Here is a 113,643-nt window from a genome sequence, read left to right as displayed (position 1 = left end):
GTGATGACCGCGTCGGTCACCTTCTCGCCCAGGTAGGCCTCGGCGTCCCGCTTCAGCTTCTGCAGGATGAACGCGGAGATCTGCTGCGGGTTGAAGTCCTTCCCGTCCAGCTGGATCTTCCAGTCGGTGCCCATGTGGCGCTTCACGGACCGGATGGTCCGGTCCACGTTGGTGACCGCCTGGCGCTTGGCCACCTCGCCGACGAGCACTTCACCGTTCTTGGCGAAGGCGACGACGGACGGCGTGGTCCTGGCGCCCTCGGCGTTGGTGATGACGGTGGGCTCGCCGCCCTCCAGAACGCTGACGACGGAGTTAGTCGTGCCCAGGTCGATGCCGACCGCACGTGCCATGGTTGCTTCCTCCAGCTGACTTGAGTGGATCGGACTCAAGTGTGCCTGACGCACAGCGCTGGGTCAACAGACCTGAGTCAGGCGGACTCAACTCTTATCCGTTCCTGACACGCAACCGCCGTGTGACCTGCGAAGACGTGGCCTCCCGCACCCCCCGCGGCCCCCGCACCCCGTACACGGGGACGCGCAGCAGCGCGAGAACGACGACGATCACCCCTGCGGCCACCCAGAACACCCCGGACTCCGCGCGCCCCAGATGGGTCAGGACGCCGACGAGTACCCCGGCGAGGGCGCCCATGCCCAGCACGACGGTCACGCCCTGGGCGGTGAGCCCGAGCCGGCGCAGCCGGTGCCCGAGGTGGTCGGGGCCGCCGCGCGACAGCGCCCGTCCGGCCAGCCGCCGCGACAGCACGACGAGGAGGACGTCGGCGCCCGCGACGGCGGTGAGCGCGAAGAGCACGGCGGCGCTGGAGCCGAGCCCGTGCCCCGCACGGGTGAACACCGCGGCCGCGGCCGGCAGGAACCCGGCGAACAGCGATCCGCACGCGCCGAGCCCGACCCGCGCCGGAGGCCAGTTGTGGATGAGGAACCCGGCCAGCGCGGCGGCCAGCACACTCATCAGCAGGGCGACCGCGTCCATCACCTCGGCGGCGGCACAGGCGGCCACCCCGAAGGCGGTGAGCACCCCGACCGTGCCGGCCAGCGCGTCGGCGTGGTCGAGCGCGCGGAAGGCGAGGGTGACGAAGGTGATCCAGCCGACGGCCAGCAGCCCGCCCGGCACCCCGGTCTCGTCGTACGGCACCACGCAGGCCGCCGCCACCGCCGTACCGGCGGCCACGAACCGCGTCCTGACCCGCCGCACGTCCGCCACCAGCCCCAGCGCGGCGACGGCGGCCGCGGCGATCAGCAGCCTTTCGAGTTCCGGGCCGAGCGGCGCGGCCCCGGTCCACCGCCCGGCCGCCGCCACCAGGCAGGTGCCCAGCACGAGCGCCGGCCCGCCGGCGGGCGGCGCCGCCCGCTGCCGCCGCGACCCGGCGGGGCGGAGCAGCAGGGCGGGTCTGCGCAGCAGGGCGGCGAGCGCGGCGGTGAGGAGCAGGGCGGTGGTGGCGGCGGCGATCCCATAGAGCACGGGTCCAAGTTAGAAGCTGATGTCACAATTTGACGTGAATAACACGATAAGAACTTTCAGCGATCCTCGGCGCAGGACCCGGGAGCGGAGGCACAGGACCCGGGAGCGGAGGCGCAGGACCCGCGGAGCGGAGGCGCAGGACTAATGGAGCGGAGGCACAACACCCGAGGAGCGGAGGCGCAGGACTCATGGAGCGGGGAAGGTGAGGCGACCCTCAGTGCGCACTTAAGGCGACCCTCAGCGACACAGATCACCGAACGCCCGGCTACATTGCGACGGAAGATGGGGGTAGTCTCAGACGGACTGCATAAGTTACCGCTTAGTAATACCGCTTAGTAATCTCCCTCGCAGGCCCGAGGAGCCCCGAAATGCAACTCGCCGCGATCATCGTGTCGCTGGTACTCGCTGTGGTCGGCGTCGCGCTGTTCGGCCGCGCCATCGCGCAGATCTACCGATTCGTACGCCTCGGCCAGGACGTCCCGGCGGGCACGCGCACCGACGACTGGACCGCCCGCACCGCCACGGTGATCAGGGAGTTCCTCGGCCACACCCGGATGAACCGGTGGGGCGTCGTCGGCGTCGCCCACTGGTTTGTCGCCGTCGGCTTCTTCTCCCTGGTGCTGACCCTGGTCAACGCCTTCGGCCAGCTCTTCCAGGCCGACTGGACGCTGCCGGTCATCGGGCACTGGCTGCCGTACGAGTTGTTCGTCGAGTTCATCGGCACCATGACCACGCTCGGCATCCTCACGCTGATCGTGATCCGCCAGCTGTCGCTGCCGAACCGGCCCGGACGCAAGTCCCGCTTCGCGGGCTCCAACTTCGGCCAGGCCTACTTCGTCGAGTCCGTCATCCTCATCATCGGCCTCGCGATCATGACGCTGCGCGGCCTGGAGGGCGCCCTCGCCGACGTGCACGGCTACGAGGCCGCGTACTTCGCCTCGTACCCCCTGGTCCTCGCCTTCAAGGGCCTGAGCGTCGGCGCGCTGCAGAACCTGATCTACCTCACCGCGATGGTCAAGATCGGGACGTCCTTCGTCTGGATGATCGTCGTCTCGCTGAAGACGGACATGGGTATCGCCTGGCACCGCTTCCTGGCGTTCCCGAACATCTGGTTCAAGCGCAACGCCCGCGGTGAGACGGCCCTCGGCGCGCTGCTGCCGATGACGAGCGGCGGCAAGCCGATCGACTTCACCGACCCCGGCGACGACGACGTCTTCGGCGTCTCCCAGGTCGAGCAGTTCTCCTGGAAGGGCCTGCTGGACTTCTCCACCTGCACCGAGTGCGGCCGCTGCCAGTCGCAGTGCCCGGCCTGGAACACCGGCAAGCCGCTCTCCCCCAAGCTGCTGATCATGTCGCTGCGCGACCACGCGCACGCCAAGGCGCCCTACCTGCTGGCCGGCGGCGGCAAGACGATGGAGGGCGAGGAGAAGGCGTCCGAGGAGCAGCTGGCCGGCGTCCCCGCCGCCGCCCTCGCGGAGGCCGAGCGGCCGCTGATCGGCACCGCCGAGGAGAACGGCGTCATCGACCCGGACGTGCTGTGGTCGTGCACCACCTGCGGCGCCTGCGTCGAGCAGTGCCCGGTCGACATCGAGCACATCGACCACATCCTCGACATGCGCCGCTACCAGGTCATGATCGAATCGGCGTTCCCGTCCGAGGCGGGCACGATGCTGAAGAACCTGGAGAAGAAGGGCAACCCCTGGGGCCTGGCGAAGAAGCAGCGCCTGGAGTGGACCAAGGAGGTCGACTTCGAGGTCCCGGTCGTCGGCAAGGACATCGAGGACCTCACCGAGGTCGAGTACCTGTACTGGGTCGGCTGCGCGGGCGCCCTGGAGGACCGCGCCAAGAAGACCACCAAGGCCTTCGCCGAGCTGCTGCACATCGCGGGCGTGAAGTTCGCGATCATGGGCGGCGACGAGAAGTGCACCGGTGACTCCGCCCGCCGCCTCGGCAACGAGCCCCTCTTCCAGGAGCTCGGCATGGAGAACGTGGCCGCGCTGAACATGGCGTTCGGCGAGGAGACGGACGACGAGGGCAACGTCACGCCCGAGTCGAGGAAGCCGAAGTCGGCGAAGAAGATCGTCGCCACCTGCCCGCACTGCCTCAACACGATCGGCAACGAGTACCCGCAGCTCGGCGGCGACTACGAGGTCATCCACCACACGCAGCTGCTGCAGCACCTCGTCGACGAGGGCAAGCTGATCCCGGTCACCCCGGTCGAGGGCATCATCACCTACCACGACCCGTGCTACCTGGGCCGCCACAACAAGATCTACACGCCCCCGCGCGAGATCATCGCCAAGGTCCCGGGCCTGCGCAACGAGGAGATGCACCGCCACAAGGAGCGCGGCTTCTGCTGCGGCGCCGGCGGCGCCCGGATGTGGATGGAGGAGCGGATCGGCAAGCGCATCAACAACGAGCGCGTCGACGAGGCCCTCTCCGTCAACCCCGACATCGTCTCCACCGCCTGCCCGTTCTGCCTGGTCATGCTGACCGACTCGGTCAACGGCAAGAAGAACGACGGCAAGGCCAAGGAGTCCATCCAGGTCGTGGACGTCGCCCAGCTCCTCCTCGACTCCGTCAAGACCCCGGTCGACCCGGCGGGCGAGGCGGAGCCGGAGAACGAGCCGGAACCGGAGCCGGTGAAGTAACGGCCCCTCCCTCTCCGCACGGCCGACGCCCCCGAGCCCCGCACTCCGCGGGCCGGGGGCGTCGCCGCGCCCGGGGGGCGTCGGCCGCGCCCGGGGGGCGTCGGCCGCACCCGGGGGGCGTCGGCCGCACCCGGCGGCGTCGGCCGCACCCAGCGGCGTCGGCCGTGCCGGGGGCGTCGGCCGCACCCAGCGGCGTCGGCCGTGCCGGGGGCGTCGGCCGCACCCAGCGGCGTCGGCCGTGCCATGTCCGGGGGCCACCCCGGGGCTGTCGCCATGTCCGCGACGCGTGCATCATGGCCCAGGCGTTGTCGACGGTGCGGACAAGGAGAACGGTGCACGTGCGAAGAAGCGGAGCGGCTGCCGCGTCCGCACTGGGCTGTTCGCTGGGCTGTCTCCTGCTGCTCCTCTCCGCCTGCGGCCCCGGCACCGACGCCGGCACGGCCCACCCCACCCCCGTACGGGTCGCGGACGCACCCGCCCAGCTCCCCGTCCCCCGCGGCAAGGGCAGCAAGACCGAGGACGACTTCAACGGCGACGGTCACCGCGACCTGGTCCTGGACAGCCTGGTGAAGGCGCAGAGCCACGCCGACGACGCGGGCATCGGCATCGTCTACGGCAGCGCGCACGGACTCAGGCCGGGCGCCCGGCAGCTCATCAGCACCGCCAAGTACGCCGCCCGCGTCGAGGGGCAGCTGACCGCCGTCTTCGACGCGGAGGCGAGCTGCGACCTGGACGGCGACGGCTTCACCGACCTCGTCGTGTCGACCGACCCGCCCTACGACGGCCAGGGACAGCCCCCGGTCCCCCTCCAGATCCTCTTCGGCTCCCCGGACGGCCTGACCCACGCCGTCCCCCTCACCGTCCCCGGCCGCGCCCGCTTCGGCAACGACTGGCCCGACCAGCCGGTGTGCGGCGACTTCGACGGCGACGGCGCCCAGGACCTCGTCCTGCACGCCACCGGCGGCCGGCTGAGCTACCTGCGCGGCCCCTTCACCCACCTGGGCGTACCGCACGCCGCCGGTGCCCCGATCCCGTCCCCGGGCGAGGTCCCGGCCGGCCCGGCGGCCGACGTGAACCGCGACGGGTACGACGACCTGGTGGTCCGCGCCGCGGAGGGCACCGGCAAGGCGTCCGTGGTCCTCGGCGGCCCCGCCGGCCCGACCCGCACCGCGGCCGTCCTGCCCGCGGGCATCGACGTCGTCCTCGGCCGCTTCGGCAGGGGCGCCGCCCTGGACGCGGCGGTGGGCGGCATGGGCGAGACGTCCCTGCGCTACGACCTCCCCACGCCCACCCGCGCCACCCTGGCCTCCCCCGGCTCGATGCTCGACGCCGCCGACTTCGACGGCGACGGCCTGAGCGACCTCGTCTCCAGCGGCTCCCGCCTGCGCGTCTTCCGGAGCCGTGCGACGGGCCTGACCACGGCGGGCATGGTGACCGTCGAGCCGAAGGCCCACGGCACCAGCCGCGTCCTGGCGGCCGGCGACTTCGACGGCGACGGCCGGGCGGACCTGGCGGTACGCACCTACCTCGGCGAGACGAAGGACACGGTCGCCGTCTACCCCGGGCAGAAGAAGGGCCTGCTGGCCACCGAACCGTCGGTCACCTTCTCGACCTCGGAGTTCCTGGCCCGCTGAAACACCGCACCGGCCTCTCAGGACCCCGTTCTCCGCCTCGCCCTTACGGGAACTCCCGGAAACCGCACGGGCGATCATCGGGGAGGTTCCGTAAGGGATGTCACAGCTCGGCCGCAAAGCCGGGCCCGGAAGTCCGGGTCCGGCACGCCACTCGCCCGGACCAGGTACGTTCGAAGGCGTGGCTGGATTCAGGAACGGACGCGGCGGCCGTAACCACGGCACCCCGCACACGCGACCGCAACACCCCCCGTACGGACAGCAGGCGCCGCAGGGACCGTCGTACGGCTACCCCCCGCCGTCCCAGCCGTACCCGGGACAGCAGGGACAGCAGCAGTACGGCAACGGCGGCTACGGCGGCCACGGCGAGCCGGAGTACTTCGGCGACGGCGCCCCGCACGCGCCGCAGGGCGCCTACGACCCGTACGCGGCCAACAACCCGGGCCACACCCAGGCCTTCTCGATCGACGAGGCCTACCACCAGGGCGAGACCTACCGGGCGGGCTCGGCCCCGGCCCCGGGCCCCATCGGCCCGCGCCTGCACTGGAAGGAACTCCTGCGGGGGATCATCTTCTCCCCCAACCAGACGTTCCTGCAGATGCGCGACTACGCCATGTGGGGGCCCGCCCTCACGGTGACGTTCCTCTACGGTCTGCTCGCCGTCTTCGGCTTCGACGGCGCCCGCCAGGACGCGATCAACGCGACCCTGTCGAACGCGGTCCCGATCGTCCTGATCACGGCCGTGGCCATGGCGCTGTCGGCCTTCATCCTGGGCGTGGTCACCCACACCCTGGCCCGCCAGCTCGGCGGCGACGGCGCCTGGCAGCCCACGGTCGGCCTCTCGATGCTGATCATGTCCCTCACGGACGCCCCGCGCCTGGTCTTCGCCATGTTCTTCGGCGGCGACGCGACCTTCGTCCAGGCCCTCGGCTGGGCGACCTGGGTGGCGGCCGGCGCCCTGCTGACCATGATGGTCAGCCGCTCCCACGACCTGCCCTGGCCGAAGGCCCTGGGCGCGTCGTCGATCCAGCTGATCGCCCTGCTGTCGATCGTGAAGCTGGGCACGTTCTAGCGACGGGGACGGCGACGGCCGACAGGCCGTCACCGGACGGACGGGCGGGGATCCGGCGGGGAGCCCACCGTGGACCCGGCGCGTCCCCGCCCTCGCCGGGCCGGAGACCGAGCCGCGGGCAGCCCTCAGCCGCCGGTCTCCGCCTCCCAGCCCTCGGGCCCCACGCCCCGCCAGTCGATCCACGGCGCCTCGACGACCTCCGACGGGTCGATCTCCAGCCCGGCTCGACGGAGGAACTCGGCGACGTCGGCCAGGTTGTGCGCCAGCCCGAGGATCTCCCCGTCCACGCGCACGCGCCGGCCACCCGTGGGCGACGGCGGAAGCACGATCACGCGGACGGGTCCGGACACGCCTTCGGAATCGTCCCGGACGTACGCCCCCGCATTCCGGTCCGGCACACCACTCGCATCGCTCATACGTTCGATTGAAGCACCATGCGAATACACCGTCGAACCGAAGAGGACGCCGGAGGCCGACCGAGGCCACGATGCCGCGACTGCCGCGACTGCCGCGGCTCCCCGGCCCCCCGGCTCAGTCGGCTTCCGTGTTCACCTTGGGCACCCCGCCCGACCTGTGGACCGGCGGCAACACAGACCACGGGAAGTTGATCCAGTCGTCGGTCCGCTTCCACACGTACTCGCACTTCACCAGCGAGTGCGGCTTCTCGTATATGACGGCGCTGCGCACCTCGGCGACGGTGTCGAGGCAGAAGTCGCGCACGAGCTTGAGCGTCTTGCCCGTGTCGGCGACGTCGTCGGTGATCAGCACCTTCTTGTCGGAGAAGTCGATGAGGTTGGGAACCGGCGCGAGCATGACGGGCATCTCGAGGGTGGTCCCGACGCCCGTGTAGAACTCGACGTTGACCAGATGCAGGTTCTTGCAGTCGAGGGCGTAGGCGAGCCCGCCGGCCACGAACACCCCGCCGCGGGCGATGCTGAGCACGACGTCGGGCTCGTAGCCGTCGTCGGCGACGGCCTGTGCGAGCTCGCGCACGGCGACGCCGAACTGCTCGTAGCTCAGGTTCTCCCGCTGGGCGCTCACACCTGCGTCCGGTGGAAGTTGAGGTAGGAGCGGGATGCGGTGGGCCCGCGCTGGCCCTGGTACCGGGAGCCGTAGCGCTCGCTGCCGTAGGGGAACTCGGCCGGCGAGCTGAGCCGGAACATGCACAGCTGCCCGATCTTCATGCCGGGCCACAGCTTGATGGGCAGGGTGGCGAGGTTGGACAGCTCGAGCGTGACGTGCCCGGAGAACCCGGGGTCGATGAACCCGGCGGTGGAGTGCGTCACCAGCCCGAGCCGCCCGAGCGAGCTCTTGCCCTCGAGCCGCGACGCGAGATCGTCGGGCAGGGTGATGACCTCGTACGTCGAGGCGAGCACGAACTCTCCGGGGTGCAGGATGAAGGGTTCGTCGCCCTCCGGCTCCACGAGCCGGGTGAGGTCGACCTGCTCGACGGAGGGGTCGATGTGCGGGTACCGGTGGTTCTCGAACACCCGGAAGTAGCGGTCCAGCCGCACGTCGATGCTCGACGGCTGCACCATGGATTCGTCGTAGGGATCGATCACCACCCGCCCGGCGTCGATCTCGGCCCGGATGTCCTTGTCTGAGAGAAGCACGCCCCGAGGATACGCAAGGCGCGCGGACCGGCCACAACCGGACGACCCACGCGCCTGCGTCACTGCTGTACCGCTGCCTCTACCGCCTCGTCAGCCCCTACCGCTTCCCGAGGCTGACCGGCACCGCGCTGCGGAGCCTGGCACACCGAGGACACCTCACGAGCCGGCCGGGGCCGAGCCGTCCGGCCTGCTGCATCGGGAACGTAGCGGTGCTGAACACGTGCCCATCGGCACAACGGACGACGGTGCGCTCCATCAAGTCCTGAAGTCCCTTCCCCAAGAGCCGCGTCTGGCTGCTGCTGCCTGACGCCAAATGCCACATTACGGGATCAAAGGAACGACTCACCAGGCGGCACTCCGGCCTCACCCGGCCCCTCTCCCACCCCACCACCGTACGCCCCAACTCCCGCCCCTCGCAGCCCAGTCCCACCCCCGCAACCACCCCGAAACGCACCCAGGCCCCCGGCTTCAACACCGGGGGCCTGCGATGGGGTAAAGTGACGATGCGTTCCGACACCGGTCCGACCGGTGTCTTACGCGGGTGTAGTTTAATGGTAGAACATCAGCTTCCCAAGCTGAGAGCGCGAGTTCGATTCTCGTCACCCGCTCCAGCAGAAACCCCCAGGTCAGCAACCTGGGGGTTGTTTGTTGTCTAGACCGGCGCAGAGGCTGTGCACCACAACCGCACCACTAAGAGACGCGAAGCGCGTACGCGAGACCGGCAATGCGCGAGTCCGAGGGATCCGTCGCCTTGAAGTCCCGTGCCAGCATGTCGACCAGGTCGAGCATGGGCAGGGTGACTGTCGAGAAGGGCCTCGCCGCCGAAGGTGTCACTCACGTAGGCATAGGCATGGTTGTCCTCCTCGTTGCGGGCGCGGAGGAACGCCATGAGGTCGTCCATGGGCTCATCCTCGCGTGCCGTCTGCGTCGCCGCCGAGTTCCCTGCTGTGGTACTTCACACGTTCGGCGCGGACCATGTCGTCGAGGCCGGCGGCGACCTCCCGCTGACGTTCGTCGTCGGAGTGCTGGTGGATCATTGCCGCCTTCTCGGACGACTGGACCGCGCGGACCATCGTGTCTTTGAGCGTGGCGCCCGAGCGGGTTGAGAGCGTGTGTCCGGCGTGACGAAGGTCGTAGAAGCGGAAGCCGTCCGGGAGGCCGACGGTCACGCGAGCCCGACGCCGCTTCCGACCGAAGGAGGGACGGCGGAAGGCCGCCACCTTCTCGCCTACGAAGAGCAGGCCGTCGGGCCCCTTCTCGGCATACCAGTCGAGGTGTCGCTTCACGTCCTGATGAAGGAAGGCTGGGAGAACCACGGTGCGGACGCCCGCGTCGGACTTGGTCTCACCGGGTGCGCGCTGGCCGTTGGTGCGCTCGGGTTCGGCGACGCGGACGCGGATCACGAAGTTGTCGAGGTCGACATCCCGGCGGCGGGGGCCTGCCAGTTTCTCGGGGCGCATCGGGCCGTATGCGCCAAGGTAGAGCATGAGGCGCCACCGGATCCCGATCGCGTCGGCGAGTGTATCGACCTGGACGACGGTGGCGATGCGGCGTTCGGCGGCCGACTCCTTGCCTGCCCCCTTGATGCGGCACGGGTTGCGGGTGATCAGGTCGTCATCGACAGCCGTCTCAGGGATGCCCTTGAGGAGGCGGTACGCCTTCGCGACGGTGGTCTTGGCGCTGGTGGTGCGGAGCCATTCCGCGCCACTCACGCACCCGAGGAGCGGTGATCTCGTCGGGGTCGAGCCCGCCGAACGCCGGGAGGAGGTACAGGCAGAGCAGGTGCCGGTACAGATCCTCGGCCCGAACGGCCAACTCCCGTTCCTCGACCCACTTCTCGGCGTAGACGCCGAAGTTGACGGCCCCGGCGTCAGGAGCACGCCAGTGCCCGCGGCTGAGGTCTGCCTCAACCTGGGACAGCCAGATGCCATCTACCCGCCGGAGAAGGAAGCCCTGGGCGCACTGGCGATCGTACCGCTCCAGGTGTCAAGGCTAGTAGGAGCGCAGTCTTGTCCCCCTTCCCCTCCTCAACACCCCTGGCCATCGGAGCAAGCGTCAGTGGGGACCGCCATGGGCGTGCACGTTGACGTTCAGCACGGGCGAGCCGCAGGACACGCTCGCCGTGCCGTCCACCGAGACGGTGATGTCCAGTGAAGCGCCGCCGACTTGGAGCCCGCCGACCGTCAACGGCCCGTAAGCAGAAGCGAACGTGGGCTTCACGGTGACCGTGCCGCCCGGGACGTCCGCGTCGAGGCCGAGGGCGGCCTGGAGCACGGCGACCGCCGAGGTGGCCGCCCATGCCTGCGGGCGGCAGGACGCCGGGTAGGGGGCGGGGGTCGCGCTCTCCGCCGAGCCGTGTCCGGCGAAGAGTTCGGGCAGCCGGGCGTCGAAGCCGGTCGACGCGGTCAGCAGGCCGGAGGCCAGGGAGGCTGCCACGTCCGGGAATCCGGCCTTGACCAGGCCGTGGACCGCGATCGCCGTGTCGTGCGGCCAGATGGAACCGACGTGGTAGCCGTACGGGTTGTAGCCCACCGCGTCGCTGCTCAGCGTGCGCAGGCCATGGCCCGCGTCGAGGTCCGGTGCGGCGAGCCGGGCCGCCAGTAGCGCGCTCTCCTCGGCGTTGAGCAGTCCGGTGCCGAGGAGGTGGCCGAAGCCGGAGGTGACCGAGTCGACCGGCTTGCCGTCGCCGTCGAGGGCGACGGCGGGGTAGGGGCCGTGCTCGTCGGTGACCCAGAAGCGGTCGCGGAAGCGGGCGGCGAGTCGCTCGGCCCACGCCTCCCACTCGTCGGCTCCCGGGCGGCCGAACGCCCGGAGCAGCGCGGCGCCGCCGAGCGCGGCCTCGTAGGCGTACGCCTGGACCTCGCACAGGGCGATGGGTGCGTGGGCGCGGCCGCCGTCGCTGTAGCGGATGGAGTCGTCGGAGTCCTTCCAGCCCTGGTTGGACAGGCCCTGGCCGGTCTGGTCGATGTACTTGAGGAAGCCGTCGGCGGCTGCCTGGTCGCGCATCCAGGCCAGGGCCGACTCGGCGTGCGGGAGGAGTTCCTCGACCTCGGCGGGGTCCATGCCCCAGCGCCAGGCGTCGTGGAGGAGGGTGATCCACAGGGGGGTGGCGTCGACGGTGCCGTAGTAGACCGAGGGCAGGGAGAGGCGATCCGCGATCTTGAGGGTGGCGCGGCGGACCTCGTGGAGGATCTTGCCGGGCTGTTCCTCGGTGGTGGGGTCGGTATGGGTGCCCTGGCGGCGGGCGAGGGTGCGCAGGGTGCCGGCCGCGAGGTCGGTGCCGAGGGGCAGCAGCATGCGGGCGGCCCACAGGGCGTCGCGGCCGAAGAGGGTCAGGAACCAGGGGGCACCCGCGGCGAGGAACTGGTCGGGGCGGTCCGACCCCGACCGGGGGTCGGTCAGGCGCAGGTGGTCCAGGTCGGCCAGGGACTGCTCCAGCCAGCGGTCCAGGGCGCGGTCGGCGCTGCGCAGCACGGGTACGCTCCACGGCAACCGGTCGGCGGGCGCGGGCGGGAACTGGTCGCCGTCGGCGTAGGCGGCGGTGGCGGACAGCATCGCCGACCACGAGGTGCCGGGGGCCAGCTCGACGTCATACGAGAACCGTCCCGCCGACACTTCCAGTACGTCCGGCGCCGGCTCGCTGATGAGGCGGGCGGTGAAGTCGTCGTGCGCCCAGGACAGGCCGACGGCCGCGCTGTCCGCCGCCTGGGGCGGCACCTCCCCGGGAGCGTGTCCCGACTTGACCTGGTCCATGGTGGCCAGGTCGGAGCACGCGGTCACCGTCAGGCGGAAGCGAACGTGACGGCTGCCCGCGTTGGTGACCTCCAGGCGCTCCTCGAACCGGCCGGCCGCCACGCTGCGGCTGCGATGGAGGGCGACGGCCGGGTCGGGTGTGACCTCGCCGAGGCCGCGCAGGATGTAGCGGAACTCCGCGCCGTCCGCGCCTCGCAGGCTCCCGGCCACCGGGGCCGGCAGGGGGATGCCCTCGGCGGCGACCGTGAGCCGGGACAGGGCCCGCCGGTCGCCGTGGTAGAAGCCGTCCGCACCCTCGCTGACCTGCCCGTCCGCACGCGAGATGACGAGGCTCGGCGCGTGCAGGGTGACGACCGCGTCATGCAGGAACGGCTGCAGTCCCTGGGCTGCGGACGGAGGTGCCGTGACCGAGCCGTTGGGGTCCTGGGTCTTGACAGTGGCGTCCAAGGAAGTAGAACCTCTCAGTGTTTTAGCGTTCCAAGGACATTAAGTGACTCGTCAGAGCCATGGCAATGGGTTTTGGAACGCTAAAAACGAGCCCGATGAAGTTCTCGTTTCTTCACTGTCCGTCGGAGAGCCGCATGCCCCGCTCCAGCAACTCCTCGGCCAAGGCCGGCCCGGTGACCCTCGCGATGGTCGCCCGGCGGGCCGGCGTCTCGGCGCAGACCGTGTCCAACGCGGTCAACTCACCGGACCTGTTGCGGCCCGAGACCCTGGAGCGGGTCCGGCAGGTGATCGAGGAGATGGGGTACCGGCCCAGCCGCGCGGCGCAGACGCTGCGCAGCGGTTCCAGCAAGCTCATCGGCTACGGCATCCACCCCACGCCGCCCAACACCGCGGGTGCGGTCATGGACCGCTTCCTGCATGCGCTGTCGGAGGCGGCCGGCGAGGCCGGCTACCGGGTCCTGCTGTTCGCCTCCCCGCCGGGCAGCCCGAACCTCGAGGGCTACGAGGAACTGCTGGCGCAGCATGATGTCGACGGCTTCGTGCTCAGCAACACCGGGCGGGGCGACCCGCGCCAGGCGTGGCTCACGAAGCGGGGTGTGCCCTTCGTCGGCTTCGGCCGGACGTGGTCGGGACGGCCGGTCGGCGACTGGGTCGACGTGGACGGCGCCTCGGGTACGGACGCCGCCGTCGAGCACCTGGTCGCCCTGGGGCACCGCAAGATCGCCTTTCTGGGCTGGGAACGCGGCTCCGGCGCCGGTGACGACCGTGCCGAGGGCTGGCTGCGGGCGATGAAGCGGCACGGGCTGCCGACCCGCGGGCGGCGCGGGCAGTGCGTGAACGAGATCGACGCTGCCCGAGCGGCCGTAAGACCGCTGCTGGACGGCGGAGCGACCGCGGTGGTCGCGGCCAGCGACATGCTGGCGCTCGGCTGCTACCAGACGCTACGCGAACGCGGCGCCGCCCCCGGCCGGGACGTCGCCGTGATCGGCTTCGACGACTCGCCCATCGCCGAGCTGCTCTCCCCGGCCCTGTCCTCCCTCGCCCAGCCGCTGGAGGACGTCGGCCGGGAGTGCGTACGGCTGCTGCTGGCGCGGATCGCCTCCCCGGACGCGCCGCCCGAGCGGCTGCTGCTGGAACCGTCCCTGGTCGTGCGCGACAGCGCCACCGCGTCGTCGGCCGACGACGCATAGCCCCCACCGGCCGGCCGGGCATCCGCAGCCCGGCCGGTACACCCCACCCCCCTCGAAACGTTTCTCCTCCTCCATCCCCACACCCCTGGCCCACGCCCTCGTGCGCCCGGGAGGAGCCGCAGTTACCACCCCGTAACCCTCGGAGGAAGCAATGCCCAACCGTACGGCCGTCGCGGCCCTCGTCACCTGTGCGGCCATGCTGGCCGCCACGGGCTGCTCGTCGAGCTTCGGCAGTGGCAGCAAGACGACCCAGGACACGAGTTCCAAGCAGCACCTCACCATCCTGATCGGCTCCTCGGGCGACGCCGAGACCAAGGCCGTCAAAGACGCGGCGGCCGCCTGGGCCAAGCAGAGCGGCAACACGGTGACCGTGGAGCTCGCCAAGGACCTCAACCAGCAACTCACGCAGTCCTTCGCCGGAAACAGGCCGCCGGACGTCTTCTACGTGCCCTCCGACCTGTTCGCCAACTACGCCAGAGGTGGCTCCCTGTACGCCTACGGCGACCAGATCAAGGACACCTCCGACTTCGCCGCCGGGCTGCGCTCCTCCTTCACCTACAACGGGAAGCTGGTCTGCCTGCCCAAGGACACCTCCACCCTCGCGCTGGCCGTCAACACCGACCTGTGGAAGAAGGCCGGGCTGACGGACCAGGACTACCCGACCACCTGGGCCCAGCTGAAGACGGTCGCCGCCAAGCTGACCAAGGGCAAGGTGACGGGTCTGGTGGCGAACGACTCCTACACCCGGCTCGGCGTCTTCATGAAGGAGGCCGGCGGCTGGATCACCAACGCCGACCAGACCAAGATGACCGCCGACACCAGCCAGAACGCCCAGGCACTCGACTACGTGTCGTCCCTGCTGAAGGCCGGCTCCCTGAAGTACGCCAAGCAGGTCGACACCGGCTGGGGCGGTGAGGCGTTCGGCAAGGGCCTGGCCGCCATGACCATCGAGGGCAACTGGCTCACCGGCGCCATGAAGCTCGACTACCCGAACATCAAGTACAAGGCCGTGCCGCTGCCCGCCGGTCCCGCCGGGAAGGGCACGCTCGCCTTCAGCACCTGCTGGGGCGTGGCCAAGGCCAGCAGCCACCGGACGGCGGCCGTGGACCTGGTGAAGTACCTCACCACCAGCACTCAGCAGCTGAAGTTCGCCGACGCCTTCGGCGTGATGCCCTCGCGTACCAGCGCCCTGAGCGGTTACGCCCAGAAGGAGCCGGCGGCCAAGGCGTGGGCCGACGCCACCGCCTACGCGCAGGGCCCGGTGACCATCGCCGGATTCGACAAGGTGCTCGGCCAGTTCGACACCGGCATCCAGTCGCTGCCGAACGGCGAAGTGAAGAAGATCCTCGCCGACCTCCAGAGCAACGGCGAACAGGTCCTGGCGAAGGGCGACTGAGCCTTCATGTTCCCTCGTACGTCACCGACCCCCCGCCCGGCCGCGCGTTCCCGTGCGGGCGGGGGTCCCCGTACGGCCGATGCACCGGGCGCCCCTGACACGCCCGGTGGGACCGGCCCAAATGCGGCGCCCCGCGTCAAGCCCGCCCCGCGCGCGGGGCGCCGCCAAGAAGCCGCCTGGGGCTGGCTGTTCGTCAGCCCCATGGTGATCACCCTCGGCCTGTTCCTGGTCATCCCCATCGTGATGGCCCTGTGGGTGAGCCTGCTGCACTGGGACGGCCAGTCCAACCCCTTCAGCGGCCAGGCCGAGTTCGTGGGCCTCGCCAACTACCGGGACGTACTCACCGACAACGGCCTGGACCGCACCCTCTTCGCCACGTCACTGCGCAACACGGTCTACTACGTGGTCCTGACCGTGCCCCTGCAGACCTGCCTGGCGCTGGGGCTGGCCCTGATCGTCAACCAGCGGCTGCTGCGCGCGCGGGGCGCTCTGCGCACCACGTTCTACTTCCCTTCCGTCACCAGCTCCATCGCCGTCTCGACGATCTTCCTCTTCCTCTTCCAGGGCAGCGGCGCCGTCAACACGATGCTGTCCTGGATCGGGATCAAGGGGCCCAACTGGTTCAACGACCCGCGCGGAGTCCTTTCCCTGCTGTTCGGCGCGCTCGGCATCATCAACCCAGACAGGCCCTCCGGCCTGCTCGCGGATCACAGCTTCATGGGCCTGTCCTGGTTCGAGTGGCTGTCCGGACCGTCCGTCGCGATGTCCACCCTCATCCTGCTCGCGGTGTGGACGACGTCCGGCACCCTCGTGCTGATCTTCCTCGCCGCCCTCCAGGACGTCCCCCGCGAGCTGGAGGAATCGGCCGCCATCGAGGGCGCTGGCCGCCTCCAGATGCTGCGCCACGTCATCGTCCCCGCCATCCGGCCCGTGCTCTTCTACGTCGTCACGCTCAGCCTCATCGGCTCCTGGCAGGTGTTCGACCAGGTGTACGTCATGAGCCAGGGTGGCCCGGCCAACACCACCCTGACGCCCGCCTTCCTCTCCTACCAGGCCGGCTTCAGCGACGCCGACTTCGGTCAGGGCGCCGCCATCGCCTTCATCCTGCTCGTCCTGATCCTGACCATGACCGTCCTGCAGCGATGGGTGCTGCGTGAACGCTCCCCCCGCCCACGGAGGAACCGATGAAGACCAAGGCCGCGGCCGCCCGGGCGCAACAGCGCCCGGTTCTGGGCCGGTTCCCGCTGCCGTGGCGGGTGCTCGGATACGCGTTCGTGCTGGCAGTGGCGCTGCTGTACCTGATGCCTTTCGTCATCCAGCTCGTCACCGGGTTCAAGACCGACCCGGACGCCGCCGCCCACCCCCTCGGGCTGATCCCCAGCCCTCCGACCACCGCCGCCTACCAGCGCCTGTTCGGACTGAGCCAGAACGGCGACGGGGTCCCCTTCCTGCGCTGGCTGGGCAACTCCACCTTCGTCGCCGTCGTGGTGACGGTAGCCCAGGTACTGCTCGACTCCATGGCCGGATACGCCCTGGCCCGACTGAACTTCCCGGGCCGCAGGCTGCTGTTCGCCTTCGTCCTCGCCACGATGGCGGTGCCCGGCATCGCCCTGCTTATCCCGCGTTTCCTGGTGCTGAACACGCTGGGCCTGTTCGACACCTACACCGGCATGATCCTGCCCATGATCGTGGGCACGGGCGGCATCTTCCTCATGAAGCAGTTCTTCGAGTCGATCCCCCGCGAGGTCGAGGAAGCCGCCCGCATCGACGGAGCCGGCACCTTCCGCACCTTCTGGTCGGTGGTGCTGCCCATGGCCCGGCCGGCCCTGATCACCCTGACCATCCTGACCTTCCAGGGCTCGTGGAACGAATTCACCCACTTCCTCGTGGCCACCCAGTCCAGCCAGTACGAGACCCTCACCACCGGTCTCGCCCGCTTCGTCTCCGGCGGCCTGGGCAGCGGCACCCAGTACCCCCTCAAACTGGCGGCGGCCCTGCTGTCGACCATCCCCGTGGCCGTGCTGTTCTTCCGCTTCCAGCGGTACTTCGTCCAGGGCGCCAACGCCGGAGCCGTCAAGGAATAGCCCGGCGCGACGACTTCACCCCGCTCCACCGAAAGGCACAGCCCTGTCCACCGCGCACCCTGACCCGCACCGCCCCGTCGCCGACCTGCGCCCGCCCCGCAACTGGATTCCACGCGGCCTTCAGCTCCGCGCGCAGCGCTTCGTTTTCGGCCTCGAGCTTCTCCTTGGTCCGCTCGCTCACCCGGTCATCCTTTGTGCTCTTCCTCGTCGCCGTGCCGTTGTGCGTGTCGGCGGCGTCGATCCACCGGCGCAGCGTGTCGCGCCGGATGCCCAGCTCAAGGGCCACCTGGGCGATCGTGAGGTCCGGGTCCGAGTGGTACAAGACCACAGCATCGACCTTGAACTCAGGCGAATACACCTTCATGACCATAAGTGACCCTTCCCCCCGGCCCCCACCGGGGCCGGGATCAGAGGTGTCCACCACTCGGGGAGGCGGCTTGCCCGTGCCGGCCGGGTACACCACGCTGAGCTCCGAGCACGAGGACTACCGGCGAGCCCGGATCGCGCACCGATGAGTTTCCCGCGCCGCGCTGGTCTATACGCCGGACACTCACGGACGGAAGGCTGGGCCATGCGGAAACTGATCTACGGCATGAACCTGACCCTGGACGGCTACATCGCCGCGACCGGGGACGACATCGGCTGGAGTGGACCGCCGAGCCACGAGCTGTTCCAGTGGTGGCTCGACCACGAGCAGGCGAGTGGCCTGTCGCTGTACGGGCGCAAGCTATGGGAGACGATGAGCTCCTACTGGCCGACCGGCGACCAGCAGCCCAACGCCACCCCGGCGGAGATCGAGTTCGCGCGGAACTGGCGGGACACGCCGAAGGTGGTGTTCTCCTCGACGATCGACAAGGTCGACTGGAACGCCCGCCTGGTCACCGGCGACGCGATCGCCGAGATCAGCCGGCTCAAGGCCGAGGACGGCGGCCCGATGAACATCGGCGGCGCAACGCTCGCCGGGGCGGCCATGCGCGCCGGGCTGATCGACGAGTACGCGATCGCCACCCATCCGGTCCTGGTGGGCGGCGGCACGCCGTTCTTCACCGCGCTGGACAACTGGGTGAACCTGAACCTGGTGGAGACGCGGACGTTTCCCGGCGGCGTGGTCCTGACCAGGTACGAGACGAGGCGCTGAGCAGCGGCACCCAACACGCCCGGCGGGGCACCAACAGACTTGAAAAGCGTGCACCTGCCCCGGATGCGGTGAAGGGCGAGGCGCGGCCTGCCGGCGTCCGGATGACAGACAGTCGACTTCTCGGACGACTGGCCCGGTCCTTTCAGCGGGCGGGGCAGTGGTGGGTGCGGGGCGGCCAGTTCGGCGGCGGCGCGGCTGTCGTAATGGGCGGAGAAGCCGCAGCGCGGGGCGGTGCAGGCAGCGGTGTGCCTCTCACGGCCCCGGCCGTCGTAGGAAGTGCCGACCTGTACGGGGCCGATGCGGGTGACGCTGCGGAAGCGGCGGTTGGCTGGCACAGCCGTTTCCTTTCCTTGGATTCGCTTGCCTGGGGCACGCGGACGTGCGTAGATGAGCGGCATGTCACAAGGGGCGCGGCGGCTGGCCGCCTTCGGTTCGGCCGCGTTGGTACTTGGGCTCGCGGGTGTTGGAGGAAGGTGGTGGTTGGGCGAGTCCTGGGCCACCGTGATCACCATGTGTTGCCTTGAGGTACTGATCATTTCGGCCGCTGTCGGAACCCGACGAGTGTTGCGGAAGCGGTAAAGCCTCCCGACGGGACCCGAATTCAGAGCTGGGCGGCGATGGCTTCCGCCATGGGAGCCGGAACGCCAAGGCGGGCACGAAGGGTTGGCGTGCCGATCGGTGTACCGGTGCGGGTGTGGTGTTCGGCAGCGACCTTGCGGGCATGGTCGACCAGTGCATTCGGGACCGCGACGGCAGGCTACGGCGTCGGCTTCCGCAGCCACCTCGAAGTCGTGCTTCACGCACTGCCGAGGAAGAGCGCGCGTGAGCTGCGCGGCGCCCTCGTATGGGCGCTGGACAAGAAGATCCTGGCGAGAGCCAAGGTGATCCCGGCGGGCAGCCTGGACGTGCCCTGGTGGCGAGGCCGGCTCTGAGCGACGACGCCGGACCGAGGGCGTACACCAGCGACTCTGTCCGGCCGTCCCGCAGTCCGGGAATCGCAGGGAGCGTCACCCGGCCCACCTTCCGGAAGTGAAGGTGACGGTGATGAGCGTCATCAGCGGAACGGCGACGGACACAGTGTGGCGTCACGGCCGCGCAGGCGGAACGTTGTTCGCGGGGCAGAGGCCCGAGTCGCCGGGATACCCGTCCAGCGTTCCCCGGGTCGCGAAGAACCACCATGCCGCCCCCACCGTCGCGACGACCACCAGCAGCGCCGGCAGTGAGACACGGACCGCCGTCGGCGCGTGAAGCACCAGGCGCCGGCCGACAACGTGCGCCAGGAGCCCGACGAGCGCCCCGACCGCGGGGACCACCGGGAGCAGGAAGTTGAGTTCGAAGCGTCCGCCGGCGTCGTAGCCCGCGTCGCAGTACGCGCGCGCCCAGACGGTCAACGACCAAGCGGCGCAGCCCATGGCGGCCCCGAACGACGCGGAGCCCGCCCAGGGAAGACAGGAGCCGGATCTCGGCTTGGCCGACACCTGTCCGGCCGTCCCGTCAACCGCCGACCGCCTGCGAAGCCGGCCCGGATCGGACTCCAAAGCGGTGCTCACTCTCTGGACCGCTCGCAACGAGGGCGCGAAGCCGGCGGACCGGTCGAGGTGGAACGTGGAGGGGCTTCCCCTTCAACAGCGAAGACAGCGAAGATGTTAGCGAGTCCGGCACGAACGTTCGTCTCGGTTTCCGTCGGTCACCTGGATCAGGGCGCGCACTCGGCGGTCGCGGAGGCAGGGTTCGTTCGAGGGCGCGTCCTCGGGTGTGCCGACGGTCTCGCGTGTCTGCGCCGTTTCCGCCCGAAGGGTCCTCCTGAACCGGCTTCCGGGGTGTCACCGGTTGTCCTAGTCTGACCCGCATGACACCGGGGGACAGGGTCGGCGGGCGCTTTGAGCTGGTCGAGCGGCTCGGCAGTGGGGGGATGGGTACCGTATGGCGAGCCAGGGACACGGTGCTGCACCGTGAGGTAGCCCTGAAGGCGGTGCGCCAGGACGCGGACACCTCGGACACCGTGCGGGAACGGGTCATGCGAGAGGCCAGGGCGCTGGCCCGGCTCAGCAACCCGCACGTGGTGACGGTGTACGAAGTCATCGAGGCGGAGCCGCACCCGTGGATCGTGATGGAACTGGTCCCCGGCACCTCGCTCCAGCAGCGCGTCGACGCGGGTCCGCTGAGCCCGGCGGAGACGGCCCGCATCGGCCGCCAGTTGCTCTCCGCCCTGCGCGCCGCGCACGCCGCCGGCATCCAGCACCGGGACGTCAAACCCGCGAACATCCTGATCCGCCCCGACGGCACCGCCGCCCTCACCGACTTCGGCATCGCCGCCCTCCAGGGCGCGACGGCGCTGACCGCGACCGACGAACTCATCGGCACCCCGGAGTACATGGCTCCCGAACGGATCCGCGGCCACGACGACGACCCGGCCTCCGACCTGTGGTCCCTCGGGCTGGTCCTGTACGTGTGCACGGAGGGCGCAAGCCCGCTGCGCCGCGCGACCACGCCCGCCACCCTGGCCGCGGTCCTCGAGGATCCGGTCCCCCCGCCCGTACGCTCCGGGCCTCTGGAGCCTGTCCTGCGGTCCCTCCTCGTGCGGGACCCGGCGGCCCGCCCCGACGCCGGGCAACTGGACGCGATGCTCGCTCAGGTCGAGGCCGGCACCACACCGAGCTGGGCCCAGCCGACGATGACGGCGGCACGCATGCCGGCCCCGGTGTTCCAGGCGGCCCCGACGCAACAGGACGTCCCCAGGCCTGGGACGCCGGCTCGCCGCCGTATGCCGGCGCTCCTCGCAGCGACCGCTGTCCTGGCCGCCATCGCGGCGACCGCGTCAGTGCTGACCTTCCATACGCGTGAGGACGACAAACCGACCGCCGGCGCTGCCGTCGGCACGACCACGCCCGCGTCGCGCGCACCGGCCGCTCAGACGCGGCCGGCGAGCCCCGATCCGGAGCGCAGCCCGAGCCCGGACCCGACGCCGAGTGCGTCCTCCTCCCCCGCACCGGGCATGTCGCAGCAGTCCTCGGCCCCGGCAGACAGTGGCCGCTGGATCGCACAGCTGTACTCCGAACCCGTCTCCTCGGGCACCGCCGCCCGCGACCAGCGCCTGCAACGTATCCGTACCTCCGTGCCCGAAGCGCTCTACCTGCGCAGCGACGATTACGCCTCACTGCGCCCCGGCTACTGGGTGATCTACGCACCGGGCCCCTTCGCCGACGGCCGCGCCGCGCTCACCTTCTGCGCCGAACACGGACGCACCACCGCGAACGCCTGCATCGGCCGCTACCTGAGCACCAGCCGCGCCGACTTCCCCCTCCAGTGCCGTCCCCCGGCGTCCGAGGCGACGGGCCGCTGCACACGCGACAGCTAGTGCCATGACCGCAGGGTTCGCCGGGTCGGTGGTGTGGTCCGGCGGTCGGATGGACGGAGATGCACGATCCGACTGCTGACTACCCATCGGGAAGAGTGTCCTGACGCTGTGTCATCGCTCGTGGCAGCGCTCGGCTCCGGTGCGTGAAGTGGCCACGGCGGTGTCCGGGGCGGGTGAGTCCGCCCGCCGCTGCGGCGGTACGGTGTGCGGCAGCCGATCGCGCTTTCTACGATCGCCGACCACCAAGGGGGTTTCATGGAACACCGCCGCCCGCGCCACCGTCGTAGAACGATCGCCAGAGCGGTCGGCTCGGCGGGTGTGCTGGCCGCCCTGGCGCTGGGTGTGGGGATGACACCCGCGCTGGGCGCCGGGAAGCCGTCCGAAAAGCCTGCGGCCACCGGGTCTTCGGCCGACAAGCCCGCCCCGAAGAGGCCCTGGGCGCCCGAGAACGACGAGCTGCCGCTGCGCGGCAAGTCCGTGCGCGCCGAGGCGCTCACGTCCGCCCGCGCGGCCCAGTCCCCGCTGCAGCTCACCATGCCCGCGCCGACCGGGAAGAACAGCGTGGGCATGGTCGGCCTGCACCTCGTCGACAAGTCCCGCACGGATCCGTACGTGTCCGGCCAGACCCGCGAGCTGATGGTGTCGCTCTGGTATCCGGCCACCTCCACGTCCGGGCACTACCGGGCGCCGTGGATGCCGTCGATCTCCGGCGCCCACTTCCTGGCCTCGCGCTGGCTGTCGCCGCAGCAGGTGACCCTGCCGAAGACCGCGGGCCATGTCCTCGCCCCGGTGAAGACCTCGCTCGGCAAGCTGCCCGTCCTGCTGTACTCGACCGGGCTGCACTCGGACCGCGCGGTGGGCACCGCGCTCGCCCAGGACCTCGCCAGCCGCGGCTACCTCGTCGTCACCGTCGACCACACCCACGACGCCAACGAGGTGCAGTTCCCCGGCAACCGGCTCGAGGTCAACAGGATGCCGGCGGGCACCCACTCCTCCGACACGCTCAAGGTGCGCGCCGCCGACATCAAGTTCGTCATCAACGCGCTCGGCAAGATCAGCAGTGGCGGCAACCCGGACGCCGGCCACGCGACGCTCCCGTCCGGACTGTCGAAGTCGGTGGACACGTCCCGTATCGGGATGTTCGGCTTTTCACTGGGCGGGGCGGCGGTCGACACCGCCATGCAGCTCGACAAGCGGATCGATGCCGGCGCCAACCTGGACGGCCAGTTCTTCGGGACGGCGCCGAGCAAGGACCTGGACCGGCCCTTCATGCTCTTCAGCTCCGCCAACCACAACCGCAACAACGACAAGTCGTGGCGGACGCTGTGGTCGCACCTGAAGGGATACCGGGTCGACATCAAGCTGGCTGGCGCGGCGCACCTGTCGTTCAGCGACTACGAGTACCTGGTGCCGCAGTGGGCCGGCCTGCTCGGGATCTCCCAGACGCAGATCCAGCAGCAGTACGGCACGATCGACCCGAACCGGGCGGTGAAGATCCAGCGCGTCTACCTCGCCGCCTTCTTCGACCAGCAGCTGCGCAACAAGCACAGCAGCCTGCTCGACGGGCCCAGCAGCACGTACCCGGAGATCTCCTTCGTCCGCTGACCGGACGTCTGACCGGGCATCCGAAGGGTGGGCCTGTTCGCGGGTCCGCCCTTCGGCGCGTGGGGGGACGGTTCCGCGCGTGTCGCAGCCGCACAGGCATCCCGTTGCCCTGTGCGACGGATGAGGCGAGGGTGTGATGGTTGTGTGATACCGGCGGGGGCTAGACTGCTCGACCGTCGAACATTCGGGCGCCCGGCGCCAGGTTGAGGAAGGACCCGCTGCCCTGCCCTCCGCACCCCGGGCGCCGCGTCGGCACCGCATCCGCCGCCGCGCCGATATGCCGATGCTTGGCGGGGTGCGCCCGCCGATAGCCTCACTCGTCGCACTCCTGCTGGTGGTCGCCGCCCTGACCGTGATCGGCCTCGGCGGCGTCCACACCGCGCGCATCCCGCAGGCCGTGCTGGACGGGGAGCAGCAGATCGCCGCGGACAGCGCGCTGTCGATGCGCACCGCGATCGAAGCCGAGGCGAGCACGGTACGCCGTACGGCCAAGGCGTACCCGGCGACGAGTGCCTCGACCCCCACGACCGCGCTGAAAGCGCTGACCCCTGACAAGAAGGCGGTCCTCGGCCGTGCGCTGCTCGACGCGCGCACCGGCAGACTGCTGGCGACCGGCGGCCGGACCGTGCCGCTGGCCGGGGTGGACGCCGCCAGGACGGCGGCCGGGCACGGGGAGATCCCGCCCCGGCTGGCGACGTCGGGCGGCACGCGGCAACTGCTGTACTTCGCCAGGGTCACGCTGCCCGCGCAGGACGACCCCGACGAGGACCAGACCCCGAACCGGACCGAACGGCAGTGGCTGCTGGCGGTCTCCGAAACGCTCCCCGCCCTCACGGCGTACGGCGACGGACGCGCCGCCGAAGTGCTGGACGCGTCCGGAGCGGTGCTCGCCACCGCGGTGCACGGCACGGCGTCGCCGGCCGCCGCCGACAGCGGCCTGTCCGCCGCGGCGTCCCGCGCGGCGCACAGGTCGGGGGGCGACACCGACGCCTCGGGAAGCCTGCTGGGCGCCGCCGCCGGCAGCCGGCGCACCGTGGCCGGCTGGGCCCAGGTCGCGTCGGCGACCGGTTCGGGCGAGACCGACGACCTCGGTCTGGTGGTGCTCACCTCCCGTGCGGTGCCCGCCACGACCACCGCCGCCGACTACTCGGGCTTCGCGCTCGAGGCAGCGGGGGTGCTGGCCGCGGTCGCGCTGCTGCTCGGGCTGACGCTGTACTTCTGCGTACAGCGGCCGCTGCTGCGGCTGTATCTGTCCGCCGGCCGGCTGGCCCGGGGCGCGAGCGGGGGCGGGCCGGCCGCGACGGAGGAGCTGTACCGGCCGGTTCCGGTGCACGGCTTCGGGGAACTGGCCCGGATCGGGCGGGCACTGGAGTCACTGCGCGGGCAACTGCTCGGCGAGAGCGGCCCGCAGGAGTTCCCGGCCCGGCGCGGACCGGGCTGCCGTGCACTGGCCGTGGCCGGCGTGCTGGTGGTGGCCTGCTGGTCGGTGCCGATGATCTTCGTGCTGAACCGGGCGGACACCGCGACCGCGGTTCCGGCCGCGGTCCTCGCCGACCAGCAGGCGCGGACCGAGATCGCGACGCAGCGGATCCGGCAGTCCCTCGACCAGTCGTACACCGACCTGAGCGCCGCGGCCACGAGTCTGCCGGGCAGGAGCCGGGCCGACCAGACCGCGGTCCTGCGGAAGTCCCTCGCCGACCACGAGCAGTACCGCTCGCTGTATCTGCTGGACCGCTCGGGCCGCATCACGCTGAGGGTGGGCGACGCACCGCTGCGCACCCTCGTCCACGTGCCGGGCGGCAGCGGGATCACCAACGTCAACACCTCGGGCCGGATCCCGGTGATCGCCGCCTACGCCCAGGTCCGGGCCGTCAAGGGCAAGGCCCCGGCGGCCGGGGTGGTCCTGTTCGGCGAGATCGACGTGAAGGCGCTCAACTCCATACTGCCCAGGCCGAAGCTGGGCAGCGTCTGGGTGACGGACCGCCACGACAAGGTGCTGGCCGCGAGCGTGGGCTACCTCGCCTTCCAGTCGCTGCCCGACTCCGGCCTGACCCGTCTCGCCCGCGCCACCCAGAGCGCCCCGGGGACCGCGGGCACCGCGACTTCGGCGGTGCACCACACGTCCTCCGGCCCGTCGATCGACGCCGCCGCGCCACTGGCGCAGAAAGGCCCGACGGCCGGCCTCGGCTGGCACGTGGTGACCGCGGAGCCCGCGGCGGCGCTGCAGATCCCCGCGATGCAGGCCGAGCAGCGCACCATGCTCGCCGGCATCCTGGGCCTCGCCATGGGCGCGGCCTGCCTGGGCTGGCTGCATGTCGTGGTGATCCGGCCGCTGCGCGCGGTCGCCGTGCTCGTCGGGCGACTCGCCGGCGGAGACCGCCGGACCGTGCTGTATCCGGTCAACCACGACGAGATCGGCTCGGTCACCCGCAGCCTGGAGCTGGTGCGCCAGGCCCTGGTGGAACGCGACCGGGCGGCCAGATCCGGCCACGCCGCCGGGCCCGCCCGGTCCCCGTACGAGAACACCTTCCAGCGGTAGTAAGGACGGAACCGACGTGGTCTTCCTCTATGTCATCGTCCTGCTGTGCTGCGCCGGGCTGTGGATCGCCGGAATCCTGGAGCAGCGGCGGCACTTCGCCTCGCTGGAGCAGATACCCACGCGGGTGCTGGTCAACGGCATCCGCGGCAAGAGCTCGATCACCCGGCTGTGCGCGGGCGCGCTGCGCGGCGGCGGACTGGTCACGGTCGCCAAGACCACCGGCACCGCGGCCCGGTTCATCCATCCGGATGCCACCGAGGAGCCGGTGTACCGCAAGTTCGGCATCTCCAACATCGTCGAGCAGATCGGCATCGTACGGCGGGCGGCGATCTACCGGCCGGACGCGCTGGTGATCGAGTGCATGGCGGTGATGCCCGCCCTGCAGGAGATCAATCAGGAGAAGCTGATCCGTTCCACGATCGGCGTGCTGTGCAATGTCCGCGAGGACCATCTGGAGGAGATGGGGCCGACGCTGGACGACGTCGCCCGCTCGCTCTCCCGCTCGATGCCGGTGGGCGGGATCTGTGTGACGGCGGAGAGGGACCGGCTGCACATCCTCCAGGAGGAGGCCGACAAACGGAACTGCCGGCTGATCGCGGTCGATCCGGAGTCGGTGACCGACGCCGAACTGCGCGGCTTCAGCTGGTTCACCTTCAAGGAGAACGTGGCGATCGCCCTCACGGTCGCCGAGCTGCTCGGCGTGGAGCGCCAGACCGCCATGCAGGGCATGTGGGACGCGCCGCCCGACCCGGGCGTGCTGTCGGTGGAGCGCTACGTCACCCCCGAGGGCAAGCGGCTGCGGTTCGCCAACGTCTTCGCGGCCAACGACCCCGAGTCGACGCTGATGAACGTCAAGCAGCTGGAGGATCTGGGCGCGATCAGACGGCCGCTCAGCGTGGTCATCAACTGCCGCCCGGACCGGGTGGAGCGCAACGGCCAGATGGGCACGATCGTCCCCGACCTCCACGCCGAGACGGTGTTCCTGATCGGCCACCCGACCAAGAGCGCCCGCGACGCGATTCCGGACGGCTTCACCGGCCGGGTGGTGGATCTCGGCGGCGACCGCCGGGACCCCGAGGAGCTGACCGCGGCGATCCTCGCGGAACTCGGCCCGTCCTCCTCGCTGGTGGCGATCGGCAACATCCACGGCCAGGGCGAGCTGTTCCTGGAGTGCCTCGCCGAGCTGCCGCTGGACGACTCCCCCGAGGACCCGCTCGACGCCGTTCCCGGCGGCGACGGCCTGGACCAGGAGACCATGCAGTTCGCCATACCCCGGCCGCGGGTCTCGGTGGCCCGGCCGCCCGAGCCCGAGCCGTACAGCTGGGTGGCGCCGCTGGAGACACCGACGTACGCCTTCCGCATCCCGGAGCAGCGCGACCTCGCCCGCCGGGCAGCCGCCCGCCAGGGCCGGCCCGACGACCGGAACACCGCGGAGGACCCGCGCCACCCCCACGATCCGTCCCAGTTCACGAGGAACCCGTGATCCCCGCCAATCTCAACGCACAGACCGCCGCGCTCGGGATCGCCCTCGGGCTGGTCTTCTCGCTCGTCTGCTATCTGACCACCAACCTCTCCCCCGGGGGGATGATCACCCCGGGCTGGATCGCCCTCACGCTCGTCACCGATGTGCGGATGGCCGGACTGATGGTCGGCGTGGCGGCGGTCACGTACTTCCTGACGAAGCTGGTGCAGCGCACGGTGATCCTCTACGGCAAGCGGCTGTTCGCCGCCGTGGTGCTGTGCGCGGTGCTGATGCAGACCACCGTGATGCTCGCCCTCAACCACGAGTTCCCGCTGCTGTACACGTCACAGACGCTTGGCTTCATCGTCCCCGGCCTGGTCTCTTACCAGATGACCCGCCAGCCGCCGGCGGCCACGGTCATCACGACCACGGCGGTGACCCTGGCCACGTACGTGGTGCTGGTCTCCGGTCTGCTGATCGGTGCCCTGCCCACCAGTTGACCCGCTCACCACCCGCTCACCCAACAGTTACAGGAGGACCGGCCATGCACTCCGACCCCGTGGGCAGGCGAAGCCGCCCGGCTCGCCGCGCCGTGTTCCGGACGATCGCGGGCGTGGTGGCCGCCGGGGCGGTGGGCGGGTACGCCTGGGACCGCCTCGGACACGACGGCGGCGACCGTGACGGCGCGGCCGGCGGCGCGGGCTCCGGCCCGGGCGCCCGGTCCACCCGGCCCGACGCCTTCGAGCGGCTGTCCTCCCCTGACCGCACCGTGGTCCGCGCCGCCGACGGCGGGACGCTCGCCACTTTCACCGACGGCGCCCGTACGGCCGTACTCACCGGTCCCACCCGCACCTTCAGCGAGCCGCGGACCACCGAGGCCAAGGTGACCACGGACGCCTGGGTGCGGGTGCTGCCGCACGCGTGGCAGCGGGGCATGGAGAAGTCCGCCTGGTTCAAGAGCTGGTTCCGCAAGGCGCTCGGCGACAGCAGCCCGGACGTCTTCGCGGTGGCGTTCCAGTACAGCAGCGCCGGGGCGCCCGACAAGCGCAACGCCGACGGCGTGCGCTACGCGGGCACCGCGCACTTCGGCCCGCGCAACGCCGCGGTCAAGAACCCGCTGGACTTCGCCTACTACGACGAGCAGTCCGACTTCTACGACTATCTGGGCATCGAGTGGACCTTCCCGGACGGCACGCGCGTGCAGCCGGAGAAGGCCCGCTACGGCGATGTCGACTGCTCCGGCTTCCAGCGTCTGGTGTGGGGCTACCGCATGGGCATCCCGCTGCACAACACCAACACCAAGGGCGCCGGTCTGCCACGCCGCGCCTACGCCATCGCCGCCTACGGTCCCGGCCGCACGGTGATCCCCCACACCGGCACGCGGCAGGCCACCGACCTGGACGTCCTGCAACCCGGCGATCTGGTCTTCTTCGCCATCATCAAGGACCGGCCGGACTTCATCGACCACGTCGGCATGTACATGGGCCTCGACGACCGGGGCCGGCACCGCTTCTACTCCAGCCGCTCCGCCGCCAACGGCCCGACCCTGGGCGACCTGTCCGGCCACGCGCTGCTGGACGGCACCGACTTCTACGCCCGCGGCTTCCGGGCGGCCCGCCGCCTGTGACTCCGCCGCGTGTGATGTCGCCGCGTTCGATGTCGCCGCCGGTGACTCCGCCGCGTGTGCACCGCCGCTTCACCTGACCTGCTGATCCGAGGACCACTGCCATGACCGCCATCCCCGCCGCCCAGGCCACCGGAGCGCAGCGAGGCCATCGGGCGGCGAACCGCCGCTCCCGCCGGCCGAAGGACGCCCCGCGCTGGGAGCGCCCGGCCCTCGCCGCGGTGCTGGCCGTCGCCACGGTGCTGTACTCCTGGGGCATCGGGCACGCCGCGCTCCACCCCTTCTACGGTGCGGCGATACGCTCGATGGCCGGCAGCTGGCGGGCGTTCTTCTTCGGCGGGCTCGACACCGCCGGCTCGGTCAGCATCGACAAGCTGCCCGGCGCCTTCTGGCCCGACGCCGTCTCCGTCTGGCTCTTCGGCCCGCACACCTGGGCCGCCGCGCTTCCGCAGGTCGTCGAGGGCGTGCTCACCGTATGGCTGTTGCACCGGATCGTACGGGCCTGGGCCGGTCCGTTCGCCGCGCTGATCGCCGCGCTGGTGCTCGCCCTGACCCCGGTCACCGTGGCGCTGAACCGTGCCACCATCCCGGACACCGCGCTCACCCTGCTCCTGGTGGCGGCCGCCGGAGCGCTGCAGAAGGCGGTGCGCACCGAGCGGCTGCTGCCGCTGATCACCTGCGGTGTCTGGGTCGGGCTCGCCTTCCAGGCGAAGATGCTGCAGGCGTGGCTGGTGCTGCCGGTCTTCGCCGCCGTGTACCAACTCGTCGCGCCCGGTACGCCGTTGAAGCGTGCTCTGCGCGTCCTGGCGGCCGGGGCGGTCGCGCTCACGGTCTCCTGCTCCTGGATCCTGATCGCCTGGGTGACACCGGCCGCCGACCGCCCGTACCTCGACGGGACGTCCCACAACGATCCCTTCGCCCTGGTCTTCGGCTACAACGGCCTGAGCCGCTTCGGCAGCGATCCCACCGCGTTCGGCGCCGTCGCGGGGACCACCGCCAGCCGCACCACCGGCAACACCGGCTGGGACATGCTGATCAACCACACGGTCGGCCCGCAGGTCGCCTGGTTCCTGCCGCTCGCCGTGCTCGCCGCGGTCCTGGGCGTCGTCCGGCACGCCGGGCGACCGCGAACCGACCTGCAGCGCGCGGGATTCCTGTTGTGGGGTGGCTGGCTGGCCGTGCACACCGTGGTGTTCAGCGTCTCCAACGGCAACCACGCCTACTACACGGCCGTCATCGCCCCGGCGCTCGCCGCGCTGGCCGGTGGCGGCCTCGCGCTGTTCCGCTCGGAGTACGAGGCGGAGTACGAGGCGAAGTACGAGGCGGAGTACGAGCCGCAGCCGGCGGCGGAGCACGACGCGGCCGGCCGGCGGCACCTGGTGCTGCCGGCGGCGATCGCGCTGACGGCGGCGTGGGCGCTGGTGCTCGACTGGCCGACCCGATTCGTCTCCTGGCTGCTGCCGGTCGCCGTGATGCTCGCGCTGTGCGGCGTGGTGGGCCTGTGGAGCCGCGGGCCGCGCACCTCCCCGCGGCTGGTCCACGCCGCCCTCGCCGCCGGAATCGCGGCCACCCTGGTCGTACCGGCCGGCTGGGCCGTCTCCAGCCTCGACCCGCTCTACGCGGGCGCCACCACCTCGCCGATGGCCGGTCCGGTCGGCAAGTCGTATTACGAGCATCCCCATCGCGCCCCGCGCAGGAGAGGGCTCGGCCGGCCCAGCGCCCGCGACACCGCCCTGCTCGCCTACCTCACCACGCACCGCCACGGCGAGAAGTACCTGCTCGCCACCCAGGCCGCCTACACCGCCGAGCCCCTGCTGCGGGCGAAGTCCGAGCCCGTCCTCGTCATGGGCGGCTTCACCGGCAGCACCCCCTTCCCGACCGCCCAGCAGCTCGGCAGCCTCGTCACCGCGCACCAGCTGCGCTATGCGCTGCTCACCACCCAGCGCCCCACCACTCCCGCCACCACCTGGGTGAAGTCCCACTGCGCCCGCATCCCGCCCACCGCCTACGGCATCCGCACCGACGGCAGCTTCACCCTCTACGACTGCGCCGCCGAGAAGTGAGGCGCCGTCCGTGCACCCGGCGGCCGCGGTCCAGGGCCGGGCCGCCGACCGGCGGGATGCTGGATGCGGGACTCGTGGCCGAGCCGTCGTGGCCGAGCCGTCGCCGGGCCATCAGGCGCTGATGGCCGTCGCGGCCGGTGCGTGAGCGGCGGCGGCAAGGACAGGCCCCAGGCCGGCCAGGACCGTGCGGCGCCGTTCGTTCCGCCGGCCTCCTGCTCGCCGTCCTCCTGCTCGCCGGCCTCCTACTCGCTGATCGCGGCACCGAACCGGGCGCCGGTCGGTGACGCCCCGAGCACGGCGGCCCCGTACGAACGGGCGCCTGTGGTCACGATCCCGGACGCGAGGGCGCGGAACACCCAGACCGCTCCCTCGGAACCGTTCTCTCCCGGGGCGGAGGCCAGCAGCTCGCAACGGCCGTCGTGGTTCGTGTCCACGAGCCGGACCTGCCCGCCCCAGCGGTCCGCTCGCTCCGCCGTGCCCGGTACGCCCGAGGAGTTCTGCGTCAACGACATCGCCCTGCCCGCGGTCACTCCGGAAGCCGACCCGCGCAGGATCCAGACCGCACCCGCGTCCTTGACGCTGCCGACGTCCTCCCCCGGCGCGCCCACCGCCAGGTCGTCGTAGCCGTCCCCGTCGACGTCGGCGACGGAAACGGCGGACCCGAAACCGTCACCGAGTTCGGCGTTGCCCGGCACCCCGGGACTGTACTGGGCCCAGGCCTGCGCCACGGTGCCGAGCTCGTCGACGCCCTTCACCCCGTCCTCACCGCCGAAGTAGACGCCCACCACGCCTCCGGTCAGGGGCTCGCCCTGGTCATAGGGGCTGTCCGGCGACCCGTAGACGAGATCGTCGTAACCGTCGTTGTCGATGTCCCCGGACGCGGTGGCGGGACCGCCGCCGAGGTCCCGTACGTACGTCAGCCCTCCGGTTCCGCTCGAGTACACCGCGGAGCGCCCGCCGCCGTCCTCCTCCTGGCTGCGGCCGGACACGACCAGGTCGTCGTCGCCGTCGCCGTCGTAGTCACCGGTGGTCAGGGACTTCGGCTCGATGGCGTCGCCCTGCACGGCACCGGTGGTGTCGAGGCGGCTCTTGCTCCTCAGCGTTCCCGCCTCGTAGGCGAGCACGTCCGCGCCGCGACGGTCCGCGGCGACGAGGGCCTCGCCCGGAGCGGAGCCGGCCGGCCGGGCAGTGGCCACGGCCAGCCCGAAACGGGCGTCGGCGTACGGGGCCGCAGGGGCGACAGAGACGCTCCCGACGGCGCGCAGCCCCCGCGCGGAGCCGTACAGCACGGTCACCCGGCCCACGTTCCGCAGCGCACCGGTGTCCTCACCCGGCGCGCCGATGACGGCGTCGTCGTAACCGTCGCCATTGACGTCACCGGTGACCACCGAAGCCCCGAACGCGTCACCGGGTTCCGCGTTTCCCGGGACACCCGTGGTGGCCTGGCTGAAGACGGCGGTACGCCCCTCGGGCGTGGTGGCCGCGGTGCCGATGCCGTGCGCACTGCCGTACTGGACCGTCACGTAACCCGCGCCCTTGACACCGCCGGCGATGCCACTCGGCGCGCCGATCAGCACATCGGAGTACCCGTCACCGTCGAAGTCGCTCGCGGCAGCACCGGAGGCCGAGCCGGCGGCGAACACGGAGGGTGCGTGCATCAGACCGGCACCGGCCATGAGCAGGAACGAAGCAGCGGCAACCGCCGCGGAGCGTGTACGTGCCATCGGTCTTCTCTCTTGCCACGTGAAACGTCAGTGATTCTTTTGTCGCAAGATCTCCTTGCGTGGGTCTGACCCACCACTGGTGTCGATGGTTGTAGACGGCGGCCGACGCCTGCGGTGAGGGCGCCGTGCGCCCCGCCGCTGCGGAGCCGCTGCGGAGTCGGTGCGGAGCCGGTGCGGAGCCGCTGCGGGGCCGGTGCGGAGCCGCTGCGGGGCCGCTGCGGGGTTCTGAGGCTGCTGTTTCCGGGTGAAAGTTCGCGACACGCGTCAAGAAGTACTGGCCGCCTGTCAAAACTCTCTCCGACAGATCACGCGCCGTACTCACGCACGTCCGTTCTCTCGGCGTGGTCGTTCGATGGGGTGCGGTGACGGGCAATGCTTCGCAGCCACGAAGGCCGCGACGTGGAGAAGGAGTTCTCGTGATTCCCCCCTTGCTGGGCCGAGTGGCTGTCGCCACGCTGGCCCTCCTCTTGTGTGCGGGACCGGCCGGAGCGCAAGCGCGGTCCGCCGCTCCGGCCGCGCCGGTCCCCGCGCCCCGGCCGATGGTGTCGGATCCCGCGTCCCTGCCGGACTTCCACCTGACGTGGGATCCCGACCCCCGCGCCTCGAACATCCCCGCGCTGCCGTACCAGCGGCTCACGCCGGGTCAGCTGATCAGCAACAGCAACAACCTCGATCACATCGCCACTCAGAAGTGCTCCGCGGCCAACAGCCCGCTCGGAGCACTGCGCAACGCGGTCGCGGCAGCCGACTGGTACTGCTTCGACAGCGTGGACTCCGCGTCGTCCACCTGGACCCCGCAGGGCATGAGCGGCAGTGAGGACGCGTTCCCCGCGGGCACGGTCAACGGCCGTCGGGTACTTCTCAACTCGTGGTACGGGCACGCGCCGAACCAGAGCACGCCCGCACGTTCCCGGGTCAGCTTCCTCGTCCCAGGCGCCCCGACGCGCTACGTGCACGTGGAACTGGTGCAACTCATGCCGGGCCAGACCGAGTTCAGGTCACTGCCGACCCACGCGGGCGGCGTCGTCTGGCACGAGAACTCCCTCTACGTGGCGGATCCGCGGAGGGGTCTTCTGGTGTTCGACACCCGGAACATCCTCGACCTGGGCCGGACCAACGACCCGAGGGCTCCGGGCAGCCGGTTCGTGCTGCCGGAGATCGGTCGGTGGTCCACGGGGACGGGCGGGGTGTCCCCCCAGGCCTGCAACAGGGGCAATCGCGCCTGCTACGACTACGTCTCCCTGGACCGGTCCGCGTCCAGCTGGCAGTTCATCACGGGTGAGTACTGCAGCCGGCGCCAGGGCGGGATGCTGGTGTGGTGCGACTCGCGTCTCGCGCGGTGGCGGACGAGCGACATCACGTCCCGGACCGCCGGCAACACCATCCACGCGCAGGAGGTCTACCAGCAACCGGTCACCAACGTGCAGGGCGGCGTCTCGTACGAGGACCCGGCCGCCGGCGCGCGCCGCTGCTACTACTTCGACAGCAGCCGGGGCGAGGACAACCTCGGCTGGCTGGTGACGGACCGGCCCAACCAGCAGCCCACGTACCAGCAGGGCGGCGTCGGGCTCCAGGATCTGTACGTGATGAGGTCGAACCGCCAGCTGTGGACGGTCACCGAGTGGCCAGGGCTCGGCAAACGCATCATCTACGGCGTCAAACAGCCCAGCTGCCCCTGACGCCCGGTCTGCGGTCCCGGCACGGGGACCGCACGCCATGACCGCTGCGGGGCCGGGCCGGGACCGGGATGCCGGAACCCTCGCCAGGCCCCGCACGCGGTTCCCCCCTCGCCGCCGGTGGAAAAGGGGACGGCAGTCGGGAGGCGGGCACGCGACAATACGGATCATGGACTACGGCGTACGGGAACCAGCGCGGCTCGGACAGATCGGGCTGCCGGACGGCAGGCTCCTGGGCTGGGCGGAATGGGGGCCGGCCGACGGCACTCCGGTGCTGCTGTGCCCGGGGGCGGCGACCAGCAGGTGGCTCGCCTTCGGCGGCGGCGCCGTCGACGCGGAAGGTGTCCGGCTGGTCAGCGTGGACCGGCCCGGCCTCGGCGCCTCCGACCCCGCCCCCGGCCGGACCCTGACCAGCTGGGCGACCGACATCCGGCACTTCGTCCAGGAGCGGGCCCTGCACGCCCCGTCGGCGGTGGGGTTCTCGCAGGGGGCGCCGTTCGCCCTCGCCCTGGCGGCACACGGTCTGGTGAGCGCGGTGGCCGTGGTGTCCGGCAGCGACGAACTCGCCCATCCCCGCTTCGCCCAGTCGCTGAACCCGCAGGTGAGGGGCCTGGTGGACGCCGTCGCCGCCGACCCTGCCGCCGCCGAGGCGTCCTTCGCCGACTTCGGCAGCGCCGAAGCGCTGTGGGATCTGATCATCATGACGAGCCCCGAGGCAGATCGGGCGGTCTACACCGACCCGGCCTTCCAGCACGCCTTCCGGCGCGCGATGGACGAGGCGTTCGGCCAGGGCCCCGCGGGCTATGCCCGTGACACCGTCCTGGCGATGGGCCGCTGGCCGTTCGACCCCGCCGACATCGCCGTCCCGGTCGACCTCTGGTACGGAGAGCAGGACACCAGCCCGGTCCACTCCCCGGACCTGGGTGAATCGCTCGCCCGGATGATCCCGACGGCGACCCGGCACCTGCTTCCCGCCGCCGCGGGATCCCTGCTCTGGACGCACGCCGACGCCGTCCTGCGCACCTTGCTGGCGCACGTCCGGTGACGCGGGGCGCGGACGCCGTCTCCCGGGGGAGCTGCGTTGACGTCGTGGACGAGGAAGCGATCACCGTCAGACTCACGCGCGACCCGGCGTTCGTGCTGTCGGACTGGCTCTGCCAGGTGATGTTCGAGTCCGGCGACCTCGACGGGATCGTGCGCGACCGAGCCGTCCGGTCCCGGATCCATGCGATTTCCGGAACCCTGGACAAGACGCTGAGCGAGATCTTCGCGCCCGACTACGGCCCACGGCTCGGAGCGGCCAAGGAGCGGCTCCGCGCCGGCATGTACGGCGGGGCCGACGAGCCGGCGCCGCCGGGCGGGAGCGACTGAGCCGGGGCGCCCAGCCCTCGCTCCGCCGTCGCACCACAGGGCGCCGGAGTGCCCGGCGGACAGCCGCCGCCCTCATGTTCGACGCGGTCAGCGGCCCGGGCACCCTCACCCGGGCCGAGCCGGAGACGGCGCCGGAGACGGCGCTGGACGCCTGCCTGGACCGGCTGCTGCCGGAGGCGGCGGTCCCGGGCGGGCCCGCCGCCGGGGAGACAGGCGGCCCGGGGCAGCCGCCGGCCCGGCCAGGGGACGGCTTGACGGCGTCTCAGCGGTCGGAGTAGCTGAGATCGCCCACGGTCCATGCGCTGACGTCCTTGATCGCGACCCGGTACATGCCGCCCGTCTCCGGGATGCCGAGGCTTCCCTGGAGGATCCGGGCGAGATGGAAGTGCAGGTGCGTGGGCGCCTCGCCGCGGCCGGGCCGGCTCCCGCGTGGGCCGCGGGTGAAGACGTTGGAGAACGGGCCGAGGCGTTCCGAGTCCTTCAGCACCTCCGCCACCCGCTCCCGCCACACGGCCTCGGGAGCCAGCCGGCCGGTGATGACGGCGCCGCCGACGACCACGGTCAGCGACATCTGATTGCTTCGCTCGGACTCCACAGCGGCGGAGATGGCGACAAGCAGCTCATCAGGGTTCGACATGACAGCAGAGCTTATGCGGCCCGCCCGCACCGGAACCGCCCTCGGGGCCGAAGCGGCCGCGTGCGCGGCGGGAGACGGCTTCCGCGAACCGGTGCGGGGCGATCGCGGCAGGGTTCTTCCTCCGCCGGAAGAGCGAAAACTGTGTTTGCCGGAGTAGATTTTTGGCTCCGCTGTGGGTACGCTTCTTCTCGTAGACACGGTCGAACGAGACCCGGCAGACACGAACTGCCGGTGACGGAGTACGAAACACGCAGGTCAGTGCGGCTCTCGAGCCTCGGAGCCAAGGTTTTCTCAGGACGGTGACGGGACTGAGAGCCGCACTGGGCGGCTCGCACCTCAAGGAGCCGCCGCCAGCAGTACCGGTTCACACAGTGGTTGGTTCAGAGAGGAACGGAGGAACAGACGCCATCAGGATCGCCCGGTCCGAGAAACACCGATAGGCACTCGGCCCGGGTACCGCAAGACCCCGGAATGGATGGTGGTCCCCGGTCACGCAGCTGCGATCCCCCGCTCCGCCCTGCTGGGCCGGGTAGCGGAAAAAGAGAAGGTCGGCAGAGCAGTAGAGAGCCGACAGATGGTGTTGCATTTCCTTCGGGGCCCTGGTGCCGTACGGGCACCAGGGCCCCTCGACGTCACGGGGCCCGTCTCCCCGGCGATCCGCGGTGCTCAGTCCGTGAAGAACGTCCTGTCGAGCGCGATGCTGCGCAGCCGGGCCATGCTCAGGGCCGGCCGGGGGCGCGTCACCGGGGCGCTCTCGGCGTAGGAGTTGGCCTCCCGGACCACCACCCGGCGGCCGTCCGGGTACAGGACGTCGACCAGCCACACCCGGGCCGCACCGCCCTTCTCCGACGGTCCCTGGACCTTCTTGACCTGCGTGCCGTCGGCCAGTGTCGTGGCCTCGCAGTGCCCGGACACGTCGGCGCAGCCCATGTGCCCGGCCAGCAGGGGGGTCATGTCGTACTGCGCGTCGGCCTCGACCATGTTCTTGCCGTGGCCGTCGTCGTAGACGAGCTGGACCAGCCCGTCACCGGCGTTCAGGTCGGAGACGGTCCCGGCGGGGGGCAGGTGTGACGTCAGCACCCGGGTCATGCGGGCGCCGGATACGCGCGTGCCGGTGGCGGAAGGCGTGGCGGAGGGGGTTCTCTGCTGGGTCGGCAGCGCGCTGATCGTCCTGTCCCACGCCGGGCTGCGCACGATCGAGGTCAGCTCGGAGAGCGACAGCAGCGGATCGGCTCCGTCGGACGTTCCCTTCTCGTCGCCGCCGCCGAACTCCTGCACCGTCAGCTGGACCCCGGCGGCGGTGGTGAGGACCACGTACCAGCGCTTCTGCCCGGTGTCGCTGCTGGGGTAGGTGAAGGACTTGGTGGTGTTCAGCACCGCGCCCCCGGGGAGCTTCTCGGTGGTGCACTTGTCGTGGGGGCGCACCTCCACCGGCAGGCAACCGGCGTTCCCCTGCTGGTCCCTGGGGGTGTCGGGGTCCAGCCGGGAGACGGTGAGGTCGACGCTGGAGGAGCCCTTCGCGGTGGAGTAGGTGAGCTTGGCCATCGGCCAGACGACGGGAGGGCCGGCCTCCGACGCCCGGCCCGAGGCCGCGGAGACGGTGCCGCCGGCCGGCAGCAGGTTCTTGAGCGTGCGGACCATCTCCTCGCCGCTGACGGGGGCGGGCGACGGGGAGGGCTGCCGCCCGGTGGAACGTCCCGGGGCGTTTCCCGGCGCGTCGGCCCGCACCTGGTCCCGGGAGCCGGCGCCGTGGCCGCCGAGAGCGCCCGTGGTCATCAGGGTGCCGCCCGCGGTGACCACCGCGACGGCCACGGCGGTGACGCGGGCGGCGGCGAACAGCCGCATCCGGCGCCCGCGGGCGACGGAGCGCTGCACCAGGTCGGCGGAGTGCGGCGGGAACTCACTGGTGGCGCGGCTCATGGCGCGGGTCACCCGGGTTTCGAAGTCCTTGTCGACGGACATGGTGGGGTTCCGTTCTTCCGGTCCGGGGAGTTCGGGGAGTCGGCGGGCGGAGCGTTTCGCGGGGGCCGGGGGGTCCGGGAGGTCCGGTAGGTCCGGGAGGTCCGGGAGGTCCGGGAGGCCGTCGCGGCATGAGCGTCGTCGGCTGGTGCTCGTCATGCGGCCAGGTCGGCCAACTCGGTCCCGAGCAGGGCGCGTAGCCGTTGCAGGGCGCGCATGCTGCGGGTGCGGACGGCTCCCGGCGACAGTCTGAGGACCTGGGAGGTCTCCTCGACCGAGCGGTCCTCCCAGTAGCGGAGCACCAGCACCGCGCGGTCCTTGGCGGTCAACTGGGCCAGGCCGTCGAGCAGGGCCATCCGCAGTTCCGCGTCCGGGGCCGGTCCTGCCGCCTCGGGCAGCCGGTCGCTGGGACGCTCGGTGGAACTGCGGCGTCTGCGCTGGGAGATGTAGGTGCGCACCAGCACGGTGTCGGCGTAGGCCACCGGGGAGTCCGCACGGCTGATCCGCCGCCAGGAGCGGTACATCTTGGCGAGCGTCTCCTGGACCAGGTCCTCGGCGAGGTGCCAGTCGCCCGTGAGCAGGCAGGCCGTCCGGAACAGCGGCCCGCTGCGGGCGGCTGCGAACTCCAGGAAGTCCGCGGGTGCTTGCCTCACCGTGTTGTCCTTTCGTGGGCGGACGTCACCTCTTACACGCGGTGAGGGTGCTGTCGCGTTACGCCCCGAAGGGGATCCGGGAGGGAATGAGGCCGCCAGGCCGCCGACGACGGCCGAGAGACGGGTCTGGATCACTTCACCTAGTCGCCGCCACCGTCGCCGCCGCCACCGTCACTGCCGCCGTCGCCGCCGTCGCCGTCCGAGCCCCAGCCGTCGGCGGCTCCGGATTCGTTGTCGTCGCTGCCGTTGCCGAGGTTGCTGAACCAGGGGAGGTCCCAGCCCTCGTCGCCGCCGTCCCGCTGCTCGGAGCTGAACCGGGCCAGGCCCGTCGCGTCGCCGACTCCGAAGGCCACGGAGAAGACCTGCGCCATCACGGCGTCCAGCGGGTCGGCGCTCTCGTAGCGGACGGGAGCCAGCGGCCGCAGTAGCTCACCCGGCCGATGTGCGGGTCGGCGCGGTGGGCAGGTCAGCAAGGCGACTCTCCGGTCGTCGCGCGACAGCCATGAGCTCACCGCGTTCTCCCGGCGCAGTGTCCAGCGTCCGCCGGGCTGTCCTGGCCGTCCGGGCCGTCCCGGTTGTTCGGGCAGTCGTACCTCCACCGAGCTCTTGGACTTGCGCAGCTTCTTGTTGAGGCTGAGTTGCGCGGTCACCTCGCCGACGGTCATCCGCAGGCCCTTGGCCGGCTGGGCGGAGTCGCGGTGGAACCCGTGCGGCGCCCGGATCCGTACGACGGGTGCGCCGGGCCCCCACACGTCGACCCGCACCAGACGCCGGTCCACGACGACCGTGACCGGTCCGGCGGGCCCCGGCGCGGACCGCCTCGCCATCCACAGCGGTACACCCTCGGCCCGCGCCCGGTCGGCCAGCGCGGCCACCTGTTCCGGCCCACCGCACCGCCGTACCGCCAACTCGCCCAGCGCGCGGGCGAACCGGGCGGCCTGCCGGACACTCACCGGCGTGGCCGTGCCGGTCACCCGGGTCACCGGGACGAACCCGGTCCCCTCGGGCAACCGCTCCAGCGGGCGTTCCGCGCCGCCGCCGCCGAGCCAGTGCCCGCGCTGGAACGCCTCGGCCATGGCACCGAGGTTCAGCTCGGCCAACGGCGTGACGCTGCCGCCCCTGCGCAGCCCGTCCTCGGTCAGCTCCACGGGCCGCCAGAGCGGGTTCCACGAGCGCTCGGCATACAGGGAATCGCTCACTCCGGCCCCCGTTCGCGGGCTACTTGCTGACGGCGAAGCGCATCAGGGCGTGTTCGTCGCCCTGCTTGATCTTCCCGGTCACGTTGATGACTTCGAGTTTCCAGCCGGCGCCCTGCCGCACGGCCTTGGCCACGGCACAGCCGTTGTCCTGCGTGAGCAGGCTGGGCCAGATGTCGGCGACCTGCTGCGAGCTTCCCCCCGTGGCGTCGTAGACCTTGAAACTGATGTTGCGCGCCTTCTGGAAGGAACTGCCCCGCTTGAACGCGGCGGCGACGAACACGATCGACGTGATCTGCGGCGGTATGTTGGCGAACTCGACGGTCACCGTCTCGTCGTCCCCGTCCCCGTGCCCCGTCTGGTCGTCGCCGCTGTGGACCAGCGAACCGTTGCCCATCGGGTTCAGCGAGTCCAGGCCCGCGAGGCGTACCGGGTCCGTGCCCTGCATGGCGATGGCGATCAGGTCCAGGTCGGTGCCCTGCTTGCGGCGCAGCTTGCCCAGCACGCCGCCGCTGGTGCCGGCCGTGGGGTCCCAGGACACGCCGATGGACAGATGGGTCACTCCATCCAGGTCCGCCGGGCCGTCTTCCTTGGTGAGCGTAATCATGTTTCGGCCATCCCTTTCAGACGTCTACCAACATGCAGAGTCTGCCCGGGCCCCCGGCGGTTCCCTCCGGGGGCCCCGACACGGGAAGTGGCCGCACGTCACAAAGTGAACGCCGCACAGTTCCTGATCGACACCAGCGCGCTGGCCCGGCTTCTGCGGGGCGATGCCGAGCGGTTCGGATGGGATCAGGCGGCGGCAGCCGGGCTCATAGGCACGTGCCCCATCACCGGGCTGGAGTTCTTCCACGGTTCACGTTCCGCCGCGGACCGTGCGCAAGGCGCCGAGGATCTGCGCATGCTTTTCGGCTGGGTACCGGTCGACGACCGCGCCTACGATCGTGCCTGGCGGGTTCAGGAAATACTCACCCAGCGCGGACAGCACCGCAGTGCCGGGGCCGTCGACCTGGTGGTGGCCGCCACCGCCGAGTTGCAGGGGCTGGCCCGGACCCGGCAAGTAGCGGCGGACCGGCCCCGGGTCCGGGGCCGCCGGGGAGGCCGGACGGGCGACCGGCCGGTCCGGAGGGGGTCAGCCGTCGGTCGCCGGGGTCTGCTTGATGTCGTCGACGACGGACCTGGTGATGATGGCGCTGGTGAACATGACCGTGCCCGGCTTGATCAGGGCGTCCGCGCCGGTGCCCTGGCGGACCTGGACCGTGCGTTCGCCGAGGAACACGTGGGTCTTCGGGTCGAAGATCCATTCCTCGCGCTGGCCGCTGGTCTCGTCGAGGCGGGCCACCGCCACACCGTGCCGGCCCGCCGCGTCGACCGCGTCCCGTACGACGACGACGCCGGGGATCTTGGCGGCCGCCTTGAAGAGGGCGGGGTAGAGGTCCGCCGGGGGGTAGCTCTCGCCGAGGAGGTCGCCGATGGTGGTGAACGCCTCCTGGTCGGGGGAGTTGCCCTGGCCCTCGGTCTCCTTGTAGATCTTCGCCAGCAGCTTGGCGGGGTCGGCGGGGAGCTTGGCGAGGTAGTCGTACGACGGGCTGTTCAGGTCGGCCTTCGGGGTGTTGCCCTGCTCGTCGGGCAGGCTCAGCGTCTCGCCCTCGGGGCTGTCGTTGACCGCGGGGTCGATCAGCCAGCCCTTGGTGCCGTCCGGCGACATCCACACCTGGCGGCGGTGCAGGGCGTGGCTGGCCAGGCTGGTCTTGTCGTTGACGGTCTTGAGGAACGTGTCGGCCGTACGGGACTCGATGTAGACGTACTGGCCGGGGCCGACCTTCGGGTGGGAGGCGTAGGCGTCGGCCGCCGCGAGGGAGATCTGGTCGAGCAGCTGGGGCGCGCCCGCGGCGGCCGCGCCGACCCGGGTGGTCAGGGCCGGGCCGGTGGCCACGCCGCCGTCGCGGGTTCCCCCGCCGCCCTGCATGACGATCCCGGCGACGACCGTGCCCGCCAGGGCCGCCGCGAGGGCGGGCAGGGCGATCGCCGGGCGCGGCAGCCGGAGCCGGCGTCGCTTCCCGGGCGCCGCCGGTGCCGTACGGCGCTCCTGCTGCTCCCGCTGCTCCTGCTGCCGCATGTCGTGGATCTGGGCCATCAGACGCTCCTTGTGGAACTGGTGACGGCCCGTCGGCAGATCACGCGCCGTCCAGGACAGGAGCTGTGCTTCCTTGTCCTCCTCGGCCGGTTCGTGCCGGGACGTGTTCGCGTTCATCGGTTTCCTTCCTGCGCGGGCCGCCTGGTGTGTGGGTGATCGCCTCTTGTCTGTCTGCCGGCGTGGCCGGCTTCCCGTCTCGTGGGAGATTTCTCGTGGGACGGGGGGCTCTCCGCGAGCGCGCGCAGCTTCCTGCGGGCCCGGGAGAGCCGGGAGGCGACCGTGCCGACCGGGATGCCGAGCGCTGTCGCGGCGGCCTCGTAGTCCAGGCCCTCGCCCAGGCAGAGCGCGATGACCTCGCGTTCCGGCCGGCGCAGCGCGGCCAGCGCGGTGAGGGCCGTCGCGAGCCGGCGCCGGTCATCGACCCGGCCCGCCACCTCGTCGGCGTGGTCGGGCACCGACAGTTCGGCCGCCGCGGCGGCGTGGGCCGCGGCCCGGTAACGGCGGTTGCTGCGGTACTGGTTGCGCGCCGTGTTGGTGGCGATGCCCAGCAGCCAGGGCCGCAGGGAGCCGCCCTCGGCATCGACCCGCTCGCGCAGCCGCCACGCTTCCATGAAGGTCGTGGCCATCACGTCCTCGGCCGCCGACCAGTCGGCGGTCAGCCGGAAGGCATGGTTGTAGACCGCGCGGGCGTAGCTGTCGAACAGCTCGGCGAACGCGCTCGATTCCCCGGCCCGGACCCGGGTACGCAGATGAGTGCTCACCTCAATGAGCTGTCCGACCCCCTCGACCGACTTCCCGTGACCTGCGCCACACCGGCGCGGACACCGGCCCACCTGCCCGGACAGCGGCGCGGCGGCGCCGTCCCGCTCTTGTGCCACGTCCGCGGGTCAATACAGCCAGACGAGTGATTCCGAAGTTCAGGGCAACGTTTTCTGCAGGACAATGACGGGCTTGCCATGTTCGTTGGTTGCGCCTCGACGGATTTCTTGCCATCCCAGAGCCGTCCAGAACGCAAGAGAAGACGGCATGCTTTCGAAGACACACAGTCGTAGGTCTTCCTGACCTGCTGCGCGGAAGCGGTCCTCGATTGCGGTAGCCAGCTCACGGCCCAGTCCGCGTCTCTGCACCGCTCCGTGCACGATCAGCATCCCAATCCACGGGTGACCGTCCTTGGGGTGCTGATCCAGCAAGGAAATCAGCCCGATTACCGTGTTCTGCTCGTCCCGCGCGAGCAATACTTCGCAGCCATCGGTGCCGACCTCGTCTCGCAAATCGAATTCAACCTGATCAGGCCGGACATCTTCCGGGTCGTACTCGCCGGCGGCGCGGCAGTACTCCGGGTTGCTCGCGTAGAGCTCAACGACTGCGGTGATCTCCTGCGCAGAGAAGCGGAGCGGAGACAGGGAGAGCGTGGACATGCGAGCAAGGGTAGTCAGCCCTACTGGATGGGTGCTGAGCGCGAGGAGAGGGCATCCAAGATCAGGTTGTGACGACCGACCTGGACACCCTCCTCACCGCACTGTACGTGAAGATCGATGACGAGCTGGAAGGCCGGCGGTGTCTGGGAAGACCGCCACGGTTGACGGATTCCGAGCTGGTCTGCCTGGCGGTGGGCCAGGCGATGCTGGGGTTCAGCTCCGAGGCCGGGTGGCTGCGCTACGCGGATAAGAATCTGAGGCTGATGTTCCCGTGTCTGCCGAAGCAGCCGGGCTGGAACAAGGGCTGCGGGCCGCGTTGCCGCTGGTCGAGAAGGCGATACGCATGCTGGCCGTCGACACGGACTTCTGGTTCGACAACCACTGGATCGTAGAATCCGCTCCGGTAGAGTGCGGCCGCTCCCGGCCGACAGCGAAGCGTTCCGGGCGCGACGAACTGATCACCGAACTCGTCACGGACGCCTACCGCAGCCTCGCCGACGCCTTCCGCGCGGCCGCCGGGTCCGGCTCCGACTCCGGGGCCGGGCTGACCGCGCTCGCGCACGCCATGCGGGCGTGGGCGCTGGAGGACCCCCAGCGCTATCTGCTCGTCTACGGCACTCCGGTCCCCGGCTACCACGCGCCCGCCGACGTCACCGCGATCGCGTCCGAGATCATGGACGTCCTGCTCGACGCCTGCGCCGCGCAGCCCGCTCCGTCGCCCGCGCCCGTGACGCCGTTCGAGGCGTATCTCGACGGCCACCGGGACTGGGCGGGCGGCCACTCCGCGCCGCCCGCGGCCCTGCACCGGGCCCTGGCCTTCTGGACCCGGCTGCACGGCGTGCTGTCCCTCGAACTCGCCGGCCACTTCGCCGGCATGGGATTCGACCCCGAGCGGCTCTACGCAGCCGAGGTGGAGGCCCTCACCGGCAGTCGTACGTGAGGCTGGTCGCGACCGTGCGCGTGGTCGGGCTCAGGAGGTGCAGTTCGGCCCGTGCCGCGTAGCGGCCCTTGCCCTGGAAGCTCCACAGCAGGTGCAGCCGGGCCTGCCGCTGCCCTCGGGTGACCTTCTCCTGCAGAACGCCCGAGGCGGTGCCGTCGCTGCGGGTCCAGCGGTAGGAGAGGGTGCCCGGACGGCCGTTCGTGGTGACGACGCCGACGACGTCCGCGGTGGCGTCGCACCCGACCGTCGTCGGCCGGGACGCGACGTCCACCGTGCGCACCCCGACGGACGGGCCGAGCCGCTGCCAGGCGAGGAAGGCGAGGACGCACAGCAGCACCAGCGCGGGCAGGGCGTGTCGGCGCAGACGGTGGCCGCGGCGCGGGGGTGCGGGGGGCGGCGGCACCGCGGCCAGCGTCACGCTGGTGCGGTGCGCGACGGCCGCGGTCACCCCGGGACCGAAGCGCAGCACGGTGCCCTCCGTGCGGTCCGGTACGTCCGTCGACGCGGCGCCGTCCATGGGCGGCGCGACGACGGTGGCGTCCGCATCCGTGGGCGGCGCGACGACGGTGGCGTCCGCATCCGTAGGCGGCGCGACGACGGTGGCGTCCGCATCCGTAGGCGGCGCGACGACGGTGGCGTCCGCATCCGTAGGCGGCGCCACAACGGTCACGTCCACGTCCATGGGCGGCACGACAACGGTCACGCCCACGTCCATGGGCGGCGCGACAACAGTGGCGTCCATATCCGTAGGCGGCGCGACGAGCGTGACGTCGTCCGGCTCGGGGGCGAGCAGGGTGTCGTCCGGCTCGGGCCGCTGGATCCACTGGCTGGACAGCACGGTGGCGCTGTACTCGGGGTCGTCGGGGCCCAGTGCCCGGGTGGGCTCGCCGTCCCCGGCGGGCGTGGGAGCGCGGTCGCTGTCGGCGGCGGTCATCGGAGCTCGCATTGTCTGGTCAGCAGCTGCTGGGAGGCGCCGCCGTCGGCGGAGGACGGCGTGGTGGTGACCTGCACCGCCCAGTAGCAGCCGGAGTTCTGGAAGGTGTGGTCGACGGGGATCGTGTAGTGCGTGGCGCCGCTGCGCTTGAACGTCTGGGGCGCGCCGTCGGGGGCGCCGAGCGATCCGGGGACGTTGCCCGCGAACCACACGACGGTGATGGAGACCGGTCCCGTGCCGTCCGTGGCGACGTCGACGGTCGCCGTGGCGGTGGCCGGTCCGGTCTGCCGGAAGCCCGACACCGCGATGTCCTTGACCGCGGGGGAGACGGGTCCGGCCGAGGTGGGGGCCGCGGTGGTCGGCGTGGCCCCGGCGGTCGTCCCGCCGGGCGCCGTCGTCCCCCCGCCCGGATCCGCGGTCGCGGACGCGGTGGGCCCGTCGGTGGCGGTGGCGGTGGCGGTCGCGGTCGCCGCCGTGTCCGAGGGCGACGGTCCCGGCGACTCGCTGGACGTCGGGGACGCCGACGCGGAGGCCGACGCGCTCGCGGTGGCGGATCCCGTCGCCGTCACACCGGGCCCCGCGCTGGTGGTGGCCAGGGCCTTCGCCGCCTGCTGCGGGGCCGCTCCCGGCTGCGGCTGGAGGCCGTAGACCAGCACGGCGCCGAGCGCCAGGGCCGCGCCGGACACCAGCATCCCCGGCCGGCCGGGCAGCCACGACCGTGCCCCGCCCCGGGCCGTCTCACCGCCGAGCACCGTGCGGGCGGTGGCCTTGGTGGTGTGCGGGCGGACCCGGGCCGACGGCAGCAGCAGCGGCAGCAGGGCCACCAGCGCGGCGAGCCGGCCGCGGCCGCGCTCCTCCCAGTCGGGCCCGTAGGCGGCGCCGGCGGCCGACTCCAGCTCCGTGACGAACAGCTCGGCGTGGGTGGGCCGTTCCTCCGGGTCCTTGGCCAGTCCGCGCCGCACCAGGTCCCGTACCGGCTCGGGGACCTCGTCGGCGGGGACCGGCGCGTCGACGTGCTGCAGCGCGAGTTCGGCGAGGTTGCCGGCGCTGTAGGGCTTGCGGCCGGTCAGGCACTCGAAGAACGTGGCGGTGGCCGCGTACACGTCGGCGGCCGGGGAGGCGGGCGCGCCGGTCCACTGTTCCGGCGCCATGTAGGAGGGGGTGCCGGCCGCGCCGGCGCTGGTGCCGGCGTCCGCGGCGATCCCGAAGTCGACGAGCTTGGAGGTGCCGTCCGGCGCGACCAGCACGTTATCGGGCTTGTAGTCGCGGTGGACGACGCCGAGGCGGTGCGCGTCGGCCAGGCCGAGCAGCGACCCCTTGAGGATCAGCAGCGCGGCCTCGGGTTCGAGCGGGCCGTTCCGCTTCAGCAGGGAGCGCAGCGAGACGCCGTCCACCAGCTCCATCACGATGGCCGCGCCGTCCGGGCTCTCGACGTACTCGTACAGGCCGGTGACGTGCGGGCTCTCCAGCCCGGCGAGCAGCCGCGCCTCCGCCCGGAAGTCGTGCACGAAGCCCGGCCGGGTGCGCAGCGAGTCACTGAGGTACTTCACCGCGACCGGGATGCCGGTCTCCTCGTGCACGGCCAGCACGACCCGCCCGCTCGCCCCCGCCCCGAGTTCCAGCGACTCGGTGTATCCGGGCACCGCCCATGTACTCATTCCGACCCCCCGAAGCCGTCGCGCCTGTCCCGCGGCGGCACGCATGCAGAGACACGTTTTCGGCCACCGCGGTTGCAGTGTGACAGGAAGACGGGCAGCCGGGAAACGCCCGTGACGGCGGCCCCGTCCGGCATGCGGAAGGGCTCCCGCCCCGCACGGTGTCCGTGCGGGGCGGGAGCCCCGACAGGGTTTCCGGACCGGCTAGTTGGAGAAGTACAGGTACTTCCAGGAGCTGTACGTGGTGGAGTTGACGCTGTCGCCGGAGGAGCCGTTGATGTAGGCCGAGCGCATGCGCGCCTTGATGCCGGACTCGCCGGGGGCGCCCAGGGAGACGGCCGACTTGCCGTTGCTGCCGATCGGGAAGTACTCGGAGTCGGCGGAGTACCACGTGCCGTTGTAGTAGACCTGCAGGTCGAAGCGCTGCTGGCGGCCCGGGTAGTACGTCATGGTCGTGGTGAGCAGCGGGTCGGTGCTCTTGTGGAACCAGTAGTACGTGTGCGTGCCGATCTTGGCCGTCTTGTAGTGCTTGGAGACGGCGACGGAGACCTTCACCTTGGCGTACGCCGTCGACTTCACCGTCTTGGGCGCGTAGCGGGCGTCGCCCTTGAAGACCGCGGTGACGAGCGTGTCGCGGGTCATGTCCACGGTCGCGGTGATGTTGCCGCTGGAGTTGACCGTGCCGGACTTGATCAGCTTCTTGGGCTTGTCGCCGCCGAAGGGGTCGGCCCAGATCTCGACCGTACGGTTCTTGTACGTGGTGCCGAGGTGCGCGGTGAACTTGACGTCGGTGCCGTACGAGTACAGCTTGCCGTTGTTGTTCAGGGTCAGCGTGGTCGCGTTGCGGGAGACGGAGACCTTGTCGCTGGCGCTGACCGCGGTGTGCTGGGCGTCGCCCGCGTACCTGACCTTGTAGGTGACCGTGCCGCCGGCCGGCGGGGTGTCGGAGAAGGAGTAGGTGCCGTCCGCCTTCACCGTGACGGAGGGCAGCGCCTTGCCGTTCGGGGACTCCAGGTCGGTGCGGGTCACCTCGAGCTTCACGCCGCTGGGCAGCGGTACCGTCGCCGAGATCTTGCCGGTCACCGTGAGCTTGGTGGCGCGCTTGGCGGTCGACGGGGCGTTGACCGTGAGGGTGGGGACGTTCTTCGTCGGGTCGGTGAGCGCCTTGACGGTGTAGCCGCCGCCCGAGGTGCCGACCAGGGCGAAGACGCGGGAGGCGTCCGGGGCCCAGGCCAGGTCGGCGGTGCCGTACGAACCGACCGAGTAGGTGCGGATCGGCTTGGCGGCGTTGGGCTTGTAGGTCGCGATCTGCGTGCCGTTGATCTGCGCGACCGTGCCGTCGGGGGCGATGTCGGCCCTCTGGCCGGCCGGGTAGGCGCCGGCCTGGGTGAACTTGCCGTCCTGGTAGGCGTCCCGCAAGGTGCCGTTGACCAGCACCTGGGGGGCGCCGGGCACCATGTCGATGTCGCCGATGCCGCTGTTGAGGGTGTAGTCGCTGCTGTAGTAGGCGACCTTCTGCGCGGTGCCGGAGGAGACGTCCAGGATGGCCATCGAGCCGGTGGAATCGCCGGTCTCGCCGACGGCGAGCAGGCCGGGCGTGGACGGGTCGGTGTCGAGCAGGCCCGGGTTCCAGATCGACACGCCGTCCGGCGCCTGCCCGAGGGTGACCGGGTCGGGGTCGGACCCCGGGGCCGCCGCCGGGTCCACCGAGCCGAGGTCGCCGTCCCACTGGTCGCCGTAGGTGAACCAGACCTTGCCGCCGCTGAAGGCGACGTACCGCGGGCCCTTCAGCGTGGCGACCGGGTAGCGGGCCTTCTCGTCGAGGGTGGCGGCGTCGAGGGCCACGATCTCGTGGGTGCCCTCGGCGGCCGCGTAGAGGGTGGCGCCGTCGTCGGACAGCGCGAGGTCGGTCACGCCGCTGATGCCGTCGGCCGAGTCCACGAGGGTGCCGGAGTAGTCGGTGGCCTTGACGGTGCCGGTGGAGCGGTCGCCGACGAAGACCCGCTTCAGGGCGCCGTCCGCGACGATGCCACCGGGCGTGGTGACGTTGGCGGTGGCGGCCGAGGCGGTGCCGGCCGCGGCGACGCTCAGCGCCGCCGAGCTGAAGAGAACCGCGAGCGCCGTCGCGGTCGAGATGCTGCGCGTGCGCACAGTGCTGTTACCCCCACGAGAAAACCCGGCGCGTGACCGGGAAGATGAGTGCGCCGCGCAGCACCCGAACATGACCGCTCGACGGCGGTGACGCGCGGGGCGCGGCTGCGAATGGCAGCCTATGTCATGCCTGTGACACTTGGGAAAGGTGTTTCCGGTACGGGCAGTTCGGGGGTTCGGGGAGGTCCACCGGCCGCGGCCGGCCACCCGCGCAGGCCGTCCCCCCGTCCCCGCGTCAACCGCCCGCGCGACTCGCGCCACCCGCGCAGGCCCCCGCGTCAGCCCGCGTCAGCCACGCAGGCCCCCGCGTCAGCCCGCGTCAGCCACGCAGGCCCCCGCGTCAGCCCGCGTCAGCCGCCCGCGTCGCGCGGAAGCACCGTCACGCGGTGGAAGTTGCACGAGGCCGCCGACGCGTCGCCGCGCACGGGCCGGATCTGATGCGCCTTGAGGGCGACGCTCACCAGGCCGAGCAGCAGGTCGACATCGGTGCCGCAGTCGAGGTGGACGGTGACCCAGCGCGAGCCGGGCACCAGGTGGATCGCGCTGGACCCGGCGAAGTCGTAGTGGAGCCGCTGGATCGCCGGTGCGGTGAGGTGGAGGTCCACGTCGCGGTCCGAGTGGAAGTGGACGATCTCGTCACGGGCCGAGCGCAGCGCCCGGCCGGTTCCGCAACTGGTCGGGCACGGGCTGAGGTCGGGCCATGTCTCCAACTGCTGCATGGCTCTGAGGACCGGCGTCATGAGCCCATGGTGCGCCGATCACCGTGCGGCCACCAGGGATTGAGCGATCCGTAACCGACGGAGAATCCGCCCGCGTTCGCCGGGATCGGAACGAACGGGGCGAATCACCCGCAGGCGGACGACCGCGACCGCCCGGCATCACAGGCATCGTCGAACCCATGTTCGCCATCCATCTCGCCGACCCGGATTATTCATCCGATATGCTCTACAAGCTGCCTTTTTCGGTCATTCAGGTGATAATTGGCTCATGAACACAGTGAGCTTTGTCCTGGCTGCGGCCTCGGCGGGCGACGTGGTCAACTTGATCCTCGCCTTCCTCGGCGGCATCGTCGTCGCCGGCGCGCTGATCTGGGCGGTGCAGCTCGGCATGCGGGTCCGGGACCGCGAGCTGCCCCATCCCAGCCCGGAGGACCAGCCCCATCTCCCGCCCGGCGGCGCGGTCCGCGAGGCGCGCGAGGTGCGGGAGCCGGACGAGGTCCCGCGCGGGAAGCACGGCGAACGTCTCATGCCCTACGAACTGCACGCCGCGTCGACCAGAACGGGGAAGGACCAGCACCGCCGGCGCTGGCTGCCCGGTTCCAGCGGGTCCTTCGGCAGCGGCGGCATCGGCCACGTGTGAGCGCGGCCGGCTCTCAGGCCATCCAGAAGAAGACCGCCGTCATCCTCTTGTCAGCCGGTGTGCTGCCGCAGTAACCGGTCGCGCTGTGCACCAGGTTGGCGTTGTAGAGCAGCAGCCGGTTGCCGCGGTGCGGGACGCGGACGTCCTCCTCGAAGGCGTCCGGCGCGACGAACCGCGTCCCGAGCGCCTCGACGAGGTTGTTGTGCGGCGCCTGCACCACGTTGCCGCCGAGCCGGCCGCCCGGCAGGGACTGGCGGTAGAAGCTGGTCCCGCAGTCCGCGGGCACCGCGGGATTGAGGTAGAGCACGGCCGCGTACCGGCACAGCGCGCGTGAGTCGGTGTGCGGGCGCGGCTCGCTCTCGCCCGCGCCGACGACCTGGACGCAGTTGTGGTTGAGGGTGCCGCCGCCGGGCGCCCGCTGCACCCACAGCCGGTCCGCCCCGGTCGCCTTCCTCACCAGCCGCTCCACGCGGGCCAGTTCGCCGGGTTCCAGTCCCGGCATGGCGCGCAGGCCCGGCCAGGTCTCCGCCGTGTACGGATACCCCTGGACCCAGTCGTCCCTGGCGAGACAGCGCTCCCGCACGGCGTCCGCGTCGGGCAGGACGTCGTCCAGCACCCAGTAGTCGCGGCCCTTGGTGGGCTTGCGGTACGGGAGCACGGGCAGCGCCGCGGGCGTCCTGGCGGGGGGCTGGGGGGACATGCCTGCGGGCGTCCTGGCGGGGGGCTGGGGGGACATGCCTGCGGGCATCCTGGGGGGCTGGGGGGACATGCCTGCGGGCATCCTGGGGGGCTGGGGGGACATGCGGCCGAATGTAGGCGCGGGGCGCGTCTCGACTCTCCCGCGAACGGGTCAACTCTCCTGCACGACGGTCAACATCCCGTCAACCCGCCGCGGCGGCCCCGGCGACGCGGCGAGACCTGGCTCACACCCCGCACTTTTTACCAAATCAAAAGGTTCTGCGGCTGATCCCGTCCGTACTCCCCTGCGTCCGACCCCCGCCGTCCCTTGGCGGGACCCCCGACCGGGCAGGAGGCACGGTGCGCTTTTCGCGGAACGCGATGGGAACCCTCTTCGTGGGCGGTGCGCTCAGCATCACCCTCGTCGCGCTCGCCTATCCGTCGATGCTCGGGGTCAGCAAGGTGAGCAGTTCGCCGGACCGGGTCATCGCGCAGACCCAGTGGGGGCCGCTGACGGAAGGGGACCGGGACTTCGTGGTCAAGGTGCGGGCGGCCGGGCTGTGGGAGTACCCGGTCGGCCAGATGGGCCTGAAGAAGGGGCAGAGCAAGGCGGTCATCACCGCCAGCAAGCACCTGATCGACGGCCACGCGGCGCTGGACGCCAGCTGCCGCAAGATCGGCCCGATGCTCAACATCGCGATACCCAACCAGCCGAGTCCGCAGCAGCAGGGGTTCATCAACACCCTCAACGCCGACAGCGGCGCGCAGTTCGACAAGGACTTCGCCAACATCCTGCGCATCACGCACGGCTCGATCTTCAACACGATCGCGAAGATCCGCTCGACGACCAAGAACACCCTGGTGCGCACGCTCGCCGACCAGGCCAACGACACGGTCCTGGACCACATCACGGTGATGGAGCAGACCGGTCTGGTCGACTTCGACCAGGCCCTCTTCCAGCAGACGACCCCTCCGAAGCTGCCCTCCTCGGACCTGACCCCGCCGCCTCCGGCCGCGGGCCAGCCCGAGGTGGTCCTCACCCCGCCGGTGGACAGCACGACCCAGCCGCCGGCCCTGCCCGGCGAGTCGTCGGGCCAGGCCACCGCCCCGAGCCCGACGGTGCGGTGACGACCGGGCGCGCCGGCGAGTACCGGTGAGTGAGTACCGGGCGCGTCCGGTGCCGTGACGACCGCGCGTCCGGTGCCGTGACGACCGGGCGTCCGGTGCCGTGAGCACCGCGCGCGCCCGGTGCGGTCAGGCGAGCCAGACGGTGGTGTCCGGGTCCAGCCGGCCGTCCTCGACCGGCGCGCTGCTCAGCAGCACCTCCCCGGGCGGCAGCCGGACGGCGGTCGCGGAGAGGTTGGTCACGCACCGCCAGCCGTCGCAGCGGGTGAAGTGCAGGATTCCGTCGGGGGCGTCCTGCGCCCAGGTCAGCGACTCGCCCTCGATCAGCTTGCGGCGCAGCCGCAGCGCCCTGCGGTACAGCTCCAGGGTGGAGCCCTCGGCTCCGTCCTGCGCCTCGACGGAGTACGCCGCGAATCCCGGCGGCTGCGGCAGCCAGGCCGGGCCCGGCCCGAAGCCGTACGACGGCCCCGTCGTCGTCCACGGCAAGGGCACCCGGCAGCCGTCGCGGCCCTTGCGGACGTGGCCCGTCTGCTCCCAGATCGGGTCCTGGAGCACCTCGGCGGGCAGGTCGGCGACCTCGGGCAGGCCGAGCTCCTCCCCCTGGTAGAGGTACGCCGATCCGGGCAGCGCCAGCATCAGCAGGGTCGCCGCCCGGGCCCGGCGCAGCCCGGCCGCCCCGTCCACCGCGGGGGCGTGCCCGCCGGACAGCAGCCAGGCGTTCTCGTCCGTGCCCGGCGGCAGCATCAGCCGTGAGGCGTGGCGTACGACGTCGTGGTTGGACAGCACCCAGGTCGCGGAGGCGCCCACCGTGCCGGCCGTCCGCAGCGAGGAGGCGATCACCCGGCGCAGCTCCTCGGCGTCCCAATGGGTCTGCAGATACTCGAAGTTGAACGCCTGGCCCAGTTCGTCGGGGCGGGCGTACAGCGCGCGCCGGGCGTCCGGCACCCAGGCCTCGGCGACGGCGGCGCGGGGCGGGCGGTAGGCGTCCAGGACCGTGCGCCAGTCGCGGTAGATCTCGTGCACCTCGTCGCGGTCCCAGTAGGGGTGACTGCCCGGCGCCGTGCGCAGCAGGGCCTCCTCCGCGACCCGGGGCAGGTCGCCGAGGTCGCGCAGCGGTTCGCTCAGGTCCTTGGCCAGGGCGTGCGCCACGTCGACGCGGAAGCCGTCGACGCCGCGGTCGGACCAGAAGCGCAGGGTGGTGCGGAAGTCCTCGCGCACCTCCTCGTGGGACCAGTTCAGGTCCGGCTGCTCGGGCGCGAACAGGTGCAGGTACCACTGCCCGTCCGGCACCCGCTGCCACGCGCTGCCGCCGAAGACGGACTGCCAGTCGGAGGGCGGGAGTTCGCCGTGCGCGCCGCGGCCGTCGCGGAAGACGTAGCGGTCCCGGGCGGGCGAGCCGGGGCCGGCGGCGAGGGCCTCCTGGAACCAGCGGTGCCGGTGGGAGGTGTGGTTGGGGACCAGGTCGACGAGCACCTTCAGGCCGAGCCGGTGGGCCTCGGCGACCATGGCGCCGAAGTCGTCCAGCGTGCCGAGGCGCGGGTCGACGTCCCGGTGGTCGACGACGTCGTAGCCGCCGTCGGCGAGTTCGGAGGGGTAGAAGGGGCTGAGCCACAGGGCGTCGACGCCGAGGGCGGCGAGGTGGGCCAGGCGCTGGGTGATCCCGTCGAGGTCACCGAGCCCGTCGCCGTCGGCGTCGGCGAAGCTGCGGGGGTAGACCTGGTAGACGACGGCCTGCCGCCACCAGTCGGGGTCCTTGGACGAGAGGTCGGGCGCGGGGTGGTTCACGTGCTCCCCTTCGGACGGGCCGGAGAAAAGACGACAGACACAACTCTGTCCGGGCAGCCCGCCTGGTGAACCCGGAACGCCCCGGTAACCTCCGGCTCCGGGGGTTCGTCGGCTCGTCCGGCCCCTCGTCCGCCGCGTCGTGCGCGGCGCGTCCACCGCGCGTCCGGCCCGTTGCGCGCCGCGCTTCCGCCCCGCGCGCAAGCCCCGTCGTACGCCGCGCGCGTCCGCGTCTCGGGGTGCGGCCGTGCGCCCCGCGCGCGTCCGGTCGGCCGCCGTCCAAGCCGCCGGTCAGCCGCCGTTCAGCCGCCGTTCAAGCCGCCGTCCCAGCCGCCGTCCGCCCCGCAGTGGGCGAGCAGTGCCTGTACGTCCGTGTCGACGACCCGGTAGCGCACGACGCGGCCCTCCTTCTCGCCGGCCACCACGCCGGCGGCCCGCAGCAGCCGCAGCGCCTGGGACACGGCGGGGTCGTTCATGCCGGTCGCGATCGCCAGGTCGGACACGGCGAGGGGGCCGGTGCGGTGCAGGGCGAGGAGCAGCGCGAGCCGTTTCGGGTCCGCGAGCAGGGAGAAGCGGTCGGCCCAGGCGCGGACGCGGCCCGCGTCGCCGATGGCGGCGATCGCGTCGCACACCCGGTGGCCGTCGATGGCGCGGCGGTCCGCGCGGTCGGCCGGGACGAGATGCATGGAACCATCCTCGCAGGCGTCCCTCTGTGATCTTCGATACCTGCGCATGTGTGCAGCTATGCAGGGGAGGGGCCCGGCCCCTACGGTGGGCGGGCCGTGGTGTTCGGGAAGCCGGTGCGATGCCGGAGCGGCCCTCGCCACTGTGATCAGGGAGTTGCCGGTCCACGTCCTTCACGGGACAGCCACTGGCCGCCGCGAGGCGGCCGGGAAGGCGGGCCGGGAACGCACGACCTGAAAGCCAGGAGACCGGCCACGGCAGCTCACGAAGTGATCCACGAGGTGCTGGAGCGTGACCGTATGACCGACCCTGCCCACAACTCTGCCTCCTTCCGCTGGCGGCGCGAGGACACGGTGAAGACGGCCGGCCTGCTGGCCGTCATCGCCGCCCTGCACGTCGTCGCGTTCGGCATCCTGTTCCTGTTCGTCGTCCCCGGCCACTACGAGGTCGGCTCCCGGGCCTTCGGCATCGGGCTCGGCATCACCGCCTACACCCTCGGGGCGCGGCACGCCTTCGACGCCGACCACATCGCGGCGATCGACAACACCACCCGCAAACTGATGGCCGACGGCAAGCGGCCGGTGTCGGTGGGGTTCTGGTTCGCGCTCGGACACTCCAGCGTGGTGATCGTGCTGGCGGCGATGACCGCGGGCGGCACGCAGCTCGCCGACCGGGTGACCAACAGCGACTCGTCCGTCCACCAGGTCCTCGGCTTCATGGGGACGACGGTCGCCGGCACGTTCCTGTATCTCATCGCCGCGCTCAACCTGGTGGCCCTGGTGGGCATCCTGAGGGTCTTCCGGGCGATGCGGGCGGGCACGTACGACGAGCGGGAGCTCGAACGGCACCTGGAGTCACGGGGGTTCGTGAACCGCTTCCTCGGCCGCCTCACCCGGTCGGTCTCCCGCCCCGGCCAGATGTACGCGGTCGGCTTCCTGTTCGGGCTCGGCTTCGAGACGGCCACCGAGGTGGTGCTGCTGGCGATGGCCGGTTCGGGCGCGGCGGCCGGCCTGCCGTGGTACGCGGTGCTGTGCCTGCCGCTGCTGTTCACCGCGGGGATGTGCCTGTTCGACACGCTCGACGGCACGTTCATGAACTTCGCCTACCAGTGGGCCTTCTCCAACCCCGTGCGCAAGGTCTACTACAACGTCACCATCACCGGCCTGTCCATCGCCGTCGCCTTCGTCATCGGCACGATGCAGCTGGCCGGTCTCGACGTCGGCGACATCGGCTACGTCATCGTCGGCCTGTTCGTGGTCGTCTGGGCGGTGGCCGTGACGTACTGGCGCCTGGCCAAGGTGGAGCAACGCTGGGCGGCCCGGCCGGCGAAGGCGGACTGAGCGCGGCCGGAAGGGCGGGTCAGGAGCGGCTGGTCCCCCGTTCCACCGTCGACAGGTACAGGCGGACGAAACGGGGGACATCGACGTCCAGGGCCACGTCCACCAGCGGCCGGCCGCGGCCGCCCTCGTGGATCTCGGACTCGCCGGGGCGGGCGCGCCGGTCGACGACGGTCTGGCCGCGGGTCGGCCCGGGGGCGAGGGAGACCTCGACGGGCAGGAGCGCGGTGGTGATGCCGGCCGGGTCGGCGACCGAGCAGACGGCGCCCGCGTCGCCGAGGCCGCCGGCCGGATCGTCGCCGTCGGGGTCGGGCGCGGAGGGGCGGTGGGCGAGCAGTTCGCCGGCCAGGCGGGCGCCCGGTTCCGTGCTCGCCCGCAGGCGCCGTACCTCTGCGGCCGGCACGACGACCCGCTGGAACACGTCGAGGCCGTACATGGTGATCGGCACGCCCGCGGTGAGCAGGATCGCGGCCGCCTCCGGGTCGTGCCAGACGTTGAACTCGGCGACCGGCGTGGCGTTGCCGGCCGCCACCGCGCCGCCCATGAAGACGATCCGCTCGATGTTGCGGGTCACCTCGGGGTGGGTGCGCAGCAGCAGGGCGATGTTGGTCAGGGGCGCGGTGGGGATCAGGGTCACCGGGCGCGGCGAGCCGAGGATCTCCCGGCGCAGCAGGGTCACCGCGTCCAGGCCGGACGGGGTGCGGGCGGGCGTGGGCAGGCCGAGGTCGCCCATGCCGTCGTCGCCGTGCACGTGCCGCGCCGACCGGACGGGCTCGATCAGCGGGCGTTCGGCGCCCCGGCCGACGGGGATGTCGGGGGCGCCCGCCTGCTCCAGCACGGTCAGCGTGTTGCGGACGACGCCGTCCACGTCCGTGTTCCCGGCGACGCAGGTGACCGCCCGCAGGTCGAGCCCGGGATGGCGGACGGCGAACAGCAGGGCCAGGGCGTCGTCGACACCGGTGTCGCAGTCGATGATCACCGGGATGGGCTGACCGGTCACGGCAGGCTCCTCTCTCCTCGGACAGTGCACCTTACGCAGCCGCCGCGGGCTGGTCGCCGCGGGCTGGTCGCCGCGGGCTGGTCGCCGGGCACCGGGCCACTGGCGACTGGCGACTGGCGACTGGCGACGGCCAACCCACGACGCGCGGCGAATTCTCGGCGGCGGCCGACAGACGGCGGCCAACCGACGACCGGCGACCGACGACCGACGACGGGCGACCGGCGACCGGCGACCGACGACCGACGACCGACGACGGGCGACCGGCGACCGGTCACGGCCAACCGGCCACAGCCAACCCGCGACGGCCAACCCGCGGCGCGCGGTGGGGGCTCGGCCGCCGCCGGGTGGGGCGGTGCCGTAACCCGGACGGCCCGGCGCACTGGTGGGGGGCGGGAGGCGGTGGTCCCGTGGGAGACGTACCGATCTTGGAAGCTGCCCGGCTCAGGAGGCCCCGATGACCCGCACCCCGGCCCGCGTCCTCGTCGTCTCCGCGCTCTGCGCGGGCGTCCTGCCGGCTGCGGCGGCCTGCACGGCCGGCCCGGCGGCGTCGCGGCAGCACACGCCCGCCGCCTCCCGCGCCGCCACGTCCTCCCCGGCCGACGCCCTCTCCTCGCGCCCCCTCACCCGGGACCAGGCGCAGGCCGCCCTGCTCACCCCGGCCGACCTCGGCCCGTCCTGGACCCCCACCCAGGGAGCCGCGACCTGGCGGGACGGCCTGCTGAAGGCCACCGCCAAGGCGCCGGACTGCCGGCGGCTCCTCGACGCCCTGTACACCGACGACCTGTTCGGCGCCGGTGCGCGCGTCGTCGCCGAGACCGGTCTCGACGACGCCGTGGACGGATCCCAGCTGCGCCAGCAGGTCCGCGCCCTCGCGCCCTCGGCCGTCGACCGGAAGCTGGCCTGGCTGCGGACGCTGCCGCGCGAGTGCGCCGGGTTCACGGCGGCCACCGCCCAGGGCTACATGCAGGACGTCAAGGTCGTCGAGGCCGTCCTGCCGGAGGCCGGGGACGCCCGCCAGGGCCTGCGGGTCACACTGAGCGGCCAGACCGACTACGGCGAGCGGAGCGTGCTCACGCTGGACGTCGCCGTCGTCCGGACCGGCGCGGACACCGTCGTCCTCACCGACGGCGGCTTGGGCGCCGTCTCCCCCGACACGACCCGCACGGCCGTCGAGACGGCGGTGCGGCGTCTGACGGACGTACGCAAGCAGGGCCGGGCGGAGATCTAGGCCGGGGCCGGGCCGTGGGCGGCCCCGGACGGGGCGAGCGGGCGACGCCCGCGCCGGACCGGTCTGGCGGGCGCCCGCGTTCCCGCCTCACTCGTGGTCGAAGCGCAGGTGGTGTTCCACCACGTCGCGGGCCACGTCGACGACGGTGCGGTCGCGGGCGAAGGCATGGCCGCGCAGCCGGGCCAGGGCCTCCTCCGCGGAGACGCCGAGCTGCGCCATGACCATGCCGGTGGCCTGGTAGATCTCGTCCTGCTCACGGGCCAGGCCGGCCGGCCAGCGCACCTCGTCCCGGCCGTCGTCGTCCCCCCACGGCATGATCAGCAGGGCCACCGTCACGACCCTGGCCATGAGCCGCGCGGTGTGCAGGTCGCGGTCGCTGAGCCGGCCGGGGGTGTCGCGGTAGAGGTCGAGCGTGCCCACGCACACCGTCTCGTTGCCCAGCGGCATCGAGTACATCGCCCGGATCCCGGCGGCCGTGGCCTTCTGGGCGAAGACCGGCCAGCGCCGGGCGTCCGCGCCGGTCGCCAGGTCACAGGCGAGCACGGCCTCGCCGGCCTCCAGGGCGGCGTGACCCGGCCCCTCGCCCAGCGTGGCCTCGACGTCCTCCAGGTAGGCGGCCTGTGCGTCGCTGGCGCCCAGCCGCACCGGCAGGCCGTCGGTGTGCAGCGTCACGCCGGCGCCCGTCACCGGCAGCAGGCTGACCGCGACGTTGCACAGGCGGGCCGGGATCTCCCCGGGGCCGGTGTCGCGCAGCCACTCGGCGATCGCCTCGACGCCGGGTGCCCTGTCCCGTCCGGCGTCACCGGGGCTGTCTGGAGGCTCGGACCTGGGCCCCACTGCCACCGCCTCCTTCACTCGCAGGAGGGCCTTCGTCGTCCGGGAGTTCCGGTACGGGGCGCTGCCGCCCGTGGCCCGGACGCCGCCCGACTACCCGTGGCCCCAGGCCCGAAACGCCTGTTCCGACCGCGCCGGCCCCCGCATCTCGTACGGATGCGATACGGATGCGATGCCGATGGGATACGGGATGCGCCGCGGGTCACACAGGAGGCTGTGCCGGGGCGGGCCCGAGGGTGGTGGTGCCGGGCGCCCTACGGTGTCCGAGCCCCGTCCGGTACGCGTCCAGCGCCGCCTCCACCCGGCCGGTGCGGCGCAGCAGGTCGCCTAGCAGCCGGCACAGGTCGGCCAGGTCGCCGGCGGCGCCCGCCCGCTCCAGCAGGCTCAGGGCGCGCACGTAGTGCTCCTCGGCGGCCTCCGTGTCCCGGGCGTCCTCGGCGATGATGCCGAGCAGGCGGTGGGCGGCGGCGGAGTGCAGGGCGCCGCGGTCGGGACTCAGGTCGCTGAGGACGTGGTGCAGCAGTTCGGCCGCCTCCTCGGACTTCCCGCGCCGGTGCAGCACGTCGGCGAGCTCGACGGCGGCCTGGCTGCCGTAGAGGGCGGCGCGCCCGGCCGCGAACATGGCCAGGGCCTGCCGCAACTCCTCCTCGGCGCGCTCGAGTTCGCCGTTCTGCGCGTACACGTAGCCGCGCATCCAGTGGCAGTTGGCGAGTTCGGTCCGCAGGTGCAGCGTCCGGTACAGCTCGGCGGCCTTGGCGAGGGAGGCGTCGGCCTCGGCGACACGGCCCTCGGCGAGCAGGGTGCGGGCGACCGACCGGTGCATGCGGGCGACGAGCGCGGGGTCGCCGGCCTGCGGGGCGAGCGCGAGCGCGAACTCGGCGGCCTTGGCGGCCCGGACGTGCGCGCCCATGTCCATGTACGGACCGATGATGCCGGCGTACAGCAGCAACAGCGCGTCGGGGTCGTGCAGTCCGCCCCGGTTCAGCTCGTCGAGGGTGGACTCGAGGAGGTAGACGGCGTAACGGAGTTCTCCGGCGAGGTAGTGGGAGACGGCGCGTCCGCGCAGCGCGGGCACCCGGGCGGGCAGCGGCGCGTCGGCGAGCACGTGCTCGCAGCGCTCGAAGTGGTGGCGGGCGGCGGCCAGTTCGCCGGTGTCCAGGGCGCACTCGCCGAGTCCGAGCAGGGCGGCGGCCTGCGCGTCGACGAGGTCGTGCTCCTCGGCCTCGGCGAGCAGCACGGTGTACTGCTCGGCCGCCCGCGCGGCCTCCCCGGTGGCGAGCGCGCGCTGCGCCTCGGTGAGCCGGAGGCGCAGGTCGGTGGCGAGGCGGGCCGGACGCCCGGTGACCAGTTCCTGGTACGCCACCCCGAGCCGCTCGGCGATGTGCCGCAGCGCCGCCTCGGAGGCCCGCACCCGCCCGGCCTCCAGGGTGGAGATGTAGGCGGGCGTGTAGACGGGCTCGGCGAGCTGCTTCTGCGTCATCCCGCGCTCCGCCCGCAACCGCTGCACCCGACGCCCGACGGTCTCCGGATCGTCCCGCTCCTGCATCGCCAACTCCCCCTACGGCTCTTGCCGTTGCCCCTCACCCGCCCCTAGGTTAAACCGGGGATTAAACGCGTTTAACCCGATGCCGTTGAGGAGGTTGCCGTGCTCCGACACATCTCCGAGCGTCATGCCAGAGGGTTCGGCGCAGCCGTCATCGCGGTGGTCGCCCTGCTGCTGGCCGCCAACGCCGGCCCGGCCAAGGCGGCGGACCTGCGGCCGACCGCCGACCGGGCGGCCGCGACCGTCCTGCACCTTCCCCAGGGCGCCTGACGGGCGCCCACTCCGGCCGGTCCGGTCGGTCCCGCCACTCCCCTCGGTCCCGTCGGTCGGTCTCACCAGTCCCCTGCGCCACCAGTCCCCTCGGTCCGGTCAGTCCCCCAGTCCCCTCGGTCCGGTCAGTCCCGTCCGTCCGGCAGGGCCTTGCGGAGGGCCTTGTCCAGCCTTCTCGCCAGCGTCTCGTCGTCCGGCGGGCTGTCGCCGAACAGGGTGCCGAGCTGGTCGGTGAGGATCTGCGTGAAGGCGCCGTACAGCGGAGTGCGCGGACGCTGCACGGCACGTTTCAGGGCCGGAAGCAGGGTGGCGTGCGCGTACCTGGGCCGGCCCGCCGCGTCGCGGGGCATCCGGTCGTCGCCCTCCCCGGTCGGCGAGGGCGACGGGGAGGCAGCGGGGGCGCAGCGCACCTTGTCGTCCGTGTAGGCCGACTCCCGCGTCGCCGCGAACCCGGCGTCCAGCAGGCAGCGTTCGCTCTGCTTGCCGGTGAGGAAGGAGATCAGTTCCCTGGCCTTCGTCGCGCGCCGGGACGAGGCGGTCACCGCGAGGTTCTGGCCGCCGAGCACCGCGCGTCCGGGCAGCGGCGCCACGCCGATCTGGTCCTTCGTGAAGTTCTGGAACAGGGAGCGGTAGACGTACGGCCAGTGCCGGAGGAACGCGGTGCGGCCGTCGGCGAAGTCGCTCAGTGAGGCGGCCTCGTCGGAGTGGAAGGCGTCCGGCAGAAGGTAGGGCCTCTCGGTGCGCCGACGCAGCTCCGCGATGCCCCGCGTCAACTGGTCCACGTTGCCGGTGTAGCGGCCGTCGGCGTCGGTGAGGGACAGGTCCTTCACCGCCGTCGCGAACGCCTCCACCGCGTTGACCGTACGGCCCTCGTAGGCGGCGAGCTGGGTGGTCCAGCCTTGATCGTAGCCCTCGGGCCGGAGGTCGCCCACGTCGCCGATCAGGGCGTCGAGCTGGGTCCAGTTGATGCCGCCGCTCAGGTCGGTCTGCTGCACGCGGGCCCGATGCAGCCAGTCCCGCCGGTAGTAGAGCAGGCCGACGTCGCTGTTGAACGGCGCCGCGTACACCCGTCCGTCCCAGCGGGCGGTGCCGGCCACGGACGGAATGACGTCGGCGTCGATCATGCCGTCCGGCAGCGGGCGCACCAGGTGCGCGGCGGCGAACTCCGGTACCCAGGTCACGTCCAGGTTGACCACGTCGTAGGTCGCGCTGCCGGACTGGAGGGCGCCGAGCAGCTGGCTGCGCTGTTCGTCGGCGCTGCCGGGCAGTTCGACCAGCCGGGCGCTGTAGCTGGTGTGCTGCAGTTCCTGCTGCCGGTTCCAGGCGTCGATGAGCTGCTCGCGTACGCCGTTCTTGCCGGTGACGTCCCGGCCGCTGGCTATCACGATCTGGCCGGGCACCTCCTCGTCGGAGGGCGGCTGCGGCCCGCCCGAGCAGGCGGCCGACAGGAGCAGCGCCAGCAGCGCCGCGGTCCGTCCCACGGCCCGCACAGCCCGCAGGCCCCTCATGTCCCGCAGGCCCCGCATGCCTCGTACGGCTCGTTCGGCCATCAGTCGTCCCCCGTCCCGATGCGCGCGACCTCGTCGGCCAGGCCCGCGCCGATGTCGTCGTCGGCGTCCAGGCAGCGCCCGCCGCTCACCGCGGAGATCCGGGCGTCCGGCCTGCCCCGGCCGCAGCCGCCGCTCGCCAGGGACACCATGGTCACCGGCACCTTCTCCTGGCCGGCCTTGTACAGCACTTCGTCGATGCCGCCGACGGTCAGGCGGGAATTGTCCTCGTCGTCCGTGATGTAGACGATCAGCTGGGGGTGGTCGTCCCGGGCGCGGCGGTCGGCCATGTCCTTGAGCGCGGCGATCAGCGCGGCGCGCGGGTCGGCCTGGGCATCGCGGACCTTCGCGGCGTCGATGGTGCGTTCGGCGTCCTTGCGCCGGTGCTGCCCGAAGTCGAGGAGCCACTCGTACGGGTGCCCGTCCATCGTGCCGGCCACCGACCACACGCCGTACTCGTCCAGGTCGCCTAGCCCGCCGAGCGACTGCTTCAGCAGGCCACGACCGCCGCTCGCCCCCTTCCACTGGTCCGTCATGGACCAAGAGCTGTCGAGCAGGAACAGCACCCGGCCGGGCCCATGGGCGCCGCGGTACCGGGTGAGCGCGGTGTCCATCGCCCGCTGTCCGGACGCCTCGGTCAGCGGCGAGGGCGCGCGCAGCACCCCGCGGTCCATGTGGTCGGGGTCCAGCAGGTCCCGGTCGCCGTCGGCGGCGCGGAAGCCGTCACGCGCGAACACGGCCCGGCCGCCGGGGCCGGCGAGCCAGTCCCGGAACCGGCCGACCGCTTGCCCGCGCGCCTCCTCGTCCCGGTCGGCGCCCTTCCAGCGGACCCGGACGAAGGTGGGCTCGATGCCGGGCACGTCGCCCGGGTACTCCGCCATCCGCGGGGTACGCCTCGTACGGTCGCAGTCCAGGCCGGTCTTCATCAGGAACTCGGGGACGAGCGCGGCGGTGCGCTGGTCGACGGTGATGTCCTCCGGCAGCGCGCACAGCAGGTCGGCGGCAGTGCGGGACGGCGGGCCCGGCTGGGCGACCTGCCTCTCGGCGCGAGCCGGATCGGCGCCGGTGCCGTACAGGCCCGTCGTGGCGAGCAGCGCCGCGTCGGTGAACTCCGGGTCCGGGCGGCGCACCTCGACATCCGCGGACCGCTCGCTGAGGTCGTGCAACAGCTGGGACAGCGTGGGCCGGACGCGGCGCTGGTCCTCGGTGGCCGCCATCTTCTTGGGAACGGCGAGCACGATCGGCGAGTACGCCAGCGGCTCGGTGTCCGACTTCAGACGGGCCATGGTGTCGGTGTCCTGGCCCTTGGTGACCCGGGCGACGTCGGCGGAGGAGGCCGGGATCCACACGTCCGGCTGCGGGCCGACGTCGCGCTGCGGGTTGGTGTCCTCGTCGGGGGGTTCCCTCCAGGCCTCGGTCTGCCGGCGCAGCGCGTTGATCGCGTCGGCGGAGCCCGCGCTGTAGACGGTGACGCCGCTGCGCCGGCAGCCGTCGCCGTCGGTGTTCGCGTCCGACATCAGGTACGCGGCGGCCGCCGCGGTCACGGTGGCCTCCAGGTCGGGGTCGGTCAGCACGCGCAGTTCGAGGGGCGGCGCGCAGGAGGAGCCGTCGGACAGCAGCGTGAACAGGGCGCAGGACCCGAATCCGGTGGCGAGCAGCGCGAGCACCAGGGTGACCCTCCCGGCCGGCCGCAGTCGCCGGTACCAGGCGGCGAGCAGAACGGCGGGGGCCCGTAAGCGGGCGAGGAGGTCCCGGACTGCCCGGCCGGGAAGCGCCGGCCGCGCCGCGCTCCCCGCACCGCCCGGCTGGGGCGGGCCGGAGCCGGGCGGGTCCGCGGCCCGGCCCGGCGCCTTCGAGCCGGGCACCGGCGCATGCGAGGTGGAGCCCGACAGGTGCGAATCCGGGTGCGGGTCCCGGTCCGGGTCCGGGTCCGACAGGTACGGGGCAGTCCCGGGCGTGGAGGCGGTCGGCGTGGACCCGGTCGGCGTGGCCGAACCCGGCGACGGCGGACGCGAACCCGGCGACGGCTCGGCCGCCCCGGACCGTCCGGATCCGGCGGAGGACGAGCCGAGGGATCCGGTGCCGAGGGAATTGGTGTCGGGCGAGCCGGTATCGAGGGAACCGGTGTCAGTCGAGCCGAGGGCGGGCGAACCGGTGCCGGGCGAGCCGAGGACGGGTAAGGCCGTTCCGGGTGAGGCCGTTCCGGGTAAGGCCCGTCGGTCGGGCGGTGTCTGCGCCGGGCTCCCCGGGCGGGCCACCCCGCGGGCCGACAGCAGGACGTCCTCGCCCGGCTCCGTCCGGCTGAGCGGCTCCCACGGCTGGTCCCGTATCGTCCGCAGGCCCGCCGCCCGCATCCCGGTGCGTAAGTCCTCCGCGAGCCGGCCGAACCACACTTCCCCCTCACCGGCGAGGAGTTCGGCCAGCAGGGCGGTGAACGGCGTCGGCGTCGCCGGATCGCCCGCGTCGATGCGGTGGTTGGCCTGCACGCTCGTCAGCAGCAGCACCCGCCGCCGGTCCGGGACGTGCTCCCAGATCCAGGCCGCGTTGCCCGCGAAGCAGCAGTCGAGGACCACCACGATCCGCTCGGCCCGGCTGGTGCCCAGCATGCCCAGCACCGTGGTGAACATCTCGGCGCCGGGGAAGACCGCCGCCTCGCCCGCGTACACGCCGGCGCCCCGCAGCTGCAGGAACAGCTCGTCACCCGCGCTGGGGATGGCCCCGTGGCCCGCGAAGTACACCAGCAGCAGGCCCTCGGCCTCCTCCGCGACCCTGCGCAGCTGGTGCTCGAAGTCGTGCGTGTACGGCGACCGCAGCAGCACCAGCTCGCTCGCGCCGAACACCCCGCCCCGCTGCAGCACGTCCCGGAGCCGGTCCAGGTTGTGCCGCACGGCCGGAAGGTCGCCGGGCACCCCGTGCGGCGGCTTCGTGTGGTCGTACTCGGACACGCCGACCAGCAGCACCCGGTTCGCCTTGCCACGCCCGTCGAAGCGGCTCACCGGGCGGCCTACCTGTCGTCGGGTCCCACACCGTCGACGTCGGCGCCGGGCGGTTCACCGTTCTCGACGTCCCGGCGGTTGGAACGCCAGGCCTGGACGGCGAGCCTCACCTGGTGCAGCAGTTCCACAAACACGACGGACGTGCCCGTATCGACCAAGTGCACGACGATCTCCGAGCCGATGCCCATCGGGGCACCCGGTTCGGCGTCCGTGCGTCTGCGGACGTCGATCCGCAGCTCGCCGGCGCGCGCCAACCGGTCGAGCGGGGTCTCCCGCTCCAGCCACTTCTTCAGCGCGCCGATGTCGCTCTCGCTCGCGGTCCGGTCCAGCCGTACGCGAATCTCGTGGTCGGCCACTCCATCCCCCTCAGCCATGACACACCATCATGGCACCGGGGTCACCGACCGGGGAGGGTCGGGTCGACACTGCGTCACAATTGGCTCAACCCTGTGTCTGCAACTGACCGAGCTGGCGCCGGACATGTTCCAACGCGCCCTCTCTGCGCCCCGGCACGCGGGAGCGCAGGTCCGCCAGCAGGGAGCCGAGTTCCCGCGCACCGGCCGGGTCGCCGATCAGCCCCCACTGGTGGTGCGCACGGTCCACGGCCGCCTCGACGGCCGGCGCGTCCGGCGCCTGCCCGGCCGACAGCCGCGCGGCGGCCACCGCCAGCCAGGTGCGGCAGCTGCGCACCGGGTCACCGGCGAACATCGCCAGGTCGGCCCGAACTTCGGCCCAGTGCAGCGCCTCCTCGGAGCCCGGCCCGTGGGCGCGCAGGGCGGCCTGTTCGTGCCGGGCGGCGAGGGCGTCGGCGTCCGCGTGCCGCCCGGACCGGACGGCGTCGGAGATGACGGCGTGCGGGTCGTCGCCCGCGTCCGCCGCGGCGGCGTCCGGCTCCTCGGGCGCCCTCGAACCGGGCGGTCCGGGCAGGCGGGCGGCCCCGTCGGAAACGGCCGAAGACTCGGAAGGCTGTAAGGGCTCGGAAGGCTCCGCGGGCGCGGAAGGCTCCGCGGGCGCGGAAGGCTCCGGGGGCTCGGAGGGCCGGGGCACGAAGGCCGGACCCCCCGCGCCGGACACCACCGCGACCGACGGCGACGCCGACGCAGGCGCGGGCGCGGGCGCGGGCCCAGCCGCCGACGCCGACGCCGACGCGGGCGCCAGCAGCAGGTCCCCGTAGCCGTCGCTGCCCAGCCGTGCCACCGCCTGCTGGTGGAGGTCCGCCAGTTCCGGCCGGTGCCCGCTGCGCAGGATCGTCGCCACCGCCTTCATGTACGCCGGCACGGCCACCGCGCGCCGGCCCGGCGGCGGCGCGATGCGACCGTAAACGGCGTGGCCGGGCCCCGAGTCGAGCGGGTGGGCCCGCAGCCACTCCCAGGTCTCCGGATCGGCGTGCAGGTCGAGGAGGAGGGAGGTCGTCCCGGCCGCCCGCAGCCGCAGTTCCTCCCGGATCCAGTGCCAGGGCAGGGCGGTATAGCGGACGGTGGCGGGCGTCGTACGGGCCAGCGCGAGATGCGGCAGGCGCTGGCGGCGGTCGAGCTGGAGCTGGCCGGTGACGAACACGGTCAGCGGGCCGGTCGCGGCCGCGGCGGCCCGCAGCCGGGTCAGCACGGCCTGCGGCTCCAGGGGGTCGGCGAGTTCGACGACGTTCGCGGTCTCGGTGCCGGACAGCACGGCGGGCGGGACGGCCGCGAGGACGGGGAGCACCGAAGCGGCGTCCACCAGGCACCCCTTGCCCGCCGGCGATGCGGCGAGCAGCAGCACGGTTCCGGGCATCGTTCCCTCCCCATCCCCCGTCGATCACGTACGGCAGCACCGTAACGGCTGCGGGTGCAAAGGTGGGCCTCAGGACGGCAGACGCACCCGTCCGGGTCGCCCGGACGTGACGCGCCGCACGGCGAAGATCGTCGCGTCGTCGGCGAGCCGCCGGCCGCAGTGCCGCAGCGTGTCGTCCCGGACGAGGGCGACCAGGCGCCGCGGGTCGGCGGTCCCCGGGTCGGCGGCGACGGCGCCGGCCACGTCCACCAGGAGGGGGTAGAACGCCCCGTCGTCGTTGCGGGCCTCGGTGACGCCGTCGGTGGTCAGCAGCAGGGTCTCACCGGGGGCGACGGGCACCCGGTGCACCGGCGGCGGCCCCTCGTCGGTCAGATCGGCGAGGCCGAGCGGGAGGCCGTCGCCGGGCGGCAGGGTGCGCACGCCCGCGGGGCCGACGACCAGCGGCGGTTCGTGGCCGAAGACGACGACGTCGACCGCGTCGGGGCAGTCCTCCGGGAAGCCGAGCAGCACGGCGGTGGCGAAGCGTTCGCCGTCGTCCCGGCCGAGGGCCGCGGTGTGCTCGCGGTGGCGCGTCATCCGGATCTCCAGACGCTCGGCGATCGTGATCAGGGAGGCCTCGTGGTAGCCGGCCTCGCGGAACGCGCCGAGCAGCGCGGCCGCCGCCTCGACCGCGCCGAGGCCCTTGCCCTGGACGTCGCCGAGCAGGACGCGGGTGCCGTGCGGGCCGGGCTGGACGTCGTAGAAGTCGCCGCCGACCCGCGCCTCGACGTCGGAGGCGAGGTAGACGGCCGCGTGGTCGAGGCCGCCCCAGCCCGGCGGCAGGGGGCGCAGCACGGTGCGGCGGGTGGTGTCGGCGATGTCCCGCATGTGCAGCATGCGGCGCTCGCCGCGCAGCCGCACCGCGCAGGCCAGGACCGCGAGGACGCCGCCGACGGCGACGAGGATGAAGTCGGGCAGGCCGTTCTGGTACTGGTGCGGCCAGGACTGGTCCCCGATGACGTACGCGCCGAGGGCGAGCGCGGCGAAGGCGGCCGTGCCCCACAGCCCGCAGATGGCGGCGGCGATGCCCGGCACCAGCACGATCCAGGAGATGATCCGGAACTTGCCGGTGCTGTTGAAGTCGATGGCCATGATGCCGATGAGCAGCAGCAGCGGAGGGACCCAGGCGACGCTGCGCCCGCGCACCCGCAGCAGCTGGTGCCGGTACAGCACGTCCTCGCGTCCGGCCCGCGGCACCCGGTGGAGCGGAGCCCGGCCGCCGCCCGCCCGCCTCGGCACCCGCCCGCTCATGAGCCCCAGCGAAGCACGCGTCCGCCCCCCGCGCATCCGGGCGGGAACCGGTCGCGTCCGCCGACTTGCCAGGACCCCCGCGCCGGTGTGCTCTGGAAGCCGGGGCGAGGAGGAAGGAGTGCTCCCATGACGCACGCGGCACCCAGGCGCGGCGAACTGGTCAGGCCCACCCGCACACCCGACGTCTTCGACGAACGCGTCCACACGGCGGCACGCTACGGGGTACCCGTCGCCTTCGGGCTCGTCTACGGCTACTGGGCGGCGGCGAACCGGCGCGCCGGCGGCCCCATCACCGGCTGGAACCTCCTGTTCGGCTTCGTGACCGCGGTGGTGTTCATGGTGCTGTGCATCGCCGTGGCGGTCCTCGCGCCGCGGCTGAAGCGGGAACTGCACTCGCTGACGAAGTCCGCGTTCGCGGGCGCGGCGATCGCCTTCCTCTTCAACCAGAGCGGCGCGTCCGTGCTGGAGTGCGTGGCACTGGGCCTCGCCGTCACGGCGGGCGTCTTCGCCGTCTTCTTCTACCGCTACTACACACGCGAGGACGCAGCGGGCAACCGCATCCGCTGACGAACACCACCGCCCGTCCGGGCCCTGCCCGGACGGGCGACGCGACGCGGCGCGGCGCGGCCGGACGGCAACGCGGCGGCACGGCAGCCCCGCGACACGGCGGCGATGCGGCGCGGCCGGCGGCCCGGCAGCGGGGCGGCCAAGCGACGGGCACCGCCCAGGCGACGGCACGGCCCAGACGACGGCACGGCCCAGACGACGGCACGGCCCGGCGACGGCGGGATGCGGCAGACCGCAAACGGCGTGCCCGGGAACGGCACGACCGGACGGCACGGGTCGGCTGCGACCGCAGCGGGGCCCGGCGGCGGGACGGCCACGCGGCAGTTGCGCCAGCAGCCCGGCCGAAGGACACGGCTGCCCGGCGGCGAGGGGCCCGGGCAGCCCGGCGGCGACGCGGCCGACGGCCTGGCCTGGCGGCGGTGAGGCGGCCCGGCGGCGGGACGACGTGGCCAGCCGCACGGCGGCGCCGCTTGGCAGCCGCACGGCCCGTTGGCGGCACAGCACGGCCCGTTGGCGGGGACAGCCGGACTGCGTTGCCCGGCGACAGCGCGGGCGACGGTGAGGCGGCCCGGCGGCGGGACGACGTGGCAGCCGCACGACGGCGCCGCTTGGCAGCCGCACGGCCCGTTGGCGGCACAGCACGGCCCGTTGGCGGGGACAGCCAGACTGCGTTGCCCGGCCACAGCGCGGGCGACGGCGCCACGGCCCGGCGACGGCCCGGCGGCGGGACGGCCGGAGGACACGGCCCGGCGGCGGCACGGTCGGGCGAACAGCGCGGCCAGCGGTACAGGACGGCGTGCGGCCGGCGCCACGGCCCGGCCACAGCACGGGCGACGACGCCACGGCCCGACGGCGGCAGGCGGTGCGACCGGAAGACGCGGTCCGGCGACGGCACGGCGGGCGGCGTGAGCGAGAGCGGATCCGGCGTGCGGCGGCGCGGGCGGGCGGGGCACCCGATTGCGGGCGTAGCGGTCGCGGGAGGCGGGTCGGGGACGTTGCCTGGGAGGGTGCCCTCACGACTGCGCGGCGTCCTGTCGGCCGCCCTGATCACCCTCGCCTGTCTCCTCGCGCCGTTCGGCGCGCTGGCCGCCTGGGCCGCCTACGGGCTGGCCGACACCGGCCGGTACGTCGCCACGCTGGCGCCGCTGGCGTCGGACCCGGCCGTGCGGAACGCCGTCGCGGAGACCGTCGGCGCCGGGATCATGGACGAGGTCGACGACCGGCTCGACGTCCGGCCGATGCGGGGGAGCGTGCGCCCCTTCGTGCACGACGCGGTGCGCTCGTTCACCCGGACCGAGGCCTACCGCACGGCGTGGGACGCCGGGAACCGGGCCGTCCACGACGCCGTGTTGCGCGCCCTGCGCGACGAGCGCGAGCGCGCGGTGACCGTCGACCTCGCGCCCGTCACCGCGCAGGTCAAGCGGAAACTGGCCGACGAGCACATGCCGCTGGCCGATCGCATCCCGGTCGAGCACACCGAGGTGGCCGTGGTGCCGGCCGCGGACCTGGACCGGTTCCGGAGAGGTTTTCGCGTGCTGGAGGCCGCCGGTCTCTGGCTGCCGCCGGCGGCCGTCGTCCTCGCCGTCGCAGGGATCGCCGTCGCCGGCTGCCGCCGCCACGCGGTCACCGCGACCGCCCTCGGCACCGCGCTGGGCGGTGCGCTGCTCGCCCTCGCCGTCGCGGTCGGCCGCCGTCTCACCCTCGCCGACCTGCCCGAACCGTCCCACCGGACGGCCGCGGGCGCGGTCTACGACGCCCTCACCGCCTCCCTGCGCCAGGCCTCCTGGCTGCTGGTCGCCCTCGGCCTGACGGTCGCCCTCGGCGCCTGGCTCACCGGCCGCCCGGGCCCTCTCGGACGACGCCACGGAGAACCCGCGGCACCCGCCCCGGCCCCGGCCCCCGGCCGACCCGCCTGAGAGCCCGACGCCCCCACCGGCCCACGGCGTCCACGACGGGCTCGGTGTCGTCCGGCCCTTCGAACCTGCTCGAATCGTGGCACGGAAGCTCGCCGTAGCAGTCCTGCCCGATGCAGTCTGCTGCCTGACGAAGACGAAGGCCACGGCAATCCGAGGGCCGGGGGCCGGGGAAAACGGGGGGCCGGGGGAAACGGGGGGCCGGGGGAAACGGGGGGCCGGGGGAAACGGGAAACGGGGGAAACGGGAAACGGGGGACGGGGGACGGGGGAATCGCAGCAGAGGTGAGAACGGGGAGGCCAGAGCCCCTCGGCAGGATGCCGAGACTCTGCGCGCTGCTCATCCTGCCGCGCTCCCCCGCCGCCCACCGGGACCCCGCCGCCCACCGGGACCCCGCCGCCCGCCGGAACCTCGCCGCCCGCCGGCCGCCCGCATCCCCCACCGGTCATCGGTCTGATCACTCGCGATCACACGGAGGAAGAATGATCAAGGAAAGACTCGGCAAGTGGGGCGCACGCTCCGCGGCGTTGGCCGTCGCGATACCCCTCATGGGCATCGGCCTCAGCACACCCGCGTCCGCGGGCACCTGCACCACCTCGGGCTGCGGCGGTGAGGTCAGCAACAACTCGCGTATGCCGGTCCGTATCGCCAACTGCTGGTCCGGGACCTCCAGCACCTACTCCGGGGACAAGCTTCCCTGCGTGCAGCACGTGAACTACTGGGCCGCCTACTACTCCGACGTGGAACTCCCGGCGGGCGACGAGTCGAAGTTCCATTACTACTACTACGACACCGACGCCGTCCGGTTCTACAAGGGCTGCGTCACCAAGTGGCATTACTGGGGCGGCTGGACCAACACGGAGGACCGGCGCGGCAAGGCCAGCCTGTGGAAGAAGTTCAGCGATCTGGACCACGTCTACATCGAGAGCATCACCTGCTGACGAGTCCTGGCCCGTGACACGGCCGCACGGCCGGCCGCAGCGAGCCGGGCGCGCCTCAGGTCCCGTACCGGCGCCCGCCCGGGCGCTCCCCGGCGATGGCCGCGAGGGTGCGCAGGGCGCGGTCCAGGTCGGCCGGTGGGGCCGATGCGAGGCCGAGACGGACGGCGTCGGGGGTGTGGCCCGGGTCGACGGCGAAGGCGGGGCCGGGGGTGACGGCGATGCCGTGCGCGGCCGCGGCGGCCGTGAAGGTGTCCGCGCGCCACCCGGCGGGCAGCTCCCACCAGGCGAAGTACGCGCGCGGGTCGGACCGTACCCGGAAGCCGTCGAGGCGCCGGGCCACCAGCCGCTGCCGGGCCGCCGCGTCCGCGCGTTTCGCCGCGACCAGCCGCTCCACCGTGCCGTCCCCGGCCCACCGCACGGCCGCCTCCAGCGCGAACCGTCCCGCGCTCCACCCCCCGGACCGCACGGCGCCCGCCACCGCCTCCGCCCGCCCGGGTGGCACGACGAGGAGGCCGACGGTGAGGCCGGGCGCGACCCGCTTGGACAGGCCGTCGACGACCAGGGTCAGGCCGGGGGCGTGGGCGGCAAGGGGCGCCGGGGCCGACTCGTCGAGGAAGGACCAGATGCGGTCCTCGACGACGGGCAGCCCCAGGTCGGCGACGGCCTCCGCGAGCCGGCGGCGCCGGCCGGCGCCCATCGTCGCGGACGTCGGGTTGTGCAGGGTCGGCTGGACGTAGAGGGCCGACAGCCGCGCGGCGGCCACGGCCTTCGGGCGCAGGCCCTCCTCGTCCGTCGGCAGCGGGACCAGGGTGAGGCCGAGCCGGGCGGCGATCTCCTTGACCAGCGGATACGTCAGCGCCTCGACGCCGACGCGGCCGCCCGGCCGGACCAGGGAGGCGAGCGCGGCGGCGATGGCCTGGCGGGCGCTGCCGGTGAACAGCACCTGCTCGGGCGCGATCTCCCAGCCCGGCGTCGCGAACAGCGCGGCCGCCGCGCGGCGGGCGGCGGCGGTGCCGGCAGCGGGGGCCGGGCGCAGCGCCTCGGTCAGCGTGTCGGGGCGCAGCAGCGGCGCGAGGGCGGGCGCGAGGAGTTCCGACTGGCCCGGCGCGGAAGGGTAGTTGAGCTCCAGGTTGACGGTGGCCGTGGTGCCGGGCTCGATCAGCGCGCGGCCGGCCGGCTGCTGCGGGGTGGCCCGCACGAAGGTGCCGCGGCCGACCTCGCCGACGACCAGCCCGCGCCGGACGAGTTCGCCGTACGCCCGCTCCGCGGTGGACACCGCGATCCCGTGCCGGCGGGCGAACCGGCGCTGCGGGGGCAGCCGTTCGCCGGGCCGGAGCCGGCCGGCCGTGATGTCGGCGGCGATGCGGTCGGCGATGCGCCGGTAGTCGATACGGCGGTGGTCGGCCACGGCGGGGCTCCTCTCGACGGGTCGCGCGCGGAGCGCGGGGATTGCACCGAAGGCAAAGATTTTATTGCACCGAGAAGCGGGGCGCTCCTAGGGTCGACCGCATGGCACCCTTCCTCGCACACGAGGACAAAGGCCCGGAAAATACCTCCTCCTTCCTTCCGCCGGCCCCCCTCGCCTCCCTCCCCTCCATCGCCTCCCTCGCCCCCCTCGTCCTCGTGCACGGCCATCCCTTCGACCGCACGATGTGGCACCCCCAGCTCGCCGCCTTCGCCGCCACCCGCCGGGTGATCGCCCCCGACCTGCGCGGCTACGGCGCGTCCCCCGTCTCCCCCGGCGTCACCCGCTTCGAGGAGTTCGCACGGGACGTCGTCGCGCTGCTGGACGACCTGGAGGTGGACGCGTTCGTGCCGGTGGGCCTGTCCATGGGCGGCCAGATCGTCATGGACTGCTACCGGCAGTTCCCGGACCGCGTCCGTGGCCTGGTCCTCGCCGACACCTTCCCCGCCGCCGAGACCCCGCAGGGGGTGCGCGCGCGGCACGCCCTGGCGGACCGCCTGCTGCGCGAGGGCATGCGCGGGTACGCCGACGAGGTGCTGGAGAAGATGGTGGCCCCGTACGCCGGCCCGCGGGTCAAGGCGCACGTGCACGGCATGATGACGGCCACCCCGCCCGAGGGCGCCGCGGCCGCCCTGCGCGCCCGCGCCGCCCGCCCCGACTACCGCGCCCTGCTCACCCGGGTCACCGTCCCCGCGCTGGTCGTCGTGGGCGCCGACGACACCTACACCCCGGTCGCCGACGCCGAGGCCATGCACGCGGCGCTGCCCGACGCGGACCTGCACGTCGTCGAGGGCGCGGCCCACCTGCCGAACCTGGAGCGGCCCGAGGAGTTCAACCGGGCGCTGGGGACGTTCCTGGCGCGGGTGGACGGCCCCTCGTAGGCTCGTGGCGTGCGATCGACGGGGCGGCGCGTCGGCGGCTGGTGCGCGGGGCTGCTGCTCGCCGGCGTCAGCGTCGTCGTCGGCTGCCGGGCCGCCGACAGCGACGGCGTCACGCCGGTGCCGCAGTTCCTGGCCTTCCTGCCCTGGCTGCTCGCGCCCACCGGGTGCGCGCTGCTGCTCGCGCTGCTCGCCAGGTGGTGGGCCGGGCTGGTGTGGGGGGTCGTCGTCCTCGGGCTGCTGGCCTGGTACGTCGAGCCGTACGGCAGGAGCGGCGAGCCGGGCGGGCCCGCGGTCGCCGAGCTGCGGGTGCTGACCTCGAACGTCGAGTTCGGGCGCGGCACCGTGCGAGGTGCCCGTGGCTGCGTTCGTCAGGCCCGCTGATCGCGGTGATCCGCCGCGAGCGGCCCGACGTCGTGTTCGTCGAGGAGTGCGAGCACGGGTGCCGGGCGGCGCTGGAGCGGACGTTCGGCGACGCCCTGCCCTTCCGGCGGGCCGCCGCCGCCGACGGCTCCGCGGGCGCGCTCCTGCTCAGCCGGTTCCCGCTGCGGAACGCGGCGGGCGTGCGGGGCGTCATCAGCATGCCCGGGGCGGTCGCCGACGTCGGCGGCCACACCGTACGGCTCCAGCTCGCGCACCCCGTGCCGCCGCTGCCCGGCCAGGTCGGCGTCTGGCGCCGCGAACTGGGCAGGCTGCGCGACTTCGCCGCCGCCGAACGGCGCACCCCGACCGTCCTGGCCGGGGACTTCAACGCCTCCCAGGACCACGCGGCCTTCCGCCGCATCCTCGACACCGGCCTGCGCGACGCCGCCCGCCTCGCAGGCCACGACCGCACCCCGAGCTGGCCGGCCCGCACCACGCCGACGATCGGCGTCCAGATCGACCACGTACTGGTGTCCCGGGACTTCTCCGTGAACACCGCCCGCTTCCTCGACCTGGCCGGCACCGACCACCGCGCCCTGCTCGTGGACATCGCGCTGCACGGGCCCGCCTGACCCGGACGGGCGAACAGAGAACAGTCAGGGGAGTGGAGTCGCGCGCACCCCACTCCCCTCGGGACTCCCCTCGGGACTCCCCTCGGGCGGGTCTCAGACGCCGATGTCGCGGCCGTCCTCACGCCACACCGCCACGACCGCCGGGCGGACGATCCGGCCGGGGCCGTCGGGCCAGGTGCTGGCGGGCTTCTCCACGGACGCCCCGTCCACCTCTCCCGGGTGCTGCACGGCGACCAGCACGCGCCGGTCCTGCACGACGGGACCGCAGGTCTCCGCGCCCGTCGGCACGGTCAGGAACTGCTTCAGCTCACCGCGCCGCTCGCCGCGCGTGGCGACCCCGAACAGCCCGTCGTGCGAGCCGAGCTGGTTGCCGTCGGTGGAGATCCACAGGTTGCCGTGCGGGTCGAAGGCCACGTTGTCCGGGCAGGAGATGGGGCTGACGTCGTCCTTCGGGAACCCGGCGAAGTAGGTCGCCGGGTCGTCCGGGTCGCCCGCGACCAGGAACAGCGACCAGCCGAACTCGGTGCTCTCGGCACGGCCCCGGCGCTCGGTCAGCTCCAGGATGTGCCCGTGCTTGTTGGCGTTGCGCGGGTTGGCCTCGTCGGCCTTGGCCTCGCTGCCGACACCGCGCTTGGTGTTGTTGGTGAGGACGACGTAGACCTTGCCGGTCTGCGGGGACGGCTGGATGTCCTCCGGCCGGTCCATCTTCGTCGCGCCGACCTTGTCGCCGGCCAGCCGCGTGAAGACGAAGACCTCCTCGGCGGTCATGCCCTCCACGTGCGAGACGGCGCCGTCGGCGGTCGCGGTGGCCAGCGGGATCCACTGACCGCTGCCGTCGAACTCGCCGTCCGAGGGCAGCGCGCCGCTGCCGTCGATCTCGGCGGCGGGCGAGTCGCCGGTGAGCCGGGCGACGTAGAGGGTGCCCTCGTCGAGCAGCGAGAGGTTGTGCTCCCGCACCGCGCGCGAGGAGCCGTGCTTCATCCGCTTGCTGCCGACGAACTTGTAGAAGTAGTCGAACCGCTCGTCGTCGCCGGAGTAGACGACCGGACGGCCGTCCGCCGTCAGCCGCACGGTCGCCGCCTCGTGCTTGAACCGGCCGAGCGCGGTGTGCTTGCGGGGCGTGGACGTCGGGTCGTACGGGTCGAACTCGACCACGTACCCGAACCGGTGCACCTCGTTCGGCTCCTGCGCGACGTCGAACCGCTTGTCGAACCGCTCCCACTTGCGCTCGGTCGCGCCGGTGCCGATGCCGTAGCGCTTGTCGGTGGCGCGGCTGCCGTTGGCGAAGTACTGGTTGAAGTTCTCCTCGCCGTGCAGGGTCGTGCCCCACGGGGTGGTGCCGCCGGAGCAGTTGTTGAGGGTGCCGAGCACCTTCGTGCCCGTCGGGTCGGCGGAGGTCTTCAGCAGGTCGCTGCCGGCGGCGGGGCCGGTCAGCCGGAACTCGGTGGTGGCGGTGACGCGCCGGTTCAGGGCGTGCCGGGGCACCGCGGTGAGCTTGCCGGTCTTCCGGTCCTCCGCCACGACCACGGCCGCCAGCCCGTGCGCGGCCCAGGCCACCTCGACCTGCTGCCGGGTCGGGTTCGCCGGGTCGTACCCGCGGAACATCAGGATCTCGTCGGTGTACTCGTGGTTGGCGACCAGGAGCTGCCGGCCGTGCTCGCCGGGCAGCGGCAGCAGGGCCAGGAAGTCGTTGTTGTACCCGAACTGCCCGGCCTGCGCGGCGGCGGTCTGGTTGTCGGGGTCGAAGGCCGGGGCACCGCGCAGGATGGGCTCGCCCCAGCGGATCACGACGTTCTGGCCGTACCCGTCCGGGGTGACGACGGCGTCGACGGTGTTGGGGGCGACGGGGTCGAACCGCAGCCCGCGCGCCGCCTTCGACGCCGGCCTGGGGTGCGACGTCGCACCCGCCGCGCCGGCGCCGGCGCCCGCCGCCTCGGCGGCCTGGGCCGGGCGGGCGGCCGCGAGGCCGGCCGTACCGGCCGCGGCGGCCACGGTGACGACGGCGGCGGCCCGCATCATCGAGCGGCGGCCGATGGCACCGGCGATGACGTCGCCGACGTACTCGTTGGAGCTGGTGTTGGGCACCTCGTGGAAACAGGCGTCACCACACCGGAAACGACAGGTCAGGGCGGATCGCCCACCCGGATGCGAGCCGGACGGCGTCCCGACGATCGGCAGTAGCTTGCGCACTTTGCTCTCCCCTTGCGTGCCCTTGGTATGAGCGTGACGTTAGGGGTGCGTATGTGCGGGAGGACGGCCGCGACATGAACGAAGAGTGAAGTCCCCGGCACCTCAGGCGCACTTGACACGGGGCCCGGCACAGGCCCCCGCCCCTACCCAAGATCGCCCTCCGGGGCGGCTAACCTTACGTGTCCGTCCTGGCCAGGGATTGACGGGCAACAACTTACGCGAAGGGGTGCGCACATGGGCATTCTCACTCTCCTGCGGAACGCTTTCGGCCGATCACGCAAGGAACGTGCGGCCGAGGCGGAGGGTGCGGACCGTACCTCTTCGCAGCCGTCGGAGGCGGCATCGACGCCGGTGGAGGCGGGACAGGCGGAGCAGCCGACGGTCCCCTCCCCGTCCCCCGAGCCCCAGCCCGCGGCCTCCGCCCGCGTCCCGGAGCCCCGCTCGTCGTCGGCCCCGGACACCGGTGATGAGCACGACCTGGTGGCGGCGGCCTTCGACAACGTGACGGTCCCCAAGCCGACGGACCCGGAGGAGCCGGCCGCTGAGCCGACGGCGATGTCGACGGAAGAGCCGGCCCCGGTGGAGGAGCCGGCCACCGAGCCGACGGTGGAGGAGCCGGTTACGGCCGAGGAGCCCGTTACGGCGGAGGAGGCCGTTACGGCGGAGGAGCCCGTTACCGCGGAGGAGCCCGTTACGGCGGAGGAGGCCGAGGCCGCCGACGAGGCCACGGTGACGGAGACCGAGCCCGAGCCCGAGGCGGAGGACGAGCCCGAGGCCGAGGCGGAGGCCGAGCCGCAGGCGACCGCCGAGGAGCCCACCCCGGAAACCGAAACGGTGACGGAGGCGGACGCGGAGGCGGACGCGGCGCAGGAGGAGCCGGAGGCGACTCCCGAACCGGCCGCCGAGGCCACCCCCGAGCCCGAAGCGACGGCGGCAGCCGACGCGGAGGAGCCCAAGACGGCAGCCGAGGAAGCGGTGGCGGAGCCCGAGGTCACACCGGCCGCCGAAGAGACCGCGGAACCCGAGGCCGAGCCCGAGCCGCAGGTGGAGGCCGAGCCCGAGCCCGAGCCCGAGCCGCAGGCGACCGCCGAGGAGCCCACCCCGGAAACCGAAACGGTGACGGAGGCAGAGGCAGAGGCGCCGCAGGAGGAGCCCGAGGCGACTCCCGAGCCGGCCACCGAGGCGACCGCCGAGCCCGCGTCAGAGGTGACCGCCGAGGAACCGGAGCCCGAGGCCGAGCCCAAGCCCGAGCCCGCCGGTGAAACGGCCTCCGAGCCCGAGGCCGTCGAGGCGCCGGAGCCTGCTGCGGAGCCGGAGCAGCCCGCAGACCCCGCTCCCGTAGCCGAACCCGAGGCCGAGTCGGCCCCGGAGCCCACCCCCGAAGCCGAGGCCGAGTCGGCCCCGGAGCCCACCCCCGAGCCGGAGCCCACCCCCGAAGCCGAAGCCGAGCCCGAGCCGGAGCCCACCCCCGCACCTGCCCCCGAGGCGGAGACGGAGCCGGAGCCCGCCCCCGAGCCCGCGCCCGAGGTCGTGGCCGCCGCCGCACGCGAAGGCGCTGCCCCCGAGGCCGATGCCGAGGCCGATTCCGTGACCGAGACCGGCACCGAGACCGGCACCGATGCCGAGACCGAGGCCACCGAAGCCGTCGGCCTCGGTTCCGCCTACCGGGCCGCCGCCGACGCTCTCGCCGCGCGGGGCCTCGCCGGTACCCGCGCCTCCGTGTACCTCGTACTCGACCGCTCGGCGTCGATGCGCCCGTACTACAAGGACGGCTCCGCGCAGGCCCTCGCCGAGCAGACCCTCGCCCTCGCCGCCCACCTCGACCCGGCCGGCCCCGGCACCAAGGTCCACGTCGTCTTCTTCTCCACGGAGCTGGACGGCACCGCCGACGTCACGCTCGCCGACCACGAGAACAAGATCGACGAGCTGCACGCGGGCCTCGGCCGCATGGGCCGTACCAGCTACCACGCGGCCGTCGAGGCGGTCGTCACCCACCACCAGAAGAACGCCGCCGCCCCGGAGGCCCCGGCTCTGGTCGTCTTCCAGACGGACGGCGCACCCGACGCGAAGACCCCCGCCACCCAGTCCCTCACGGACGCGGCGAAGAACCACCCCACCGTGTTCTTCTCCTTCGTCGCGTTCGGCGAGCACGACAACAAGGCGTTCGACTACCTCCGCAAGCTGAAGACCGACAACGCGTCCTTCTTCCACGCGGGCCCGGCCCCGCGCGAGCTCACGGACGCCGAGCTCTACGAGGGAGTCCTCGCGGCCTGGCGCCCGTAGCCACCGCGCGAAACCCCCCGGGCCCTCACCAGCCCCCACCGGGACCCCCCGGACCACCACGGGCCGCCCCTTCCCACCCTGCAAAACGGGAAGCGGGTGGCCCACCCATGTCGGCTACGATTTCAAGGTTCGTGAAACCCCCGACCTGGGAGCAGCCCCCGATGGCTCGACACCTCATCACCAGCGCCCTTCCGTACATCAACGGGATCAAGCACCTGGGCAACATGGTGGGGTCCATGCTCCCGGCGGACGTTTACTCCCGCTACCTGCGCCAGCGCGGCCACGACGTGCTGTACATCTGCGCGACGGACGAACACGGCACCCCGGCGGAGCTGGCGGCGAAGGAGCAGGGCCTGCCGGTCGACGAGTTCTGCGCACAGGCGCACGACGCGCAGAAGGCGGTCTACGACGGCTTCGCGCTGGCGTTCGACTACTTCGGCCGCAGCTCCAGCCCCGAGAACGTCGAGATCACCCAGCACTTCGCCCGCCGCCTGAACGAGAACGGCTTCATCGAGGAGCGGGCGATCCGCCAGGTCTACTCGCCCGCCGACGGCCGTTTCCTCCCCGACCGCTACGTGGAGGGCACCTGCCCGCACTGCGGCTACGACAAGGCCCGCGGCGACCAGTGCGAGAACTGCACGCGCGTCCTGGACCCGACGGACCTGATCAACCCGCGTTCCGCGATCTCCGGCTCCACGGACCTGGAGGTCCGCGAGACCAAGCACCTCTTCCTGCTGCAGTCCAAGCTCCAGCACGAGGTCGAGGAGTGGGTGGCCGCGCACGAGGAGGAGTGGCCGCAGCTCGCCGCCTCCATCGCCCGCAAGTGGCTGAACGAGGGCCTGCACGACCGCGCGATCACCCGCGACCTGGACTGGGGCGTGCCGGTGCCGGCCGACACCTGGCCGGAGCTGGCGGCCGAGGGCAAGGTCTTCTACGTCTGGTTCGACGCCCCGATCGAGTACATCGGCGCGACGAAGGAGTGGGCCGACCAGGACCCGGAGAACCGCGACTACCGGTCCTGGTGGTACGACGTCGACACCGAGGTCCGCTACACCGAGTTCATGGCGAAGGACAACGTCCCCTTCCACACGGTGATGTTCCCGGCCACGGAGCTCGGGGTGCGCGAGCCGTGGAAGAAGGTCGACTACGTCAAGGCGTTCAACTGGCTGACGTACTACGGCGGCAAGTTCTCCACGTCGCAGAAGCGGGGCGTCTTCACCGACCAGGCGCTGGACATCCTGCCCGCCGACTACTGGCGCTACTTCCTGATCGCCAACGCCCCCGAGTCGGACGACTCCTCCTTCACCTGGGAGCACTTCACCGCCACGGTGAACAAGGACCTGGCCGACACGCTCGGCAACTTCGTCAACCGCGTGCTGTCCTTCTCCAAGAAGCGCTTCGGCGAGGAGGTCCCGGCGGGCGGCGAGCCGGGCGAGGCCGAGGCGAAGCTCGGCACGGAGATCGCACGCCTCCTCGCCGAGTACGAGGAGCAGCTGGAGGCGCTCCAGTTCCGCAAGGCGGCCGCCGCGCTGCGCGCCCTGTGGTCCGCGGGCAACTCCTACCTCGAGGAGAAGGCCCCCTGGCTGGAGATCAAGACGAACAAGGAGGGCGCCGCCCTCACCCTCCGTACGGCGATGAACCTCATCCACCTCTACTCGGTGGTCTCCGAGCCCATCATCCCGACGACGTCGAAGGCGATGCGCGAGGTGTTCTCCCTGGCGGACGACACCGCGAGCTGGGTCACCCGTGAGGAGGCGAAGGCCCTCACCTCCGTCCCGGCCGGCACCGCCTTCACCGTCCCGCCGGTCCTGTTCGCCAAGCTGACGGACGAGGACCTGGAGACGTACAAGGAGCGCTTCGGCGGCGAGGACCAGTAACAGCAGCCAGGCACGACCTCCCCGCACAGCAACAGCGGCCCGGAAACCACCCGTTTCCGGGCCGCTGCGCGTTCCCAGGAACCGGCCGAGGAAGGGTGAACGTTTCCGCCTTCCCCGAACGAGTGAACCATTCCCACCGCGGGTTCGCCCCGCCTCTTGATCCACCTACGGTGACTGCATGGTCACATCCACCCACGAGGCGTCTCACCGGATCTTCCAGGACAGACCGGAACTCCTCACCCCCGTCTTCGACCTCCTCGGGGTCCCGATGTCCGCGAAGGCCTCGGTGTCGGTCCTCAGCGCCGACGTGACGGAGATCCAGCCTCTGGAAAGACGCGTGGACACGGTCCTGCGCGTCGAACCTTCCGACGGGGACGCCTTCCTGCTCGCCATCGAAACGCAGGGCAAGCGCGACAACCGTAAGGCGACGAGCTGGTCGTATTGCGTGGCGTATCTGCACGAGAAGTTCAGCCTTCCGGTGCTGCTGCTCATCACCTGCACCGACGTGCGTACGGCGCGGTGGGCGACCGGACCGTTCACCTGCGAGGTGGGAGGCTGGACCACCCACTGCACCCATCCCCTGGTCCTGAGCCCGGACAACGTACCGGTGATCACCGACCGGCGGACGGCCGCGCGGAACCTGGCGATGGCGACGTTCTCCGCCATCACGCATAGCAAGAATCCGGAGTCCAGAGCCATACTGGAGGCCCTGCTCGGCGCCCTGCAGGAGGCAGACCCGCAGACCGCCCTGTACTTCAGCGGCCTACTGGAGATCGGCCTGGGAGACACTCCGGCCCGAGAGACATGGAGAAAGCTGATGAGTTTCACCAACTTCTTCCCCGGCCGGGGCACCCTTCTGGAGGAGACCTACCTGGAAGGCCAGGCCGAGGGCGAGGCGAGAGGCGAGGCCAGAGGCGAGGCCAAGGGCGAAGCCAACGCCATCCTTCGCTTCCTCGAAGCCCGGGGCATCTGCGTCCCCAAGGCGGCCCGGGACCGCATCGCCGACTGCACCGACCTCGACCTCCTCAACCGCTGGCTGGACCGGACGCCCCACGTGCAGAGCGTCGACGAGCTCTTCGCAGAGGTCGCGGAGAACACCGCGCACCGGGCCGAAACGGGACCTGAGGCGCGAACGTGATCGACGATCTGCACGCATCACCGGAGCTGTTCGACCTGCTCCGGATGAACTCCCTGGCCCTGGGCCTGGGCGTACCGCCCGAACTCGTACTCGCCGACTTCCGTGTCGGGTTGGAGGACCTGAGACAAAAAGGCTCCGTCTCCCTCCAGGACATGGCCCGCATCCGGGCGGGTCTGGACAAGCGGACCAACGAGGATCACGAGGACGAGGACTGGGTCCGGGGCTACGCCGCCGGATACACCGCGGCGTGGGGCGGGGCGGTCCTGCGGGTTCTGGAAGTGCGTGACATCAACGTACGCAAGGAGATCTACCGCTACCTCTCCATGTGTCCGGACCCGGATGCTCTCACCCGCTACCTGGACCGCGCCGTCACAGCGAGCACGTCGGAGGAACTGGTGACCCCCGACCTGGCGAGCAACGAGTAGGGCTGTCACGTACGCCGAGCGGCCCGGGGGCGAGCTGCCCCCGGGCCGTTCAGCTTGCCGAGGTGTAGGCCACGAACTCCGCCCACGCGTCGCGGGTGAGCGCGAGTTGCGCGCCGCCTATGTTCTTGGAGTCGCGGACGTGCACGGTGCCGGGGGTGACGGCAAGCTCGACGCAGTCGTTGCCGTCGCCACTGCTGCTGTAGCTGCTCTTGAACCAGATCAGTCCGGAAGCGTCGCGCCGAGTGGAGGTGCCCATCATGTCTCTCCAAGCATCTGCTCGATGAAGGCCCGTGACTCTCGGGGCGTGAGAGCCTGCGCCCGGATCATGCCATAGCGCAGTTCGAGGATCCTGAGCTGCTTCAGCTCGGACACCGGGCGGCCGCTGAACGCGCCGTCAGAGCGCCCGACCGCCGTGCCGTCCGGAAACTTGAGCACCTCGATCAACCCGCCCGTGCCGAAGTGATCCTCGCATTCGGTCGGCATCACCTGGATGGAGACGTTCCGCAAGTGTCCGAGTTCCAGGAGACGTTCGAGTTGCCGCCGCCAGACCATTCTTCCCCCGACCGGGCGGCGCAGAGTCACCTCTTCCTGGACAAAGCTGAGAGTCGGTGCCGGTGACCGTTCGAAGATCGAACGGCGGGCCATCCGAGCGGCCACCATACGTTCCGTCTCCTCGTCCGAGTAGCTGGGAAGCCACGCGTCGAAGAGCGCCCGCATATGCTCCTCGGTCTGCAACAGGCCGTGAATGTTGTGGTTGCTGTACAGCGCCAGCTCAACCGCCTGGGCCTCCAGCTTCCCCAGCTCCCGAACCCGTTTCGGATACCTGACCTTCTTCACGTCCTCCCAGGCCGCCGCGATGAGTCCGCCCGCGCCCAGTACCTCGTCGGCTTCGCGCAAGTACTCCTGCCGGGGAATCCTCTTCCCGCTCTCGACCTTGTAGACCAGGTCCTCTCCGTACCCGACCGCCGCCGCGAAGTCGGCGGCACGCATGCCCACGGCCTCCCGCCGCAGCCGCAACTGCCGCCCGACAGTGGCTAATACGGCCACTCCCCACTCGTCGTCCGGATCGACCTCCCACCCCGGCTCCTCCGCCTCGTCCGTGAGCTGCCGCACCTCTCCGTCGACCGACATCCCGCACCCTCCGTCGTACCGCCGTGCCGCGACGCCGCTACCCGCAGACCAAGTCACTCCACGTATCGGCGCCATCACTGCTCACGGTAAGCACGTACGACCGTACCCGGTCGCGTGAACAGGGAAAATCCACCCGCGATGACGGCACCCGCACCGGAACCCGACCGCGTGTGCTCCGGTGCCGCAGGCGGTCTTTCCCAAGGACCACGAGAGGAAAAGAACCGCGCCGAGCCCCACCCCTCCCGCCCACGGCGCACGCTCACTCCCCCGAGTGAACATCACCAACTGAGCTGGATTCGTCCCCGGTTGTCTGCCTTACGCTCCACCAAGCGGCACGAAACAACCCCCAGACATGCAACGGCCCTCGCCGGGACTGGCATCCCAGTGCGAGGGCCTGACCACCAAGGAAGACGGAACCTTCCCGATGGATACCCAAAACACTAGCGCGCCCCCGCGCGCCCAGTCCCGTAACGGCGGCGAAAACCACCCGCTCCGGCGGACTCGGCGCACGCATGCGAACGCGCACCCCGGCGGCGTCATCCACGACAACACCCGCCACGCCACCCGCTTCACGGTGATCGGCAACCACCTCGCCCAGCACCCCGAACTGTCGGCGCTCGCCATCGGACTGGCGGTGTACATCCAGTCGGTACCCGCCGGCACCCCCGTCGACATCAAGACCCTCGCCGACCGCTTCCCCGAGGGCCGGACCCGGATCGCCGACGCCCTGAGCGAGCTGGAGGACCACGGCTACCTGCGCCGTACCCGCGAACGCACCCCGACCGGCCGGATCGTCACCCGCACCGTCTCCTGCAACCAGCCCGGCCGCCACCACGACCCCGACCATGACGCGTCCGAGGCGGCACCGCCGAAACCCCCGGCCCGCCGCGCGGCCACCGCCCCGCAGCAGGAACCCCCACGCCGCCGCGCCCTCCCCGCCGTGCCGAAGCCCGCGTACAGCTCCCCCGCCCTTCTCCAGACGGCCACCGAGATCCTCGCCGGCCTGCGCCGCAAGGACCCCCGCCTGCTGCTCTCCGCCACCGACGCCGAACACCTCGCGCCCGGCGTCGTCGCCTGGCTGGAGCGGGACCTCACCCCCACCGCCGTACGCCACGCCCTGACCGACGACCTGCCGGCGGAACCCCTGCGCCGCCCGGCCGCCTTCCTGGCCCACCGCCTGACCGCCCAACTCCCACCGCTGCCGCCGCTCCGCATCCCCGAACCGCCCCCGCCCGTCCGGTACCCGCTCCGCAACTGCGACTCCTGCGACCGCGGCTACCGAGGCCCCGACCCACACCACTGCCGCGACTGCCTCGAACGCCGGGAACCGGTGCCCGCGACCACCTGACGAGCCGCCCAGACCCGGCGGCCCGCCGTGAATCGGCTCGCCAGCCGCCCTCACGCTCAAGTCCATGACGACCGCTCTACGGGACACACCGCAGAGCATCGCCAACCCGATCATCGAACTCATCGCACAAAGCCTGGGCAAGCACCCAGCCGCACGACTGTGGAGGAAACCGGTGGCCGTGGACCTCTCCTTTTACAAGTCACCCCTCTCCGAGGAATCCGCGACGAGGACCGAGCTGAGGGCGAAACGCGACGCGACGCCGAGGACATCCTGGAAGTTCGCGGCATCGACGTCCCTGAAGCGGCCCGGGAACGCATCACCGACTGTGGCGACCCCGAAATCCTGCGCGACTGACTACGGCGTGCCGTCACGGCCCCGACGGCCGAAGACGTCTTCGCGGACAAGTAGGCCCAGGCGATGGCAGCGAGGCCGGCCCGATACGCGGGCCGACTTCCGGAGGTAGCGCGATGAACGGCGAGAGCTGGCGGGAGCGCAGACGCGCGCTCCTGAGGGACAATCCGGCGGCTGCCGAGAGGGCGGCACGTCTCCTCATCGAGATGGGCACAGAGGAACGCGACGACGCGGAGATCGAAGCCGAGCACACGGCGGCATTCCTCGCCGCGACACGCGAGTACACCGGTCAGGGACATGAGCTGATCTGCCGTCCCGAAGAGGCCGCTGATGCCTTGCGTGCCGCTGTCGCCGTCGTCGCCCCGGAGCGCCTGTACGAGATGCTCGCCACGGAAGCGCGAAGCCCGACACCCTCCCCCGCCCACACCGTCCACGACCGTTTCCCGGAGGCCACACCATGAGTCACACCCGTTGGGACATCACCGATGTCGACCGGGCGCAGGAGGGGTACCAGGAGGCCCGCCGTGCCCATCTGTTCGGCAAGGCCCTCCGCGATCGCCGTACCGCCCTGGGCATTACCCGAACCCAGCTCGCCGCGCGAGCCGACATGAGCCAGGCCGCCATCTCGTGCCTAGAACATGGGGGTTCCACCCCCACGATCCCTATCCTCGAACGTCTGGCCATGGCTCTCGGCTCCACCCTGCATCTGGACATCGCCCCCAACAGCGATCTCTCGGTGAGCTTTACGTCCCAGGCGGCCTGATCACCGGGAGATTGATGCGGAAACCGGGCCCGTGGACCCGGCCACCCGCCCGTCCGGCTATCGGAATTCAGGCATCAGCCGTCAGGCCGGTGGTGGCGCGGGCGCAATGAACTCCAGCACCTTGCCGCCGAGCCGGTCACCACAGACAGGACAGCCTGTTCGATACGCGTGGACGCGGAAGCGCTCGACACTGTCGGTAAAGAGAGGGAGAACCACGTCGAGGGCGACCACCCGGAGCTCGGCGCCGCAGGCCGGGTGCGTGATGTTCAGAGGCTCTCCGACGACGGCCCCGGTAAAATCGGCTTCGGTCGCCACCCCGGAAGCCACTCGTCTGTCGAGTGCGACCAGGTCGGTTCCATCGCTCCAGTGCAGGTAGTAGCGGTGCAACGGCCAACCGGGGCGTACGCGTACCAGGATGCGGCGCATTCGCGGATGGCCGACGAGCAGGCGGTCCTCCGACTCGTCGAAACCGCGGATCGGCTCGTCGGCCGAGACCGGCTCCTTGGCGGGGAAGTAGCGTGTCTCCCACTTACGGAAGGTGACGATCAGCCCGCCCACGGTTCCACTTTGATCATGTCGGGGATGAGTGCCTCACTCTCGCCTGCGCCTGGCAGAGTCTGCCAGGCGCAGGCTCACTCAGAATTCGGGATGCATGGCCAACAGAGGTGCTGAAGCGGCTACGCCGGTGTGGTGTGGACGAAGCCGAGGGAAGTCAGTCCTTCGGCCTGGCACAGCCTGTCGGATGGACCGCCGACCTCGGTCTGGAGGAGTTGGTAGACGGCGCCGTGGGACTGGCCCCAGTGCATCGCGGCCCGCCACAGGACGCGGCCCAGGCCCTGCCCTCGTACCTCGGGCAGGACGGCGAAGTACTGGGGCATGAGCTGGGGGCATCCGATCGCGTCGGGGCGTACTTCCATGGGACCGATCGCGCCCACGATGCGGTCCTCGATGGCCGCGGCGAGGACCGGGCCGCACCGGCCGGCCTGCATCTGGGTGTGGAGGAAGGCCAGGCCATCAGCAGCCATGGCCGTGGCGAACGGCCCGAAGGTCTCCTGCACGGCCGCCGGCCAGTCGGTCACGGGGCGGACCGGGCCGCCGGGGTCGGGGCACGGGCAGGTGGTGAAGTCCTTCAGCTGAATGCGGGTGCCGCGCGGGAAGCCGGTCTCGGGACCGAGCGGGCGCACAACCCGGGCCTTCATCGCATCGTGCACGGCGGCGAGCTTCACCGCCAGCTCGCCGGCTTGATCCACGACGTCGCCACGGTGCCCGTAGGAGAAAACCTTGACGGTGCCGCGTCCACGCCGGGCCAGGGTGGGGATGAGGGTGTGGTCGGGCTCGTGGACCACATCGCCGCCGAGCACCGTCTCGTCCTTCTCGCCACTCCAGCGCCGGTCCTTGTCATAGTGGAGGAAAGGCCGGTCAGTGACGGCCGCTCGCAGGGTGTCCTCGAAGAGGTCGACGGTGAGCGCGTGGGGGTGGACCGGGCCAAGAGTCGGCACGATCGGCGCGGTCAGTACCGGCCTCAGCCAGTCCCAGCGGAAGAACATGAGCGGCACCCTAGCGGTCGGCCGGGCAGGGCTCAGGTCCCGACGCGGACGCGCCGGGACCTGAGCGGAACCGACCGGTCTTGTCAGTCAGTGGGGGTTGTCGTCGCCGGCGTCGCAGGAGCACTCCGCGCTCTCCACGATGTCGTCCAGGTCCAGGACGGCAGTCACCGAGAGGGCGGCGACGGGCGGCGCCGCGCGGCGCGCCGAGGTCGGGGGGCCCGGCAGAAGGTCCACCAGTACGGGCGGGGTCATGAGGCGTTCTCCTTGTCTCCGTGTTGGCAGTAGCTGTGCAGCGGCGGGGCGAAGCCAAAGGTGAGGTCAAAGGCACGGCCAAGGCCGTCCTTCGCTTCCTCGAAGCCCGGGGTGTCTCCGTCCCCGAGAAAGCCCGGGACCGCATCGCCGGCTGCACCGACCTCGACCTGCTCAACCGCTGGTTGGACCGGACACCCTACGTGGAGAGCATCGACAACCTCTTCGCCGAGGGCGCGGAGACCGCCGCGGACCGGGCCGAAGCGTGACCTGAGGCGGGCCGGCTTCCGTTCGGGACCGGAGGACCCGCACTTGGTGCTTCTCCCCCTGGGCTGTCACGCTGGAGGTCGGGCCCGGCCTCCCGCACGTCTTCCAGTACCACTACGGCCGCCTCGACGAGGCGGACGCCGCACTCGACGGCGCCGCCCGCTTCCTCACCGCCCGCCTGCGCGCCGGGCACCCGGACACCGGCCGCCAGGTTCCTCCCGGTTCGTCGCAGTAGTGCCGCATCAGGCGACGTCCGCCCGGTCGACCACGGCTCGTAACCGCTGATCGTCAGCGTGACGGTTTCAACAGATGACATGGCGGCGGAGCAGCCGTCTGCCCTCATCGCTGTCGATCTTGCGTACAAGTTCCCGTTCCGCCGCCCGGCGTAGCGCCGAGACGTCGCGTCACATCGCGACAGGGCAACCGTTTCCGATACGGCACTAGCTGGACGCTAGCCGATCCAAACGGCACAATCACGGGCGAGCGGCGGCACAGGCCGTGTGCGGTACGTTCACGCCATACGGCGCCGCGGGCAAGTGTTATGCAGGAAGGTGCGGTCTCGTGCGCCATGTGGATGAGGCCGACGGCGTCGGCGGAGCGGACGGCCGGACCGGCGATGGACTGTCGATCGCGGTACTGGGTGAGCTGACCGCCAGAATCGGCGCGAACGCTCTTGGCCTGGGCGGGCGACGGCAGCGTGCGGTGCTCGCCCTGCTGCTGGTGGCGCACGGGGAGGTGGTCCCCGCCGACCGCCTGGTCGACGCCCTGTGGGGTTCGCAGGCGATCCGGAATCCGGTCGGCGTGCTCCACACCTATGTCTCGCATCTGCGGCGGCAGCTGGAGCCCGGCCGGATAGCCCGAGCCCGCGGCACCGTCCTGGTCAGGGAGGAGCCGGGCTACGCGCTGCGGGTCGACCGGGACGCGGTCGACGCCTGGCGTTTCGAGGAGCTGGTCCAGCAGGCCGCCACCGTGGAAGAGCCGGTCGGCAGGGTGCGCGTCCTGTCGGAGGCGCTGGCGCTGTGGCGGGGCCCCGCCTTCGCCGAATACGCCGGGGAACCGTGGGTCGAGGCGGAGGCCGGCCGCCTCACCGCGTTGCGGGCGGTCGCCCGGGAACGTCTGCTCGAAGCCAGGCTGGACCGCGGTGAAAGCGCCGTACTCATTCCGGAGATCGAGAAACTCGTCGGTGAGGAGCCGCTGCGCGAGGAGCGCTGGCGGCTGCTCGCGCTGGCCCTGTACCGCGCGCACCGGCAGGGCGAGGCGCTGGCCGCGCTGCGGCGCGCCAGGGCTGTGCTGGCCGAGGAGTTGGGAGTGGATCCCGGCCCGGCCCTGCGTCGTCTGGAGGCCGACGTGCTGGCGCAGTCCCCCGCGTTGCAGGGGCCGTCGCGTGCCGACGCCGCTTCCTCACCGCGGGCTGCGCGCCCGGCCGAGCACACCGACCCCGAACCCGCCCCGACACCGGTGCCCCGGTGGGCGCCACCGGCCGACGACATCCTGGTGGAGCGGGCCGGCGAGGTCGCCGAGCTGCAGAGATGCCTCGACGAGGCGATGGACGGGCAGGCCCGCCTGGTGCTGGTGGAGGGCCCCGCCGGGATCGGCAAGACCCGGCTGCTGGCCGAAGCACGCCGGATGGCCGCGGAGCGGGGCGCTCTGACCATGACCGCACGGGGCAGCCAGTTGGAGAAGGCATACGGATTCGGTGTAGTGCGGCAGCTCTTCGAACCGATCGTGGCCGACCCGGCCCGTCGCGAGCGGGCGCTGTCCGGAGCAGCGGTGTCGGCGAGTTCCGTCTTCGACGTGGCCAAGGTGCAGACGCAGGCCGACAGCTCGCTGGCGGCGCTGCACGGGCTCTACTGGCTCACGGTCAACCTGTCGGCCGAGCACCCGATCATGCTGGCCGTCGACGACCTGCAGTGGTGTGACCGCGGTTCGCTGCGCTTCCTGGCCTACCTGGTGGGCCGGGTCCAGGGACTGCCGGTTCTCGTCGTCGCGACCCTGCGCACCGGTGAGCCGCACGACGACACGGAGCTGCAGGCGGAACTCGCGCACGACCCGGTGACGGTGGTGATCAGCCCTCCGCCGTTGACCGCCGAGGGAACGGGCGAACTGGTGCGCCACCGCCTCGGCGACCTCGCCCAGGACGTCTTCGTGGCCGCCTGTCACCGCACCACCTCCGGGAACCCCCTGCTGCTGCGCCAACTGCTCCGTGCGCTGCAGTCCGAGGGGGTGCCTCCCGACGCGTCGTACGCCGAGAGGGTGACCGCGATCGGCTCGCGGGCCGTGTCGAGCATGGTCCTCATGCGGTTGGCCCGGCTGCCGCGGGCGAGCACGTCGATCGCGCGGGCGGTCGCGGTGCTGGGCGGCGGGGCCGCGCTGACGACCGTCACCGCGCTGGCGGGCCTGCCGGAGAGCGAGGCGGTGGCCGCGATCGCCGCGCTGGCGCGCGCCGAGGTACTCCGTGACGAATACCCGCTGGGCTTCGTCCACCCGCTGGTGGCCGACGCCGTATACCGGGATCTCCCGCCCGGGGAGCGGCAGTTGCACCACGAGCGCGCCGCCCGGGTACTGCACGAGGCCGGAGCCCCGGCCGAGCAGGTCGCGGCACACCTGCTTCAGGTGCCGCACCGCGCCGACCCGTGGGCGGTGCGGATCCTGCGGACCGCCGCGGCCACGGTGGCCGCCCGTGGAGCGGCCGACGCCGCCGTGACCTACCTGGCCAGGGCACTGGCGGAGCCGGCCGATCCGGCCGAGAGACCAGAAGTCCTCCTGGAACTCGGGCGGATGGAGGCACTGACGATCGGCCCCGCAGCGATCGAGCACCTGCGTGAGGCCTACGACACCTTGCCGGAGCCGGCACGGCGTGCGAACGCGGCACAGACGCTCGCTCGCGCGCTGGTCTTCGCCGGAAGAAGAGGGGAAGCGACCGGATTCGCCCGCCGGGCCGCCGCGGAACTGCCCGCGGACCTGACCGAGCCACGGCAGGCTCTGCTCGCCATGGAACACCTCAGCGGCCATATGCACGGCCTCGATGCCACGATGTGGCGGCGCGGGGACGAGCCGAGGGTGGTCGGCGACGGAGCGGGGGCACGGATGCTGGCCGCCGCACTGGCCTGGGAGACCCTGATGGACGGCGTCGACCGGGACCGCGCGATCGGTCTGGCGCGGTTCGCCCTGGCCGACGGTGTGCTGCTGGAGGCCGACATCGACCTGATGGGCATCAACGCCGGGAACGTGCTGTTCCTGTCCGACGACGACCCGAGCGTCTTCTGGGCGGACGCGCTCGCTCACGCGCACCGGCGGGGATCGCTCTTCGCGGCACTCGCGGTCAACCTCTGGCGCGGTCGTGGGGAGTGGATCCACGGAGCCCTTCGCGAGGCCCACCAGTCGCTCACCACCGCGCTGGAACAACAGAGCAGATGGGGTGGCGACGTCGCCTCGGCGTACATCCTCTCGTTCATGGTCGGTGTCCTGCTCGACCTCGGCGAGACCGACCGTGCCCGGTCCTGCCTCGACCAGCATGCCGGTATCCGCGGGGTCGGCGACGGCTCCCGTCTGCTGGCCGACGCACGCGCCGCGCTGCTCATCGCCGAGAAGCGGTACGAGGAGGCCCTGGTCAGTGTCGAGCAGAGCCGGTCCATGGAGCCGCGATCCGACAACCCGGCCTGGTGGCCCTGGCGCGGTCTCAAGGGCCGGGCGCTGGCCGGCCTCGGCCGGCATGCCGAGGCGATCGCGCTGGTCGAGGACGAACTCGTCTTCGCCCGAAGGTGGGGCGCGCCGACCTTCGTCGGAAGGACACTGCGTCTGCTCGGCGAACTGCGCGGTGCCGAAGGCTCCGGCGAACTGCGGGAGGCGGTGGCCGTGCTCGCCGGGACACCGGCGCGGCTGGAACACGCCCGCGCTCTGTACGCGCTCGCCCGGATAGCCCCGGCTCCCGAGGCCGTGCCCCTGCTGAGCCAGGCGTACGACACGGCCCGTCGCTGTGACGCCGCCGGGCTGTGCCGGTCGATCGCCGCCGATCTGGCTCGCGCCGGTGTCGCCGCCCCGGCGGAGCCGGCGGGCGTGGTGACCCTGACCTCGACGGAACGGCGGCTCGCGGCCATGTTCGCGGACGGGGCCGACGAACGCGACATCGCCCAGGCGCTGTTCCTCACCCCGCAGACGGTGCAGGTGACGCTGCGGTCCGTCCGAGACCGGCTCGCCGCCACCTCGCGTGACGACCTCCGGGCGGCCCTGGCCAGCGCGCGCTCATAGGGGTGCCGGAGTCACCGCTGCCCCGGAGACCGGCCACCCGGCTACCCGGGGACGGGCCGTCCTACCGTGCGCACACCCACGACAGGGCGATCCACTCGTACTTCGGCGGGTTGGTGGTCGCCGGGTAGCTGCTGGTGAACGTCAGGTACACGGTGTTCGGATAGCCCGTCGGCGTCACCAGGGTGGAGTTCGAGTCGGTCTGGAGCGCGGCCACCGCGTAGGACTTCGCCTCGGCGGTCCCCTGCTTGCTTGTCCCCGTGTCGAAAAGGGGATAGCCCGAAGGGCAGTTCATCGGGACCCTGAGCGGCGGCTCGCCCGACCTCACATTGGCATTGTTCGACTTGTTGTACGTCGTCGGCGTCGTCGAACAGGTGTACGTCATCGTGACCGTCCCCGAATCGACGGAACTCGTGTTCGTCACCGTCAGGGCCCAGCGATCGCTGCCCCCGCTGGTGCCCCGATAGATCTTCAGGTCGTCGTTCAGCCATCCGCTGACCCCATAGCCGAATCCGGTCCTCACGATGTAGGGGGCATCGGACGGGCAACTCGCGCTGATCGTGCTGGTCTCGCCGGGGGCCACCGTGACAGTCGGATGGTTGATGCGCCGGTCGGCGGCCGACGCGGTGGACGCGGTGGCGATCAGGCCGGTGGCGGCGACCGTCGCGGCCGCCGCGAGGGTGGCCGTTCTACGGAATCTCATGTTTCCCGTCCTTCTTGGATGTCGGGCTGTGCGTGTGTACGGATGTCATCGGCGCCGGCTGGCGCACCGGCCTTGCGAGCGCCGGTGGGCGGCGTGGAGGCCGGCCCTGAGCGCGCGTGGGCTTCAAGCGTGGTGTCGGTGCCGAACCCCCACGGGGGCGAAGCAGACGGCGAGCGAGCCGCCGCGACGCCGCCGCGCTGGACACCTTCGTCGCCTTCGCGCTGCCGCGCGCCAGGGGACGCGGGCACCCGTCGGCAGCACCGCGCCTGAGCGCTGACGACCCGTCCGGCCACTCCTGGCGGTATCGGCTCCCCTCGGCATCAGCTTCGTTGAGAGAGGACGCCGGACCGGGACCACCGGGAGCGGTCCCCGTCGACCGCGGAGCGGTCACCGCACCGCACCGCACCGAGCATTCACTTGCGTATGGTTCACCTGGTTGCCGGACCCGTGCGGGCTGCACGGGTCGATACCGCGTCGACGGCATACAGGATGGTCCCGGCCACTTGACAACGACTTTGAGCCGACTTCTTTCCCCGCGGCGGCTGGAAGCGGCGGCTGTCGCGTACGGCCGAACCGCCGTGCACCGGTCCGTCCCGGCACCGCTTCCGCCAGGTCGGTGTCGTAAGTGCGCTCCAAGTGGCCGCCAAGCGGATCACGCCGCGGACTCGGTCCGCGCCGCCAGGTCACCACCGACCGGCGCCCCGTCGGATGATCCGCGAACTAGTGCAGGACCCCGGCGCCGGTCGTCGTCGGCAGCTGCGTCGCGAGGTTCTTCGCCGACGTCTCCAGGCCCGCCGTGAGCGTCGGCGTCCAGTTCACCGTCGTCTTGATCTTCTTCGAGTTCGCTCACGTGCTCGTACTTCACGTGCTGGGTGGTGAAGCTCCGGTGAAGGGGCTTACGACCCGTCAGTGGTCGCCGGGAGAAGGGGGTTGCCGTGCGCTGGGAAGTTCTTCCGGACGCTCGCCGAGGGGCTTCGGGTGACGTCCCCGGCGGCCGTTCGGGAATGTCGTCCCCGGCCGCCCCGCACCGCCCGCTAGGCTCCACCTTCCGTGCCGTCCCCGCCCCAGTCCCCGCCCCCTCAGGCCGCCGAGTGAACCTGCCGAACCTGCCGAACCTGCCGAACCTGCCGAACCTGACCGAACCTCACCTGCGTCTCCTCGCCGACGTCTTCGCCGTGAACGTGCCGGACATGCCACACGCGCCGGGCGTGCCGCACGTGCCCGCCCCGCTGGCCCTGGCCGGCGGCTACTCCCTCCAGGCGCACGGACTGCTCCAGCGCCCGCACGCGAACGTCGACCTGGCGACGGAGAGCACCGAGCCGATGGACCGCATCGCGGGCGCGCTCGCCGAGGCGCTGTCCGCCCGGGGCCGCGAGGTGACCGTCCAGGACACCGATCCCCTCTCCGCCCGCCTGTCGGTGACGGACCCGCGGGCCGGCGGCCCCGCCTCACCGCTGGCGCTCGCCCTGCACAAGGAGACCTTCTGGAGCCCGCCCGTCCTGACGGCGTACGGCCCGGCGCTCTGCCTGGAGGACGCGGTCGGCACCAAGATCCGGGCCCTGTACGACCGGGGGCTGGCCGTCGACCTGATCGACGCGAGGGCGGCCGCCGCCCGCTTCACCCACCCCGGCCTGGAGGAACTGGGCCGCCGCCACGCCCGGGACGACTTCGACCTGCCCACCCTGCGGGCCCGCCTGGAGGGCGGGGACTACTACCCGGACTCGGCGTTCACCGCGTACGGCCTGGCCGAGGTGGAGATCACGGAGCTGCGCGGCTGGGCACTGGCGTGGTCCACGGACATCGCCGAGCGGCTGCTGGAGGACGGCGCGTCCCCGGACGAGCCGGAGGACTGAACGCCGGGAGACCGACCACCGGGGGACCGGCCGCCGGAGGACCGGCCGCCGGAGGACTGAACGCCGGAGGACTGAACGCCGGACGGCCGGTCGGGGTCCGGCGTGAGCCCCAGCGCCGTGCGGGCCGCGCTCAGGTGCCGGAGTCCCTCGCGGGCCGTCCGCGTCACCTCGTCGTACTCCGCCGTCGTGCCGGCGGCGGCGAGCCGGTCCCGGGCCGTCCGGTGGCACTGCGCGGCCCGGGTCAGCGCCTGGCCCGCCGTCTCGTCCGCGCCCGCCCAGGTCCGCGCGTCCGGCGGGACCAGGCTGCCGCCGAGCCGGATCAGCCAGCGGTTGGCCTCCGCTTCGGCGTCCAGGCCGGACAACCCGGAGTGCCGGGAATGCCCGGAATGCCCGCAGTGCCCGGCCAGGTCGGACGGGTCGGAGGGGTCGGAGGGGTCGTATGCGCCCCCTGGCCTGCTGAACGGGCGGCACCGTGCGGCGACGACGAGGCCCGCCGCCCCGACGACCAGCAGCGCCGAGAGCGCGATCGCGTACCCCATGGTGTCCTCCTCGCCTGCGATGTCACTCCCCCATGACACGCCGGGCCGCTGTGCGACGGCCTCGCGCTTGCTGTGCGAACGCGGTGAGGCGGGCAGGCAACGGCCGGGCAGGCGGGCAGGCGGTTTCAGCAGCCGCCGGAGGCGGTGCCGGAAGGCGTGCCCGGGGCGCCGGTGCCGATCTGGAGGGTGGCGGGGGCGGCGCAGCAGCCGCCGCCGGACTGACCGGCGCTGTCCGGCTCGTCGAACAGACCGGCGCCGCCGCACACCCCCGTCTCCGGGAGGACCAGTTCGACGCGCTCGGCGGCCTCCCGGTCCCCGGCGATCGCGGCGGCGACGGAGCGGACCTGCTCGTAGCCGGTGAGGGCGAGGAACGTCGGGGCACGGCCGTAGGACTTCATGCCGACCAGGTAGACGTCGTGTTCGGGGTGGGAGAGCTCGTTCACGCCGTGCGGGTAGACCGTGCCGCAGGAGTGCACGTTCGGGTCGATGAGCGGGGCCAGCGCGGCCGGGGCCTGGAGCCGCTCGTCGAGGTGCAGGCGGATCTCGCTCAGGAAGGACAGGTCCGGGCGGAAGCCGGTCAGGACGATCACCTCGTCGACGGGGTCGAGGCGGCGGCCGTCCTCGGACACCAGGACCAGGCCGCCGCCGTCGGCGCGCTCGACGGCCGCGGTGCGGAAGCCGGTGACCGCGCTCGCGTGCCCGCTGTCGACGGCGGCCTTGGCCCGCAGGCCCAGCGCGCCGCGCGCGGGGAGCTGGTCGGCCTCGCCGCCGCCGTAGGTGTTCGTGCCGATGCCCCGGCGCAGGATCCACACCGCGTGCGTGCCCTCCGTCTGCTCGGCCAGGTCGGCGAGCTGGGCCAGGGCGGTGAAGGCGGAGGCGCCCGAGCCGACGACGGCGGTGCGGCGGCCCGCGTACCGGGCGCGGACGGCCGGGTCGGCGAGGTCGGGGATGCGGTGGGAGATCCGGTCGGCGGCCGCCGCCTCGCCGAGCGCGGGCAGGCCGTCGCCGCCCAGCGGGCCGGGCGTGGACCAGGTGCCGGAGGCGTCGACGACGGCGCGGGCGGTGATCCGCTCCTCGCCGCCGTCCGCGGTGCGGACGTGCACGGTGAACGGCTGCTCGTCGCGGCCGGAGTCGACGACGCGGTCCCGGCCGGCGCGGGCGACGCCGGTGACCGTGGCGCCGTAGCGGACCCGGTCGCCCAGGACGTCGGCGAGCGGCTGCAGGTACTGCCGCACCCAGTCGCCGCCGGTCGGGTACACGGCGCCGTCGGGGCGGATCCAGCCGGTGGGGGCGAGGAGCTTCTCGGCCGCGGGGTCGATCACCTCGGCCCAGGGGGAGAACAGCCGTACGTGCGCCCAGTCGCGTACGGCGGTGGCGGCGGACGGGCCGGCTTCCAGGACCAGCGGCTCGATGCCGCGCTCGAGGAGACGGGCGGCGGCGGCCAGTCCGACCGGGCCGGCTCCGACGACCACGACGGGCAGCCGGTCGGTACCGGAGACGCTGTTGATGGGCACGACCACGAGATTTCCCCTTTGCTTCGACATGCGTCGATGGCTTGCGCGGCCAGCATGACACCTGATTCGACAAGCGTCAACATAGACATTTATCGAATCAAGGAAGGGGACCGACCCGCGAGCCGCAGGAAACCGAGCGGGAACGCATACGAGGACAATAAGGACGCACGGGACGAAACCCGCCGTCGGGCAGGCGCCTGCCGCCCGCCCGAGGCCCTCGCCGGCACCGTGGCCGACCGCGGCAGACGGGCCGCATGGCGCAGGGCGATGAGTTCGGCGCGGTACGCCGGTCTACCTGCTGACACCACTGCAAGCGAAGGAGTCGTCAAATGGCGAGGGTCATCTCCAGCCTGTTCATCTCGGCCGACGGCGTGGCCGAGATCGACCCGGACTGGCACTTCCCGTACTTCGACGAGAACATGGGCCGCGCCGTCACCGAGGACTACGAAACCTCCGACGTGCTGCTCATCGGCCGCGAGACCTACGACAGCTTCGCCGGCGCCTGGCCCGGCCGCGAGGCCGCGGGCGGGGAGGACGCGCCGTTCGCGAAGCAGCTCGGGGACATGCGCAAGGTGGTCGTCTCGCGCCGGCCGCAGGAGTTCACCTGGCGCAACTCCGAGCTGATCAAGGGCGACCTCGTCGACGCCGTCGCCGCGCTCAGGACCGACACCGGCGTCCGGGGCATCCTCATCCCCGGGTCGCTCTCGGTCGTGCAGCAGCTCCTCGCCGCAGGGCTGATCGACGAACTGCGCCTGTTGGTGCACCCGGTGGCGGCACGCAGGGGCCGCAAGCTGTTCGACGAGGGCGACGCGCCGTACCACCTGCGCGTGACGGCGACCGAGACGTTCCCGACCGGCGTGATCCGCGTGATCTACGCACCGGCCGAGGCGCCCGCCAAGGCCGGTTACGACGAGACCAAGGGGAAGGTCGGCGGTGACGAATCCCTGTGATGCCGGACGCGGTGCCGGACGTGACGCCGGACGCGATGCCGGACGTGACGCCGGACGCGTGATGCGGCGGCCTCCAGCCGGGCCGTAGCCACCTGAGCCAGGACATCAGGGCCTTTCCCCCGCTGGTTCGACGTGTGTCAACATAGACGCATGTCGAACACCGAGGTGCCGCCGCTGCTGGAACCCGCCCCCGCCGAGGCCGCGGAACCCTGTTGCCCGCCGCTCACCGAGCGCCCGTTCACCGCGGAGGAGGCGGAGACGGCCGCCCGGATGTTCAAGGCGCTCGGCGACCCGGTGCGGCTGCGGCTGTTCTCCGCGGTGGCCTCGCACGACGGCGGCGAGGCGTGCGTGTGCGACATCTCCGACGTCGGCGTCTCCCAGCCGACGGTGTCCCACCACCTGAAGAAGCTGAAGGAGGCCGGACTGCTCACCTCGCAGCGGCGCGGCACCTGGGTGTACTACCGCGTCGAGCCGTCCGTGCTGGCCACCATGGGCAGGCTGCTGACCGGCGTCAGCTGACCGGCGTCAGCTCTCCCGCGACGCGGACGCGGACGCCGACGTCGGCCCCGGCCCCGGCTCCTGCCCCGACCGCCGGTCCGTGCTGAACCTACGCCGCCAGGCCAGGGAGACGTACACCAGCGCCACCAGCACCGGGACCTCGATCAGCGGCCCGACCACACCGGACAGGGCCTGCCCCGAGGTGACGCCGAAGGTGGCGATCGCGACCGCGATGGCCAGCTCGAAGTTGTTGCCGGCGGCGGTGAAGGCGAGGGTGGCGGTGCGGTCGTAGGGGAGGCCGAGGGCCTTGCCCAGGGCGAAGGTGCCGAACCACATGATCGCGAAGTAGGCCAGCAGCGGCAGCGCGATGCGGGCCACGTCCAGGGGCTGGGAGGTGATCGTCTTCCCCTGGAGGGCGAAGAGGATCACGATCGTGAACAGCAGCCCGTACAGCGCCCACGGGCCGATCTTCGGCAGAAACCTGCTCTCGTACGCCTCGCGGCCCAGCCTGCGCTCGCCGAGGCGGCGGGTGAGGAAGCCTGCCACCAGGGGGATGCCGAGGAAGATGACGACGTTCAGCGCGATCTTCCCCATGGATATGTCCAGGCGCTCGCCGCCGCCCAGGCCCAGCCAGCCGGGCAGCAGGTCGAGGTAGAACCAGCCGAGCAGCCCGAAGGCGAGGACCTGGAAGACGGAGTTGAGGGCGACGAGGACGGCGGCGGCCTCGCGGTCCCCGCACGCGAGGTCGTTCCAGATGATGACCATGGCGATGCAGCGGGCGAGCCCGACGATGATCAGGCCGGTGCGGTACTCGGGCAGATCGGACAGGAAGATCCACGCCAGCGCGAACATGACCGCCGGGCCGACGAGCCAGTTGACGACCAACGACGGCACCATGAGCCGGCGGTCGCCGGTGACCGCGTCGAGCTTGTCGTAGCGGACCTTGGCCAGGACCGGGTACATCATGACCAGCAGGCCGAGGGCGATCGGCAGGGAGATCCCGCCGATCTCGACCTTGGCGAGGGCGTCGTTCAGACCGGGGATCGCCCGCCCCAGCCCGAGACCGGCGGCCATGGCGGCCAGGATCCACACGGCGAGGAAGCGGTCGAGCGTCGACAGCTTCGCGACGACCGAGGACTCCCCGGGTGGCGTGGTTCCGGTGCTGTTCACGGGCAGGCCCTCTTGATCTCGGCGGCGTTGCGGGCGGACGCGGCCAGGCCGGCGAACTGCCCGGCCAGCCGGTCGATGACGTCCGGGCACAGCCGGTAGTACGTGTACCGGCCGCACGGCTCCGTCTCCACGACACCCGCCTCGCGCAGCACCTTCAGATGGTTGGAGAGGTTGGTCTGCCGTGCACCGGTCTCCTCCACCAGGTGGGTGGTGCACAGCGTCTCGCGGGCCAGCAGGGTCACGATCCGCAGCCTGAGCGGGTCGGCCAGAACCCGGATCAGATCAGCGTCGGCTGACGTCATCATGTACTGATACTGTCACATCACTTCAGACTGATACCAGTCAGGGCTGATCCATGAGGATCCGCGACCGCCCGCCCCACCGACGAAGGAAAGAGCCGATGTCCTTCAGCCCGCTCGCCTCCGTGCTGTTCGTCTGCGTCCACAACGCCGGGCGCTCCCAGATGGCCGCCGGATTCCTCCACCACCTCGCGGGCGACCGGATCGAGGTGCGGTCCGCCGGTTCAGTCCCCGGCGACCAGGTCAACCCGGCCGCGGTGGAGGCCATGAAGGAGGCCGGCGTCGACATCTCCGCGGCCAGGCCGAAGATCCTGACCACCGAGGCCGTCCAGGCGTCCGACTACGTCATCACCATGGGCTGCGGCGACGCCTGCCCCGTCTTCCCCGGCAAGAAGTACCTCGACTGGGCGCTGGAGGACCCGGCGGGCAAGGGCGTCGAGGCCGTCCGCCCCATCCGCGACCAGATCAGGGCCCGCGTCGAGGCCCTCATCGCCGAGATCGACGCCAAGCGGGAGGGCTGAGCCGGAGCGGGATCCGGCCGCAGAGCCCGAGGGGGCGGACGGCCGGCGTGCGCTACGAGGCGGAGGCGGAGGTGGAAGCGGAGGCGGTCGGCTGCGGCGGGCTGTCCTGGCCGTCGTGCGTCGCGTCCGGTTCGACGCCCAGCGTCAGGCGCGCGTGCACGCCCCGGGCGATGTGCCGGCGGTCGTACCTGAGGTACAGCAGGCCGCCCTCGTGGCCGTTGCCCGGGTAGATGGTGTCCTCGTCGAGGGTGGTGCGGGCGGCGGCGTTGGTGGAGTACGGCTCCTCCTCCGCCGTCAGCAGCACCGACGCCTCGTCGAAGAACAGCTGGCCCGTGTGGCAGGTGTGGCCGCCCTCGTAACCGGCGTCCGTCCACTCGCCGTCCACGTGCACCTTGACGTGGATGTGCACGCAACGGCCCTGGTACCAGCCGGGGAAGACGGTCCGGAAGGTGACGCGGCCGTGCCGGTCGGTGCGCCAGGTGCCGCGCAGGTAGCGCTCGTCGTCGGTCGGCTCCTGGTGGCCGCCCACGCCGCCGGGCGGGCCGGAGGGCGGCTCGCCGGTCGGGGTGCCGGTCGGGGTGCCGGAGGGCGCGTCCGTCGGAGCGGGGCCGCCGCCCCCGCCGCCGCTGCCGTTCGACTCGTACCCGGAGTAGACCCCCAGCGCGTTGCAGTGCCAGATGTCCACGGCCGCGTCCCGCAGCGGGCGGCAGGTCTCCGCGTCGATCACCGTCAGCGCGAGGGTGAGCGGGATGCCCTCCTGGTCCTCGGTGACGTCCTGCCGGATCTTGTCGGCGTCGATGTAGTACGGGCCCTCGACCAGCTCCGAGGTGAGCGTGTAGCAGGCGTTCGCCGCGGTCTCCTCCTGCGCGGAGGCGCCCGCGGCGAACGCGCCGCCCACACCCACCGCGGTCACGGCCGCTCCGCCGGCCGCCAGGACCGTACGGCGCTTCAACTGCCCTCTGTCTTCGGGTATTCGCGTGTCCGTCATGACCAGCGACCGTAGGGGCGGCCCACCGGCGAGAACATCGGAGGAAGCTGTGAATCGGGGGCGCACGCGAAAGGGCTCGAAACCGACGCCGGTTCCGAGCCCTTCCTGCCCGCCTGTGCCCGCTTCGGCGGCTCCGCCTGCTTCGGCGGCCTCGGCCACTCCGCCCGCTCGGCGGCTTCGACCGCTTCAGCCACTCCGCCCGCTTCGGCGGCTTCGCCTACTTCGGCTGCGGCTTGCGCACCTGGAGGTGCAGCTCCCGCAGCCGCGCCTCCTCCAGCTCCGTCGGCGCGCCCATCATCAGGTCCTGGGCGTTGCCGTTCAGCGGGAAGGCGATGGTCTCGCGGATGTTCGGCTCGTCGGCCAGCAGCATGACGATGCGGTCGACGCCGGGCGCGATGCCACCGTGCGGCGGGGCGCCGAAGCGGAAGGCGCGCAGCATGCCGGCGAACTTCTCCTCGACCGTCTCCCGGTCGTAACCGGCGATCTCGAACGCCTTCAGCATGATCTCCGGCTCGTGGTTCCGGATCGCGCCGGAGGACAGCTCGACGCCGTTGCAGACGATGTCGTACTGCCAGCCCAGGATGTCCAGCGGGTCCTGGGTCTCCAGCGCCTCCAGGCCGCCCTGCGGCATCGAGAAGGGGTTGTGCGAGAAGTCGATCTTCCCGGTGTCCTCGTCCTTCTCGTACATCGGGAAGTCGACGATCCAGCAGAACCGGAAGACGCCCTCCTCGAAGTGCCCGGCGCGCCGCGCGGCCTCGACCCGCACCGCGCCCATGACCTTGGAGACCTCGTCGAACTCGCCCGCGCCGAAGAACACCGCGTGCCCGGCCGCCAGCGACAGGCGCTTGGTCAGCTCGGCGACGTTCTCCTCGGTGAGGAACTTCGCGATCGGGCCGGTCAGCGAGCCGTCCTCGGCCACCCGCACCCAGGCCAGGCCCTTGGCGCCCAGCGAGACGGCGAACTCGCCGAGCTGGTCGAAGAACTTGCGGGGCTGCGCCGACACGTCCGGCACCGGCAGCGCGCGCACGTGCTTGCCGGCGAACGCCTTGAACTCCGAGCCCTCGAAGACGTCGGTGATGTCGACGAGCTCCAGCTTGGCGCGCAGGTCCGGCTTGTCGGAGCCGTACTTCAGCATCGCCTCGCGGAACGGGATCCGCGGGAACGGGGAGGTCACGTGCCGGCCGTCGCCGAACTCCTCGAACAGCTCGGTCATCAGCTTCTCGACCGGCTGGAAGATGTCCTCCTGCTCGACGAAGGACATCTCGATGTCGAGCTGGTAGAACTCGCCCGGCGAGCGGTCGGCGCGGGCGTCCTCGTCGCGGAAGCAGGGCGCGATCTGGAAGTAGCGGTCGAAGCCGGAGATCATCAGCAGCTGCTTGAACTGCTGCGGGGCCTGCGGGAGGGCGTAGAACTTGCCCGGGTTGAGGCGGGAGGGGACGACGAAGTCGCGGGCGCCCTCGGGGGAGGTGGCGGACAGGATCGGCGTGGCCATCTCGTTGAAGCCCATCGCCGTCATCTTGTGCCGCATGGCCGAGATGACCGCCGTGCGCAGCATGATGTTGCGGTGCATGCGCTCGCGGCGCAGGTCCAGGAAGCGGTACTCCAGGCGCCGCTCCTCGTTGACGCCGTCCTCGGTGTTGATCGTGAAGGGGAGCGGGGCGGCCGCGCCCAGCACCTCCACCTCGCCGACCTCGACCTCGACCTCACCGGTCGGCAGGTCGGAGTTGATGTTCTCGGCGCCGCGGGAGACGACCTTGCCGTCGACGCGGACGACGGTCTCCTTGGAGAGCTTGTCGAGCGCCTCGTACGCGGCCGTCCCGGGGCGCGCCACGAGCTGCGTGATGCCGTAGTGATCCCGCAGATCGATGAAGAGGATGCCGCCCAGGTCGCGCCGATTGTGCAGCCAGCCACTCAGCCGGACGTCGGTGCCGACGTCAGAGGCGCGGAGCTCGCCGCAGGTGTGGGACCTGTACCGATGCATCGTCGTTCATCCAGCCTTCGCGGATCGGGGGCAATGTTTCACGTGAAACTCCGTCCAAGCCTACCGGGGACCCCGAGACCGCCTTCCCACGACCGAAAACAAGACGATCGGTGGCACTTTCCGATCGCTTCTCCATAAAGTGGGTCAATGCGTACTGGCGAGCCCCTGCCCGCCGTGGGGGAGGTCCTCACCGCCCTCGCGACCGGCCTGTGGCACTGGGACACCGCCACCGAGCTGGTCACCGTCGACGCCGAGGCCGCTCGGCTGCTCGGCCTGCCCGCCGAGGCGACCACGCTCACCCAGGCCCAGGCCCGAGCCCGGCTGCACCCCGTCGACTGGAACGAGATCACCGGCGTGGTCACCCTCGCCGTCTCCGAGCAGACCCTCGCCGAGGTGCGCATCCGGATCATGGACGAGCACGGCCGGATCATCCGCGTCGTCCGCTCCCGCTCCAAGCCGACCTACGACCGGCGGACGCGCTCCTTCCAGCTGATCGGCACCCTGCAGGAGGTCACCGAGCCCACCCCGGGCACGCCCGCCGGGCGCAGCGCCGTCACCGGCGACTGGCGGCGCTCCCGCGAGGCCTTCCTGCTGGACGCGGGCCGGGCGCTGGCCGAGGCACGGTCGACCGAGGAGGTGCTGCGGGTCGCCGCGGGCCTGTCGATGCCGGGTTTCTCACCGGCCGAGCTCGTGGTGTTCAGCGTGCAGGGCGACCAGCTCACGGTCATCGGCCACCATGGTCCGGAACTCAGCGAGGAACCCCCCTTCACGCAGATGCCGCTGGACACCGACTACCCGGCCGCCGAGGTGGTCCGCACCGGCCGTGCCGTCTACCTCTCCACGCCCGAGCAGTACAAGTCCCGCTACCCGGTCACCTGGCCGCTCGCCGCGCGCTACCACCGCCGCTCCTGGGCCTACCTGCCGCTGACCGCGGGCGGCCGCACCATGGGCACCTGGCTGGCGGTCTTCTCCTACCCGGTCGCCTTCACGCCCGACGAACGGGCCGTGCTGGCGACGGTGGCCCGCATGCTCGCCCAGGCGCTCAGCCGCGCCGGGGCCGCCGAGACCGAGCGGGCCCTGACCGACGACCTGCAGCGCTCCATGCTGCCGACCCTCGGCCCGCAGATACCCGGCATGCGCGTCGCCGCCCGCTACGTCCCCACCGGCGGCGGCCTCCAGGTCGGCGGCGACTGGTACGACATGATCCCGCTGCCCGGCGGGACCTCCCGGACCAGGGACGGCAAAGGCCGCTTCGCCCTCGTCATCGGCGACGTGCAGGGCCACGACGTACGGGCGGCCGGGCTGATGGCACAGCTGCGCATAGCGCTGCGCGCCTACGCCAGCGAGGGCCACCGCCCCGACGCGGTGCTCTCACGCGCGTCGCGTTTCCTGCACGGCATGGGCGGCGAGGTCGCCGACCTGCGCTTCGCGACCTGCCTGTACGTCGAGGTCGACCCCGCCACCGGCGTCCTCGAGATCGCCCGCGCCGGCCACCCCGATCCGGCGATCCGGATGGCGGACGGCACGGTGCTGACCCGGCCGACGGAGGGCGGCCTGCCGCTGGGCATCGACCCGGACGCCGACTACCCCACCACCCGCATCCTCCTCGAACCCGACGAGACCATGATGCTCTGCACCGACGGCCTGATCGAGACCGGCGGGCACGACCTGGAGACCGGCTGGCAGCGCATCCGCACCATCCTCGAGGAGCACAAGGGCGACCTCGAGGAACTCGCCGACTCGCTGGTGCAAGGGGTGCACGGGCCCTCCTCCCACCACACCACCGGCCCGCTCGCCGACCGGCGCGAGGACGACATAGCGGTCCTGCTGCTGTGCCGGCCGTCGGAGGGCAGCCCCGACGCGGTCACCGTCCAGCCCTCCGTCCGCCGCACCGTGCTGTCGGTGGCGCAGACCGCGCCGGAGCGGGTGGCCGCGGCCCGCCAGCAACTGCGCGAACTGCTGCACGACTGGGACTCCCCGGACCAGATCGACTCGGCGGTCCTGCTGCTGTCGGAGATGCTCACCAACGTGCTCGTGCACACCGACTCCGACGCGCTGCTGCGCGCCGAGGTGCGGGGCGAGAAGGGCGACCGGCGGATGCGGGTGGAGGTCACCGACCCCAGCGACGACCTGCCGCACCGGCGCCGCCCGGGCGAACTGGCCTCCTCCGGCCGCGGGCTGCTCCTGATCGAACTGCTGGCGCACGCCTGGGGCGTCGATCCGCAGGGCGAGGGCAAGACCATCTGGTTCGAGCTCTACGAGTCCGACGACTCCGACATCCCCGTGGCCCCGTAGAGGTCCCGCAGCTCGTGCAGGACCCCGAAGGCGGCCGCGGTCAGCGGCACGGCGAGCAGCATGCCGAGGATCCCGGCCACCGACGCGCCCGCCGTGATCGCGAGCAGCACCGCCGCCGGATGCATCTGCACGGTCCTGCTCTGGATCATCGGCTGCAGCACGTGTCCCTCCAGCACCTGCACGGCGAGCACGACGCCGAGCGCCCACAGCGCGATGACGAACCCGCGGTCGGCGAGCGCGACCAGCACGGCCACGGCACCCGAGATGAACGCGCCGAGGTAGGGGATGTACGCCCCGACGAAGACCAGCGCGCCGAGGCCGACGGCGCCGGGCACGCCGAGGATGAGCAGGCCGACCGTGATGCACAGGGCGTCGATGAGCGCGATGAACGTGGTCCCGCGCATGAACCCCTCGACGGCGCCGTAGGCCCGCCGTGCCATGGCCTCGACGGTGTCGCCGGAATCGCTTGGGACGAGCGCCCGCAGGGTGCCGACGGCCCGGTGCGCGTCGCGCAGGAAGAAGAAGACGAGCAGCAGGGCGAGCACGGCCATGGCGATGCTCTCGCCCACGACGCTCACCCCGCTGATGACGCCCGAGGCCGCCGTCCCCCCGAACTTCGCCAGCAGCTGCCGCGAATTGGAGGCGAGGTCGTCCAGCGACGTGCCGGCGGCGCCGAAGTGGGCGGCGACCCCCCGGGCCGCCTCCTTCAGCGAGGCGACGATCTGGTCCCCGGTGTCGAGGAGCGCGGCGACGACGATGTACACCGCCCCGCCGACCACGGCGACGACGGCGACGCAGGTGAGCCCGGCGGCGGCGGACCGGTGGACCCCTGCCTTGACGAGCCGCCGGTGCAGGGGCCCGAGCAGCGCGGTCCCCAGCAGCGCCAGCAGCACGGGCACGACGGCGGTCCGCAGCTCCACGCACAGCCGGATCCCGACGAACACGACCCCGGACACGAGCAGCGCGACGACGCACCAGGCGGCGAGCCGGCGCACGGGTTCGGGAAGCAACGACACGCCCCCAGGCCACCACAGGCCGCCCCCACCGCCCGCCCGACATCGACGGAACCGCCACTTCTGCCCACCAACGGGGGAACGGTCCCCGAGGGCACCCCGGGACGGTGGCATCCGGAGCGACGGGGCCGGACCTGCGGGTGGGCCCCGTCCCATCGGGGACGGGGCCCACCCGCAGAGGTCGGCCGGGTACGTCCTACAGGCCGCCCTCGGTCATCCCGTGCACCGCCGGGATCGTGCCCAGGCGGCCCTTCTGGAAGTCCTCGAACGCCTGCTGGAGCTCCTCGCGGGTGTTCATGACGAACGGGCCGTAGTGAGCCATGGGCTCACGGATGGGCTGTCCGCCGAGGAGGACGACCTCCAGGTCCGGGGTGTGGGAGTCCTGCTTCTCGTCGGCGCGGACGGTCAGCGAGCCGCCGGAGCCGAAGACCGCCGTCTGGCCGAGGTGGACCGGACGGCGCTCGGCGCCGACCGAGCCCTTGCCCGCCATCACGTACGCGAGGCCGTTGAAGTCCTCACGCCACGGCAGCGTGATCTCCGCGCCCGGCGCCAGCGTCGCGTGGATCATCGTGATCGGCGTGTGCGTGATGCCGGGACCGGCGTGGCCGTCCAGCTCACCGGCGATGACGCGGAGCAGCGCGCCGCCGTCGGGGGAGGTGAGCAGCTGGACGTTGCCGCCGCGGATGTCCTGGTAGCGCGGCGCCATCATCTTGTCCTTGGCCGGGAGGTTCACCCACAGCTGCAGGCCGTGGAAGAGGCCGCCCGAGACGACCAGGTGCTCCGGCGGGGCCTCGATGTGGAGGAGGCCCGATCCGGCCGTCATCCACTGGGTGTCGCCGTTGGTGATGGTGCCACCGCCGCCCTGGCTGTCCTGGTGGTCGAAGATCCCGTCGATGATGTAGGTGACGGTCTCGAAGCCGCGGTGCGGGTGCCAGGGGGTTCCCTTGGGCTCTCCCGGCGCGTACTCCACCTCACCCATCTGGTCCATCATGATGAACGGGTCCAGGTGGCGGTAGTTGATCCCGGCGAACGCCCGGCGCACCGGGAAGCCCTCGCCCTCGAAACCGCTCGGTGCGGTGGTCACAGCGAGCACGGGGCGTGCCACGGCGTCGGCCGGCGCGGTCACGCGCGGGAGCGTCAGCGGGTTCTCGACGGTCACTGCAGGCATGTCGGTACCTCCTTGTGCGGCTACTTTAGTTGAGCGTTGAACTTTCCGCCACCCAGAACACGGAAAGCCCGGAGGGCATTCCCTCCGGGCCGGCATGGGGCGACGGCGGCCGCTCAGCCGCCCGCGAAGCGATGACGTCTAGCCGTACATGCGCCGCATCGCGAAGTCGACCATCCGTTCGACCGCCTTCGCGTCGAACACCATCCGGTGCTCTCCCTCCATGTCCAGGACGAAGCCGTAGCCGGTGGGCAGCAGGTCGATCACCTCCGCGCCGGTGATCACGAAGTACTTGGACTCCTTGCCCGCGTACCGGCGCAGCTCCTTGAGCGAGGTGAACATCGGGATCACCGGCTGCTGGGTGTTGTGCAGCGCGAGGAAGCCCGGGTTGTCGCCGCGCGGGCAGTACACCTTGGACGTGGCGAAGACCTGCTGGAAGTCCTCCGCCGACATCTGGCCGGTGGTGAAGGCCCGCACCGCGTCCGCGAGGGACGGCGGGGACGGCTCGGGGTACAGCGGCGGCTGCTGGCCGTACCCGCCCGGCATCTGCTGCTGCGCTTGGGCGTACTGCTGCTGAGCGCCCACACCCTGGTCGTAGCCGTACATGCCCCAAAGAGTAACGAGTCACAGATGACCGAATCGGGGTTGCTTCTTATTACCGACGGGTAGCATCATCGGAGCTACTTGTTGGTACGTGAACTAGCGCGAGGATCCAGTGCCTCGCCGATCTCTCTACGGAGCCGTCGCCATGGGGCACTACAAGTCGAATCTCCGCGACATCGAGTTCAACCTCTTCGAAGTACTCGGGCGCGACAAGCTGTACGGCACCGGCCCGTTCGAGGAGATGGACACCGAGACCGCCAAGAGCGTCCTCGAGGAGCTGACCCGCCTCGCGGAGAACGAGCTGGCCGAGTCCTTCGCGGACGCCGACCGCAACCCGCCGGTCTTCGACCCGGAGACCAACACCGCGCCGGTCCCGGCATCCTTCAAGAAGAGCTACCAGGCCTTCATGGACTCCGAGTACTGGCGTCTGGGCCTGCCCGAGGGAATCGGCGGCACCACGGCTCCCCCGTCCCTGATCTGGGCGTACGCCGAGCTCATCCTCGGCGCGAACCCGGCCGTGTGGATGTACTCCTCCGGCCCGGCCTTCGCCGGGATCCTCTACGACGAGGGCAACGACGTCCAGAAGGGCATCGCGAAGATCGCCGTCGAGAAGCAGTGGGGCTCGACGATGGTGCTCACCGAGCCGGACGCCGGCTCGGACGTCGGCGCCGGCCGCACCAAGGCCGTGCAGCAGGAGGACGGCTCCTGGCACATCGAGGGCGTGAAGCGGTTCATCACCTCCGGTGAGCACGACATGGCGGAGAACATCCTCCACTACGTCCTCGCCCGTCCCGAGGGCGCCGGCCCCGGCACCAAGGGCCTGTCCCTCTTCCTCGTCCCGAAGTACCTCTTCGACTTCGAGACCGGCGAGCTGGGCGACCGCAACGGCGTCTACGCCACGAACGTCGAGCACAAGATGGGCCTGAAGGCGTCCAACACCTGCGAGATGACGTTCGGCGACCAGCACCCCGCCAAGGGCTGGCTGATCGGCGACAAGCACGACGGCATCCGCCAGATGTTCCGGATCATCGAGTTCGCCCGGATGATGGTCGGCACGAAGGCCATCTCCACCCTGTCGACCGGCTACCTCAACGCGCTGGAGTACGCCAAGGAGCGCGTCCAGGGTCCGGACCTGGCGAACTTCATGGACAAGGCCGCGCCCAAGGTCACCATCACCCACCACCCCGACGTGCGCCGCTCGCTGATGACGCAGAAGGCGTACGCCGAGGGCATGCGCGCCCTCGTCCTCTACACGGCCTCGATCCAGGACGCGATCGCCGTCAAGGAGGCGGCCGGCGAGGACGCCAAGGCCGAGCACGCGCTCAACGACCTGCTCCTGCCGATCGTCAAGGGCTACGGCTCCGAGAAGGGCTACGAGCAGCTCGCCCAGTCGCTGCAGACCTTCGGCGGCTCCGGCTTCCTGCAGGAGTACCCGATCGAGCAGTACATCCGCGACGCCAAGATCGACACCCTGTACGAGGGCACGACCGCGATCCAGGGCCAGGACTTCTTCTTCCGGAAGATCGTCCGCAACCAGGGCGCCGCGCTGAACTCCCTCGCCGAGGACATCAAGAAGTTCCTCGCCCTCGGCACCGGCGGCGAGGACCTGGCGGGCGCCCGCGAGCACCTGGCGAAGGCGGCCGTCGAGCTGGAGGCCATCGTCGGCCTGATGCTGACCGACCTCGCGGCCACCGAGCAGGACGTCAAGAACATCTACAAGGTGGGCCTGAACACCACCCGCCTGCTGCTGGCCTCCGGTGACGTCGTCGTCGGCTACCTGCTGCTCAAGGGCGCCGCGATCGCCGCCGAGAAGCTGCAGACGGCCTCCTCCAAGGACAAGGCGTTCTACACGGGCAAGATCGCGGCGGCGAAGTTCTTCGCGGCCAACGTCCTGCCCGGCGTCACCGGCGCGCGCAAGCTCGCCGAGGGCGTGGACCTGGAGCTGATGGAGCTGGACGAGGCGGCGTTCTAGCCGCCTCGCTCCCTGACGAGCAAGCCTCCGGTCCGCCCCGGCCCCTCCCTCCCCCGGGAGGGGCCCCGCGTCCCCATTTCCTTCACAAGGGGCCCGTTCCCAGCCCGGGAACGGGCTCCTTGGCGTCGTTAAGGTGAACCCATGAGCGCACCCTCCCGCTTCGACCGCGGCCACACCGACGACCTGATGTCCTTCCTGACGGCCAGCCCGTCGCCCTACCACGCGGTGGCCGCTGCCGCCGAACGGCTGGAGAAGGCCGGTTTCCGCCAGGTCGCCGAGACGGACGCCTGGGACGGGACCAGCGGCGGCCGGTACGTGCTGCGCGGCGGGGCGATCATCGCCTGGTACGTCCCCGAGGGCGCCCCCGCGCACGCCCCGTTCCGGATCATCGGCGCCCACACCGACTCCCCCAACCTGCGGGTCAAGCCGCTGCCCGACACCGGCGCGCACGGCTGGCGGCAGGTGGCCGTCGAGATCTACGGCGGGCCGCTGCTGAACTCCTGGCTCGACCGCGACCTGGGCCTGGCGGGCCGGCTGACCCTGCGGGACGGCTCGACCCGGCTGGTGAACGTCGACCGGCCGCTGCTGCGCGTCCCCCAGCTCGCCATCCACCTGGACCGCTCGGTGGCGGCGGAGGGGCTCAAGCTCGACAAGCAGCGTCACCTCCAGCCGGTGTGGGGCCTCGGCAACGACGTGCGCGACGGCGACCTGATCGCGTTCCTGGAGGAGACCGCCCGGCTCGGCGCGGGCGAGGTCACCGGCTGGGACCTGATGGTGCACTCGGTGGAACCCCCGGCCTACCTGGGCCGCGACAAGGAGCTCGTCGCCGGGCCCCGGATGGACAACCTGCTGTCCGTGCACGCCGCCACGGCCGCGCTGGCCGCCGTCGCGTCCGGCGGCTCGGACCTTCCGTACGTCCCGGTCCTGGCGGCGTTCGACCACGAGGAGAACGGCTCCCAGTCGGACACCGGCGCGGACGGGCCGCTGCTCGGCAGCGTGCTGGAACGTTCGGTCTTCGCGCGCGGAGGATCGTACGAGGACCGGGCCAGAGCCTTCGCGGGCAGCGTCTGCCTGTCCTCCGACACCGGTCACGCCGTCCACCCCAACTACGCGGAGCGGCACGACCCCACGCACCACCCGCGCGTCAACGGCGGGCCGATCCTCAAGGTCAACGTCAACAACCGCTACGCCACCGACGGTTCGGGCCGCGCGGTGTTCGCCGCCGCCTGCGAGAAGGCCGGCGTCCCCTTCCAGTCCTTCGTCTCCAACAACTCCATGCCGTGCGGCACCACGATCGGCCCGATCACCGCGGCCCGGCACGGCATCAAGACCGTCGACATCGGCGTCGCGATCCTGTCCATGCACAGCGCGCGCGAACTGTGCGGCGTCGACGACCCGCACCTGCTGGCGAACGCGCTGGTGGCGTTCCTGGAGGGGTGAGCACCGGCCCGAACTCGGGCCGGGCACGGCCGTCCTGACGAGACGTGAGCCGTCGACTCCGCATGGGTGCCGGACGCGCGGGTACACGGAGGTGACCGGAAAGTCCGGACCGGACAGGAGGCGACACTCATGGGCCTCGGCGGATGCATCATCCTCATCGCCGCGGGAGCCATCCTCACGTTTGCGACCGACTGGCACATGCAAGGGGTCAACCTCGACCTGGTCGGCATCATCCTGATGATCGTCGGGCTGATCGGTGCCAGCACCTTCAGCAGCATCGCCCGGCGCAGGCGAGTGGTGGTACCCCCCACCACGCCGGTCGTCACCGAGGAAACGCACCCCCATCGACGCGACGGCTACGGCGTCTGACGATCCTTCCCCGCCCGAGCACGAGCGAACGGCGGCCCGTCCCCTCCGCGCCGCGGTGAGCCGGCCGGGCCGCCCCGCTCCTGCGCCGGGCTCAGCCCATCGGCCTAGACGAGTAAGTCCGATCTCCGGTCAGTGGTCATAGGCGATCAGTGACCGGGTGATCGGTGCGTTGGTTGCGTTGTTGTGCCAGATCGCGGC

Annotated in this window: 95 protein-coding genes, 1 tRNA gene, 5 pseudogenes and 1 riboswitch (1 of these 102 only partly in view); of the genes and pseudogenes, 50 read left to right on the top strand and 51 right to left on the bottom strand. The window is 72.1% G+C overall.

Translation table 11 applies throughout. The features are described from left to right. Window positions 1-350: the start of a molecular chaperone DnaK gene (gene dnaK / locus ACH4ZX_RS28750; protein WP_398278753.1), read on the bottom strand. It extends 1,486 nt beyond the left edge of the window; only the first 350 of its 1,836 coding nucleotides appear in the window; it begins with the start codon at window positions 348-350; its stop codon lies off the left edge, out of view. Between the two features lie 94 nt (window positions 351-444). Continuing rightward, window positions 445-1,479 (bottom strand): MraY family glycosyltransferase, encoded by a 1,035-nt coding sequence (locus tag ACH4ZX_RS28745; RefSeq protein ID WP_398278750.1) that lies wholly within the window; start codon window positions 1,477-1,479, stop codon window positions 445-447. A gap of 368 nt (window positions 1,480-1,847) precedes the next feature. Between ACH4ZX_RS28745 and ACH4ZX_RS28740 the strand changes: the two genes are divergently transcribed. The 3 genes from ACH4ZX_RS28740 to ACH4ZX_RS28730 all read left to right on the top strand — a co-directional run bounded on the left by ACH4ZX_RS28740 (window position 1,848) and on the right by ACH4ZX_RS28730 (window position 6,833). After that, a complete protein-coding gene (locus tag ACH4ZX_RS28740; RefSeq protein WP_398278747.1) occupies window positions 1,848-4,130 on the top strand; it encodes a (Fe-S)-binding protein in 2,283 nt (760 codons plus the stop codon). A gap of 332 nt (window positions 4,131-4,462) precedes the next feature. After that, window positions 4,463-5,764 (top strand): FG-GAP repeat domain-containing protein, encoded by a 1,302-nt coding sequence (locus ACH4ZX_RS28735; protein ID WP_398278744.1) that lies wholly within the window; start codon window positions 4,463-4,465, stop codon window positions 5,762-5,764. Window positions 5,765-5,861: 97 nt separating this feature from the next. Then, the gene (locus ACH4ZX_RS28730) at window positions 5,862-6,833 is read left to right on the top strand and encodes a Yip1 family protein (RefSeq protein ID WP_398278741.1); all 972 of its coding nucleotides are present in this window, start codon (window positions 5,862-5,864) and stop codon (window positions 6,831-6,833) included. A 125-nt stretch (window positions 6,834-6,958) separates the two neighbouring features. On the opposite strand, the gene ACH4ZX_RS28725 is transcribed toward ACH4ZX_RS28730, so the two are convergent. The 3 genes from ACH4ZX_RS28725 to dcd all read right to left on the bottom strand — a co-directional run bounded on the left by ACH4ZX_RS28725 (window position 6,959) and on the right by dcd (window position 8,446). Next, window positions 6,959-7,183, bottom strand: a complete 225-nt coding sequence (locus ACH4ZX_RS28725) for a hypothetical protein (protein WP_398278780.1) — start codon at window positions 7,181-7,183, stop codon at window positions 6,959-6,961. Between the two features lie 181 nt (window positions 7,184-7,364). After that, window positions 7,365-7,874 (bottom strand): phosphoribosyltransferase, encoded by a 510-nt coding sequence (locus tag ACH4ZX_RS28720; protein WP_398278738.1) that lies wholly within the window; start codon window positions 7,872-7,874, stop codon window positions 7,365-7,367. Next, window positions 7,871-8,446 (bottom strand): dCTP deaminase, encoded by a 576-nt coding sequence (dcd, locus tag ACH4ZX_RS28715; protein WP_351889155.1) that lies wholly within the window; start codon window positions 8,444-8,446, stop codon window positions 7,871-7,873. The genes ACH4ZX_RS28720 and dcd overlap by 4 nt, the downstream gene beginning before the upstream one ends. Window positions 8,447-8,983: 537 nt before the next feature. On the opposite strand from dcd, the gene ACH4ZX_RS28710 reads away from it, so the two are divergent. After that, a tRNA-Gly gene (locus ACH4ZX_RS28710) sits at window positions 8,984-9,057 on the top strand. 294 nt (window positions 9,058-9,351) lie between these two features. Here the strand turns inward: ACH4ZX_RS28710 and ACH4ZX_RS28705 are convergent. After that, window positions 9,352-10,372 (bottom strand): annotated as a pseudogene (locus ACH4ZX_RS28705) (tyrosine-type recombinase/integrase); the annotation flags it as partial. A gap of 129 nt (window positions 10,373-10,501) precedes the next feature. After that, window positions 10,502-12,646, bottom strand: a complete 2,145-nt coding sequence (locus ACH4ZX_RS28700) for a glycogen debranching N-terminal domain-containing protein (RefSeq protein WP_398278735.1) — start codon at window positions 12,644-12,646, stop codon at window positions 10,502-10,504. A 134-nt stretch (window positions 12,647-12,780) separates the two neighbouring features. Here ACH4ZX_RS28700 and ACH4ZX_RS28695 point away from each other — a divergent pair, with 134 nt between their 5' ends. From ACH4ZX_RS28695 to ACH4ZX_RS28680, 4 genes are all read left to right on the top strand, one after another. Further along, window positions 12,781-13,836, top strand: coding sequence for a LacI family DNA-binding transcriptional regulator (locus ACH4ZX_RS28695; RefSeq protein WP_398278733.1), 1,056 nt, complete (start codon window positions 12,781-12,783; stop codon window positions 13,834-13,836). Window positions 13,837-13,987: 151 nt separating this feature from the next. After that, window positions 13,988-15,232, top strand: a complete 1,245-nt coding sequence (locus ACH4ZX_RS28690; RefSeq protein ID WP_398278730.1) for an extracellular solute-binding protein — start codon at window positions 13,988-13,990, stop codon at window positions 15,230-15,232. Between the two features lie 201 nt (window positions 15,233-15,433). Further along, on the top strand, window positions 15,434-16,420 hold the full coding sequence (locus ACH4ZX_RS28685; RefSeq protein ID WP_398278727.1) for a carbohydrate ABC transporter permease: 987 nt from the start codon (window positions 15,434-15,436) through the stop codon (window positions 16,418-16,420). Further along, window positions 16,417-17,316, top strand: coding sequence for a carbohydrate ABC transporter permease (locus ACH4ZX_RS28680; protein WP_398278724.1), 900 nt, complete (start codon window positions 16,417-16,419; stop codon window positions 17,314-17,316). Before ACH4ZX_RS28685 ends, ACH4ZX_RS28680 begins: the two co-directional genes overlap by 4 nt. Here ACH4ZX_RS28680 and ACH4ZX_RS28675 read toward each other — a convergent pair. After that, on the bottom strand, window positions 17,306-17,680 hold the full coding sequence (locus tag ACH4ZX_RS28675) for a transposase (RefSeq protein WP_398278721.1): 375 nt from the start codon (window positions 17,678-17,680) through the stop codon (window positions 17,306-17,308). The two genes, ACH4ZX_RS28680 and ACH4ZX_RS28675, sit on opposite strands and share 11 nt — an antisense overlap. Window positions 17,681-17,887: 207 nt before the next feature. Between ACH4ZX_RS28675 and ACH4ZX_RS28670 the strand changes: the two genes are divergently transcribed. Next, entirely contained in the window at window positions 17,888-18,454 is a 567-nt protein-coding gene (locus ACH4ZX_RS28670) for a dihydrofolate reductase family protein (protein WP_398278718.1), read from the top strand. Between the two features lie 142 nt (window positions 18,455-18,596). Here ACH4ZX_RS28670 and ACH4ZX_RS28665 read toward each other — a convergent pair. After that, window positions 18,597-18,789: pseudogene (locus ACH4ZX_RS28665) on the bottom strand (mobile element transfer protein). A 266-nt stretch (window positions 18,790-19,055) separates the two neighbouring features. Beyond that, window positions 19,056-19,211 (bottom strand): annotated as a pseudogene (locus ACH4ZX_RS28660) (SpdA protein); the annotation flags it as partial. 34 nt (window positions 19,212-19,245) lie between these two features. Between ACH4ZX_RS28660 and ACH4ZX_RS28655 the strand changes: the two are divergent. Then, window positions 19,246-19,386 (top strand): hypothetical protein, encoded by a 141-nt coding sequence (locus ACH4ZX_RS28655; protein ID WP_398278715.1) that lies wholly within the window; start codon window positions 19,246-19,248, stop codon window positions 19,384-19,386. A gap of 153 nt (window positions 19,387-19,539) precedes the next feature. Here ACH4ZX_RS28655 and ACH4ZX_RS28650 read toward each other — a convergent pair whose 3' ends face one another. After that, on the bottom strand, window positions 19,540-19,845 hold the full coding sequence (locus ACH4ZX_RS28650) for a hypothetical protein (protein WP_398278713.1): 306 nt from the start codon (window positions 19,843-19,845) through the stop codon (window positions 19,540-19,542). A gap of 458 nt (window positions 19,846-20,303) precedes the next feature. Here ACH4ZX_RS28650 and ACH4ZX_RS28645 point away from each other — a divergent pair, with 458 nt between their 5' ends. The 7 genes from ACH4ZX_RS28645 to ACH4ZX_RS28615 all read left to right on the top strand — a co-directional run bounded on the left by ACH4ZX_RS28645 (window position 20,304) and on the right by ACH4ZX_RS28615 (window position 31,105). Continuing rightward, window positions 20,304-21,812, top strand: coding sequence for a protein kinase (locus ACH4ZX_RS28645; protein WP_398278710.1), 1,509 nt, complete (start codon window positions 20,304-20,306; stop codon window positions 21,810-21,812). Between the two features lie 255 nt (window positions 21,813-22,067). Next, complete coding sequence (locus ACH4ZX_RS28640; protein WP_398278707.1) at window positions 22,068-23,417, top strand: alpha/beta hydrolase family protein; 1,350 nt, start codon at window positions 22,068-22,070, stop codon at window positions 23,415-23,417. 295 nt (window positions 23,418-23,712) lie between these two features. After that, a complete protein-coding gene (locus ACH4ZX_RS28635; RefSeq protein ID WP_398278704.1) occupies window positions 23,713-25,956 on the top strand; it encodes a HAMP domain-containing protein in 2,244 nt (747 codons plus the stop codon). 16 nt (window positions 25,957-25,972) lie between these two features. Then, window positions 25,973-27,439: a poly-gamma-glutamate synthase PgsB gene (gene pgsB, locus ACH4ZX_RS28630; protein ID WP_398278701.1), complete on the top strand. Its 1,467-nt coding sequence runs from the start codon at window positions 25,973-25,975 to the stop codon at window positions 27,437-27,439. Then, window positions 27,436-27,918 (top strand): poly-gamma-glutamate biosynthesis protein PgsC/CapC, encoded by a 483-nt coding sequence (locus ACH4ZX_RS28625; protein ID WP_360749388.1) that lies wholly within the window; start codon window positions 27,436-27,438, stop codon window positions 27,916-27,918. The genes pgsB and ACH4ZX_RS28625 overlap by 4 nt, the downstream gene beginning before the upstream one ends. Before the next feature lie 44 nt (window positions 27,919-27,962). Further along, complete coding sequence (locus ACH4ZX_RS28620; RefSeq protein WP_398278696.1) at window positions 27,963-29,045, top strand: NlpC/P60 family protein; 1,083 nt, start codon at window positions 27,963-27,965, stop codon at window positions 29,043-29,045. Window positions 29,046-29,146: 101 nt separating this feature from the next. Beyond that, window positions 29,147-31,105: an ArnT family glycosyltransferase gene (locus tag ACH4ZX_RS28615; protein ID WP_398278693.1), complete on the top strand. Its 1,959-nt coding sequence runs from the start codon at window positions 29,147-29,149 to the stop codon at window positions 31,103-31,105. Between the two features lie 242 nt (window positions 31,106-31,347). On the opposite strand, the gene ACH4ZX_RS28610 is transcribed toward ACH4ZX_RS28615, so the two are convergent. Then, entirely contained in the window at window positions 31,348-32,829 is a 1,482-nt protein-coding gene (locus tag ACH4ZX_RS28610; protein WP_398278690.1) for an esterase, read from the bottom strand. A gap of 539 nt (window positions 32,830-33,368) precedes the next feature. Here ACH4ZX_RS28610 and ACH4ZX_RS28605 point away from each other — a divergent pair. From ACH4ZX_RS28605 to ACH4ZX_RS28590, 4 genes are all read left to right on the top strand, one after another. Beyond that, window positions 33,369-34,508, top strand: a complete 1,140-nt coding sequence (locus tag ACH4ZX_RS28605) for a hypothetical protein (RefSeq protein WP_398278687.1) — start codon at window positions 33,369-33,371, stop codon at window positions 34,506-34,508. Window positions 34,509-34,674: 166 nt separating this feature from the next. After that, window positions 34,675-35,550: an alpha/beta fold hydrolase gene (locus ACH4ZX_RS28600; RefSeq protein ID WP_398278684.1), complete on the top strand. Its 876-nt coding sequence runs from the start codon at window positions 34,675-34,677 to the stop codon at window positions 35,548-35,550. Window positions 35,551-35,594: 44 nt separating this feature from the next. After that, complete coding sequence (locus tag ACH4ZX_RS28595; protein WP_398278681.1) at window positions 35,595-35,876, top strand: hypothetical protein; 282 nt, start codon at window positions 35,595-35,597, stop codon at window positions 35,874-35,876. A 74-nt stretch (window positions 35,877-35,950) separates the two neighbouring features. Next, window positions 35,951-36,154 (top strand): hypothetical protein, encoded by a 204-nt coding sequence (locus ACH4ZX_RS28590; RefSeq protein ID WP_398278678.1) that lies wholly within the window; start codon window positions 35,951-35,953, stop codon window positions 36,152-36,154. Here the strand turns inward: ACH4ZX_RS28590 and ACH4ZX_RS28585 are convergent. The 5 genes from ACH4ZX_RS28585 to ACH4ZX_RS28565 form a co-directional block, all read right to left on the bottom strand. Further along, window positions 36,139-36,513, bottom strand: a complete 375-nt coding sequence (locus ACH4ZX_RS28585; protein WP_398278675.1) for a hypothetical protein — start codon at window positions 36,511-36,513, stop codon at window positions 36,139-36,141. The two genes, ACH4ZX_RS28590 and ACH4ZX_RS28585, sit on opposite strands and share 16 nt — an antisense overlap. Window positions 36,514-37,179: 666 nt before the next feature. Beyond that, window positions 37,180-38,475, bottom strand: coding sequence for a hypothetical protein (locus tag ACH4ZX_RS28580; RefSeq protein WP_398278672.1), 1,296 nt, complete (start codon window positions 38,473-38,475; stop codon window positions 37,180-37,182). Between the two features lie 152 nt (window positions 38,476-38,627). After that, window positions 38,628-39,125: a SigE family RNA polymerase sigma factor gene (locus tag ACH4ZX_RS28575; RefSeq protein WP_398278669.1), complete on the bottom strand. Its 498-nt coding sequence runs from the start codon at window positions 39,123-39,125 to the stop codon at window positions 38,628-38,630. A gap of 140 nt (window positions 39,126-39,265) precedes the next feature. After that, window positions 39,266-40,324, bottom strand: a complete 1,059-nt coding sequence (locus ACH4ZX_RS28570; RefSeq protein WP_398278666.1) for a hypothetical protein — start codon at window positions 40,322-40,324, stop codon at window positions 39,266-39,268. A gap of 19 nt (window positions 40,325-40,343) precedes the next feature. Next, window positions 40,344-40,928 (bottom strand): TerD family protein, encoded by a 585-nt coding sequence (locus tag ACH4ZX_RS28565; RefSeq protein WP_398278663.1) that lies wholly within the window; start codon window positions 40,926-40,928, stop codon window positions 40,344-40,346. A 105-nt stretch (window positions 40,929-41,033) separates the two neighbouring features. On the opposite strand from ACH4ZX_RS28565, the pseudogene ACH4ZX_RS28560 reads away from it, so the two are divergent. Then, window positions 41,034-41,366 (top strand): annotated as a pseudogene (locus tag ACH4ZX_RS28560) (PIN domain-containing protein); the annotation flags it as partial. An 87-nt stretch (window positions 41,367-41,453) separates the two neighbouring features. Here ACH4ZX_RS28560 and ACH4ZX_RS28555 read toward each other — a convergent pair. The 3 genes from ACH4ZX_RS28555 to ACH4ZX_RS28545 all read right to left on the bottom strand — a co-directional run bounded on the left by ACH4ZX_RS28555 (window position 41,454) and on the right by ACH4ZX_RS28545 (window position 43,876). Next, the gene (locus tag ACH4ZX_RS28555; RefSeq protein ID WP_398278660.1) at window positions 41,454-42,575 is read right to left on the bottom strand and encodes a CU044_5270 family protein; all 1,122 of its coding nucleotides are present in this window, start codon (window positions 42,573-42,575) and stop codon (window positions 41,454-41,456) included. Further along, the gene (locus ACH4ZX_RS28550) at window positions 42,572-43,219 is read right to left on the bottom strand and encodes an RNA polymerase sigma factor (protein ID WP_398278657.1); all 648 of its coding nucleotides are present in this window, start codon (window positions 43,217-43,219) and stop codon (window positions 42,572-42,574) included. Before ACH4ZX_RS28550 ends, ACH4ZX_RS28555 begins: the two co-directional genes overlap by 4 nt. Before the next feature lie 156 nt (window positions 43,220-43,375). Beyond that, the gene (locus ACH4ZX_RS28545) at window positions 43,376-43,876 is read right to left on the bottom strand and encodes a GNAT family N-acetyltransferase (RefSeq protein ID WP_398278654.1); all 501 of its coding nucleotides are present in this window, start codon (window positions 43,874-43,876) and stop codon (window positions 43,376-43,378) included. Window positions 43,877-44,147: 271 nt separating this feature from the next. Here ACH4ZX_RS28545 and ACH4ZX_RS28540 point away from each other — a divergent pair, with 271 nt between their 5' ends. After that, window positions 44,148-44,816: a TetR-like C-terminal domain-containing protein gene (locus ACH4ZX_RS28540; RefSeq protein WP_398278651.1), complete on the top strand. Its 669-nt coding sequence runs from the start codon at window positions 44,148-44,150 to the stop codon at window positions 44,814-44,816. On the opposite strand, the gene ACH4ZX_RS28535 is transcribed toward ACH4ZX_RS28540, so the two are convergent. From ACH4ZX_RS28535 to ACH4ZX_RS28520, 4 genes are all read right to left on the bottom strand, one after another. Further along, window positions 44,797-45,750, bottom strand: coding sequence for a hypothetical protein (locus ACH4ZX_RS28535; RefSeq protein WP_398278648.1), 954 nt, complete (start codon window positions 45,748-45,750; stop codon window positions 44,797-44,799). The two genes, ACH4ZX_RS28540 and ACH4ZX_RS28535, sit on opposite strands and share 20 nt — an antisense overlap. Next, window positions 45,747-47,408 (bottom strand): serine/threonine-protein kinase, encoded by a 1,662-nt coding sequence (locus ACH4ZX_RS28530; RefSeq protein ID WP_398278645.1) that lies wholly within the window; start codon window positions 47,406-47,408, stop codon window positions 45,747-45,749. The genes ACH4ZX_RS28535 and ACH4ZX_RS28530 overlap by 4 nt, the downstream gene beginning before the upstream one ends. 201 nt (window positions 47,409-47,609) lie before the next feature. Next, on the bottom strand, window positions 47,610-49,556 hold the full coding sequence (locus ACH4ZX_RS28525) for a YncE family protein (RefSeq protein WP_398278642.1): 1,947 nt from the start codon (window positions 49,554-49,556) through the stop codon (window positions 47,610-47,612). A gap of 350 nt (window positions 49,557-49,906) precedes the next feature. Further along, window positions 49,907-50,296 carry a luciferase family protein gene (locus ACH4ZX_RS28520; RefSeq protein WP_398278639.1) on the bottom strand — a complete coding sequence of 130 codons (390 nt, stop codon included), beginning with the start codon at window positions 50,294-50,296 and terminating at the stop codon, window positions 49,907-49,909. A gap of 247 nt (window positions 50,297-50,543) precedes the next feature. Between ACH4ZX_RS28520 and ACH4ZX_RS28515 the strand changes: the two genes are divergently transcribed. After that, entirely contained in the window at window positions 50,544-50,915 is a 372-nt protein-coding gene (locus tag ACH4ZX_RS28515) for a DUF6479 family protein (RefSeq protein WP_398278636.1), read from the top strand. A gap of 13 nt (window positions 50,916-50,928) precedes the next feature. Here ACH4ZX_RS28515 and ACH4ZX_RS28510 read toward each other — a convergent pair whose 3' ends face one another. After that, the gene (locus tag ACH4ZX_RS28510) at window positions 50,929-51,615 is read right to left on the bottom strand and encodes a DUF6445 family protein (RefSeq protein ID WP_398278633.1); all 687 of its coding nucleotides are present in this window, start codon (window positions 51,613-51,615) and stop codon (window positions 50,929-50,931) included. 374 nt (window positions 51,616-51,989) lie between these two features. On the opposite strand from ACH4ZX_RS28510, the gene ACH4ZX_RS28505 reads away from it, so the two are divergent. Then, the gene (locus ACH4ZX_RS28505) at window positions 51,990-52,721 is read left to right on the top strand and encodes a DUF4142 domain-containing protein (RefSeq protein WP_398278777.1); all 732 of its coding nucleotides are present in this window, start codon (window positions 51,990-51,992) and stop codon (window positions 52,719-52,721) included. A gap of 126 nt (window positions 52,722-52,847) precedes the next feature. Here ACH4ZX_RS28505 and ACH4ZX_RS28500 read toward each other — a convergent pair whose 3' ends face one another. Beyond that, on the bottom strand, window positions 52,848-54,503 hold the full coding sequence (locus ACH4ZX_RS28500) for a glycoside hydrolase family 13 protein (RefSeq protein WP_398278631.1): 1,656 nt from the start codon (window positions 54,501-54,503) through the stop codon (window positions 52,848-52,850). 299 nt (window positions 54,504-54,802) lie between these two features. Beyond that, window positions 54,803-55,186: an ArsR/SmtB family transcription factor gene (locus ACH4ZX_RS28495; RefSeq protein ID WP_398278628.1), complete on the bottom strand. Its 384-nt coding sequence runs from the start codon at window positions 55,184-55,186 to the stop codon at window positions 54,803-54,805. Window positions 55,187-55,266: 80 nt separating this feature from the next. Continuing rightward, a riboswitch (cobalamin riboswitch) is annotated at window positions 55,267-55,456 on the top strand. Between the two features lie 27 nt (window positions 55,457-55,483). Here ACH4ZX_RS28495 and ACH4ZX_RS28490 point away from each other — a divergent pair. After that, window positions 55,484-56,524 carry a HoxN/HupN/NixA family nickel/cobalt transporter gene (locus ACH4ZX_RS28490; protein WP_398278625.1) on the top strand — a complete coding sequence of 347 codons (1,041 nt, stop codon included), beginning with the start codon at window positions 55,484-55,486 and terminating at the stop codon, window positions 56,522-56,524. A gap of 19 nt (window positions 56,525-56,543) precedes the next feature. Here ACH4ZX_RS28490 and ACH4ZX_RS28485 read toward each other — a convergent pair whose 3' ends face one another. Then, on the bottom strand, window positions 56,544-57,521 hold the full coding sequence (locus ACH4ZX_RS28485; protein ID WP_398278622.1) for a nucleoside hydrolase: 978 nt from the start codon (window positions 57,519-57,521) through the stop codon (window positions 56,544-56,546). Between the two features lie 454 nt (window positions 57,522-57,975). Here ACH4ZX_RS28485 and ACH4ZX_RS28480 point away from each other — a divergent pair, with 454 nt between their 5' ends. After that, complete coding sequence (locus ACH4ZX_RS28480) at window positions 57,976-58,749, top strand: hypothetical protein (RefSeq protein WP_398278619.1); 774 nt, start codon at window positions 57,976-57,978, stop codon at window positions 58,747-58,749. 87 nt (window positions 58,750-58,836) lie between these two features. On the opposite strand, the gene ACH4ZX_RS28475 is transcribed toward ACH4ZX_RS28480, so the two are convergent. Together ACH4ZX_RS28475 and ACH4ZX_RS28470 are read right to left on the bottom strand one after the other, a co-directional pair. Then, on the bottom strand, window positions 58,837-59,586 hold the full coding sequence (locus ACH4ZX_RS28475; RefSeq protein WP_398278616.1) for a GAF and ANTAR domain-containing protein: 750 nt from the start codon (window positions 59,584-59,586) through the stop codon (window positions 58,837-58,839). A 199-nt stretch (window positions 59,587-59,785) separates the two neighbouring features. Further along, window positions 59,786-61,129: a tetratricopeptide repeat protein gene (locus tag ACH4ZX_RS28470; protein WP_398278613.1), complete on the bottom strand. Its 1,344-nt coding sequence runs from the start codon at window positions 61,127-61,129 to the stop codon at window positions 59,786-59,788. A 99-nt stretch (window positions 61,130-61,228) separates the two neighbouring features. Between ACH4ZX_RS28470 and ACH4ZX_RS28465 the strand changes: the two genes are divergently transcribed. Further along, on the top strand, window positions 61,229-61,396 hold the full coding sequence (locus tag ACH4ZX_RS28465; protein WP_398278610.1) for a hypothetical protein: 168 nt from the start codon (window positions 61,229-61,231) through the stop codon (window positions 61,394-61,396). Window positions 61,397-61,521: 125 nt separating this feature from the next. Here ACH4ZX_RS28465 and ACH4ZX_RS28460 read toward each other — a convergent pair whose 3' ends face one another. The 5 genes from ACH4ZX_RS28460 to ACH4ZX_RS28440 form a co-directional block, all read right to left on the bottom strand. Next, complete coding sequence (locus ACH4ZX_RS28460; protein WP_398278607.1) at window positions 61,522-62,946, bottom strand: extracellular solute-binding protein; 1,425 nt, start codon at window positions 62,944-62,946, stop codon at window positions 61,522-61,524. Further along, window positions 62,946-65,939 carry a substrate-binding domain-containing protein gene (locus ACH4ZX_RS28455; RefSeq protein ID WP_398278604.1) on the bottom strand — a complete coding sequence of 998 codons (2,994 nt, stop codon included), beginning with the start codon at window positions 65,937-65,939 and terminating at the stop codon, window positions 62,946-62,948. The genes ACH4ZX_RS28460 and ACH4ZX_RS28455 overlap by 1 nt, the downstream gene beginning before the upstream one ends. An 8-nt stretch (window positions 65,940-65,947) precedes the next feature. Beyond that, entirely contained in the window at window positions 65,948-66,313 is a 366-nt protein-coding gene (locus ACH4ZX_RS28450; RefSeq protein WP_398278601.1) for a hypothetical protein, read from the bottom strand. Between the two features lie 67 nt (window positions 66,314-66,380). Next, entirely contained in the window at window positions 66,381-67,709 is a 1,329-nt protein-coding gene (locus tag ACH4ZX_RS28445; protein WP_398278598.1) for a hypothetical protein, read from the bottom strand. A gap of 69 nt (window positions 67,710-67,778) precedes the next feature. After that, window positions 67,779-68,999, bottom strand: coding sequence for a PP2C family protein-serine/threonine phosphatase (locus ACH4ZX_RS28440; protein WP_398278595.1), 1,221 nt, complete (start codon window positions 68,997-68,999; stop codon window positions 67,779-67,781). Window positions 69,000-69,125: 126 nt separating this feature from the next. Here ACH4ZX_RS28440 and ACH4ZX_RS28435 point away from each other — a divergent pair, with 126 nt between their 5' ends. The 3 genes from ACH4ZX_RS28435 (at window position 69,126) to ACH4ZX_RS28425 (ending at window position 72,420) form a co-directional block, all read left to right on the top strand. Further along, the gene (locus ACH4ZX_RS28435; RefSeq protein ID WP_398278592.1) at window positions 69,126-69,566 is read left to right on the top strand and encodes a hypothetical protein; all 441 of its coding nucleotides are present in this window, start codon (window positions 69,126-69,128) and stop codon (window positions 69,564-69,566) included. A 1,007-nt stretch (window positions 69,567-70,573) separates the two neighbouring features. Beyond that, window positions 70,574-71,482: a hypothetical protein gene (locus ACH4ZX_RS28430; protein ID WP_398278589.1), complete on the top strand. Its 909-nt coding sequence runs from the start codon at window positions 70,574-70,576 to the stop codon at window positions 71,480-71,482. Window positions 71,483-71,961: 479 nt separating this feature from the next. After that, complete coding sequence (locus ACH4ZX_RS28425; protein WP_398278586.1) at window positions 71,962-72,420, top strand: hypothetical protein; 459 nt, start codon at window positions 71,962-71,964, stop codon at window positions 72,418-72,420. Window positions 72,421-72,475: 55 nt separating this feature from the next. Here ACH4ZX_RS28425 and ACH4ZX_RS28420 read toward each other — a convergent pair whose 3' ends face one another. Beyond that, a complete protein-coding gene (locus tag ACH4ZX_RS28420) occupies window positions 72,476-73,828 on the bottom strand; it encodes a PLP-dependent aminotransferase family protein (protein WP_398278584.1) in 1,353 nt (450 codons plus the stop codon). A gap of 101 nt (window positions 73,829-73,929) precedes the next feature. Here ACH4ZX_RS28420 and ACH4ZX_RS28415 point away from each other — a divergent pair, with 101 nt between their 5' ends. After that, window positions 73,930-74,766, top strand: a complete 837-nt coding sequence (locus ACH4ZX_RS28415; RefSeq protein ID WP_398278581.1) for an alpha/beta fold hydrolase — start codon at window positions 73,930-73,932, stop codon at window positions 74,764-74,766. A gap of 9 nt (window positions 74,767-74,775) precedes the next feature. Next, a pseudogene (locus ACH4ZX_RS28410) lies at window positions 74,776-75,758 on the top strand (endonuclease/exonuclease/phosphatase family protein). A 93-nt stretch (window positions 75,759-75,851) separates the two neighbouring features. Here the strand turns inward: ACH4ZX_RS28410 and ACH4ZX_RS28405 are convergent. After that, a complete protein-coding gene (locus ACH4ZX_RS28405; RefSeq protein WP_398278578.1) occupies window positions 75,852-77,948 on the bottom strand; it encodes a PhoX family protein in 2,097 nt (698 codons plus the stop codon). A gap of 234 nt (window positions 77,949-78,182) precedes the next feature. Between ACH4ZX_RS28405 and ACH4ZX_RS28400 the strand changes: the two genes are divergently transcribed. The 4 genes from ACH4ZX_RS28400 (at window position 78,183) to ACH4ZX_RS28385 (ending at window position 83,671) form a co-directional block, all read left to right on the top strand. Next, window positions 78,183-80,231, top strand: a complete 2,049-nt coding sequence (locus ACH4ZX_RS28400) for a VWA domain-containing protein (RefSeq protein WP_398278575.1) — start codon at window positions 78,183-78,185, stop codon at window positions 80,229-80,231. Window positions 80,232-80,392: 161 nt separating this feature from the next. Further along, entirely contained in the window at window positions 80,393-82,108 is a 1,716-nt protein-coding gene (gene metG, locus ACH4ZX_RS28395) for a methionine--tRNA ligase (RefSeq protein ID WP_398278573.1), read from the top strand. A 178-nt stretch (window positions 82,109-82,286) separates the two neighbouring features. Continuing rightward, the gene (locus tag ACH4ZX_RS28390; protein WP_398278570.1) at window positions 82,287-83,246 is read left to right on the top strand and encodes a hypothetical protein; all 960 of its coding nucleotides are present in this window, start codon (window positions 82,287-82,289) and stop codon (window positions 83,244-83,246) included. Beyond that, complete coding sequence (locus ACH4ZX_RS28385) at window positions 83,243-83,671, top strand: hypothetical protein (protein WP_398278567.1); 429 nt, start codon at window positions 83,243-83,245, stop codon at window positions 83,669-83,671. Before ACH4ZX_RS28390 ends, ACH4ZX_RS28385 begins: the two co-directional genes overlap by 4 nt. Before the next feature lie 49 nt (window positions 83,672-83,720). Here the strand turns inward: ACH4ZX_RS28385 and ACH4ZX_RS28380 are convergent, their stop codons facing one another. Together ACH4ZX_RS28380 and ACH4ZX_RS28375 are read right to left on the bottom strand one after the other, a co-directional pair. Beyond that, window positions 83,721-83,930: a DUF397 domain-containing protein gene (locus ACH4ZX_RS28380; RefSeq protein WP_398278564.1), complete on the bottom strand. Its 210-nt coding sequence runs from the start codon at window positions 83,928-83,930 to the stop codon at window positions 83,721-83,723. Next, window positions 83,927-84,802: a helix-turn-helix domain-containing protein gene (locus ACH4ZX_RS28375; protein WP_398278561.1), complete on the bottom strand. Its 876-nt coding sequence runs from the start codon at window positions 84,800-84,802 to the stop codon at window positions 83,927-83,929. The genes ACH4ZX_RS28380 and ACH4ZX_RS28375 overlap by 4 nt, the downstream gene beginning before the upstream one ends. A 424-nt stretch (window positions 84,803-85,226) precedes the next feature. Here ACH4ZX_RS28375 and ACH4ZX_RS28370 point away from each other — a divergent pair, with 424 nt between their 5' ends. The 3 genes from ACH4ZX_RS28370 to ACH4ZX_RS28360 all read left to right on the top strand — a co-directional run bounded on the left by ACH4ZX_RS28370 (window position 85,227) and on the right by ACH4ZX_RS28360 (window position 87,264). Beyond that, complete coding sequence (locus tag ACH4ZX_RS28370; protein WP_398278557.1) at window positions 85,227-86,150, top strand: helix-turn-helix domain-containing protein; 924 nt, start codon at window positions 85,227-85,229, stop codon at window positions 86,148-86,150. A 467-nt stretch (window positions 86,151-86,617) separates the two neighbouring features. Next, complete coding sequence (locus ACH4ZX_RS28365; RefSeq protein ID WP_398278554.1) at window positions 86,618-86,962, top strand: hypothetical protein; 345 nt, start codon at window positions 86,618-86,620, stop codon at window positions 86,960-86,962. After that, window positions 86,959-87,264, top strand: coding sequence for a helix-turn-helix domain-containing protein (locus tag ACH4ZX_RS28360; RefSeq protein WP_398278551.1), 306 nt, complete (start codon window positions 86,959-86,961; stop codon window positions 87,262-87,264). Before ACH4ZX_RS28365 ends, ACH4ZX_RS28360 begins: the two co-directional genes overlap by 4 nt. Window positions 87,265-87,345: 81 nt before the next feature. On the opposite strand, the gene ACH4ZX_RS28355 is transcribed toward ACH4ZX_RS28360, so the two are convergent. From ACH4ZX_RS28355 to ACH4ZX_RS28345, 3 genes are all read right to left on the bottom strand, one after another. Beyond that, window positions 87,346-87,822, bottom strand: a complete 477-nt coding sequence (locus tag ACH4ZX_RS28355; protein WP_398278548.1) for a hypothetical protein — start codon at window positions 87,820-87,822, stop codon at window positions 87,346-87,348. A 119-nt stretch (window positions 87,823-87,941) separates the two neighbouring features. Next, window positions 87,942-88,811, bottom strand: a complete 870-nt coding sequence (locus tag ACH4ZX_RS28350; protein WP_398278545.1) for a GNAT family N-acetyltransferase — start codon at window positions 88,809-88,811, stop codon at window positions 87,942-87,944. Between the two features lie 87 nt (window positions 88,812-88,898). Then, on the bottom strand, window positions 88,899-89,063 hold the full coding sequence (locus ACH4ZX_RS28345; RefSeq protein WP_398278543.1) for a hypothetical protein: 165 nt from the start codon (window positions 89,061-89,063) through the stop codon (window positions 88,899-88,901). Window positions 89,064-89,083: 20 nt separating this feature from the next. Here ACH4ZX_RS28345 and ACH4ZX_RS28340 point away from each other — a divergent pair, with 20 nt between their 5' ends. Both ACH4ZX_RS28340 and ACH4ZX_RS28335 read left to right on the top strand, forming a co-directional pair. Further along, window positions 89,084-89,329, top strand: coding sequence for a hypothetical protein (locus ACH4ZX_RS28340; protein WP_398278540.1), 246 nt, complete (start codon window positions 89,084-89,086; stop codon window positions 89,327-89,329). A 559-nt stretch (window positions 89,330-89,888) separates the two neighbouring features. Beyond that, window positions 89,889-93,575 (top strand): BTAD domain-containing putative transcriptional regulator, encoded by a 3,687-nt coding sequence (locus tag ACH4ZX_RS28335; RefSeq protein ID WP_398278537.1) that lies wholly within the window; start codon window positions 89,889-89,891, stop codon window positions 93,573-93,575. 61 nt (window positions 93,576-93,636) lie between these two features. Here the strand turns inward: ACH4ZX_RS28335 and ACH4ZX_RS28330 are convergent, their stop codons facing one another. Continuing rightward, window positions 93,637-94,275 (bottom strand): hypothetical protein, encoded by a 639-nt coding sequence (locus ACH4ZX_RS28330; RefSeq protein ID WP_398278534.1) that lies wholly within the window; start codon window positions 94,273-94,275, stop codon window positions 93,637-93,639. Window positions 94,276-95,372: 1,097 nt separating this feature from the next. Between ACH4ZX_RS28330 and ACH4ZX_RS28325 the strand changes: the two genes are divergently transcribed. Then, window positions 95,373-96,128, top strand: coding sequence for a hypothetical protein (locus ACH4ZX_RS28325; protein ID WP_398278774.1), 756 nt, complete (start codon window positions 95,373-95,375; stop codon window positions 96,126-96,128). 664 nt (window positions 96,129-96,792) lie between these two features. On the opposite strand, the gene ACH4ZX_RS28320 is transcribed toward ACH4ZX_RS28325, so the two are convergent. Then, complete coding sequence (locus tag ACH4ZX_RS28320; protein ID WP_398278531.1) at window positions 96,793-98,211, bottom strand: NAD(P)-binding domain-containing protein; 1,419 nt, start codon at window positions 98,209-98,211, stop codon at window positions 96,793-96,795. A gap of 299 nt (window positions 98,212-98,510) precedes the next feature. Between ACH4ZX_RS28320 and ACH4ZX_RS28315 the strand changes: the two genes are divergently transcribed. Both ACH4ZX_RS28315 and ACH4ZX_RS28310 read left to right on the top strand, forming a co-directional pair. Next, entirely contained in the window at window positions 98,511-99,131 is a 621-nt protein-coding gene (locus ACH4ZX_RS28315) for a dihydrofolate reductase family protein (RefSeq protein ID WP_398278528.1), read from the top strand. A 150-nt stretch (window positions 99,132-99,281) separates the two neighbouring features. Then, window positions 99,282-99,650, top strand: a complete 369-nt coding sequence (locus ACH4ZX_RS28310) for an ArsR/SmtB family transcription factor (protein ID WP_398278525.1) — start codon at window positions 99,282-99,284, stop codon at window positions 99,648-99,650. A 6-nt stretch (window positions 99,651-99,656) separates the two neighbouring features. Here the strand turns inward: ACH4ZX_RS28310 and arsB are convergent, their stop codons facing one another. Both arsB and ACH4ZX_RS28300 read right to left on the bottom strand, forming a co-directional pair. Continuing rightward, entirely contained in the window at window positions 99,657-100,799 is a 1,143-nt protein-coding gene (arsB, locus tag ACH4ZX_RS28305) for an ACR3 family arsenite efflux transporter (protein WP_398278522.1), read from the bottom strand. After that, window positions 100,796-101,104 (bottom strand): ArsR/SmtB family transcription factor, encoded by a 309-nt coding sequence (locus ACH4ZX_RS28300; protein ID WP_398278519.1) that lies wholly within the window; start codon window positions 101,102-101,104, stop codon window positions 100,796-100,798. The genes arsB and ACH4ZX_RS28300 overlap by 4 nt, the downstream gene beginning before the upstream one ends. A gap of 95 nt (window positions 101,105-101,199) precedes the next feature. On the opposite strand from ACH4ZX_RS28300, the gene ACH4ZX_RS28295 reads away from it, so the two are divergent. Further along, window positions 101,200-101,619: an arsenate reductase ArsC gene (locus ACH4ZX_RS28295; RefSeq protein WP_398278516.1), complete on the top strand. Its 420-nt coding sequence runs from the start codon at window positions 101,200-101,202 to the stop codon at window positions 101,617-101,619. Between the two features lie 52 nt (window positions 101,620-101,671). Here ACH4ZX_RS28295 and ACH4ZX_RS28290 read toward each other — a convergent pair whose 3' ends face one another. Next, window positions 101,672-102,607, bottom strand: a complete 936-nt coding sequence (locus ACH4ZX_RS28290) for an intradiol ring-cleavage dioxygenase (RefSeq protein WP_398278513.1) — start codon at window positions 102,605-102,607, stop codon at window positions 101,672-101,674. Between the two features lie 217 nt (window positions 102,608-102,824). Beyond that, window positions 102,825-104,588: an aspartate--tRNA ligase gene (gene aspS, locus ACH4ZX_RS28285; protein ID WP_398278510.1), complete on the bottom strand. Its 1,764-nt coding sequence runs from the start codon at window positions 104,586-104,588 to the stop codon at window positions 102,825-102,827. Between the two features lie 147 nt (window positions 104,589-104,735). Here aspS and ACH4ZX_RS28280 point away from each other — a divergent pair, with 147 nt between their 5' ends. After that, a complete protein-coding gene (locus tag ACH4ZX_RS28280) occupies window positions 104,736-106,883 on the top strand; it encodes a SpoIIE family protein phosphatase (RefSeq protein WP_398278508.1) in 2,148 nt (715 codons plus the stop codon). Here ACH4ZX_RS28280 and ACH4ZX_RS28275 read toward each other — a convergent pair. From ACH4ZX_RS28275 to ACH4ZX_RS28265, 3 genes are all read right to left on the bottom strand, one after another. After that, window positions 106,844-107,899, bottom strand: coding sequence for an AI-2E family transporter (locus ACH4ZX_RS28275; protein WP_398278505.1), 1,056 nt, complete (start codon window positions 107,897-107,899; stop codon window positions 106,844-106,846). The two genes, ACH4ZX_RS28280 and ACH4ZX_RS28275, sit on opposite strands and share 40 nt — an antisense overlap. Before the next feature lie 193 nt (window positions 107,900-108,092). Then, complete coding sequence (locus ACH4ZX_RS28270) at window positions 108,093-109,064, bottom strand: pirin family protein (protein ID WP_398278502.1); 972 nt, start codon at window positions 109,062-109,064, stop codon at window positions 108,093-108,095. 138 nt (window positions 109,065-109,202) lie between these two features. Then, window positions 109,203-109,667, bottom strand: coding sequence for an SseB family protein (locus ACH4ZX_RS28265; protein ID WP_398278499.1), 465 nt, complete (start codon window positions 109,665-109,667; stop codon window positions 109,203-109,205). 142 nt (window positions 109,668-109,809) lie between these two features. On the opposite strand from ACH4ZX_RS28265, the gene ACH4ZX_RS28260 reads away from it, so the two are divergent. From ACH4ZX_RS28260 to ACH4ZX_RS28250, 3 genes are all read left to right on the top strand, one after another. After that, complete coding sequence (locus ACH4ZX_RS28260; RefSeq protein ID WP_398278496.1) at window positions 109,810-111,636, top strand: acyl-CoA dehydrogenase; 1,827 nt, start codon at window positions 109,810-109,812, stop codon at window positions 111,634-111,636. A gap of 141 nt (window positions 111,637-111,777) precedes the next feature. Next, entirely contained in the window at window positions 111,778-113,076 is a 1,299-nt protein-coding gene (locus ACH4ZX_RS28255; RefSeq protein ID WP_398278493.1) for a M18 family aminopeptidase, read from the top strand. A 129-nt stretch (window positions 113,077-113,205) separates the two neighbouring features. After that, window positions 113,206-113,445 (top strand): DUF6458 family protein, encoded by a 240-nt coding sequence (locus ACH4ZX_RS28250; RefSeq protein WP_398278490.1) that lies wholly within the window; start codon window positions 113,206-113,208, stop codon window positions 113,443-113,445. Window positions 113,446-113,643: the final 198 nt, after the last annotated feature.

Origin of the sequence: Streptomyces sp. NPDC020490 (assembly GCF_044335305.1) — a bacterium.
Classification (GTDB): domain Bacteria; phylum Actinomycetota; class Actinomycetes; order Streptomycetales; family Streptomycetaceae; genus Streptomyces.
Note: the sequence above shows the minus strand (reverse complement) of the source record. Positions and strands in the feature narration are given on the sequence as shown.

What these genes read in the sequence shown, in the direction of transcription:
- ACH4ZX_RS28620 (WP_398278696.1), top strand. Translation starts at nt 27,963, where the DNA reads ATGCACTCCGACCCCGTGGGCAGGCGAAGCCGCCCGGCTCGCCGCGCC.
- ACH4ZX_RS28585 (WP_398278675.1), bottom strand. Translation starts at nt 36,513, where the DNA reads ATGTCGAACCCTGATGAGCTGCTTGTCGCCATCTCCGCCGCTGTGGAG.
- ACH4ZX_RS28260 (WP_398278496.1), top strand. Translation starts at nt 109,810, where the DNA reads ATGGGGCACTACAAGTCGAATCTCCGCGACATCGAGTTCAACCTCTTC.
- ACH4ZX_RS28470 (WP_398278613.1), bottom strand. Translation starts at nt 61,129, where the DNA reads ATGCAGGAGCGGGACGATCCGGAGACCGTCGGGCGTCGGGTGCAGCGG.
- ACH4ZX_RS28480 (WP_398278619.1), top strand. Translation starts at nt 57,976, where the DNA reads ATGACCCGCACCCCGGCCCGCGTCCTCGTCGTCTCCGCGCTCTGCGCG.
- ACH4ZX_RS28615 (WP_398278693.1), top strand. Translation starts at nt 29,147, where the DNA reads ATGACCGCCATCCCCGCCGCCCAGGCCACCGGAGCGCAGCGAGGCCAT.
- metG (WP_398278573.1), top strand. Translation starts at nt 80,393, where the DNA reads ATGGCTCGACACCTCATCACCAGCGCCCTTCCGTACATCAACGGGATC.
- ACH4ZX_RS28440 (WP_398278595.1), bottom strand. Translation starts at nt 68,999, where the DNA reads ATGAGCGGGCGGGTGCCGAGGCGGGCGGGCGGCGGCCGGGCTCCGCTC.
- ACH4ZX_RS28365 (WP_398278554.1), top strand. Translation starts at nt 86,618, where the DNA reads ATGAACGGCGAGAGCTGGCGGGAGCGCAGACGCGCGCTCCTGAGGGAC.
- ACH4ZX_RS28320 (WP_398278531.1), bottom strand. Translation starts at nt 98,211, where the DNA reads ATGTCGAAGCAAAGGGGAAATCTCGTGGTCGTGCCCATCAACAGCGTC.
- ACH4ZX_RS28300 (WP_398278519.1), bottom strand. Translation starts at nt 101,104, where the DNA reads ATGATGACGTCAGCCGACGCTGATCTGATCCGGGTTCTGGCCGACCCG.
- ACH4ZX_RS28565 (WP_398278663.1), bottom strand. Translation starts at nt 40,928, where the DNA reads ATGATTACGCTCACCAAGGAAGACGGCCCGGCGGACCTGGATGGAGTG.
- ACH4ZX_RS28640 (WP_398278707.1), top strand. Translation starts at nt 22,068, where the DNA reads ATGGAACACCGCCGCCCGCGCCACCGTCGTAGAACGATCGCCAGAGCG.
- ACH4ZX_RS28675 (WP_398278721.1), bottom strand. Translation starts at nt 17,680, where the DNA reads ATGAAGGTGTATTCGCCTGAGTTCAAGGTCGATGCTGTGGTCTTGTAC.
- ACH4ZX_RS28685 (WP_398278727.1), top strand. Translation starts at nt 15,434, where the DNA reads ATGGTGATCACCCTCGGCCTGTTCCTGGTCATCCCCATCGTGATGGCC.
- ACH4ZX_RS28680 (WP_398278724.1), top strand. Translation starts at nt 16,417, where the DNA reads ATGAAGACCAAGGCCGCGGCCGCCCGGGCGCAACAGCGCCCGGTTCTG.
- ACH4ZX_RS28425 (WP_398278586.1), top strand. Translation starts at nt 71,962, where the DNA reads ATGATCAAGGAAAGACTCGGCAAGTGGGGCGCACGCTCCGCGGCGTTG.
- ACH4ZX_RS28460 (WP_398278607.1), bottom strand. Translation starts at nt 62,946, where the DNA reads ATGGCCGAACGAGCCGTACGAGGCATGCGGGGCCTGCGGGACATGAGG.
- ACH4ZX_RS28390 (WP_398278570.1), top strand. Translation starts at nt 82,287, where the DNA reads ATGGTCACATCCACCCACGAGGCGTCTCACCGGATCTTCCAGGACAGA.
- ACH4ZX_RS28375 (WP_398278561.1), bottom strand. Translation starts at nt 84,802, where the DNA reads ATGTCGGTCGACGGAGAGGTGCGGCAGCTCACGGACGAGGCGGAGGAG.
- ACH4ZX_RS28370 (WP_398278557.1), top strand. Translation starts at nt 85,227, where the DNA reads ATGGATACCCAAAACACTAGCGCGCCCCCGCGCGCCCAGTCCCGTAAC.
- ACH4ZX_RS28360 (WP_398278551.1), top strand. Translation starts at nt 86,959, where the DNA reads ATGAGTCACACCCGTTGGGACATCACCGATGTCGACCGGGCGCAGGAG.
- ACH4ZX_RS28520 (WP_398278639.1), bottom strand. Translation starts at nt 50,296, where the DNA reads ATGACGCCGGTCCTCAGAGCCATGCAGCAGTTGGAGACATGGCCCGAC.
- ACH4ZX_RS28315 (WP_398278528.1), top strand. Translation starts at nt 98,511, where the DNA reads ATGGCGAGGGTCATCTCCAGCCTGTTCATCTCGGCCGACGGCGTGGCC.
- ACH4ZX_RS28530 (WP_398278645.1), bottom strand. Translation starts at nt 47,408, where the DNA reads ATGAGTACATGGGCGGTGCCCGGATACACCGAGTCGCTGGAACTCGGG.
- ACH4ZX_RS28610 (WP_398278690.1), bottom strand. Translation starts at nt 32,829, where the DNA reads ATGGCACGTACACGCTCCGCGGCGGTTGCCGCTGCTTCGTTCCTGCTC.
- ACH4ZX_RS28495 (WP_398278628.1), bottom strand. Translation starts at nt 55,186, where the DNA reads ATGCATCTCGTCCCGGCCGACCGCGCGGACCGCCGCGCCATCGACGGC.
- ACH4ZX_RS28730 (WP_398278741.1), top strand. Translation starts at nt 5,862, where the DNA reads ATGTCACAGCTCGGCCGCAAAGCCGGGCCCGGAAGTCCGGGTCCGGCA.
- ACH4ZX_RS28295 (WP_398278516.1), top strand. Translation starts at nt 101,200, where the DNA reads ATGTCCTTCAGCCCGCTCGCCTCCGTGCTGTTCGTCTGCGTCCACAAC.
- ACH4ZX_RS28330 (WP_398278534.1), bottom strand. Translation starts at nt 94,275, where the DNA reads ATGAGATTCCGTAGAACGGCCACCCTCGCGGCGGCCGCGACGGTCGCC.
- ACH4ZX_RS28605 (WP_398278687.1), top strand. Translation starts at nt 33,369, where the DNA reads ATGGTGTCGGATCCCGCGTCCCTGCCGGACTTCCACCTGACGTGGGAT.
- ACH4ZX_RS28645 (WP_398278710.1), top strand. Translation starts at nt 20,304, where the DNA reads ATGACACCGGGGGACAGGGTCGGCGGGCGCTTTGAGCTGGTCGAGCGG.
- ACH4ZX_RS28490 (WP_398278625.1), top strand. Translation starts at nt 55,484, where the DNA reads ATGACCGACCCTGCCCACAACTCTGCCTCCTTCCGCTGGCGGCGCGAG.
- ACH4ZX_RS28250 (WP_398278490.1), top strand. Translation starts at nt 113,206, where the DNA reads ATGGGCCTCGGCGGATGCATCATCCTCATCGCCGCGGGAGCCATCCTC.
- ACH4ZX_RS28270 (WP_398278502.1), bottom strand. Translation starts at nt 109,064, where the DNA reads ATGCCTGCAGTGACCGTCGAGAACCCGCTGACGCTCCCGCGCGTGACC.
- ACH4ZX_RS28690 (WP_398278730.1), top strand. Translation starts at nt 13,988, where the DNA reads ATGCCCAACCGTACGGCCGTCGCGGCCCTCGTCACCTGTGCGGCCATG.
- ACH4ZX_RS28590 (WP_398278678.1), top strand. Translation starts at nt 35,951, where the DNA reads ATGTTCGACGCGGTCAGCGGCCCGGGCACCCTCACCCGGGCCGAGCCG.
- ACH4ZX_RS28515 (WP_398278636.1), top strand. Translation starts at nt 50,544, where the DNA reads ATGAACACAGTGAGCTTTGTCCTGGCTGCGGCCTCGGCGGGCGACGTG.
- ACH4ZX_RS28600 (WP_398278684.1), top strand. Translation starts at nt 34,675, where the DNA reads ATGGACTACGGCGTACGGGAACCAGCGCGGCTCGGACAGATCGGGCTG.
- ACH4ZX_RS28445 (WP_398278598.1), bottom strand. Translation starts at nt 67,709, where the DNA reads ATGCCCGGAACCGTGCTGCTGCTCGCCGCATCGCCGGCGGGCAAGGGG.
- ACH4ZX_RS28310 (WP_398278525.1), top strand. Translation starts at nt 99,282, where the DNA reads ATGTCGAACACCGAGGTGCCGCCGCTGCTGGAACCCGCCCCCGCCGAG.
- ACH4ZX_RS28435 (WP_398278592.1), top strand. Translation starts at nt 69,126, where the DNA reads ATGACGCACGCGGCACCCAGGCGCGGCGAACTGGTCAGGCCCACCCGC.
- ACH4ZX_RS28555 (WP_398278660.1), bottom strand. Translation starts at nt 42,575, where the DNA reads ATGAACGCGAACACGTCCCGGCACGAACCGGCCGAGGAGGACAAGGAA.
- ACH4ZX_RS28740 (WP_398278747.1), top strand. Translation starts at nt 1,848, where the DNA reads ATGCAACTCGCCGCGATCATCGTGTCGCTGGTACTCGCTGTGGTCGGC.
- ACH4ZX_RS28265 (WP_398278499.1), bottom strand. Translation starts at nt 109,667, where the DNA reads ATGTACGGCTACGACCAGGGTGTGGGCGCTCAGCAGCAGTACGCCCAA.
- ACH4ZX_RS28545 (WP_398278654.1), bottom strand. Translation starts at nt 43,876, where the DNA reads ATGTCCACGCTCTCCCTGTCTCCGCTCCGCTTCTCTGCGCAGGAGATC.
- ACH4ZX_RS28535 (WP_398278648.1), bottom strand. Translation starts at nt 45,750, where the DNA reads ATGACCGCCGCCGACAGCGACCGCGCTCCCACGCCCGCCGGGGACGGC.
- ACH4ZX_RS28290 (WP_398278513.1), bottom strand. Translation starts at nt 102,607, where the DNA reads ATGACGGACACGCGAATACCCGAAGACAGAGGGCAGTTGAAGCGCCGT.
- ACH4ZX_RS28450 (WP_398278601.1), bottom strand. Translation starts at nt 66,313, where the DNA reads ATGGCTGAGGGGGATGGAGTGGCCGACCACGAGATTCGCGTACGGCTG.
- ACH4ZX_RS28400 (WP_398278575.1), top strand. Translation starts at nt 78,183, where the DNA reads ATGGGCATTCTCACTCTCCTGCGGAACGCTTTCGGCCGATCACGCAAG.
- ACH4ZX_RS28345 (WP_398278543.1), bottom strand. Translation starts at nt 89,063, where the DNA reads ATGACCCCGCCCGTACTGGTGGACCTTCTGCCGGGCCCCCCGACCTCG.
- ACH4ZX_RS28280 (WP_398278508.1), top strand. Translation starts at nt 104,736, where the DNA reads ATGCGTACTGGCGAGCCCCTGCCCGCCGTGGGGGAGGTCCTCACCGCC.
- ACH4ZX_RS28380 (WP_398278564.1), bottom strand. Translation starts at nt 83,930, where the DNA reads ATGATGGGCACCTCCACTCGGCGCGACGCTTCCGGACTGATCTGGTTC.
- ACH4ZX_RS28580 (WP_398278672.1), bottom strand. Translation starts at nt 38,475, where the DNA reads ATGTCCGTCGACAAGGACTTCGAAACCCGGGTGACCCGCGCCATGAGC.
- ACH4ZX_RS28415 (WP_398278581.1), top strand. Translation starts at nt 73,930, where the DNA reads ATGGCACCCTTCCTCGCACACGAGGACAAAGGCCCGGAAAATACCTCC.
- ACH4ZX_RS28350 (WP_398278545.1), bottom strand. Translation starts at nt 88,811, where the DNA reads ATGTTCTTCCGCTGGGACTGGCTGAGGCCGGTACTGACCGCGCCGATC.
- aspS (WP_398278510.1), bottom strand. Translation starts at nt 104,588, where the DNA reads ATGCATCGGTACAGGTCCCACACCTGCGGCGAGCTCCGCGCCTCTGAC.
- ACH4ZX_RS28670 (WP_398278718.1), top strand. Translation starts at nt 17,888, where the DNA reads ATGCGGAAACTGATCTACGGCATGAACCTGACCCTGGACGGCTACATC.
- ACH4ZX_RS28510 (WP_398278633.1), bottom strand. Translation starts at nt 51,615, where the DNA reads ATGTCCCCCCAGCCCCCCGCCAGGACGCCCGCGGCGCTGCCCGTGCTC.
- ACH4ZX_RS28695 (WP_398278733.1), top strand. Translation starts at nt 12,781, where the DNA reads ATGCCCCGCTCCAGCAACTCCTCGGCCAAGGCCGGCCCGGTGACCCTC.
- ACH4ZX_RS28255 (WP_398278493.1), top strand. Translation starts at nt 111,778, where the DNA reads ATGAGCGCACCCTCCCGCTTCGACCGCGGCCACACCGACGACCTGATG.